Source organism: Pantoea sp. PNA 14-12 (genome assembly GCF_004364735.1).
GTDB lineage: Bacteria > Pseudomonadota > Gammaproteobacteria > Enterobacterales > Enterobacteriaceae > Pantoea > Pantoea stewartii.
This window is the reverse complement of record NZ_SOAJ01000002.1, coordinates 403,701-518,513: the sequence shown is the minus strand read 5'-3', so window position 1 is coordinate 518,513 and position 114,813 is coordinate 403,701. Positions and strand designations below refer to the sequence as shown.

104 protein-coding genes, 7 tRNA genes, 2 other RNA genes and 1 pseudogene (2 of these 114 running past the window's edge) are annotated in these 114,813 nt (G+C 54.6%); 78 read left to right on the top strand and 36 right to left on the bottom strand.

The features are described 5' to 3' along the window. From cysA to C7434_RS09995, 4 genes are all read left to right on the top strand, one after another. Positions 1-302, top strand: partial view of a sulfate/thiosulfate ABC transporter ATP-binding protein CysA gene (gene cysA / locus C7434_RS10010; RefSeq protein ID WP_006117804.1) — the final stretch only. The gene continues 787 nt to the left of window position 1, outside the view; 302 of the gene's 1,089 nt are visible here — the last part of the coding sequence; its start codon lies off the left edge, out of view; the stop codon is at positions 300-302. 115 nt (positions 303-417) lie between these two features. Then, positions 418-1,299, top strand: a complete 882-nt coding sequence (cysM, locus tag C7434_RS10005) for a cysteine synthase CysM (protein WP_006117803.1) — start codon at positions 418-420, stop codon at positions 1,297-1,299. Between the two features lie 165 nt (positions 1,300-1,464). Beyond that, positions 1,465-2,145, top strand: coding sequence for a response regulator transcription factor (locus tag C7434_RS10000; protein WP_006117802.1), 681 nt, complete (start codon positions 1,465-1,467; stop codon positions 2,143-2,145). After that, entirely contained in the window at positions 2,142-3,491 is a 1,350-nt protein-coding gene (locus C7434_RS09995; protein ID WP_006117801.1) for an ATP-binding protein, read from the top strand. The genes C7434_RS10000 and C7434_RS09995 overlap by 4 nt, the downstream gene beginning before the upstream one ends. A 50-nt stretch (positions 3,492-3,541) precedes the next feature. Here C7434_RS09995 and crr read toward each other — a convergent pair whose 3' ends face one another. From crr to cysZ, 5 genes are all read right to left on the bottom strand, one after another. Next, a complete protein-coding gene (gene crr, locus C7434_RS09990; protein WP_006117800.1) occupies positions 3,542-4,042 on the bottom strand; it encodes a PTS glucose transporter subunit IIA in 501 nt (166 codons plus the stop codon). A 42-nt stretch (positions 4,043-4,084) separates the two neighbouring features. Then, entirely contained in the window at positions 4,085-5,812 is a 1,728-nt protein-coding gene (gene ptsI, locus C7434_RS09985; protein WP_006117799.1) for a phosphoenolpyruvate-protein phosphotransferase PtsI, read from the bottom strand. Positions 5,813-5,971: 159 nt separating this feature from the next. Continuing rightward, positions 5,972-6,229, bottom strand: a complete 258-nt coding sequence (gene ptsH, locus C7434_RS09980) for a phosphocarrier protein Hpr (RefSeq protein ID WP_003848868.1) — start codon at positions 6,227-6,229, stop codon at positions 5,972-5,974. 390 nt (positions 6,230-6,619) lie between these two features. Next, complete coding sequence (gene cysK, locus C7434_RS09975; protein ID WP_033740801.1) at positions 6,620-7,588, bottom strand: cysteine synthase A; 969 nt, start codon at positions 7,586-7,588, stop codon at positions 6,620-6,622. Between the two features lie 141 nt (positions 7,589-7,729). Next, positions 7,730-8,497, bottom strand: a complete 768-nt coding sequence (gene cysZ / locus C7434_RS09970) for a sulfate transporter CysZ (protein ID WP_054687328.1) — start codon at positions 8,495-8,497, stop codon at positions 7,730-7,732. Positions 8,498-8,715: 218 nt separating this feature from the next. On the opposite strand from cysZ, the gene zipA reads away from it, so the two are divergent. From zipA to C7434_RS09955, 3 genes are all read left to right on the top strand, one after another. Beyond that, positions 8,716-9,714, top strand: a complete 999-nt coding sequence (zipA, locus tag C7434_RS09965; protein WP_033740799.1) for a cell division protein ZipA — start codon at positions 8,716-8,718, stop codon at positions 9,712-9,714. Positions 9,715-9,781: 67 nt separating this feature from the next. After that, entirely contained in the window at positions 9,782-11,800 is a 2,019-nt protein-coding gene (gene ligA, locus C7434_RS09960) for an NAD-dependent DNA ligase LigA (protein ID WP_133745413.1), read from the top strand. Between the two features lies 1 nt (position 11,801). Beyond that, entirely contained in the window at positions 11,802-12,020 is a 219-nt protein-coding gene (locus C7434_RS09955; RefSeq protein WP_039339860.1) for a DUF3820 family protein, read from the top strand. Between the two features lie 43 nt (positions 12,021-12,063). On the opposite strand, the gene C7434_RS09950 is transcribed toward C7434_RS09955, so the two are convergent. Further along, entirely contained in the window at positions 12,064-13,071 is a 1,008-nt protein-coding gene (locus tag C7434_RS09950; protein ID WP_006117793.1) for a bile acid:sodium symporter family protein, read from the bottom strand. Between the two features lie 95 nt (positions 13,072-13,166). On the opposite strand from C7434_RS09950, the gene C7434_RS09945 reads away from it, so the two are divergent. Next, complete coding sequence (locus C7434_RS09945) at positions 13,167-14,087, top strand: LysR family transcriptional regulator (RefSeq protein WP_033740794.1); 921 nt, start codon at positions 13,167-13,169, stop codon at positions 14,085-14,087. On the opposite strand, the gene C7434_RS09940 is transcribed toward C7434_RS09945, so the two are convergent. The 7 genes from C7434_RS09940 to C7434_RS09910 all read right to left on the bottom strand — a co-directional run bounded on the left by C7434_RS09940 (position 14,084) and on the right by C7434_RS09910 (position 15,458). Continuing rightward, positions 14,084-14,437: a FlxA-like family protein gene (locus tag C7434_RS09940; RefSeq protein ID WP_006117791.1), complete on the bottom strand. Its 354-nt coding sequence runs from the start codon at positions 14,435-14,437 to the stop codon at positions 14,084-14,086. The two genes, C7434_RS09945 and C7434_RS09940, sit on opposite strands and share 4 nt — an antisense overlap. A 285-nt stretch (positions 14,438-14,722) precedes the next feature. After that, positions 14,723-14,855: non-coding RNA, RtT sRNA (locus C7434_RS09935), on the bottom strand. Positions 14,856-14,898: 43 nt separating this feature from the next. Next, positions 14,899-15,031, bottom strand: a non-coding RNA gene (locus C7434_RS09930) — RtT sRNA. Between the two features lie 31 nt (positions 15,032-15,062). Next, positions 15,063-15,138: transfer RNA gene (locus C7434_RS09925), tRNA-Lys, on the bottom strand. Between the two features lie 4 nt (positions 15,139-15,142). Further along, positions 15,143-15,218: transfer RNA gene (locus C7434_RS09920), tRNA-Val, on the bottom strand. Positions 15,219-15,259: 41 nt separating this feature from the next. Then, positions 15,260-15,335 (bottom strand) — tRNA-Val (locus C7434_RS09915). Between the two features lie 47 nt (positions 15,336-15,382). After that, a tRNA-Val gene (locus C7434_RS09910) sits at positions 15,383-15,458 on the bottom strand. 269 nt (positions 15,459-15,727) lie between these two features. Here C7434_RS09910 and gltX point away from each other — a divergent pair. Further along, on the top strand, positions 15,728-17,146 hold the full coding sequence (gltX, locus tag C7434_RS09905) for a glutamate--tRNA ligase (RefSeq protein WP_058707734.1): 1,419 nt from the start codon (positions 15,728-15,730) through the stop codon (positions 17,144-17,146). Between the two features lie 128 nt (positions 17,147-17,274). On the opposite strand, the gene C7434_RS09900 is transcribed toward gltX, so the two are convergent. Together C7434_RS09900 and C7434_RS09895 are read right to left on the bottom strand one after the other, a co-directional pair. Continuing rightward, positions 17,275-17,628 (bottom strand): YfeC-like transcriptional regulator, encoded by a 354-nt coding sequence (locus C7434_RS09900; RefSeq protein WP_033740792.1) that lies wholly within the window; start codon positions 17,626-17,628, stop codon positions 17,275-17,277. A 111-nt stretch (positions 17,629-17,739) separates the two neighbouring features. Then, positions 17,740-18,528, bottom strand: a complete 789-nt coding sequence (locus C7434_RS09895) for a formate/nitrite transporter family protein (RefSeq protein WP_006120379.1) — start codon at positions 18,526-18,528, stop codon at positions 17,740-17,742. Positions 18,529-18,889: 361 nt separating this feature from the next. Here C7434_RS09895 and C7434_RS09890 point away from each other — a divergent pair. From C7434_RS09890 to C7434_RS09870, 5 genes are all read left to right on the top strand, one after another. Further along, positions 18,890-18,965, top strand: a tRNA-Ala gene (locus C7434_RS09890). A 45-nt stretch (positions 18,966-19,010) separates the two neighbouring features. After that, positions 19,011-19,086 (top strand) — tRNA-Ala (locus C7434_RS09885). 415 nt (positions 19,087-19,501) lie between these two features. Further along, complete coding sequence (locus C7434_RS09880) at positions 19,502-19,993, top strand: hypothetical protein (protein ID WP_033740791.1); 492 nt, start codon at positions 19,502-19,504, stop codon at positions 19,991-19,993. Between the two features lie 106 nt (positions 19,994-20,099). Further along, positions 20,100-20,621 (top strand): DUF2778 domain-containing protein, encoded by a 522-nt coding sequence (locus tag C7434_RS09875; RefSeq protein WP_033740789.1) that lies wholly within the window; start codon positions 20,100-20,102, stop codon positions 20,619-20,621. Continuing rightward, positions 20,599-20,874 carry a hypothetical protein gene (locus tag C7434_RS09870; protein WP_054687335.1) on the top strand — a complete coding sequence of 92 codons (276 nt, stop codon included), beginning with the start codon at positions 20,599-20,601 and terminating at the stop codon, positions 20,872-20,874. Before C7434_RS09875 ends, C7434_RS09870 begins: the two co-directional genes overlap by 23 nt. Before the next feature lie 220 nt (positions 20,875-21,094). Here C7434_RS09870 and C7434_RS09865 read toward each other — a convergent pair whose 3' ends face one another. Continuing rightward, entirely contained in the window at positions 21,095-21,856 is a 762-nt protein-coding gene (locus C7434_RS09865; RefSeq protein ID WP_133745412.1) for a nucleotidyltransferase domain-containing protein, read from the bottom strand. Positions 21,857-22,031: 175 nt separating this feature from the next. After that, the gene (locus C7434_RS09860; RefSeq protein WP_006120376.1) at positions 22,032-23,222 is read right to left on the bottom strand and encodes a NupC/NupG family nucleoside CNT transporter; all 1,191 of its coding nucleotides are present in this window, start codon (positions 23,220-23,222) and stop codon (positions 22,032-22,034) included. A gap of 357 nt (positions 23,223-23,579) precedes the next feature. Here C7434_RS09860 and C7434_RS09855 point away from each other — a divergent pair. Beyond that, positions 23,580-24,824 (top strand): annotated as a pseudogene (locus C7434_RS09855) (Nramp family divalent metal transporter); the annotation flags it as partial. A gap of 87 nt (positions 24,825-24,911) precedes the next feature. Then, positions 24,912-25,601 (top strand): O-methyltransferase, encoded by a 690-nt coding sequence (locus C7434_RS09850; RefSeq protein ID WP_133745411.1) that lies wholly within the window; start codon positions 24,912-24,914, stop codon positions 25,599-25,601. 40 nt (positions 25,602-25,641) lie between these two features. Here the strand turns inward: C7434_RS09850 and C7434_RS09845 are convergent, their stop codons facing one another. Together C7434_RS09845 and mgrA are read right to left on the bottom strand one after the other, a co-directional pair. Further along, on the bottom strand, positions 25,642-25,992 hold the full coding sequence (locus tag C7434_RS09845; protein ID WP_033740783.1) for a DUF2502 domain-containing protein: 351 nt from the start codon (positions 25,990-25,992) through the stop codon (positions 25,642-25,644). Positions 25,993-26,143: 151 nt separating this feature from the next. Then, positions 26,144-27,133: an L-glyceraldehyde 3-phosphate reductase gene (gene mgrA / locus C7434_RS09840; RefSeq protein WP_006120370.1), complete on the bottom strand. Its 990-nt coding sequence runs from the start codon at positions 27,131-27,133 to the stop codon at positions 26,144-26,146. A gap of 217 nt (positions 27,134-27,350) precedes the next feature. On the opposite strand from mgrA, the gene C7434_RS09835 reads away from it, so the two are divergent. Then, entirely contained in the window at positions 27,351-29,003 is a 1,653-nt protein-coding gene (locus C7434_RS09835; RefSeq protein ID WP_133745410.1) for a thiamine pyrophosphate-binding protein, read from the top strand. Positions 29,004-29,165: 162 nt separating this feature from the next. Beyond that, complete coding sequence (glk, locus tag C7434_RS09830; protein WP_039339845.1) at positions 29,166-30,131, top strand: glucokinase; 966 nt, start codon at positions 29,166-29,168, stop codon at positions 30,129-30,131. 49 nt (positions 30,132-30,180) lie between these two features. Here the strand turns inward: glk and C7434_RS09825 are convergent, their stop codons facing one another. Continuing rightward, positions 30,181-30,909: a LytTR family DNA-binding domain-containing protein gene (locus C7434_RS09825; protein ID WP_033740780.1), complete on the bottom strand. Its 729-nt coding sequence runs from the start codon at positions 30,907-30,909 to the stop codon at positions 30,181-30,183. Further along, on the bottom strand, positions 30,906-32,576 hold the full coding sequence (locus tag C7434_RS09820; protein WP_133745471.1) for a sensor histidine kinase: 1,671 nt from the start codon (positions 32,574-32,576) through the stop codon (positions 30,906-30,908). The genes C7434_RS09825 and C7434_RS09820 overlap by 4 nt, the downstream gene beginning before the upstream one ends. A 250-nt stretch (positions 32,577-32,826) precedes the next feature. On the opposite strand from C7434_RS09820, the gene C7434_RS09815 reads away from it, so the two are divergent. Together C7434_RS09815 and alaC are read left to right on the top strand one after the other, a co-directional pair. Further along, a complete protein-coding gene (locus C7434_RS09815) occupies positions 32,827-33,351 on the top strand; it encodes a GNAT family N-acetyltransferase (protein ID WP_039339839.1) in 525 nt (174 codons plus the stop codon). 116 nt (positions 33,352-33,467) lie between these two features. Further along, on the top strand, positions 33,468-34,703 hold the full coding sequence (gene alaC, locus C7434_RS09810) for an alanine transaminase (RefSeq protein WP_133745409.1): 1,236 nt from the start codon (positions 33,468-33,470) through the stop codon (positions 34,701-34,703). A gap of 49 nt (positions 34,704-34,752) precedes the next feature. On the opposite strand, the gene ypdK is transcribed toward alaC, so the two are convergent. The 3 genes from ypdK to C7434_RS09795 all read right to left on the bottom strand — a co-directional run bounded on the left by ypdK (position 34,753) and on the right by C7434_RS09795 (position 37,657). After that, positions 34,753-34,824: a membrane protein YpdK gene (ypdK, locus tag C7434_RS22185; RefSeq protein WP_006120362.1), complete on the bottom strand. Its 72-nt coding sequence runs from the start codon at positions 34,822-34,824 to the stop codon at positions 34,753-34,755. 196 nt (positions 34,825-35,020) lie between these two features. Next, a complete protein-coding gene (locus tag C7434_RS09800) occupies positions 35,021-36,049 on the bottom strand; it encodes an HlyD family secretion protein (protein WP_054633387.1) in 1,029 nt (342 codons plus the stop codon). A 6-nt stretch (positions 36,050-36,055) separates the two neighbouring features. Further along, the gene (locus C7434_RS09795) at positions 36,056-37,657 is read right to left on the bottom strand and encodes an MFS transporter (RefSeq protein ID WP_054687349.1); all 1,602 of its coding nucleotides are present in this window, start codon (positions 37,655-37,657) and stop codon (positions 36,056-36,058) included. A gap of 154 nt (positions 37,658-37,811) precedes the next feature. Here C7434_RS09795 and C7434_RS09790 point away from each other — a divergent pair, with 154 nt between their 5' ends. From C7434_RS09790 to C7434_RS09770, 5 genes are all read left to right on the top strand, one after another. Further along, entirely contained in the window at positions 37,812-38,597 is a 786-nt protein-coding gene (locus tag C7434_RS09790; RefSeq protein ID WP_006120359.1) for an IclR family transcriptional regulator, read from the top strand. 7 nt (positions 38,598-38,604) lie between these two features. Next, a complete protein-coding gene (locus C7434_RS09785; RefSeq protein WP_006120358.1) occupies positions 38,605-39,057 on the top strand; it encodes a universal stress protein in 453 nt (150 codons plus the stop codon). Positions 39,058-39,066: 9 nt separating this feature from the next. After that, on the top strand, positions 39,067-39,876 hold the full coding sequence (locus tag C7434_RS09780; RefSeq protein WP_033740770.1) for a hypothetical protein: 810 nt from the start codon (positions 39,067-39,069) through the stop codon (positions 39,874-39,876). Between the two features lie 244 nt (positions 39,877-40,120). Then, positions 40,121-40,402, top strand: coding sequence for a hypothetical protein (locus tag C7434_RS09775; protein ID WP_006120355.1), 282 nt, complete (start codon positions 40,121-40,123; stop codon positions 40,400-40,402). A 458-nt stretch (positions 40,403-40,860) separates the two neighbouring features. Beyond that, complete coding sequence (locus tag C7434_RS09770; protein WP_039339825.1) at positions 40,861-41,736, top strand: SMP-30/gluconolactonase/LRE family protein; 876 nt, start codon at positions 40,861-40,863, stop codon at positions 41,734-41,736. A 33-nt stretch (positions 41,737-41,769) separates the two neighbouring features. Here C7434_RS09770 and C7434_RS09765 read toward each other — a convergent pair whose 3' ends face one another. After that, positions 41,770-42,990, bottom strand: coding sequence for an OFA family MFS transporter (locus tag C7434_RS09765; protein ID WP_006120351.1), 1,221 nt, complete (start codon positions 42,988-42,990; stop codon positions 41,770-41,772). Positions 42,991-43,256: 266 nt separating this feature from the next. On the opposite strand from C7434_RS09765, the gene C7434_RS09760 reads away from it, so the two are divergent. The 4 genes from C7434_RS09760 (at position 43,257) to C7434_RS09745 (ending at position 45,222) form a co-directional block, all read left to right on the top strand. Beyond that, positions 43,257-43,496, top strand: coding sequence for a hypothetical protein (locus tag C7434_RS09760; RefSeq protein WP_006120349.1), 240 nt, complete (start codon positions 43,257-43,259; stop codon positions 43,494-43,496). Between the two features lie 332 nt (positions 43,497-43,828). Further along, entirely contained in the window at positions 43,829-44,158 is a 330-nt protein-coding gene (locus C7434_RS09755; protein WP_039339814.1) for an STN domain-containing protein, read from the top strand. Positions 44,159-44,254: 96 nt separating this feature from the next. After that, a complete protein-coding gene (locus C7434_RS22030) occupies positions 44,255-44,392 on the top strand; it encodes a hypothetical protein (protein WP_185199127.1) in 138 nt (45 codons plus the stop codon). A 299-nt stretch (positions 44,393-44,691) separates the two neighbouring features. Continuing rightward, positions 44,692-45,222: an RES family NAD+ phosphorylase gene (locus C7434_RS09745; protein ID WP_058701251.1), complete on the top strand. Its 531-nt coding sequence runs from the start codon at positions 44,692-44,694 to the stop codon at positions 45,220-45,222. Between the two features lie 171 nt (positions 45,223-45,393). On the opposite strand, the gene C7434_RS09740 is transcribed toward C7434_RS09745, so the two are convergent. Continuing rightward, entirely contained in the window at positions 45,394-46,551 is a 1,158-nt protein-coding gene (locus C7434_RS09740) for an ROK family transcriptional regulator (RefSeq protein ID WP_133745408.1), read from the bottom strand. Between the two features lie 93 nt (positions 46,552-46,644). Between C7434_RS09740 and C7434_RS09735 the strand changes: the two genes are divergently transcribed. From C7434_RS09735 to C7434_RS09595, 27 genes are all read left to right on the top strand, one after another. Continuing rightward, complete coding sequence (locus tag C7434_RS09735; protein WP_006120344.1) at positions 46,645-48,021, top strand: extracellular solute-binding protein; 1,377 nt, start codon at positions 46,645-46,647, stop codon at positions 48,019-48,021. A gap of 45 nt (positions 48,022-48,066) precedes the next feature. Continuing rightward, on the top strand, positions 48,067-48,978 hold the full coding sequence (locus C7434_RS09730; protein WP_133745407.1) for a sugar ABC transporter permease: 912 nt from the start codon (positions 48,067-48,069) through the stop codon (positions 48,976-48,978). Then, positions 48,978-50,042 (top strand): carbohydrate ABC transporter permease, encoded by a 1,065-nt coding sequence (locus C7434_RS09725; protein ID WP_039339807.1) that lies wholly within the window; start codon positions 48,978-48,980, stop codon positions 50,040-50,042. Before C7434_RS09730 ends, C7434_RS09725 begins: the two co-directional genes overlap by 1 nt. Before the next feature lie 5 nt (positions 50,043-50,047). Next, on the top strand, positions 50,048-51,154 hold the full coding sequence (locus tag C7434_RS09720; protein WP_054687361.1) for an ABC transporter ATP-binding protein: 1,107 nt from the start codon (positions 50,048-50,050) through the stop codon (positions 51,152-51,154). A gap of 19 nt (positions 51,155-51,173) precedes the next feature. Then, on the top strand, positions 51,174-51,875 hold the full coding sequence (ugpQ, locus tag C7434_RS09715) for a glycerophosphodiester phosphodiesterase (protein ID WP_054687363.1): 702 nt from the start codon (positions 51,174-51,176) through the stop codon (positions 51,873-51,875). A gap of 996 nt (positions 51,876-52,871) precedes the next feature. Then, entirely contained in the window at positions 52,872-53,372 is a 501-nt protein-coding gene (gene tssB / locus C7434_RS09710; protein WP_054633396.1) for a type VI secretion system contractile sheath small subunit, read from the top strand. Between the two features lie 43 nt (positions 53,373-53,415). Then, entirely contained in the window at positions 53,416-54,960 is a 1,545-nt protein-coding gene (gene tssC, locus C7434_RS09705) for a type VI secretion system contractile sheath large subunit (RefSeq protein WP_039339797.1), read from the top strand. A 17-nt stretch (positions 54,961-54,977) separates the two neighbouring features. Next, complete coding sequence (tssK, locus tag C7434_RS09700; RefSeq protein WP_133745406.1) at positions 54,978-56,318, top strand: type VI secretion system baseplate subunit TssK; 1,341 nt, start codon at positions 54,978-54,980, stop codon at positions 56,316-56,318. Then, the gene (tssL, locus tag C7434_RS09695; RefSeq protein WP_133745405.1) at positions 56,315-57,004 is read left to right on the top strand and encodes a type VI secretion system protein TssL, short form; all 690 of its coding nucleotides are present in this window, start codon (positions 56,315-56,317) and stop codon (positions 57,002-57,004) included. The genes tssK and tssL overlap by 4 nt, the downstream gene beginning before the upstream one ends. Beyond that, the gene (locus C7434_RS09690; protein ID WP_133745404.1) at positions 57,001-58,713 is read left to right on the top strand and encodes an OmpA family protein; all 1,713 of its coding nucleotides are present in this window, start codon (positions 57,001-57,003) and stop codon (positions 58,711-58,713) included. Before tssL ends, C7434_RS09690 begins: the two co-directional genes overlap by 4 nt. Positions 58,714-58,717: 4 nt before the next feature. Beyond that, complete coding sequence (gene hcp / locus C7434_RS09685; RefSeq protein WP_133745403.1) at positions 58,718-59,209, top strand: type VI secretion system effector Hcp; 492 nt, start codon at positions 58,718-58,720, stop codon at positions 59,207-59,209. A 169-nt stretch (positions 59,210-59,378) separates the two neighbouring features. After that, on the top strand, positions 59,379-62,033 hold the full coding sequence (gene tssH, locus C7434_RS09680; RefSeq protein ID WP_133745402.1) for a type VI secretion system ATPase TssH: 2,655 nt from the start codon (positions 59,379-59,381) through the stop codon (positions 62,031-62,033). Then, a complete protein-coding gene (vgrG, locus tag C7434_RS09675) occupies positions 62,030-64,381 on the top strand; it encodes a type VI secretion system tip protein VgrG (RefSeq protein ID WP_133745401.1) in 2,352 nt (783 codons plus the stop codon). The genes tssH and vgrG overlap by 4 nt, the downstream gene beginning before the upstream one ends. A 14-nt stretch (positions 64,382-64,395) precedes the next feature. Continuing rightward, positions 64,396-66,519 (top strand): M23 family metallopeptidase, encoded by a 2,124-nt coding sequence (locus tag C7434_RS09670; RefSeq protein ID WP_226374550.1) that lies wholly within the window; start codon positions 64,396-64,398, stop codon positions 66,517-66,519. Between the two features lie 3 nt (positions 66,520-66,522). Next, positions 66,523-66,990 (top strand): hypothetical protein, encoded by a 468-nt coding sequence (locus C7434_RS09665; RefSeq protein ID WP_033740743.1) that lies wholly within the window; start codon positions 66,523-66,525, stop codon positions 66,988-66,990. A gap of 176 nt (positions 66,991-67,166) precedes the next feature. Next, positions 67,167-67,502, top strand: coding sequence for a hypothetical protein (locus C7434_RS09660; RefSeq protein WP_226374549.1), 336 nt, complete (start codon positions 67,167-67,169; stop codon positions 67,500-67,502). A gap of 41 nt (positions 67,503-67,543) precedes the next feature. After that, positions 67,544-68,752, top strand: coding sequence for a hypothetical protein (locus C7434_RS09655; protein ID WP_033740741.1), 1,209 nt, complete (start codon positions 67,544-67,546; stop codon positions 68,750-68,752). Continuing rightward, positions 68,749-72,231 (top strand): ImcF-related family protein, encoded by a 3,483-nt coding sequence (locus C7434_RS09650; protein WP_133745400.1) that lies wholly within the window; start codon positions 68,749-68,751, stop codon positions 72,229-72,231. Before C7434_RS09655 ends, C7434_RS09650 begins: the two co-directional genes overlap by 4 nt. Further along, positions 72,231-73,835 (top strand): type VI secretion system protein TssA, encoded by a 1,605-nt coding sequence (tssA, locus tag C7434_RS09645; protein ID WP_133745399.1) that lies wholly within the window; start codon positions 72,231-72,233, stop codon positions 73,833-73,835. Before C7434_RS09650 ends, tssA begins: the two co-directional genes overlap by 1 nt. Before the next feature lie 30 nt (positions 73,836-73,865). Continuing rightward, positions 73,866-75,146, top strand: a complete 1,281-nt coding sequence (locus tag C7434_RS09640) for a PAAR domain-containing protein (protein WP_133745398.1) — start codon at positions 73,866-73,868, stop codon at positions 75,144-75,146. Between the two features lie 509 nt (positions 75,147-75,655). Then, a complete protein-coding gene (gene tssF, locus C7434_RS09630; RefSeq protein ID WP_133745396.1) occupies positions 75,656-77,410 on the top strand; it encodes a type VI secretion system baseplate subunit TssF in 1,755 nt (584 codons plus the stop codon). Further along, the gene (tssG, locus tag C7434_RS09625; RefSeq protein WP_133745395.1) at positions 77,374-78,459 is read left to right on the top strand and encodes a type VI secretion system baseplate subunit TssG; all 1,086 of its coding nucleotides are present in this window, start codon (positions 77,374-77,376) and stop codon (positions 78,457-78,459) included. The genes tssF and tssG overlap by 37 nt, the downstream gene beginning before the upstream one ends. Beyond that, positions 78,437-78,982, top strand: coding sequence for a type VI secretion system lipoprotein TssJ (gene tssJ / locus C7434_RS09620; RefSeq protein ID WP_133745394.1), 546 nt, complete (start codon positions 78,437-78,439; stop codon positions 78,980-78,982). Before tssG ends, tssJ begins: the two co-directional genes overlap by 23 nt. Further along, positions 78,982-79,437, top strand: a complete 456-nt coding sequence (tssE, locus tag C7434_RS09615) for a type VI secretion system baseplate subunit TssE (protein ID WP_133745393.1) — start codon at positions 78,982-78,984, stop codon at positions 79,435-79,437. The genes tssJ and tssE overlap by 1 nt, the downstream gene beginning before the upstream one ends. A 14-nt stretch (positions 79,438-79,451) precedes the next feature. After that, on the top strand, positions 79,452-79,922 hold the full coding sequence (locus C7434_RS09610) for a hypothetical protein (RefSeq protein ID WP_133745392.1): 471 nt from the start codon (positions 79,452-79,454) through the stop codon (positions 79,920-79,922). A gap of 598 nt (positions 79,923-80,520) precedes the next feature. After that, on the top strand, positions 80,521-81,765 hold the full coding sequence (locus tag C7434_RS09600) for a GIY-YIG nuclease family protein (protein WP_133745390.1): 1,245 nt from the start codon (positions 80,521-80,523) through the stop codon (positions 81,763-81,765). 46 nt (positions 81,766-81,811) lie between these two features. Continuing rightward, positions 81,812-83,167: a VasL domain-containing protein gene (locus C7434_RS09595; protein WP_133745389.1), complete on the top strand. Its 1,356-nt coding sequence runs from the start codon at positions 81,812-81,814 to the stop codon at positions 83,165-83,167. Positions 83,168-83,591: 424 nt separating this feature from the next. On the opposite strand, the gene C7434_RS09590 is transcribed toward C7434_RS09595, so the two are convergent. After that, positions 83,592-83,666, bottom strand: a tRNA-Arg gene (locus C7434_RS09590). Positions 83,667-83,739: 73 nt separating this feature from the next. Continuing rightward, positions 83,740-84,672, bottom strand: coding sequence for a formate/nitrite transporter family protein (locus C7434_RS09585; RefSeq protein ID WP_039339756.1), 933 nt, complete (start codon positions 84,670-84,672; stop codon positions 83,740-83,742). 243 nt (positions 84,673-84,915) lie between these two features. Here C7434_RS09585 and ccmA point away from each other — a divergent pair, with 243 nt between their 5' ends. The 10 genes from ccmA to mlaA all read left to right on the top strand — a co-directional run bounded on the left by ccmA (position 84,916) and on the right by mlaA (position 92,762). After that, positions 84,916-85,533 (top strand): cytochrome c biogenesis heme-transporting ATPase CcmA, encoded by a 618-nt coding sequence (ccmA, locus tag C7434_RS09580; protein ID WP_033740738.1) that lies wholly within the window; start codon positions 84,916-84,918, stop codon positions 85,531-85,533. Then, positions 85,533-86,192, top strand: a complete 660-nt coding sequence (gene ccmB, locus C7434_RS09575) for a heme exporter protein CcmB (RefSeq protein WP_033740735.1) — start codon at positions 85,533-85,535, stop codon at positions 86,190-86,192. Before ccmA ends, ccmB begins: the two co-directional genes overlap by 1 nt. 54 nt (positions 86,193-86,246) lie before the next feature. Further along, positions 86,247-86,987, top strand: a complete 741-nt coding sequence (locus C7434_RS09570; RefSeq protein WP_033740732.1) for a heme ABC transporter permease — start codon at positions 86,247-86,249, stop codon at positions 86,985-86,987. Beyond that, on the top strand, positions 86,984-87,217 hold the full coding sequence (ccmD, locus tag C7434_RS09565; RefSeq protein WP_006120099.1) for a heme exporter protein CcmD: 234 nt from the start codon (positions 86,984-86,986) through the stop codon (positions 87,215-87,217). Before C7434_RS09570 ends, ccmD begins: the two co-directional genes overlap by 4 nt. Continuing rightward, positions 87,214-87,699 carry a cytochrome c maturation protein CcmE gene (gene ccmE / locus C7434_RS09560; RefSeq protein ID WP_033740729.1) on the top strand — a complete coding sequence of 162 codons (486 nt, stop codon included), beginning with the start codon at positions 87,214-87,216 and terminating at the stop codon, positions 87,697-87,699. The genes ccmD and ccmE overlap by 4 nt, the downstream gene beginning before the upstream one ends. Further along, positions 87,696-89,654 carry a heme lyase CcmF/NrfE family subunit gene (locus C7434_RS09555; protein ID WP_033740726.1) on the top strand — a complete coding sequence of 653 codons (1,959 nt, stop codon included), beginning with the start codon at positions 87,696-87,698 and terminating at the stop codon, positions 89,652-89,654. The genes ccmE and C7434_RS09555 overlap by 4 nt, the downstream gene beginning before the upstream one ends. Then, on the top strand, positions 89,651-90,205 hold the full coding sequence (locus C7434_RS09550; RefSeq protein WP_006120096.1) for a DsbE family thiol:disulfide interchange protein: 555 nt from the start codon (positions 89,651-89,653) through the stop codon (positions 90,203-90,205). The genes C7434_RS09555 and C7434_RS09550 overlap by 4 nt, the downstream gene beginning before the upstream one ends. After that, on the top strand, positions 90,202-90,657 hold the full coding sequence (locus C7434_RS09545) for a cytochrome c-type biogenesis protein (protein WP_033740723.1): 456 nt from the start codon (positions 90,202-90,204) through the stop codon (positions 90,655-90,657). Before C7434_RS09550 ends, C7434_RS09545 begins: the two co-directional genes overlap by 4 nt. Next, on the top strand, positions 90,657-91,868 hold the full coding sequence (gene ccmI, locus C7434_RS09540; RefSeq protein WP_033740720.1) for a c-type cytochrome biogenesis protein CcmI: 1,212 nt from the start codon (positions 90,657-90,659) through the stop codon (positions 91,866-91,868). Before C7434_RS09545 ends, ccmI begins: the two co-directional genes overlap by 1 nt. Positions 91,869-91,997: 129 nt before the next feature. Next, the gene (gene mlaA / locus C7434_RS09535; RefSeq protein WP_033740717.1) at positions 91,998-92,762 is read left to right on the top strand and encodes a phospholipid-binding lipoprotein MlaA; all 765 of its coding nucleotides are present in this window, start codon (positions 91,998-92,000) and stop codon (positions 92,760-92,762) included. A 124-nt stretch (positions 92,763-92,886) separates the two neighbouring features. Here mlaA and fadL read toward each other — a convergent pair whose 3' ends face one another. Further along, positions 92,887-94,161, bottom strand: coding sequence for a long-chain fatty acid transporter FadL (gene fadL / locus C7434_RS09530; RefSeq protein ID WP_033740714.1), 1,275 nt, complete (start codon positions 94,159-94,161; stop codon positions 92,887-92,889). Between the two features lie 358 nt (positions 94,162-94,519). Between fadL and C7434_RS09525 the strand changes: the two genes are divergently transcribed. From C7434_RS09525 to sixA, 4 genes are all read left to right on the top strand, one after another. Continuing rightward, the gene (locus C7434_RS09525; RefSeq protein WP_006120091.1) at positions 94,520-94,816 is read left to right on the top strand and encodes a YfcZ/YiiS family protein; all 297 of its coding nucleotides are present in this window, start codon (positions 94,520-94,522) and stop codon (positions 94,814-94,816) included. Between the two features lie 162 nt (positions 94,817-94,978). Further along, entirely contained in the window at positions 94,979-96,289 is a 1,311-nt protein-coding gene (gene fadI / locus C7434_RS09520) for an acetyl-CoA C-acyltransferase FadI (protein WP_133745388.1), read from the top strand. Continuing rightward, on the top strand, positions 96,289-98,409 hold the full coding sequence (gene fadJ / locus C7434_RS09515; protein ID WP_033740708.1) for a fatty acid oxidation complex subunit alpha FadJ: 2,121 nt from the start codon (positions 96,289-96,291) through the stop codon (positions 98,407-98,409). Before fadI ends, fadJ begins: the two co-directional genes overlap by 1 nt. Before the next feature lie 201 nt (positions 98,410-98,610). Continuing rightward, positions 98,611-99,093: a phosphohistidine phosphatase SixA gene (gene sixA, locus C7434_RS09510; RefSeq protein ID WP_006120087.1), complete on the top strand. Its 483-nt coding sequence runs from the start codon at positions 98,611-98,613 to the stop codon at positions 99,091-99,093. A 71-nt stretch (positions 99,094-99,164) separates the two neighbouring features. Here sixA and C7434_RS09505 read toward each other — a convergent pair whose 3' ends face one another. Together C7434_RS09505 and smrB are read right to left on the bottom strand one after the other, a co-directional pair. Further along, positions 99,165-100,985 (bottom strand): methyl-accepting chemotaxis protein, encoded by a 1,821-nt coding sequence (locus tag C7434_RS09505; RefSeq protein WP_033740706.1) that lies wholly within the window; start codon positions 100,983-100,985, stop codon positions 99,165-99,167. Positions 100,986-101,259: 274 nt separating this feature from the next. Next, positions 101,260-101,808 (bottom strand): endonuclease SmrB, encoded by a 549-nt coding sequence (gene smrB, locus C7434_RS09500; protein ID WP_039339724.1) that lies wholly within the window; start codon positions 101,806-101,808, stop codon positions 101,260-101,262. A gap of 160 nt (positions 101,809-101,968) precedes the next feature. Here smrB and prmB point away from each other — a divergent pair, with 160 nt between their 5' ends. Genes prmB through C7434_RS09470 form a run of 6 tightly spaced genes read left to right on the top strand, consistent with a single transcriptional unit; the run spans position 101,969 to position 106,547 of the window. After that, positions 101,969-102,901: a 50S ribosomal protein L3 N(5)-glutamine methyltransferase gene (prmB, locus tag C7434_RS09495; protein WP_006120083.1), complete on the top strand. Its 933-nt coding sequence runs from the start codon at positions 101,969-101,971 to the stop codon at positions 102,899-102,901. A 46-nt stretch (positions 102,902-102,947) separates the two neighbouring features. After that, the gene (gene aroC, locus C7434_RS09490; protein WP_033740703.1) at positions 102,948-104,033 is read left to right on the top strand and encodes a chorismate synthase; all 1,086 of its coding nucleotides are present in this window, start codon (positions 102,948-102,950) and stop codon (positions 104,031-104,033) included. Positions 104,034-104,037: 4 nt separating this feature from the next. Next, complete coding sequence (gene mepA, locus C7434_RS09485) at positions 104,038-104,856, top strand: penicillin-insensitive murein endopeptidase (RefSeq protein WP_172912996.1); 819 nt, start codon at positions 104,038-104,040, stop codon at positions 104,854-104,856. An 8-nt stretch (positions 104,857-104,864) separates the two neighbouring features. Then, positions 104,865-105,668, top strand: a complete 804-nt coding sequence (locus tag C7434_RS09480; protein WP_006120080.1) for a sulfite exporter TauE/SafE family protein — start codon at positions 104,865-104,867, stop codon at positions 105,666-105,668. A gap of 19 nt (positions 105,669-105,687) precedes the next feature. Then, the gene (locus C7434_RS09475) at positions 105,688-106,230 is read left to right on the top strand and encodes an elongation factor P hydroxylase (RefSeq protein ID WP_033740701.1); all 543 of its coding nucleotides are present in this window, start codon (positions 105,688-105,690) and stop codon (positions 106,228-106,230) included. Between the two features lie 32 nt (positions 106,231-106,262). Next, the gene (locus tag C7434_RS09470; RefSeq protein WP_006120077.1) at positions 106,263-106,547 is read left to right on the top strand and encodes a YfcL family protein; all 285 of its coding nucleotides are present in this window, start codon (positions 106,263-106,265) and stop codon (positions 106,545-106,547) included. Positions 106,548-106,575: 28 nt separating this feature from the next. Here the strand turns inward: C7434_RS09470 and mnmC are convergent, their stop codons facing one another. Next, positions 106,576-108,588, bottom strand: a complete 2,013-nt coding sequence (gene mnmC / locus C7434_RS09465; RefSeq protein ID WP_033740699.1) for a bifunctional tRNA (5-methylaminomethyl-2-thiouridine)(34)-methyltransferase MnmD/FAD-dependent 5-carboxymethylaminomethyl-2-thiouridine(34) oxidoreductase MnmC — start codon at positions 108,586-108,588, stop codon at positions 106,576-106,578. 151 nt (positions 108,589-108,739) lie between these two features. Here mnmC and fabB point away from each other — a divergent pair, with 151 nt between their 5' ends. Continuing rightward, positions 108,740-109,960, top strand: a complete 1,221-nt coding sequence (gene fabB, locus C7434_RS09460) for a beta-ketoacyl-ACP synthase I (RefSeq protein WP_033740697.1) — start codon at positions 108,740-108,742, stop codon at positions 109,958-109,960. Positions 109,961-110,045: 85 nt separating this feature from the next. On the opposite strand, the gene C7434_RS09455 is transcribed toward fabB, so the two are convergent. After that, positions 110,046-111,485: a PLP-dependent aminotransferase family protein gene (locus C7434_RS09455; protein WP_033740694.1), complete on the bottom strand. Its 1,440-nt coding sequence runs from the start codon at positions 111,483-111,485 to the stop codon at positions 110,046-110,048. 88 nt (positions 111,486-111,573) lie between these two features. Here C7434_RS09455 and C7434_RS09450 point away from each other — a divergent pair, with 88 nt between their 5' ends. After that, complete coding sequence (locus C7434_RS09450; protein ID WP_033740692.1) at positions 111,574-112,017, top strand: rhodanese-like domain-containing protein; 444 nt, start codon at positions 111,574-111,576, stop codon at positions 112,015-112,017. Between the two features lies 1 nt (position 112,018). On the opposite strand, the gene flk is transcribed toward C7434_RS09450, so the two are convergent. The 3 genes from flk to C7434_RS09435 all read right to left on the bottom strand — a co-directional run. Further along, entirely contained in the window at positions 112,019-113,059 is a 1,041-nt protein-coding gene (gene flk / locus C7434_RS09445) for a flagella biosynthesis regulator Flk (RefSeq protein WP_033740689.1), read from the bottom strand. Between the two features lie 114 nt (positions 113,060-113,173). Then, on the bottom strand, positions 113,174-114,676 hold the full coding sequence (locus C7434_RS09440; RefSeq protein WP_033740688.1) for a tripartite tricarboxylate transporter permease: 1,503 nt from the start codon (positions 114,674-114,676) through the stop codon (positions 113,174-113,176). A gap of 10 nt (positions 114,677-114,686) precedes the next feature. Continuing rightward, on the bottom strand, positions 114,687-114,813 hold the 3' portion of the coding sequence (locus C7434_RS09435) for a tripartite tricarboxylate transporter TctB family protein (protein ID WP_033740687.1). The gene runs 305 nt beyond the window's last position; only the last 127 of its 432 coding nucleotides appear in the window; the start codon falls outside the window, past its right edge; its stop codon occupies positions 114,687-114,689.

Below are 114,813 nucleotides of genomic sequence, written 5' to 3'. Positions count from 1 at the left end.
ATACCTCCGCCCATCAGGGCGCGGTTGATCTGTTCCTGCGTCCCTGGGAAATTGATGTTTCGCGTAAAAGCAGCCTGGAAACCCCTTTACCGGTACAGGTCCTTGAGGTGAGTCCGCGTGGCCATTTCTGGCAGTTGGTCGTGCAGCCTGCGGGCTGGCAGAGCGAACCTTTCTCGCTGGTGTTCGATGGTGATCAGACCGCGCCACTGCGCGGCGAGCGCCTGTTTGTCGGGCTGCAACAGGCCAGGCTCTATCAGGGCGCCACGCCATTGCGGGCAGTTGCCTTTGCGCACAGCGCCTGATATTTTCTTTTTCACGCAGGGCGGGACAATGTCCCGCCCTTTTTTAATGTTTATACCGCCATACCTCAGGCTCTGGCCTGATTCGTAACGGTATCGTTTCGCCAGGATATGCACCGTGACCACTCTGGAACACACAATCGGTAATACACCGCTTATCAGGTTACAGCGCCTGACGCCTGACAATGGCAGTGAGATCTGGCTGAAACTGGAGGGCAACAACCCCGCAGGTTCCGTCAAAGATCGCGCAGCCTGGTCGATGATTCATCAGGCGGAACGGCGAGGCGAGATAACACCGGGCGATCAGCTGATTGAGGCCACCAGTGGCAACACCGGTATCGCGCTGGCGATGATCGCGGCGATGAAAGGCTACCGGTTGCGCTTACTGATGCCGGATAATATGAGCCAGGAGCGGCAGGATGCGATGCGTGCCTATGGGGCCGAGTTAGTCCTGATAGGTCGGGAGCAGGGCATGGAGGGCGCGCGTGATTTAGCCCAGGCGATGGCGGCGCGCGGTGAGGGAACGGTGCTGGACCAGTTTAATAACCCAGACAATCCACTGGGCCACTACCAGACCACGGGACCGGAGCTGTGGGCCCAGTCGAATCAGCGCATGACGCATTTTGTCTCCAGTATGGGCACCACCGGCACGATTACCGGCGTAGGGCGGTTTTTAAAAGAACATAAGACGGGCGTGAAAGTGATTGGCCTGCAGCCTAAAGAAGGCAGTAGCATTCCTGGGATTCGCCGCTGGCCTCAGGCGTATTTGCCCGGCATTTACCGGCCCGAGTTGGTGGATGAGGTAATTGATATGGGGCAGCAGGAAGCCGAAGAGACCATGCGGGCGCTGGCCCGGCGTGAAGGTATTTTCTGCGGCGTCAGCTCAGGCGGATCGGTCGCGGGCGCGCTGCGTATTGCCAGCGCCCATCCTGGAAGCGTCGTGGTGGCCATTGTTTGTGACCGTGGCGATCGCTATCTCTCTACCGGCGTTTATCAGTAACGCCACGCAGCCATTACGCCCTCTGAAGGCTTATGCTGCGCCGTCGGCTGCCTGAGTCTTGTTTATTTGGCTAAGCTTACTGGCATCTGTAAGGATCGCGTAAAACTGGCTGCGCGTTTCGCTGGCCCGGTTCAAAATAGCGCCAGTGACGTAAGAGAGATAACAATGAAAATCCTGCTGGTAGATGACGACGTAGAATTAGGCACGATGCTGAGCCAGTATCTGATCACGGAAGGCTTTGATACGCAACTGGTGTTAACCGGCACTGCCGGTGTGCAGGGGGCGCTGTCCGGTGAGTACAGCGCCATGATTCTGGATATTATGCTGCCGGATATGAGCGGCACCGATGTCCTGCGCCAGGTGCGCCAGCAAAGCCGTCTGCCGGTGATTATGCTGACGGCCAAGGGCGACAATATTGATCGGGTTATCGGCCTGGAAATGGGGGCCGATGACTATATGCCCAAGCCGTGTTATCCCCGTGAGTTGGTGGCGCGCTTGCGTGCCGTACTGCGTCGGATTGAGGAGCATGCGCCTCTGCAGGATAAAAAAGAGACGCTGCAATGGGGAGAGTTAACACTCAATGCGGCCAACCGCGTGACGGAATGGCAGGGGAAAGCCTTTGATCTGACCGCCTCTGAATTTAATCTGCTGGATTTGCTGCTGCGTTCACCGGACCGGGTGGTGACGAAAGACGAGCTGTCTGAGAAAGGTCTGGGACGACCGCGTGAAGCGTACGATCGCAGCGTGGATGTGCATATCAGTAATATCCGTCAGAAGCTCAGCGCGCTCACCGCCGACAGCATCACCATCGAAACCGTTCGCAGCATTGGTTATCGCATTCGATGAATCAAACTTACCGTGGGCGCATGTTCTGGAAGATCCTGCTGGGGTTCTGGCTGGTTTTCCTGATTATCAGTCAGCTGATCTGGCTGGGTTTCTCACTTTCCGGTACGCGGCATCATCCCCCTGAATATTTGGTCACCCAGCGGCTGGCTGACGCGCTGATGGCGTCAGCCGTGTCGGTGCTGGAGCGGGGCGGCCCGTCAGCGCTGGATGCGATGATGGCGGAGTGGGCCCCGGAAGATCGGGCGTTTTTGCATGTACGCGCACTGGATAATCTCCGCAACGCAGAGGCACCGCCGCTTGCGCCCGAAACGCCCGAAAAATCCTTTTTTCCCGACCATCTTGTGCGCCAGGCACAGAGCCCGGACGGCAAGAGCTATGAGCTGCTGTACGATCTGAAAGGCATACGCACAATGAGCCGGGAGGGGCGGCCACATAATTTCCTGAATATTCCTGAGCCCATGTTCATTTTCGCCGGGTCTGTGGGGTTGCTGTTTAGCCTGCTGCTGGCATGGAACCTGACGCGCCCTATGCGACAACTGCGTGAAGGTTTTTCGCGGGTAGCCAATGGCGACTTAAGCATCAGGCTCTATCCTGCGCTGCGTAAGCGTCATGACGAGCTCTCCAGCGTGGCGCAGGCGTTCGATGCCATGGTTGAACGCCTGGACACGTTGGTGCGTGCCCGTGAAGCCCTGCTTCATGACATCTCTCATGAACTGCGCTCGCCGCTTGCCCGTCTGCAGCTGGCAACGGGCCTGGCGCGACAGCGGCCAGAAAACGTGAATGACTCGCTGGATCGCATCGACGAAGAGGCACAGCGGCTGGATAAGATGATTGGTGAACTGTTAACCCTGGCGCGTGCCGAGCATGAAAGTGTGCCGGGCGAACACTATTTTGATTTGGCCGGCTTATTAGAGGCGGTGGTTACCGATCTCCGTTATGAAGCGCAGATCCCCGGCGTCGAGGTCGTGTTTAACGTTGATGAGCAGGCCGATCATACCGTACGCGGGAATGCTGAGTTATGCCGGCGAGGCATTGAGAACGTGCTGCGTAATGCTTTACGCTTTTCGCTGCCGGGTCAGCGCATTGAGGTCAGCCTGCAGGTTGAGCAACAGTGGCTGGCGATTCAGGTGCGGGATCAGGGGCCAGGCGTCGATGAGAATAAGCTGTCCAGCATCTTTGATCCCTTTGTCCGGGTCAATTCGCCGTTACTGGGTAAAGGCTACGGGCTGGGGCTGGCAATTGTGCGTAAAGTGGTACTGGCGCATCATGGCGAGGTCAGGGCGGTTAACCGGCCTGAAGGCGGACTGGAGCTGACACTGCGTTTGCCCCGCTGGCAGCCGCATTAAGCAGAGACGTGAAGCATAAGAGAACGGCACCCTGAGGTGCCGTTTGTGTATTACTTTTTGATGCGAATCACCGGGGTTTCACCCACGACGACCTGACCAGACAGTTTTGTCAAATCCTTGATTTCATCCATATTGGAAATGACAACAGGGGTCAGTGTGGATTTTGCTTTCTCTTCCAGCAGCGGCAGATCGAATTCGATCACCACGTCGCCTTTTTTAACCTTCTGACCTTCTTCGGCGATGCGTTTGAAGCCTTCGCCTTTCAGTTCGACGGTATCGATGCCGAAATGCACGAACAGCTCAATGCCATTATCGGATTCGATTGAAAAGGCATGGTTGGTTTCGAAAATCTTGCCGATAGTCCCATCAACCGGCGCAACCATTTTGTTGCCGCTTGGTTTGATCGCAATACCGTCACCCACGATTTTTTCTGCAAACACCACATCTGGTACGTCTTCAATATTCACGATTTCGCCAGACAGAGGCGCTACGATATCAATTGTCCCAGCGCTATCTGTTTTTTCGCCAAAAAGTTTAGAAAACAAACCCATGATCTTCTCCTAAGCAGTAATTTGGGGCCAGCATCTCGTGGATCAGCAGAGCGTTTTTTCTTTAATGAACTTGTTCACCAGGTTCATCAAGTCTTCCGCCGTAGGTTGAGCCAGTGCCTGCTCTGCCAACGCCTTCGCATCTTCGAAATGTGTATTACGAATAATTTTCTTGATGCCAGGGATAGAAATGGCACTCATGCTGAATTCGTCCAGCCCCATTCCCAGTAACAGTAGTGTAGCACGTTCGTCACCTGCCAGCTCACCACACATGCCAGTCCATTTACCTTCAGCATGAGACGCATCAATGACTTGCTTGATGAGGTTCAGTACCGAAGGCGTCATCGGGTTATACAGGTGCGAAATCAAATCATTACCACGATCTACTGCAAGAGTATACTGCGTCAAATCGTTTGTCCCAATGCTAAAGAAGTCGACTTCTTTCGCCAGGTGACGTGCAATCACGGCAGAGGCAGGCGTTTCCACCATAATGCCCACTTCGATTGACTCGTCAAACGCTTTACCTTCTTCGCGTAACTGCGCTTTCAGCAGCTCCAGTTCCGCTTTCAGCGTACGCACTTCTTCAACCGAAATGATCATCGGGAACATGATGCGCAGCTTACCGAAAGAAGAGGCACGTAAGATAGCACGCAGCTGTGCATGCAGAATTTCCTTACGATCCATCGCAATACGGATGGCGCGCCAGCCCAGGAACGGGTTTTCTTCTTTAGGCAGGTTCATGTAAGGCAGGTCTTTATCACCGCCAATATCCATGGTACGGACGATCACGGCCTGCGATCCCATGGCTTCTGCGACCGCTTTATACGCCTGGAACTGCTCTTCTTCGGTCGGCAGTGAGTCGCGATCCATAAACAGGAACTCAGTGCGGTACAGGCCAACACCTTCTGCGCCGTTGCGCTCGGCACCGGCGATATCGCGTACCGTACCGATGTTGGCGCAGACTTCAACCTGATGGCCATCCAGCGTAACAGCCGGCAGATCTTTCAGCTTCGCCAGCTCGTGTTTTTCAGACAGATACTGATTCTGCACCGCTTTCAGCTCTTCCTGAACCGCCTCAGACGGATTAACGTGAATCGCATTGTTCACCCCGTCCAGAATGATGAAATCGCCGTTTTTGATGGTGGCGGTCACGTTACCGGTGCCGACAATCGCCGGGATTTCTAACGAGCGTGCCATGATTGAGGTGTGCGAGGTACGGCCACCCAAATCGGTAATAAAGCCCAGCACCTTTTTCAGATTCAGCTGTGCGGTTTCGGATGGCGTTAAATCTTTCGCCACCAGAATAGATTCTTCCTGGATTGCGCTCAGGTCGACAATGTGCAGACCTAAAATGTTTTGCAGCAGACGCTTACCGATGTCACGCACGTCTGCCGCACGCTCTTTCAGGTATTCGTCGTCCAGCTCCTCCAGGGCTTTTGCCTGGGCGTCGATGACGGAGTTCACAGCAGCATCAGCAGTGGCGTGATCTTTTTTGATCAGGTCGATGATTTCCTGCTCCAGCTCTTCGTCTTCCAGCAACATAATGTGGCCTTCGAAGATGGCTGCTTTTTCTTCACCCAGGGATTCGCTGGCTTTGATACGAATGGCTTCAAGTTGCTCAGCCGCTTTGCTACGCCCTTGCAGAAAGCGCTGAACCTCCTGCTCAACCTGGTCATCTGAAATTTTTTTACGGTTGATGACGATCTCGTCTTCTTTCAGCAGCAGAGCTTTGCCGAAAGCGATACCTGGTGATGCTAAAATGCCTGAAATCATAACCCTACCTTTTTATCACGATGGCTGACTGGACTCGTTGCGTTGCCATAGTCGTGTGACACGTACTCTACGAAAGCAATAACGCGGACAGGTTGTCCGCGATCAAGATGTTGCACACAATGGCGCAGAAGAGTCGTTTTAAGCGGAGCAGAAAGGAGATTACTCCAGTTCCGCCATCAGCTTAACCAGATGCTCTACGGCTTTTTGCTCATCTTCACCTTCCGCAGAAAGTGTGACAACGGTGCCCTGAGTCAGACCCAGAGTCTGCAGCTTAAACAGGCTTTTGGCGCTGGCCGATTTGCCGTTGGAGGTCACGGTGATTTCTGACTGGAAGGCTTTAGCTTCTTTGACAAATTGCGCAGCAGGGCGAGTATGCAGTCCGTTTGGTGCGGTAATGGTAACTTCTTGCTGGAACATTCTATTTCCCCAACGTTTTCAGGATGAGTGTTATGGATCTAAAGTCTAGCCTGGAGCCGTAACTTTAGCCTGTGTAGGTGCGCGGGTATACAACTTACAATCGAACAAATGCGCTTGAATGAGTGTTTCATTCCCGCTGCGTGTCAAAACACGAGTTGAGCACGTCACCGGGTAATTATGCCGTGATTCGCCCTTTCACTAAATCTGAAACTTGATTCAGCTTGATCCACTTCAAAGGAGGATTAATTTCAGGCATCGAAATAATTGGCAGTCTAAATACCAGAGCCACACGACTGAAATCAATTGGCTGCATGGTAAAAGTGAGATCTGCGCCACAAAAAAGCACCCGTCAGGGTGCTTTTTAAGCGTTTGTCCAGGGCGAATTTCGGGCTATTGCAGCTCTTTTTCCGTGAAAAGATCGGCAAACAGCGCGGTGCTGAGATAGCGCTCACCGGAAGAAGGAAGAATGACAACGATGTTTTTGTTGGCGTAGGCTTCATCTTCCTGCAACTTCAGCGCGGCGGCAACGGCGGCACCCGAAGAGATACCGGCCAGAATGCCTTCTTCTTCCATCAGGCGACGGGCCGTGGCGATCGCTTCATCATTAGTGATGCCGACAGCTAAATCGATCAGCGCCAAATCCAGGTTACCCGGAATAAAGCCCGCGCCAATCCCCTGAATCTTATGCGGGCCGGGTTTGAGCTCTTCGCCCGCCATCGCCTGCGCAATCACCGGTGAGTCAGTGGGTTCTACGGCCACGGTGATCAAGGATTTCTTACCCTGGGTGTTTTTGATGTAACGGCTTACGCCTGTCAGCGTGCCGCCGGTCCCCACACCGGCAATGAACACATCCACTTCACCATCCGTGTCTTCCCAGATTTCGGGACCGGTGGTTTTCTCGTGAATTTCCGGGTTGGCCGGGTTACTGAACTGCTGCAGCAGTAAATATTTGTCGGGATCGCTGGCCACGATCTCTTCGGCTTTGGCGATCGCGCCTTTCATGCCTTTTGCGCCTTCGGTCAGGACCAGATTCGCCCCCAGGGCTTTAAGCAACTTACGGCGCTCAACAGACATAGTGTCCGGCATGGTCAGCGTCAGTTTGTAACCGCGCGCGGCGGCCACGTAGGCTAATGCAATACCGGTGTTACCGCTGGTCGGTTCAACCAGTTCAATACCTTGCTTAAGAATACCGCGTTTTTCTGCGTCCCAAATCATGTTGGCACCGATACGGCATTTCACACTGAAGCTCGGGTTACGGGACTCAACCTTCGCAAGGATGCGGCCGTTACCGATGCGGTTCAGTCGAACCAGCGGCGTATGACCAATTGTCAAAGAGTTGTCTTCATAGATCTTACTCATAGCCTGTCCTTAACTGTATGAATTATTGGGAACCCTCTGAGCATACCTGTTCTGCCCCGTGGCGGAAGGAAAGAAATCATATATCTATATGTCTCATGGCGATAAGACCTGCCGAAAATTGCATAAGGATAGTTGATATGTTCAGCGCAGGCTTTCACGAGCCAGGTTCGCCCGGTAGCGATCAACCCACATCGCGGTGGCCCCGCACACGGCGACCGGCATAATGGCCAGGTTCACCACGGGAATCATTGTAAAGAGGCTCACCAGCGCGCCAAACTGCATATTGGCTGTCTTGTGCTGGCGTAAGGCATGACGCATCTGCTGAAAACTGACTTTATGGTTATCGAAAGGATAGTCGCAATACTGAACAGACAACATCCAGGCGCTGAACATAAACCACAGCACGGGTGCCACCGTCTGCCCAAAACCCGGAACTAAATAAAGTAATAACAGGCCCAGTGCGCGGGGCAGGTAGTAGCCCAGCTTTTGTAATTCGCGTTTCATGATGCGCGGCACGTCTTTAACCATGCCCAGCCAGCCGCTGTCAGGCAGTGGTTTACCCGTCAGCCGCCCCTCAAGTTGTTCCGCCAGCAGGCCGCAAAACGGCGCGGCAATCAGGTTGGCTATCGTTGAAAAGAAATAGCTAAACACCAGCACCACCGAAATCACCGACAGCGGCCACAGCACATAGCTGAGCCATTGCAGCCAGTCCGGCACATGCGACATCAGTTTGGGGATCCACTCGTCAAGACGGAAAAATAACCAGACAAAGGCGCCGCCTAGCAGCAGGATGTTGACCAGCAAGGGGATGATGACGAAGCGCCGTATGCCCGGTAACCTGATTAGCTTCCAGCCCTGGCTAAAATAGTGCACGCCATTAAAAGAGGAAACGGAATTATTCACAGCCATCGAGCCAGTTCTCCTGAAGATGTTAAGGCGCGCCTACTATAACCTGGCTTTTTCTGCTGACCAGGTGCCGTTTGGGTAAAAAAACAGCGAAAAAGTGGCGGTGAGCTATCTTATTTGTGAGAAAATACTGCACAGACTTGCACTTATCTGGCAGGGCAAATACAGTTAGAGAATAAAGTTTGCCGCGGTGGCAAGGTATTGGAACAACAGAGAATACAATGATGCAGGATTTGCGTCTGATATTAATCGTTGTTGGCGCGATCGCCATTATAGCGCTTCTTATTCACGGACTGTGGACCAGCCGTAAAGAACGCTCTTCAGTCTTCCGCGATCGCCCGCACAAACGTTTGAAACAACGTGATGAACATGATGATGAGACGCTGACCGACGACGTTGATGACGGCGTCGGTGAAGTGCGTGTGCGTAATACGCGCGGGCACCAGGAGCCTCATTTTGACGACATCCGCGAGCCACAGCCTGAAGTGCGGCGTGAGCCTGTTAAGGAGCGCCCGCGTCAGCCTTCTGCGCCGCAGCCTGAAAGCGATCCTCTTTTTGACCCGGCACCGCAACCGGAACGTGCGCCACAACGGCCTGCACCGACTCGCCAGCCACCAGCCTTCACCGCACCGCCGGTTCAGGCCGATCCGTTGCTGGATAGCGATCCGCTGGACAGCGTTCAGCCTAATCCTGTTTATCAGGCCGAACCTGAGCCTGACTATGAGCCTGAACCTGAGGTGGTCAGTCCGCCGCCGCAGCCGAAACAACCTGAACCTCGTCCGCAGACCAGCAGTAAGCCCAAAGAAGCGGTGCTTGTGCTGCATGTCGCGGCGCACTCAGGCGGTCAGCTGAATGGTGAAGCCTTGCTACAGGGCATTTTGCAGGCCGGTTTTCAGTTTGGTGAAATGAACATTTTCCATCGTCATCTCAGTCCGGCAGGCAGCGGTCCTGTGCTGTTTAGTCTGGCTAACATGGTGAAACCCGGTTCCTTCAATCCTGACGAAATGACCGACTTCACCACGCCCGGCGTCTCCATTTTCATGATGGTGCCGTCGTATGGCGATGCGAATCAGAACTTTAAGCTGATGCTACAGTCCGCGCAGCGTATCGCGGACGATGTGGGCGGTGTGGTACTGGATGACGAACGCCGGATGATGACGCCGCAAAAGCTGGAAACCTACAAAGCGCGTATCCGCGATGTGGTCGAATCCCGCGAGTAATCCACACTTTTTCAAATTATTATGATGAACCCCCGCCTGTCGGGGGTTTTTTATCTGATGGGGTTATATGAAATCCGTCCAGGAACACATCACTGAACTGCGCACCACGTTGCGCCATCACGAATATCTGTATCACGTTATGGACGCGCCGGAAGTGCCGGATGCGGAATACGATCGCCTCATGCGGGAACTGCGGGATCTGGAAGCACAGCATCCTGATCTGATCACGCCTGATTCCCCCACGCAGCGCGTAGGGGCCGCCCCGTTGATGGTATTTGAGCAGGTACGCCATGAAGTGCCGATGCTGTCACTGGATAACGCGTTCGATGAACCCAGCTTCAGGGCCTTCAATAAGCGTGTCCAGGATCGTCTGAAAAGCACCGACGATCTCACCTATTGCTGTGAACTCAAACTGGATGGCCTGGCGGTCAGCCTGTTGTATGAAGATGGCTTATTAACGCGCGCGGCGACGCGCGGCGATGGCACAACAGGCGAAAATATCACGACGAATGTGCGGACGATTCGTGCCATTCCGCTGCGCCTCAAAGGGGACAATATTCCCGCCAGAGTAGAAGTGCGTGGAGAAGTGTTTATGACGCAAAGCGGCTTTGAAAAACTCAATGCCGAGGCGCGCCGTACAGAGGGCAAAGTCTTTGCCAATCCACGCAATGCGGCAGCGGGCTCGTTGCGCCAGCTGGATCCCCGTATCACCGCGAAACGACCGCTAACGTTCTTCTGCTATGGACTGGGCCTGCTGGAAGGGGGCGAGATGCCCCGCAGCCACATGGCGCGACTGCAACAGTTCAAAGCCTGGGGCCTGCCGGTCAGTGACCGTATTCGTCTGGTGCAGAACGCCGATGAAGCGCTGGCGTTTTATCACGAGGTTGAATCAGAGCGGGCCACGCTGGGTTTTGATATCGACGGCGTGGTGATTAAAGTCGATTCGCAGGAATTGCAGGAAAAGCTGGGCTTTGTCGCGCGCGCGCCGCGCTGGGCCGTGGCGTTCAAGTTTCCTGCGCAGGAGCAGATGACGATTGTGCGTGACGTCGAGTTCCAGGTGGGGCGGACGGGCGCTATCACACCTGTTGCCCGGCTGGAACCCGTTCAGGTGGCAGGCGTGATGGTCAGCAATGCCACATTGCATAATGCCGATGAAATTGAACGCCTTGGCCTGCGCATTGGCGACAAAGTCGTGATTCGTCGTGCCGGCGATGTGATTCCTCAGGTGGTCAACGTTGTAACCAGCGAACGGCCTGACAATGCCCGTGAGATCGTGTTTCCTTCTCAGTGCCCGGTGTGCGGTTCCGATGTTGAACGCGTTGAGGGCGAGGCGGTCACGCGGTGTACCGGTGGCTTAATCTGTGGCGCACAGCGCAAAGAAGCGCTGAAGCATTTTGTGTCGCGGCGCGCCATGGACGTTGACGGCATGGGTGACAAGATTATCGATCAACTGGTCGAGAAAGAGTACGTCAAAACCCCGGCCGATCTGTTCCGGCTCAGCCGTGAAACCCTGACCGGGTTAGATCGTATGGGCGCGAAGTCGGCGCAGAATGTGGTCGACGCGCTGGAAAAAGCCAAATCCACTACGCTGGCGCGTTTCCTCTATGCGCTGGGTATTCGCGAAGTCGGCGAAGCCACGGCGGCAAACCTGGCCAGTCATTTTGGCGATCTGCAAAAGGTCATGGATGCCGATCTGGACGCGCTGATTGCGGTTCAGGATGTGGGCACGGTCGTCGCGAAGCACGTACGTCACTTCATGGAAGAAGAGAGCAACCGCGAGGTGATCCGGCAGCTGGTTGAAGATATTGGTATCCACTGGCCCCAGGTGGTGGCGGTGAACCCCGGCGAGATCGACAGTCCGTTTGCAGGCAAGACCGTAGTGTTAACGGGCTCACTCTCGCAGATGAACCGGGACGATGCCAAAGCGCGACTCATCGAACTCGGTGCCAAAGTCAGCGGCAGCGTATCGAAGAAAACCGATTTGCTGATCGCAGGAGAAGCTGCGGGTTCGAAGCTGGCAAAAGCGCAGGAGCTGGGCATCGAGATCATTGATGAAGCCGAAATGATCCGGCGACTCGGTGCCTGAGATGGATAAGCAGGCGCTGATCGAGATTGCGAATACGGCCATGCCGTTTGGCAAATATAAAGGCCGGATGCTGATTGATTTGCCAGAGCCCTATCTGCTGTGGTTCGCCCGCAGCGGCGAGTTTCCGGCTGGCCGTTTGGGGGAGCTGATGCAGCTTACCCTGGCGATAAAAATTGAAGGGCTGGAAGGGTTAGTTAAACCTTTAAAGCGCGGTGACTGAGTTCGCGGCCTCGCATGAGGCCGCTTGTCTGAACGTGTTTCCGTTATTTCTGCGATTCCACGACAGCCGCTTTGCTTTTCTCCGCCTGCAACGCATTGGTTCGCTTGTAGCGTCCGGCAATAAACGAGCACACCATCAACTGAACCTGGTGAAAAATCATCAGTGGCAGGACGATGATACCCACCGCGCTGGCGGGGAACAGGATATTGGCCATTGGCACGCCGTTCGCCAGGCTCTTTTTCGAGCCACAGAACAACACCACGATTTCATCGGGACGACTGAAGCCAAACAGGCGCGCAGCAAGATAGTTAATAATCAGCACCAGCGTCAGGAGCAGAATGCAGCCCGCCAGAATCCACAGCAGCGTATCAATCCCGACGCGTTTCCAGATGCCGTTCACCACCGCTTCGCTGAACGCGGAATAAACCACCAACAGAATGGACGTCTGATCGGTGATGCCAATCAGGCTACGGTTCCTTTCCACCCAACCGCTAATCCAGCGGCGTGACAGATGACCTAAAACAAACGGCACTAACAGTTGCAGCATGATTTTACCCACCTGCTCAAGGCCATCGCCTGGTCCGTTACTGTTGACGTCCATCACCAGATTAACCAGCAGCGGGGAGACGAAAACACCTAACAGGCTGGATGCCGATGCGCTGCACACCGCCGCAGCCACATTGCCGCCAGCCATTGAGGTGAAGGCGATGGCCGACTGGACGGTGGCAGGCAAAATGCAGAGGTAAAGGAAGCCGGTATAAATTTCTGCGCCGACGTTAACCGGATGCCACCAGACAATCAGCAGCCCCAGCGCCGGGAACATAACAAACGTACTGCACATGATCCAAAGGTGAAGCCGCCAGTGGCTGCTGCCTGCGATGATTTTTTCGCGTGACAGTTTGGCACCGTGCATGAAGAACAGCAGGGCGATGGCGGCGGTGGTCAGGTACGTGAAAAAGTCCACGAAGCCGCCTCTCGCCGGAATGAAAGAGGCCAGAAGTACAGTGATGATCAGCTTGATCATCATCGGGTCAATACGGAGAAATCCCATCGTTAAAATCCGGTTAAATTAAGTCTGGAGTGATTGTGCGTGATGAGGGTTTAGAAATAAAATTGATTTATTAAATGAATCTATGCGAGAAATTAATGAATTACTCCCTACGTCAGTTACGCACCTTTGTGGCCGTTGCGCATTATGGTGGCTTTAGCCAGGCAGGGCAGGCGATTGGGCTGAGTCAGTCTGCGGTCAGCCACAGCATTAAAGAGCTGGAAGCGGAAACGGGCGTCCGCTTGCTGGATCGCACGACGCGCGAGGTGGTGCTGACCGAAGCCGGGCAGCAGCTGGCTTCACGTATGGAAAGGTTGCTGGAAGAGATAAACACCACGCTGCTGGATATTCGTAGCTATGGCGAACAACGCAGTGGTACGGTACGCATCGCGGCGAGTCAGACGATCTCAGCCCACCTGATGCCGCAATGCCTTGCCGCCAGTCAGCAGAGCTACCCGGAAATAAAGATCATCCTGCACGATCGGGTGCAGCAGGCCGTGCTTCAGAGCGTACGTCACGCCGAGGTCGATTTTGGCATTGTGATTGGCCCGCTGAATGACAGTGAATTCGACTGCTGCGCCATACTGGATGAACCCTTTTTACTGCTGTGCCGGGAGGATGATCCGCTTGCTGAGGTCGGGCAGGCAAGGTGGCCGATGTTGGAGGGACGTACGATGGTGCTTCAGGATTATGCGTCGGGCAGCCGGATATTAATTGACGCGGCGTTACGTCAGCAGAACATCAGTATCAATGTGGTTCAGGAAATCGGTCATCCGGCCACGCTGTTTCCTATGGTGGATGCAGGTATCGGGATCAGCATTTTACCCGCGCTGGCGTTACCGCTTCCTGCGGGGCGCGCGTTAACGGTAAGACGTCTCTATCCTGAGATCAATCGCAGCCTGACATTAATTAAGCGCAAGAATCGCTCGTTAACGCCTGCGGGCGAGGCCATATGGCAGGAGGTGCGTCAGCAGGGAGCTCTGCTGACGCAACAACGTGCTTCCAGTCCTGCGTTTTAAATATAGACGTCGAGCTGATTATTTTGGGTAGGGCGATTGACGCCATCGGCTGACACGGTTTTACCTTCTTTTTCCGCCTGTTTCGCTTCGGCTTTTTGTTGCTCTTTGCGTTGCAGCTGCTGGATTTGCGCTTCTAAAACCTGAATCTGCGCTTTGATAGTATCCTGCTGCTTCTTCTTTTCTTCGGTGGTCAGTGTTTTATCATCGCCCAGACTTTTTAACTGGTCGTTCAGGCGCGAAATCTGCTTATTCAGACTGGCAATTTGTGCTGCCGTGTCTGATGAGGCGCTTGTCGTATCTGACGTTGAGCCACTGCCGATGCTCGGTGTGCTGGTTGAAATAGTTGTCATGATGATCTCCTTGCAATTAGACGTTTTAGGTTATCGGATGCGCGCGGCAAAAGCTTAATGCCTCAAAATGTTAAATTTACGAAAAGATTTTTACAGATTAACGTTAGTCCTTACCATTCAGTTGAGTAGACGGGTAACGGTGGCGGATACGGCTGTTGGTTTCATTATTTCGGCAGTGGGAAAAAGCAGGGCGGGTAACTGAACCTGCGGCAGATTCTCATTCCGCACGTCAGGCAGCGGAGCGCAGAAGCGAAAAAAGCGCCTTCAGGCGCTTTTTCCTGAATTTGGTGGGTCGTGCAGGATAGCCTTCGGCCCGGCGTGCCTCGCCCTTCGGGTGATGCTGGCGTATCAGCCTGAATCGCTGTGTGATTCAGTCGAACCTGCAGCAGTTTCTCATCCTGCACATCAGACATCGGAGCGCAGAAACGAAAAAAGCGCCTGAAGGCGCTTTTTCCTGAATTTGGTGGGTCGTGCAGGATTGCCTTCGGCCCTGCGGGCCTCGCCCTTCGGGTGATGCTGGCGCATCAGCCTGAATCGCTGCGCGATTCAGTCGAACCTGCAGCAGGTTCTCATCCTGCACTTTTTGCGCATAGCAAAAAGGCGCCTTTAGGGCGCCTTTCTACATTGGTGGGTCGTGCAGGATTCGAACCTGCGACCAATTGATTAAAAGTCAACTGCTCTACCAACTGAGCTAACGACCCGAAGTGGTGGGTGATGACGGGTTCGAACCGCCGACCCCCTCCTTGTAAGGGAGATGCTCTACCAACTGAGCTAATCACCCACTTCGGTACTGCTTCACAAGAGTGTCATCTGACTAAGATATGGTGGGTGATGACGGGTTCGAACCGCCGACCCCCTCCTTGTAAGGGAGATGCTCTACCAACTGAGCTAATCACCCATATCTTATCTCTTGTCACTGCGGGCCATCTTAAACCTTCTTAAGAGTGGTGGGTGATGACGGGTTCGAACCGCCGACCCCCTCCTTGTAAGGGAGATGCTCTACCAACTGAGCTAATCACCCCCGCTGTGTGGAGTCGCATTATAGGGATAGTTGATTTTGAGTCAACGCTTTTTAAAACTTAATTGTGCGTTCGGTTTAATTTTAAACATCTCGCAGGGATTTTATCCAATATGCTGGTTTTCTTAGCAGAAATGCGGGCTTTGCTGCCGCTCTTCTACGTTGCATGCATTGAGGATTCATCATCAGGTGCTAGAATGTGCGCACTGTTTTCGCGTCTAACCTGTTTTTTGTCATCCAGACAAGAACCCGCGCATTTAAGGCAATACTGAATGAAAATCAAAACTCGCTTCGCGCCAAGCCCTACTGGCTTTTTACATGTAGGCGGTGCTCGTACCGCACTCTATTCATGGCTCTTTGCTCGTCATCATCAGGGCGAGTTTGTGCTGCGCATCGAAGATACCGATCTGGAGCGTTCAACACCGGAAGCCATTGAAGCCATTATGGACGGTATGAACTGGCTGAGTCTGGACTGGGATGAAGGCCCGTATTATCAGACCAAACGCTTTGATCGCTACAACGCCGTCATTGATGAAATGCTGGAAGCAGGCACGGCTTATAAATGCTACTGCTCTAAAGAGCGTCTCGAAACGCTGCGTGAAACCCAAATGGCGAACGGTGAAAAACCGCGTTACGACGGCCGTTGCCGCGACAGCCACGAGCACCATGCCGCAGACGAGCCTCATGTGGTGCGCTTCCGTAACCCGCAGGAAGGCTCGGTCATTTTTGATGACCAGATTCGCGGCCCGATTGAATTCAGTAATCAGGAACTGGACGACCTGATTATTCGCCGTACCGACGGCTCGCCAACCTACAACTTCTGTGTCGTGGTCGATGACTGGGATATGGGCATTACGCATGTTGTGCGCGGTGAAGACCATATCAATAACACACCACGTCAGATCAACATTCTGAAAGCCATCGGGGCTCAGGTACCGGTTTACGCGCATGTTTCCATGATCCTGGGCGATGACGGTAAAAAACTGTCTAAGCGCCATGGTGCAGTCGGTGTTATGCAGTACCGTGATGATGGTTACCTGCCGGAAGCGCTGCTCAACTATCTGGTGCGTCTGGGCTGGTCCCATGGCGATCAGGAAGTGTTCTCCGTTAAAGAAATGACAGAGCTGTTTAGCCTGGACGCGGTGAGCAAATCTGCCAGCGCCTTTAATACGGAAAAACTGCAGTGGTTAAATCATCATTATATTAATGCGCTGCCACCTGAGTACGTTGCCACGCATCTGCAATGGCACATCGAACAGCAAAATATTGATACACGTACCGGCCCGGAGCTGGCGAAACTCGTTACGCTGTTGGGGGAACGTTGCAAAACGCTGAAAGAGATGGCGGCATCCTGCCACTATTTCTACCAGGACTTCACAGAGTTCGATGCGGATGCCGCGAAAAAGCATTTACGTCCGGTCGCCCGCCAGCCACTGGAACTGGTTCGCGATAAACTGGCTGCATTGACTGACTGGAATGCCGAAACGGTGCATGCCGCTATCCAGCAGGCTGCCGATGAGTTAGGCGTCGGTATGGGTAAAGTCGGTATGCCATTGCGTGTAGCCGTTACCGGAGCAGGGCAGTCACCGGGACTGGATGTGACGGTCGAAGCGATTGGCCGCAGCCGTAGCGTTGAGCGTATTGAGAAAGCGCTGGCCTTTATTGCTGAGCGCGAAGCGCAGAGCGAATAATCTTTCTTTTTGACGGCTGGCGGTGATGTTATCAGGACACTTACTGACAACACCCGACTAAAGTCTGAGCCGCGGGACGTGATTGTCAGCGGCGCAAAAAAACCGGAAGCCTCGCGCTTCCGGTTTTCTTATTCTTCACGAATGCCCAGACGCTCAAGCACACCTTTTATCCCTTCCCGCAAAATCAGGGCCATAAGTTGATCCTGTTCATTCTGGCTCATTTGCTGGACAGAACTTATTAATAACGCAGGTAATGAATTAGGTGGAGGAGTATAATTGCCTGTAGGTTCATTGAGATTACGTGTCGACTGAATAAAGCTTTTTACGCGCTCATCAATGTGGATCAGTCTCGCTTTTCCGCCCTGAACGCCGGGTTTTGGCGTCGTCGTCCAGTTCTCGCGTTTGATCCATTTGTTCACCGTCTGCCGACTGTAGCCCGTTTCGATTGCCAGTTCTTCCGGAGTAAGCCATTCCTTTTTCACGATGCTGTCCCTGTTCAATACATTAGCTATACATATTACAGGAAATCGTAACGGGTGAAAGTAACGGAAAACGAAATTGCCTTTTGTCTCTCAACAAAAGGCAATGAGGAATTATTGCGCAGTGTGTGCCTGTTCGGCAGCGGGGCGGAACGCCAGGAAGTAAGCCAGACCCACGAAGACGGCACCGCCTACAGCATTACCTAAAAATACCGCCACAAAATTCGGGAAGTATTCAGCCCAGGTCATCTGACCGGCGAAAATCGCCGCAGGAATAATGAACATGTTGGCGACAACGTGCTGGAAACCAATCGCCACGAACGCCATCACCGGGAACCACATGCCAAAAATTTTACCGACGACATCTTTACTGGCGAATGCCAGCCAGACGGCCAGGCACACCAGCCAGTTACAGCCAATGCCGGAGATAAAGGCATGCAGGAAATCGGCATGCACCTTCGCATTCGCAATCGCCAGCGTTTTTTTCAGGTAATCACCTTCGGTCATGGCCAGCATGTGACCAAAGAACCAGGCAATCGCGATGCTGCCGAGGAAGTTCGCAATCGTTACCCAGAACCAGTTACGTAATACGCTGTAACCGCTAACACGGCGGGCAAACCAGGCAATGGGCAGCGTCATCATGTTACCCGTTAGCAGCTCGCCCCCGGCCAGAATGGTCAGGATCAATCCCACCGGGAACACGGCAGCCCCTAAAAAGCCACCAAATGACCCCCAGTCTGCGGGTAAAGAGTTAATGACGTGAACATCCAGCAGGAACCCTGTAGCAATAAAGGCACCGGCCATGAAACCAAGAATGATAAGGGAGCTAATGGAGGCATGGCTTTTGGCCACCCCTGCCTGAATCGCCAGTTGGGCGATCTCTTTAGGTGTATGCAGCGACATATATTCTCTATTGATTTTAGTGGTGGAGCGAAAACGCCTGGTTGAAGAACGGTGCGCTGGAGAAAACCATGCAGCCGTATTAAATAGCGGGCTAAGTTTTACACGACATTACAGGGAAGACAAGATAATTCCTATAACATATTTAACGATGCATTAACTTAACGCCGATCAAAAAGGTTTAACCCCGACCAGACACCTTACATCATATTAACAAGCTCTTTTTCTGCGCAAACGGACGTCATCGCGTTAAGTTTGCCGTCTTTTTCAGCGATCAAACACAGAATGTGATTTTGCCGTTGACACTCCCTGGGGGGTTTCATATTATGCCGTCCGTCGCGTAACACGACGGTTTTTTCGGTTCGGGGCTATAGCTCAGCTGGGAGAGCGCTTGCATGGCATGCAAGAGGTCAGCGGTTCGATCCCGCTTAGCTCCACCAAACTTCTCCCAAAAGTTTGGCACTGAAAAAACGATTTCCAGATGTGGGGGTATAGCTCAGCTGGGAGAGCGCTTGCATGGCATGCAAGAGGTCAGCGGTTCGATCCCGCTTATCTCCACCAACTTTCTGCTTGTTCATCAAATCAATAAGTCATCAGAACGCAATGTGCTGGTTTTTCTCATCTTATTTCCAATCTTGTTCGTGCTGTCATGTGAAAATCGCCTCTCTTTAGCTTTTGACTTTGCCACTCGACTCAGCAGCGATTAAAGACGTCAGCGAGATTGACGCACATCCGCCTTCAACATCTCTTCCAGCACCGTCTGACCGCATTATTCAGGCGCGATGCGTTACCCTGTTTTGCTTCGAGAACATAATCCTAAGCTCTTTGCTCACGCCTCAGATGCACCAGTAGCACGAGAATATGTGTCTCCCTGGACAGCCGATCACGTCGCTATATTTGTGACTGCTTCAAGGACTGTGGTTTGAAGGAAGGGGACTGCCCTTTCATTCTGCAAGGATTCAACTCAGGAGAAAGTATGAACCTCAGACCCGTGATTGATTACTTTGAGCAAACAGTTCGGCCAACTGTGGACGAGTTTTATGCAGATGAGATGAACATGCGTCGAGGACGTATAGCAGCAATCGTCCTCTACCATGTTTATGATTACGCAAAATCCAATGGTTTTGGAAAACCAGGTGATAGCTTGCAGGGTAAAAATAAGATGTTATATAAAGTGGTTCATGCTGTGGCGAATGCATCAAAACATTTTCAGTTACATCAGCACGCAATCGCACGGCACGTTGAACAGATTGCATCTGATCATAACGAAGGACTTTTTAGTGCGCCTTTTGGTGACGGTGTATTCACTGAAGCTAATGGCATTTATTTAATTTTGGATGAACCACAGTCGCATGATGGACGAGATTTTGAACGCGTCGAACTCAAATCAGCGATTAAATTTGTTTTTACTTTCTGGGAGAGTGAGATAATGCGATTCAAAGAGGATTATAAACATAATCCATATTAGTCTTTATCTTATGGATTTTAATGAGGGTTTCGGTTCCCCTCCAAACTCGCTTGATTGGAAAATTCAATCTAAGTATGATTTTTTCATCGAAAGGTAGGGGGCACGAATGATCGAGTGCGAGATGGATTACAGCAAGGTAAGTGCTGACGGTAGAACTGTTAAATTACTTTGTTATGGTGTAGGAACCTTTGATGTCTTCTCGGGCGAAAACCCGACGACTAACATTGCCGAATGCGCATATAAGAATAAAGCTGCGCTTCCTCCGGGCACATACTGGATTGTTCCCCGCCCGACAGGCAGTATGAGTAACCGTGTCCTTAGTGCAATTAAAGACTGGCGTAACGGCACCGATCACAGTGAGTGGTTTGGTCTTTATAATGACGCTACTATGAGTGACCATCTCTATGTACATGGCTCTGAGCGTGGTGGTTTCAGGCTGCATCCTTTGAGACCGGATGGAAGTGGGGAGTCATGGGGATGTATAACATTCTATAAAATCCCACAGTTCAACATTCTTCGTAATGCATTACTTAAGACAGAAATGATGCAGGTGAAAGCCGGTGTTAAAGCATATGGACGTGTGACTGTTAAAGGGAGAACAGATTATGACAATTGCAAAATCAACTAATCGCAGGAATTCTGTTTTACTTTTCATTTTGATATACGTGGCTTGCCTTGCCATTGTCTTCTTTGTCCGCCCCGTTTGGCAGTTTACAGAGAAACTGTCCTACTACATTGATGATATATTGAATGCAACAGGTGTTGCGATGGCCGATGGTGAATTTGACCCGGCCGGGTTATGGGTTATTTTTGGTATTCCTCTGATATTATCTATAGCGATTTTTTTTATAATTAGGATAGTGAAAAAAAGATATAAATAAATCGCTAAATGAGTGTGGATGACCACACTCTGTATAAATGCTGTTGAGAACAAGGTCTAATAAGAGTCCGTGACTTCAATGGTGGTGTAATCTCTCAGTTTCACCTGTAAATTAACTATTCATTTTAAAACACCGCCTGGCTCATACGGACGGGTGAGTTGAGCCTGCATCGCCTTCTCGTTTTATCGGGCGCTTTTCATATTTCCCTCGTACGTTCTCGTTACGATTGTTCTAACTGCTGAACCAGCCATCCCCTGAACGCGTCAAGCTGCGAGATAAATTCCCTGGCTGATGCGCCGGGCTGATAACTTTCGGCGAGAAAGAAGGCGATGGCAGCTTCCTGGTCGGGATAACGCAGAACAAAGCGCGATACATGCTCGGCAAGCGTTGCAGGCCAGTCCGCGTCGCTATCCTGGCGCAGCATATTCGTTGAGCGAATAACTTTTCTGGCGGCGGCGCGTTGCCACTGCTGGCGGCCGGGCAAGGCGCAGGACAGTTTCGCGACATACTCGTCTAAAACCTTTGTGAAATCGCCATTTAGTGCCCTCGCCAGCGCTTTCGAGGGTCTGAACCGGTTAAAACGCACCGATAAATCTTCACCGTAAAGGCAGCGGCAGTGATGCTTTAGCCAGTATCCCCATGTATTAAGGTTGTTCGGATCCATCACCTCACTTAGCGTGCCTTTATCAACGTCAATGTTACTGACGACAGGATGCCTTGCCGTAAGCCTCTCTTTTACGGCCGCCAGGCTGTCGCGCGTAGCGGGCGCGAGCGGATGACGAAAGACAAGACAGACATCCAGATCAGACTGCCCTTCGACGGCTGTGCCAAACGCAACGCTGCCATAGAGCCACAGGCTGTGAAGATCATCGCCGACGGTCAGACGGAGTTGATGAATAGTATCGTCAACGATTGCCTGAAACGCCGGTTGAAAGGCGGTCACAGGTGGAACGGCGATGTAACCCTCGGCATCCAACGCCATAAACGCTCCTTTAAGAAGAGAGAGGACTGTGTGGCAAGGGGCAGACTGCAAACTGCTGTCAATGCAAAGTAGCAGGGTGACTCAGGAAGGGTAAAGCGTAAGCGTTAAACCGTCTCTGGTTAAAAGCAACAAGGCGAGCCAGTTGGCTCGCCTTGTCTGTTGCGTAAGCCCGGAATCAGAATGCCAGCACCAGGCCTGCAATGGCTGCGGACAGCACGCTGACCAGCGTTGAGCCATACAGCAGTTTCAGGCCGAAGCGCGAAACGACGTTGCCTTGCTCTTCATTCAGGCCTTTAATCGCGCCCGCGACGATGCCGATAGACGAGAAGTTAGCAAAAGACACCAGGAAAACCGACAGAATACCTTCGGCATTTGGCGACAGCTGGCTGGCGATTTTCTGCAGATCCATCATCGCCACAAACTCATTGGAAACCAGTTTCGTTGCCATGATGCTGCCAACCTGCAGCGCTTCGCCTGATGGCACGCCCATCACCCAGGCAAAAGGATAGAAGACGTAACCCAGCACGCCCTGGAACGTGATACCGAAAATGAAGTCAAACAGCGCATTCAGGCCAGAAATCAGGGCGATAAAACCAATCAGCATTGCTGCGACGATGATGGCTACACGGAAACCAGCCAGGATATATTCGCCCAGCATTTCAAAGAAGCTCTGACCCTGGTGCAGATCCTGCAACTGCAGGTCTTCTTCGTTATCGACGCGGTAAGGGTTGATCAGCGACAGTACGATAAAGGTACTGAACATGTTCAGCACCAGCGCAGCAACCACATACTTAGGCTGCAGCATGGTCATGTAGGCACCCACAATCGACATGGACACGGTGGACATCGCGGTCGCCGCCATCGTGTACATACGACGCTGTGACATTTTGCCCAGAATGTCTTTATACGCGATAAAGTTCTCAGACTGTCCCAAAATCAGAGAGCTTACGGCGTTAAACGATTCCAGTTTACCCATGCCGTTGATCTTAGACAGCACCGTACCGATGCCGCGAATCACCCACGGCAGGATGCGGAAGTGCTGAAGAATCCCGATCAGCGCCGAAATGAACACAATCGGACACAGGACGTTCAGGAAGAAGAAGGCCAGACCTTTATCGTTCATGTTGCCAAAGACAAAGTTGGTGCCCTGAGCCGCATATTTCAGAAGATGATCGAAGAAACCGGCGAAGCCTTTGACGAATCCCAGACCGGCTTCTGAGTTCAGGAAGAACCAGGCCAGAATGATTTCGATAACCAGAAGCTGAATAATGTAGCGAACCCGAATACTTTTTCTGTCGTGGCTGACCAGCAAGGCCAGCACACTGACTACCACTAGTGCTAAAAGAAACTGCAAAATATGGGACATGTTTGCTCCAAATTTGAGGAGGATTGTATTTTGCTGCGTATTCTATGTAACGGCTTACCGAAAAACGAGATCTCATCCACAATATAAGTATTCACTATCGCCAAATTTCTCAGAAAACTCTCAGCGATCACGTCCTGTAACCAAAATATTCACATGGATTTCACTTAAATCTATTGTCTGTAATTTGCACAACACGTAGAGTGACTAAAATACGTTGTATAAGTAGGGCTTTCTTAGCCCTGATTTATAGCAATGGCTATACTTTATAGCATTATCTATCATAGCGATTAGCGAAACCGAATTTCACTCGTACCTGTGTCGCCTTAAGCTACACAGGTTAACTCAGACAGGGTACCCGATATGCTAGAAAGCCGTGCCGCAGAACGCGCAGCGCGTGGCGCCAGAAAAATCAAACTCGCTTTACTGGGGCCTGCCTTTATCGCCGCGATCGGCTATATCGATCCGGGCAACTTCGCGACCAATATTCAGGCCGGTGCTGCGTATGGCTACCAGTTGCTGTGGGTGGTGGTGTGGGCCAACATTATGGCCATGCTTATCCAGCTGATGTCAGCAAAGCTCGGTATTGCCACGGGCAAGAACCTGGCGGAACACATTCGCGATCGGTTCCCGCGTCCGGCCGTGTGGTTTTACTGGGTGCAGGCAGAGATCATCGCGATGGCGACCGATTTGGCGGAGTTTATTGGCGCGGCTCTGGGATTCAAACTGCTGCTGGGCGTCTCACTGATGCAGGGCGCGGTCCTTACCGGTGTGGCCACCGTTCTGATTTTGATGCTGCAAAACCGCGGGCAAAAGCCGCTGGAGCTGGTGATCGGCGGATTACTCCTGTTTGTTGCGGCCGCTTATATTGTTGAACTGTTTTTTTCCCAGCCAAAAGTCAGCGAACTGGTGACAGGCATGGCGCTGCCTTCACTGCCGAATGCCGATGCGGTTTTCCTGGCGGCCGGTGTGCTGGGTGCAACCATTATGCCGCACGTCATCTACCTGCATTCTGCCTTAACGCAGGGAAAAAGCCGCGACAGCCAGGCGCAACGTTACTCTTCCACTAAGCTGGATGTGGCGATCGCGATGACCATCGCCGGTTTTGTTAATCTGGCGATGATGGCCACGGCCGCTGCGGCTTTTCACTTTAGCGGCCACAGCGGTATTGCGGAACTCGATCAGGCTTACACCACCTTGCAGCCCTTGCTCGGTCATGCTGCCGCGACGGTATTCGGCCTGAGCCTGGTCGCGGCGGGGTTATCCTCCACCGTGGTGGGTACGCTGGCGGGCCAGGTGGTAATGCAGGGCTTTATCAATTTCCATATCCCTCTCTGGGTCCGTCGTGCCGTCACCATGGTGCCATCATTTATCGTGATCTGGGCGGGCTGGGATCCCACGCGTGTGCTGGTGATGAGCCAGGTCCTGCTGAGCTTTGGTATTGCACTGGCACTGATCCCTTTGCTGGTCTTTACGGGGAACCGTGAGCTGATGGGCGAAGCCCTGGTAAACAGTCGTCTGATGCAGAACACCGGTCGAATCATTGTGGTGCTGGTGGTCAGCCTGAATATTTACCTGCTCGTCGGACAGGCCATGGGCATGTAGCCTTACCCGGCAGCGATCGGGCACGGCTTTAAGCGCTGAATGCCACAGTTTATAATGTCACTCTCTTCCCGAGTCAGGAGTGACATCATGCGCACGCCAGATTACCCTTCAGACGACCATGTGAAATGGGCCGCCGTTGACGATTATTTTTCACAGTTGTTAGCGCCGCCCGATAACCACCTCAGCGCGGCCCTCCAGGCAAACAGTCAGGCCGGGCTGCCAGCTCATGATGTTTCGGCGATGCAAGGCAAAATGCTGGCGCTGTTAATCAGCATTCAGAATGCCTCACGTGTGCTCGAAATCGGCACACTCGGCGGCTACAGCACGATCTGGATGGCGCAGGCGCTGGGCGAGGGGGGAACCATCACCACGATAGAAGCCGATCCCCGCCATGCGGATGTTGCCCGCGAAAATATTCATCAGGCTGGCCTGTCCGAACGGGTTAGGCTGCATGTGGGGGCGGCGCTGGATGTCCTGCCGCATCTGCAGGCTCCCTTTGATCTCATTTTTATTGATGCGGACAAAAAAAATAATCCCGGCTATCTTCGCTGGGCCATTCAGCTCTCCCGGCCCGGCAGTCTCATTATCGTCGATAACATTGTTCGCGGCGGTGCCGTGATTGATGCCGGTTCTACCGACGGCAACGTGCAGGGCGTACGTGAGTGTCTGCGGCTGCTGGCCAGCGATCCCCGACTGGAGGCGACCGCGATTCAGACCGTGGGCGAAAAAGGCTGGGATGGCTTTGCGCTCGCCCGGGTGAAAAGCCGCGAGGAATAAGCGCAGGTTGTCTGCCGGCACGCAGGCCGGCAGAGGACGGTTAGCGGTAGCGATGCGGCTCAGGGTGCGCATGACGCCAGTGGCGTCGTTCATGTTCCCACTGGCGTTGCCGTTCACGCGCGTGCCAGCGACGTTCCCGTTCCGCTTCCTGATGACGTCGCCAGGCATCATGCCGCCACCAGCGTCTTTCCTTATAAGCGTAGCGATCGTTAAACCAGCGCGGTTCACGCCAGCGGTCGCCATCCCAGTAATAACCCCGGCGGTCCCGGTCGCCCAGATGCAGCGTGACGCCTGGAGCCAGGCGTATCTCATTTCCCGAGGCTTGTGCTGTGTGCATCGCCAGCGGCGTTAACACTGCTATGAAAGCAGCAAAGCATACTCCACGTATCATTATCTTCTCCTGCAGCAGCTTATAATTACTGCTGTCACGTCATTCTGACGGTATTGCACAAAGAAGCCTGCACATGTTGTCTGAAAATACGCGAAAAACAGGGCTTTGAGAGTTTTCTGGCACAGCCGCCCGCGTACGCGGGCAACCCGTATCAGGCCAGTATCGCCTCAATGGCGGCGAGTTCGTCTGTCGAGAGCGGTGACTGGGTCAACATCTGCACCGCGTCGTCAATTTGTGCCGTTTTACTGGCCCCGATCAGCACGGAGGTAATGCGCGGATCGCGCAGCACCCACGTTAACGCCATTTGCGCCAGTTTCTGCCCACGCTGTTCTGCCAGATCGTTCAGCTTACGCACCCTGGCCATTTTCTCTTCCGTCAGCTGATTTTCATTCAGGAACTTACTGCCGCTGGCGACGCGGGAATCGGAGGGAATACCCTGCAGATAGCGATCGGTCAGCACACCACCCGCGAGGGGCGAAAATGCGATACAGCCTGTGCCATGCTCATCCAGCGTCTGCAATAAGCCCTGTTCCGGTGTGCGTTCAAACAGGGAGTAGCGGGGCTGATGAATCAGGCAGGGTGTTCCCAGATCGCGCAGAATCGTCATCGCTTCAGCAGCCCGCTCCGCCGGATAGTTGGAAATGGCGGCATACAGCGCCTTGCCCTGACGGACAACGTGATCCAGCGCCCGCATGGTTTCTTCCAGCGGCGTTTCCGGATCGGGACGGTGATGGTAAAAGATGTCAACGTAATCCAGGCCCATTCGACGCAGGCTCTGGTCCAGACTCGCGACCAGATACTTGCGCGAACCCCAGTCGCCGTAAGGGCCTTCCCACATGGTATAACCGGCCTTGGTCGAAATAATCAGCTCGTCGCGATGCGCCTGAAAATCGTCGCGCATAATGCGACCAAAATTGCTTTCTGCGGAACCGGGCGGCGGACCGTAGTTATTCGCCAGGTCAAAATGGGTGATGCCGCAGTCAAACGCATGGCGCAGCAACTGCCGGCTGGTCGCTAATTGGGTGCTGTCACCAAAGTTATGCCACAGGCCCAGTGAAATCGCAGGAAGCTTCAGTCCACTGCGTCCACTTCGACGCCATTGCATATGCTGATACCTGTCGGGGCGAGGAAAAGCTGTCATAGAAAAGTCCTGAGTGAAAACGATTAAATGTGCCAAAACAGTGGGAGTGTATACGGTTACACTCAGGATTAATCCGTGTCAGATCGCATATCTGCCGAATAATCCACGGTCGTAACGCTTGCTTGCCATGTAATCCGTTGGCGAAATGACAGGCACTGTTCGCTAAATTAACGCCATGTCAGATACTTATCAAAACACTCCCCTAAAGGAATTCGCTATGTCCTCTTATACGGTTGGTGATTATCTGTTGGCGCGTTTGCAGGCGTGCGGTATTCGACATCTGTTCGGCGTACCGGGTGACTTTAATCTGCAGTTTCTGGATCGGGTGATTGCGCATCCGACAATAAGTTGGGTGGGATGTGCCAATGAGCTGAATGCCGCTTACGCTGCGGATGGCTATGGACGCTGTTCGGGTATGGCGGCGTTGCTCACCACCTTTGGCGTAGGGGAGCTCAGCGCAATCAACGGTCTGGCAGGCAGCTTCGCAGAGTACGTGCCCGTGATTCATATCGTGGGCGCGCCGTCGAGCCAGGCGATGCAGCAGGGAGACTGCGTGCACCACACCTTAGGGGATGGCGATTTTGGCCATTTCATCCGCATGGCAAAAGAGGTTAACGTCGCCACCGCGCAACTGACCGCTGAGAATGCCACCGCCGAAATTGACCGGGTTTTGAGCAGCGTTATCCAGCAACATCGTCCGGGCTATCTGCTGTTGCCTGTCGATGTTGCCCAGGCCGAAACCGCTGCGCCCGTTCATCCCCTGGTATCGTCGGCTTTGTCACCTGAATCCCTGCGCAGCGCGTTTCGCCAGGCCGCCGAGCGGTTACTGGCACCGGCGCAACGCGTCTCACTCCTGGCCGATTTCCTGGCGCAGCGCTGGCAACAGCAACCGGCGCTGGCTGCGTTACGTGCCGGGCGTGCTTTTCCGTGCGCCACACTGCTGATGGGCAAAGGCGTGCTGGATGAGCAGCAGCCGGGGTTTGTGGGCACTTACGCAGGTGAGGGCAGTGAAGGCCCGGTACGCCAGCAAATTGAAGAGGCAGACGTCACGCTCTGCGTCGGCGTGCGCTTTACGGATACGATTACCGCTGGATTCACTCAGCAATTTCGCCCCGATCGGCTGATCGACGTGCAGCCACACAGCGCCAGCGTCGCGGGACAGACGTTTGCCCCGTTGTCGATGGCCGATGCGTTGCAGACATTACTGCCGTTGTTCGAACGCTATGGCGCAGGCTGGCAGTCCGCCGGGCCAGTGAAACCGGCGGCGCCTGTCCCTGACGCGGCCATCATCAGCCAGTCTGCCTTTTGGCAGGCCATGCAGTCTTTTATCCAGCCCGGCGATATTATTCTGGCGGATCAAGGCACCGCGGCGTTTGGCGCGGCGGCGCTGCGCCTGCCTGCCGGGGCGCAGCTGCTGGTACAGCCGTTATGGGGATCCATCGGTTATACTCTGCCAGCCGCGTTTGGTGCCCAGACGGCACGCCCGTCACAGCGCGTCATCCTGATCATTGGCGATGGTTCGGCACAGTTGACCATTCAGGAACTCGGCTCGATGCTGCGGGATGATCAGCATCCAATCATTTTTCTGCTCAATAATGAAGGCTATACTGTGGAGCGGGCCATTCATGGCGCAGACCAGCGTTATAATGATATTGCCCAGTGGAACTGGACAGCGCTGCCGCAGGCATTCAGTTTACACTGTCAGGCACAAAGCTGGCGCATCAGTGAAACCGTGCAACTGACCGCACTGATGGCGCAACTGACACAACAACACAGACTGTCGTTTATTGAAGTCGTGATGCAAAAAGATGACCTGCCGCCCCTGTTACGTAAAGTCTCAGCCTGTCTGAGCCAGCGCAACGGCGGATGAGATTCGGAAAGTTGCCTCTGTGCAGGCCAGACTAACGCGGTTAGGCTGTTGCACACACGAGTCAGACGCTCACCTCAAGCTTCGGTGGGCGTTGTTGTTTTATCGGCAGGATTTTATAGTGTCCTCCAACTCTTTAAGACCCCCAAGCGGAGCACCAGAAGAATGACAACTTATGCCTTGGTCGGCGATGTCGGCGGCACCAATGCCCGCCTCGCTTTGTGTGAGGTGGAAAGCGGCAGCATCTCCCAGACCAAAACATTCGCAACATCAGACTACGACAGCCTCGAAGCCGTCATCCGCCATTATCTTGATGAACAAAAGCAGGATATTAAAGACGGCTGTATCGCCATTGCCTGCCCGATTACCGATGACTGGGTTGAAATGACCAACCACGACTGGGCCTTCTCGACTAAAAAGTTGAAGGCGAATATCGGTTTTGAACACCTGGAAATTATTAACGATTTCACCGCTGTCTCCATGGCGATTCCTATGCTCGGCGAAGAGCATGTCATCCAGTTTGGCGGTAAATCGGCGGTGAAGGATAAACCGATCGCGATTTACGGTGCGGGAACCGGCCTCGGCGTCAGCCATCTGGTACACGTCGACCAGCGCTGGGTCAGTTTACCCGGTGAAGGGGGACATGTTGATTTTGCCGCTAACAGCGAAGAAGAAGATCAAATTCTGGAAGTCTTAAGGGAAGAATTAGGTCATGTTTCAGCAGAACGTGTGTTGTCAGGCGCTGGTCTGGTCAATCTCTACCGTGCGATTGTAAAAGTCGATAACCGTGAGCCGGAGAATCTGAAGCCACGTGAAGTCAGTGAGCGCGCCCTGGCGGACAGCTGCACCGACTGCCGTCGTGCCTTATCGCTGTTCTGCGTCATCATGGGCCGTTTTGGCGGTAATCTGGCGCTGAACCTCGGGACCTTCGGTGGCGTTTACATCGCGGGCGGGATCGTGCCGCGTTTCCTGGAGTTCTTCAAAGCCTCGGGTTTTCGTGCCGCTTTTGAAGACAAAGGGCGCTTCCGTGACTATGTTGCCGATATCCCGGTTTATATGATCACGCATGACCAACCCGGGCTGTTGGGTGCCGGTGCGCACCTGCGCCAGACGCTGGGCCGTATTCTCTAGTTTGCAGGCTCTGTCCTGCCCGACGCAAGGGCAGAGCCGCCTTTCCCTCTCACAACCGCATCAGTAGCCGAAACGCTTTTACTTTGCTGCGGCTGACCGGTACCTGTACTTCCATATCCCGCAACTTCAGCAGATAGGTATTGTTAAACCAGGGTTCGATTTCCCGGATTTTGTTGAGGTTGACGCAGTAGGACCGGTGGCAGCGAAAGAACAGGTGTTCGGGCAGGCGTGAGCAGAATTCCGTCATTGTCATCGACATCACATAGGCTTCACGGCGGGTATAGACGAAGGTTAACTTCTCGTGCGCCTCAACGTAGTAAATGTCATTCACGTCGGTCACGATAATGCGTTCATCTTTGGTCAGATTCACGGTCAGTACGCTCTGCGCCATCGGCGTCTGAGTGGGCGCGTGCTGTTGCTGCCAGGTGGCTTCCAGCTTGTTCAGCATCGTGACGATACGGGATTCATGATACGGTTTCAGAATATAGTCAAACGCTTCCAGTTCAAAGGCTTCCACGGCATGCTCTTTCCAGGCCGTGATAAACACAATCAGGGGCTTATGAACAAACTGATGAATACTCTTTGCCAGTAACATGCCATCCAGAGAGGGAATATTGATGTCGAGAAAGATCACATCAACCCGATGCTGCTGCAGATATTTGAGGACATCCAGACCGTCATCAAAGCAGGCCGCTATCTCAATCTTACTGTGTTGCTGAATCATCCAGCTCAGCTCTTGCTGGGCCAGAAATTCGTCCTCGACGATGATGGCTTTCATGCAAGGTTCCCCATCAGTAACTGCCCGGTTTTGCTCAGTGTAAACGCGATTTCGGTGCCGGGCTGATGACGCGCAATGTGCAGCCCTTCGCCCGAGAGTAACTTCACCCGGTGATGGACATTTAACAGGCCAATTTTATTGCCGGGCATTTCGTTGCGAGCCACACGATCAATCACCTCGTCACTGATCCCTTTACCGGTATCACGCACGGCGATGCGCACGCGGTCGCCCAGGTCTCGCACACTTAACGTCACCACACCTTTACCTTTACAGGGCTGAATGCCATGAACAATAGCATTCTCCACCAACGGCTGAATCAGCAGGCTGGGCAGGGAAAAATGCAAATCCTCGTCAATGTCATAAATCATGGTTAACTTATCGCCAAAGCGCGCCTGCTCAATCGCTATATAATCTTTTACCTGCCAGAGTTCTTTCTTGATATCGATAAGCTCATCGTCATTCAGTTCGAGGTTGTAGCGCAGATAGCGCGATAAGTTGATGACCAACTGGCGCGCCGTATCGGGATTGAGCCGGATAGATGACGAAATGGCATTCAGCGCATTGAACAGGAAATGCGGATTAATTTTGCTCTGCAGGGCACGCAGTTCCGCTTTATTGGCCATTTCGCGCAGTTGCTCCGTACGCGAGACTTCCAGCTGCGTCGAAATAATCTGGGACAGGCCTACCGCCATCTCTTTCAGCGAGCCGGTGATGCGGTGCGCACGACGGTAATAAATCTTCAGCGTGCCGGTCACCTTGCCTTTTTCCCACAAGGGGATGACGATCATGGAGTGAATATCTTTCGTCCGGTGGGCTTCGTCATTGTTTTTGATGATGATCTTCCCACTGTGCATCGCCTGCGCCGTCGTCGGGCTGATCCCGTCGTCACCATGCTGGTAATTGTGTTCACCGTAGCCAACATAGGCCAAAATCTTCTGCTTGTTGGTCATCGCGACGGCATCGGCCTTGATTTCCCGTCGAATGATGTCACAGACACGGCGCAGGGAATCGCTGTTGACCTGACGGAACAGCGGCAGGGTCTGGTTAGCGATATCCAGCGCCAGTTTTGCCTGACGTGCCGCAATAGCCTCTTTTTCACCTTCCACGCTCTGCACCAGCAACACGATTAAGCCAATGCTGGCGGCGCCCAGAATCATCGGCAGGGCAATTTCAGAAACAATGGTCAGCCCGAGCGCGGTTGGCGTGGCCCACAACACGATAAGCAGCATGGTCAGACTTTCGCAAAACATGCCGCCCAGAATCCCTACCAGCCAGCGCCGTTCGCGCTGCACCCGGCGATGAATGGCACCGGCGACAATGCCGGCGATGATGCTGGTCATCAGGCAGGGCACTGACGTCACACCATGAATATCTATCAGGAAGCGGTGCAGACCGGCAATCACACCGGTGGTAATGCCAACCCAGGGACCAAACAAAATACCGCCAGCCATCACGGCGATCACCCGTACGTTGAGCAATGAACCGTCGACATTGACCCCTGACCAGGTACTGAAAAGTGCAAACAGTGAAAAAATGGCAATCACGGCCGCTTTTTCCAGCGCCGTATGCTCATCTTTCTGCAGGATCTGACGAAAAGGTGGGGTTCGCGTCAGAAAAAACAGGCAAATCAGCATCAGCGCCGCACGGTCAAAGACGGCCAGAAGCATAGTAAAGTGTGAAGTCACAGGCGACTCTTCAGCGAGGTCAAAGAAGGTTATGATAAAAAATGTGATGATGTTGTGCCAGCGTGCCTGACAGCCAGCCGGGCAGTTCATGTTTTAGATCAATTTATTCAAAAGCTGAAAAAGAGGAAATGTTGAGCTCATTTAAGAGGAACGTTTTTCCGCTGCCAGTGCGGCCCGGTCCACTGTGGTCAGGCCCGGTGACTTTATTACGTGTTATCGCCCGGAGTGATGTATGCATCTGACTACCTCGCGTTTGACGTTAACCTCTTTGCAGCCTGAAGACTGGCAGCTGTTTCGTGCGGTACATGAAGATCGCGATACTATGCGCTGGGTAAGTGACATTCCCGATGAAGATGATATCCGTGAGCGGTTTCGTCAGCGTCTGGCACCCTGGCAACCCGGCAGTTTTCACATGTTATGCCTGGTCATCAGGCGGCGCGACAGCGGGGAAGCCATCGGGTTATTGGGTTGTACGCCTGAATGGCAGCCCGCCCGTCAGGCGGAGGTGGGATATATGCTGCTGCATCGCCACTGTGGTCAGGGGTTTGGCAGTGAAGCGCTGGAAGCGCTGTGTGCGTGTTTGTTCGACGCCGATTTTCTCAAACTCCGGGCGCTGGTGGTGGAAGGAAACTGGGCTTCCCGGCGAATTCTGGAAAAAAACGGCTTTCTGCTGAAACGGACGCTGCAAAATAATTATCTGCTGAATGACCGCTGGGTGAATGACTGGCTGCTCGAGCGGCTCAATCCGGGAAAATAAAAAATTTTCTGCTCCTCTCGACAAAGTTGTTATTAGCGCGTTATGTTCTTGTTGAGGTCACCACAGTGACCAGCGTCGCTCGGACGGTCCGGGCGCTAACGTTTCCAGAGGATACCATGGCTGATAACAGCACCACTCGTCGTTTCTCGCGTATTGAACGCCTGCCCCCTTACGTCTTTAACATTACCGCTGAACTGAAGATGGCTGCGCGTCGGCGCGGCGAAGATATCATCGACCTTTCAATGGGTAATCCCGATGGCGCGACGCCGCCGCACATTGTCGAAAAACTGTGCCAGGTGGCTCAACGTGAAGATACGCACGGCTATTCCACATCGCGCGGTATTCCTCGCCTGCGGCGTGCTATTTCACGCTGGTATCAGGAGCGTTATCAGGTAGATATTGATCCCGAATCGGAAGCGATAGTCACCATTGGTTCCAAAGAAGGTCTGGCTCACCTGATGCTGGCCACGCTTGACCATGGCGACACGGTGCTGGTGCCGAATCCCAGCTATCCCATTCATATCTATGGGGCCGTTATCGCAGGCGCTCAGGTGCGCTCCGTCCCGCTGGTGGAGGGCATTGATTTCTTCAATGAGCTGGAGCGTGCTATTCGCGAGAGCTATCCCAAACCTAAAATGATGGTGCTGGGTTTCCCGTCGAATCCCACTTCTCAGTGCGTAGAGCTGGACTTTTTTGAGCGCGTCATCGCGCTGGCCAAACAGTACAACGTGCTGGTCATTCACGATTTGGCCTATGCCGATATCGTCTATGATGGCTGGAAAGCGCCGTCCATTATGCAGGTGCCTGGCGCACGGGATGTGGCCGTCGAATTTTTCACCCTGTCAAAAAGCTATAACATGGCCGGCTGGCGCATAGGTTTTATGGTGGGCAACAAAGAGCTGGTCGCCGCCTTAGCCCGAATCAAGAGCTATCACGATTACGGCACTTTTACGCCCTTACAGGTCGCGGCGATTGCGGCCCTGGAAGGGGATCAGCAGTGCGTGCGCGATATTGCCGAACAGTATAAACGTCGCCGCGACGTGCTGGTGAAAGGGCTGCATGAAGCGGGCTGGATGGTGGATGTTCCCAAAGCGTCGATGTATGTCTGGGCAAAGATTCCGGATCATTATGCGCATCTGGGCTCGCTGGAATTTGCCAAGCACATGCTGCAGGAAGCGAAAGTATGCGTTTCACCCGGCGTGGGCTTCGGTGATTATGGCGATACGCACGTCCGTTTTGCACTGATTGAAAACAGCGATCGTATCCGACAGGCGGTAAGAGGCATTAAGGCGATGTTTCGCGCCGACGGCATTTTGCCGGGCAGCGTGAAAAGTATGGAAGAACAGATTTAACATCCCATTGGGGCGACCACCTGTCGCCCCTGTGGAATGCCTGCAGAGACTACAGCATCAGCACAAAGGTGCCGACCCAAAGTAGTACAAAGAAAGAAATTCCCATCAGCGCATATTTCACAAGCGAACTCCTCTGAGCGGTTACGATATTGGCGATCCCATCCAGCGCAACGCGGACAGAAAGGATAAGGTCGCCGTTCAGATTTACGGTCAACGATCTCCCGTACGAACTGAATAACTCAGAACAGGATCGGGGCTAATCTACGCGTATTCAGACCGAAAATAAATAGTTTGGTTCTGAGAGTTTGTTCACATTTTTATCGAACGTCAATGTCCGGCACTGCCGACATGCCTACGCGGAGTTGCGCCAGGTTTTTCTGGTCCTGGTCCAGGACAATTTTAACCGGTAATCGCTGAACCACTTTCGTGTAGTTGCCGGTCGCATTATCGGGAGCAATCGCCGCAAATGTCGCGCCTGTCGCGGGGGCAAGACTGTCGACGTGACCGGTAAAAATCTGGTCAGGCAAAGCATCTACCCTGATGCGGACGGGTTGACCCGGACGCACATCCTGCAACTGCGTTTCCAGATAATTCGCGGTGATATAGGTTTGTTGTAACGGCACCACCGCCAGCAAACGGGTACCGGCGGAAACATAGGCGCCCAGGCGCACTGCGCGCTGTCCCACCATGCCGGCCACCGGGGCCACAATGCGGGTGTAAGACAGATTAAGACGTGCCTGGTCGACGCTGGCTCGGGCGGCAGCAACATCCGCTTCGGCGGATCGGACGGCTGCCTGCAGCACGCCAACCTGCTTAATCGCAGAAGCGAGCGCGGCTTCACTCTGACGCACCGCGGCGCTGGCAGAGCGCTGCGCCGAGCTGGCTTTTTGCTGCTCGTCAGCGGCAACGGTGCCGCGCTGATAGAGACGGTTATAGCGTTCGGCACTCTGTCCGGCATACTGCGCCGAAGCCTGACTGGCGGAAACGCTGGCCTTCTGTTCATCAATGACCGACTGCTGCTGCTCCAGCTGTGCTTTGCTGCTCAACAGTTTGGCTTCACTGACCTGCAATGCGGCCTCCGCGCTTTCCAGTGCCACTTTGTAATCGCGATCGTCCAGCGTCGCCAGGAGTTCACCGGCGGCAACCTGCTGGTTATCTTTCACCCTGACGCTGGCGATGTACCCCGACACTTTGGGCGCAACAAGGGTGTAATCGGCATTGACCCAGGCATCATTGGTACGGTGATCGTTACGGGTCATCACGGACCAGACAATCAGCGCCATCGCCAGCAAAACCAGCAGCAGCAGGGAAAGCAGCACGGTTTTTCTCATTACTAAAGCACGCATATACAGTTATCTCGACGTGGAGGTTGCAGGTTGAATCAAGGTTTGGGGCGGCCAGACGCGTTTGGGCAGCCAGGCGGTGACGACCAGCAGCAGCAGCGCAAAACCGATCAGCAGCAGCCAGGTATCACTCAGGCCGAGCACCAGCGCCTGGTGCTTTATCTGGGTAGCAAAGCCGCGCAGATTCTCGACGGAACTCACGCTGCCATCGGGCAACAGCGGAAACTGACTGCTGGCCTGACTGCTGTTGGGGGCGGTCATCAGCCACGGCCTGCTGCCCGCCTGGTTGACGAGGATACTGGAGTGAAACTGTTCACGATGGCTGACAAACCATGACACCAGGGTAGAGGCCGCAATGCTGGAAAACCCGCGTACCGTGTTGAACATCGCCGAGGCAAAAGGTCCTTCAGGCGGTGCTACCACGCTGGTCGCGCTCATCAGCACGGGCAGAATCACCATCGGCTGGCCTACGGCCTGCAACGCCTGAATCAGCCAGAAGTTATCCCGCGCCCAGTCCGTTGTGATCTGCATACCGAGCAGGCAGGAGGCAATCAGGAAGCACAAGCCCACTGCCAGCATCCAGCGACAGTCAATCCAGCGGATATTCAGCAGGGCGGCAAGCAACGGCGCCACAATGAGCTGGGGCAACCCAATGGTCAACGCCAGCGGCGCGAACTGGGCGATGCGAAAGCCATCGACCTGGGCAAAATAGCTGGAAGGCAGGGCAGAGCCGGACAGCGACACGATCAGGACGCCGGCCAGTACCAGCAGGCCGTGCAGCAGGTTAGGTCGCCGCAGCATCTGCAACTTAAACAGCGGCAGGGGATGGAACCACTCATTGATTAAAAAGACGATGAGTAACGGCACGGCGGCCAGCAGCATAGCGGCAATCAGCGGAGAATCCAGCCAGTCAAGCCGTTCGCCCTGGCTGAGTACCAGAATGATTAACGCCATCCCGCTACAGCCTGTGAGCATCCCGAACAGATCGATCTGCTGAAAACGTTCTGTGCGCAACGGATCCTGAGGCAATCCCCAGCCGGTTAATACGAGGGCTATCAGCATACCGGGCACAACCTGCCAGAAGACAAACATCCAGCTGACCTGATCGGTCCAGAAGGCGGCCAGCGACGCGGCCATATTCGGCCCGAAGGTGGCAGTAAGGGCATAGGCGCCTAATCCATAGAGCTTGAACGGCGGTGGCAGAAAACGCAGGGCGACGGTCATCAGCATCGGCGGCAGCGCGCCGCCAAAGAGCCCCTGGATCACGCGTAATACCATAAAGAGCACAGGATCGGTCATCAGCGGTAACAGTATTCCGGACAGCATAAAGCCGACCGAAACAAATAACGTAAAGCGGCGCAGGGAAAACGTCACCGCGAACCACGGCGCAATCATCATGGCGGCCACTTCGGCAGCCTGATAAGCCGAAACAATCCAGCTTCCGTCGTCGTAGCCCATACCGAGGGCAGCACGAATATCGGCCAGCGCAATATCACTGACGCGATCGTTGAGCCCGGAGGTCAGCGCCGCGATCCAGACGCCAAGCAGGCCCAGGGCGAGACGTAAGGTAAAGGGATGCAGCGGCGGCGCAGTGCCAGGCTGGGTCGTCATAGCAGGTGTCTCATTGTTTTTTTTGGTTCGATGTATTGCGATGCGATACAGGCGGGGCGATATTACATGGCAATATGCTGTATTGCAATGTGGTACACGCTGTAAAACGTGCGCTTTTCGGGTTACAGTAAGCCAGCTCAAAAAGGACGACGCTATGACTCAACAATCATCCAGCCGCGAAGATGAAAAAACGGGCGGTATTCAGGTTATTGCGCGCGCGGCTAAAATTCTTAATGCTCTGGGCGAGCATCCCGGTGGCATGAGTCTGGGCGAAATCGCGCATGCGGTTGATCTGCCGCGTTCTACCGTACAGCGCATTGTGGCCGCGCTGGACAGCGCCGAACTGGTTCGAAGCAGCGGGGCGGGCGGATTGCGTCTCGGGCCAGCTTTACTGAAGCTGCTCGCCAGCGTGAACACGGATGTGGTCGATTTGGTCAAGCCGCTGCTGGAAAAACTGTCGGCGGATACCAATGAAACGGTCTCCCTGTCCCGCGCCAGTGGTGCGCAGCTTGCCGTCATTCATTATGTTGTGGCGTCGCGCGAGCTGCGGGTGGTTCCCCGTATCGGACTGGAGCTACCGCTCTACAGCACCTCGGGTGGCCGCGCCTTGCTGGCGCTGGAAAGCGATGAAGACGTCCGGACGCTGGTGGGAGATGCCTGGCGCGAACTCACGGACAAGACGGTTAAGACGCAGGCAGCACTGTTAGAGATGCTTCGGGAAGTGCGTGAAACCAGCATTTCCTACGACCGTGGTGAAACCCTTGAAGGCGTTTCAACCATGGCCTTTGCGCTCGATACGCTGTTTGGCCGCTTTGCGGTCTCCTTACTGGTGCCCACGGCGCGGTTTAAGAAGCATGAATCACGCTATCGTGAAGAAATGTTGCTGTGCAAACAGGCTCTGATTCGTGAAATTGGCAAAATTGCCGCTGTTGAAGGATGAGTGCTCAATGAAAACAGTATTAATGGCTATCGATAATTCACCGGTCGCGAAGAAAGTGGTGTCGTTAACGATCGAAGAAGCACAGGCGCATGATGCACAAGTGATTGTGCTGTGTTGTATCGATCCCGCCTATTCATCCTGTAGCCAGCCCATTGATATTGATGCCGGTGAAGATCCGGCAGATTTTGTGGCCGCGCAGGATGAGCAAAATACCGCTGAAATGGTGGTGCGTCATGCCCTGGCCCCCTTGCTCCAGGCCGGCATTAAGGCGCGAGGTATGATTCTGGCCGGCGAAGCGGCGGAGACAATCGTGGCCCAGTCCCAGCAGCTCAATGCCAGCATGATTATTATGGGGCGACGTCATTTATCGCCCTTTAACCGGTTATTAAAAGGATCTGTGAGTGCCGCTGTGGTTGAACGCGCGCATTGCCCGGTACTGATCGATGTGCGTAAGGATTAACAACGTAGTATGACTCTCCTGCTTTTTCTTACGCTGGCCGCCTTTGTGCTGCTGGCGATTATCATCGTTATGTTAGTCAGAACCACCCGGCTTAAAGCGTGGCAGGGCGTGGTTCTTTTTATCCTGCCGCTGTTGTTGTCGAATGTTTTATGGTTCAGCTGGATCCAGCCTCAGCAGCAGCAGGAGAAACGCTACGAGCGCGCGGCAGATTATATGGCACAAGCTACGGTGTATCGGGTGCTACGCACTCAGGAACCCGCGCTGTGGCAAATACTGACGCGCGATCTGGCGCGCAAACTGCGTGAAGGCGAACCCATGTTGCAGGCAACGGGCGAACTGCGCGGGTTATTGACGGATGTGATCAATCAGCGCCTTATGCGGGGTACTGACGCGGCCGTATTGAAATATATTGGCGTCTCGGTGGAAGAAATGCAGACGCTCAATAAAATTGACCCGGGCCTCTGTTTTCAGTTCCTTTATCCGCAGGTGAAGGGCGGCATCAATCTGGTTGAAACTCTGCCCGCCAGCCTGAACCAAAAAGATGCCGATGCCACCGAGTATTTGCTGCTTAACAGTCTGGGGGACGAACAACCGCTGGACCGCAAGCAGGCGCAGCACGATCTCAAAACCATCGTCGACCATCTCTACCTGAAGTGGGGCAATAAGCTGCAACAGCTGAATATGCCTGCCGATGCCGCCGTTGATCGGTCTTCCATGTGTGCCATGTCTGTCGATCTTTATAGTGCCATCCTCGCACTCCCGGACAAGCAAGCCGCCAATCTGCTTCGTAGAATGATTGCGCTTTCAGGCGAAGGTTAAAAAGAAAAAAGCCCGCCAGTGGCGGGCTAAATGCTGAGAGAGGCTTTTTTTAGAGTAATTCCTGGTGTTGTTCGTGAGGCTTTTCACTGGAATCAGTGTCGCAGTTTATTGGCATAACCTGCCAGTTGTTTAACCGTATTGAATCAATTGGTAAAACTTCGTAAATACGCAGTTGTTCGCGTACTAATCCTATAGATGCGCATTTTGCAGCGCCTTACACTGCGTCAAAATGTGAGGAAATAAAATGAAAATGGCAATCATGGGTGCATTTGCACTTATTTTTCTGAGCGGTTGTACCGCCAGTAAACCCGGGGCGTTTGAACGTGTTGATGAAGATCCCAGTTCAAATACCGTACAATATCGTTTCGACCCGCTGAAAGTGAATCGTGATGCAATGGAAATTGATATCGCGAATTACTGCAGCAATAAAGGTTTTGATAAAGTAGAGTCACTCCCTGTTCAGGACAGCACAATACCAGGTTTAAAGAAAACCTGGTATCAGTGTAATTACGCAGTGAAAAGTTAATGAATAAATGAGGTGGGATTATATCCCACCTTCTTTTTATATTATGCTGTGTGAAATCTTTGCCCTTCAGTGAATATCATTTTGTTTTATGCCTCCTTTCTGCTGCGCTGGAACGTCTGCGGATAACGCCTCCTGTCCAGGAGAAATAAAGGCTACCGACTGAGGGAACAGCGCGGCGGTAACGATGTCTGGCATACGGCACCTCCTCTTTTTCAATACTCAGGATAATACGCCGAAAAAGTGCAGCAAAAATGCAGCCTGTGTAGAGTTATTTCGATAAATATGTCGCGATATTTCAAAAAAGAACGCGAAAAAGAGGGTGAGCGCATATTCCAATCGGAATAGACCGAATAGGTATTAATATGCGTGAGACCTGTCTTAAAAACAAGGCTGACGTGCATGTGTGAAGATGGAAATTAGCGCTACAGTAATATCAGGACAATTAAAGGGAGACAAACATGACGCATAGGGTAAAAAACGTTCTGCCGCTTCAGGCAGAGCTGGCAGAATGTCCGCTCTGGTCTGTGCAGGAACAGGTGCTGTGGTGTGTGGATATTCTGGCACCGGCCATCCATCGTTTCGATCCGGCGAGTGGTGAGCTCTCCACATTTCCCCAGGCAGAAGAAGTCGGATGCATCGGTCTGCGGGAACAGGGCGGTATCATTGCCGCACTGCGTAGCGGCGTCTGGCTGCTGGACGAGCAGGGGAAACCGCAAAAAAAAGTGGCGGATAATCCCGGTATCGCCGGGAAAAGCCGCTTCAATGATGGCCGTGTGGATCCCTGGGGTAATTTCTGGTGCGGCAGTTTATGGGAGCCACAGGATAAAAACGGCGGCTTGCTTTGTCGCGTAACGCCTGATTTGACGCTTGAGGTGAAGGCACGCGACATCAAAATTTCCAATGGCGTTGCCTTTTCTCCTGACCGTCAGTGGATGTATCACAGCGATACGCCGAATGAAGTGCTCTATCGCTATCCGCTTGATGCTCAGGGCGAGCCGGGGCAGCGTGAAATCTTCCGGCGGTTTGATGCCCGTGGTGGCTTGCCCGATGGGGCGGCTGTCGACAGTGAGGGCTATTACTGGTCAGCCCTGTTTGACGGCGGACGCGTCGTGCGTATTGATCCGCACGACGGTGAAATCGTCGATGAGATTACACTGCCGGTGAAATGGCCCACCATGGTGACGTTTGGCGGCAGCGATCTCAAGACGCTGTTCATCACCAGCTCACGCGAAAACCTCAGCGAAGAGGATCTCGCCCGCTATCCGCAGTCGGGCGATATTTTTGCGGTGGATGTCGACGTGGCCGGTATGGAAGAGCCGCGTTTTCGCGGCTGATGATGAGGGCCAGGCTTATCTGGCCCTGTAACGTTACTGACGCTGCAACAGCGGTTCATGGGCTGGCTGGCTCTGCGGCAGGCGGATTGTCAGTGACAGCACCAGTGATATAACCAGCAGGGTCATAATGAGGCTGAAAGTGACCGTAAAGCCGCCAAACAGTGAAGCCACCAGCGAACCCATTACGCTGCCAATGCCAAAGCCGAGATAAATCAGGCCATAATTTTTGGTCAGATTATTTAAGCCGAAAAAGTCACTGACCAGCGAAGGGAAGACGGTAATGGTGCCGCCGAAGCTAAACGCAATGCAGGCCAGGGACAGGAAAAACGTGGTTTGATTCATCTGTGTAAACAGCATCAGGCTCATACCGATCAGTGAAACCAGTTGGGCCAGTGAGATCACGCGAATACGCACCATTTTATCGGACAGCACGCCCAGTACTAACCGACCACTCAGGTTTGCTACCGCGATGACCGTGACGGCGTTAGCGGCGGTCTGGGTGCTGAGGTGAACCAAACCTTCCCCGATGTCTTTTGCAACGCCAATCACATACAGCCCGCTCATACAGGCAGTCAGAAACATCAACGCCAGCATCCAGTACTGTGGCAGACGCACCGATTCGGCCAACGTATACTGACGCGTCGCTTCTGCCTGGGTAGCTGACGCAGATTGCAGCGGCGCATCGCGCATCATCAGTCCGCCAGCAATAATCATCGCCATTGCCAGCAGGCCCCAGAGCACAAAGGTCTGTTCAAGCCCAAATCTTGCCAACAGTGCCCCGCAAATGAATTTAAATCCCAGACTTCCCAGACCGTAAGCGCCAATGGCGCAGGCCGATATCATGCCTTTACGTTCAGGAAACCATTTCACACAGTTGGATAGCGTCATCAGATACCCTGCGCCATCGGCCAGACCTAACAACACGCCCGCGCTCAGGTACAGCATGATCAGATTATCTGCATGGGCGGTCAGCCCTAATCCCAGCGCCATCAATATACCTGCGCCGATAGTGACCTTACGGACGCCAAAACGCTCCTGCAGCTTGCCAGCCAGTGAAGAAGAGATGGCCAGCCCCAGGCTCAGTAAACCAAATGAAAATGCGATCTGGCTTACGGGCGCATCCAGTTTTTGCGCGAGCTGACCATTGAATAAGCTCCAGGTATAAACGGACCCCAGCGCTAACTGAGTTATCACCGTACCGATAAGTGTGAGCCAGCGTGTACGCTGGTGGGCAGTCTGTTGAGTCGCGTTCATTATGTTACTCCCAGGGGGAAACTGAATACTGGCGTCAGAATAACCAAAACCCCTACGCGCGAGGGCGGAAAGCGCATGAACGGAATGCAACGCGGAATGAAATGCTGTCAGGGCGGAATGAATGGCCGCGTGGGGTAAGTGTAACGAGGTGAGTCAAGTTAATGAAGGCAGGTAAACAGCAGTAAGGGAATATTACGGCCAACCTCTTTTCCCGGCAGGCTTAGCATTTTTTTGCCAGGCTTAAAGTCCATTCAACAGGAGGAAATATGAAAGACCGGACATATGAATCCATCACCAGTGAGGATGAAGTTTGCTGCATTATCGGTCAGGCAGTGATCGAACTGAGCGCAGAACAGCAGCCTGTCACGAAATCTACCCTGGCACTGAAATTATTGTCAATGGCGGACCGCGACAGTGACGACGAGCGGGTTCTGCTCTACTGGATTGCGCGCAAAGCGATCAATCAACCCCAGCATCTTGTCAATGCGCAGCAAAAACGGGCATGACGCCCAGACAGGAAAGGGCGCCATGCCCGCTACGGTTCCGTTTTGTTTACACAGGACACATCACCGTAAAATCATGGTAGCGCCAGGGACGGCGAAGACGCGTTCCGTCGCGCCCGGTGAGCACGACACCGTAAAACGTGACTTTCTCTGTGCCTCGCTGCTCTCGCTTTCTCTGCTAAGAGAGGTCATTACCGCCAGTGCGAAGCGGCACGATAGCGAGCCGCACATTTCCCACCTCCTCGCCTGCGATCACACTCAGACATACTCTGCACGCTGACAGAAACAGTTGACTATGGGACAAAGACACAAGTTTTCCTGTGCCCGGAGGCGTTATGCATTTCACATTCTTCAACTCAGCCTGCTTGCTGCTGGCGCTGACGTGTACGTCGTGCAGCCAGTCATCTTCTGGTCACATCCCTGCGGGTAAATGTGATGCGGAAGCGACCTACAATCTTCATTTGTCGCGTTTTGACGAAACGGCGCAACAGTTGGCGCACGGTACCGGGTGTTTTATCCAGACGGATTTGTCGCGCACTGGGGCTGTTCAGGTGAATCCTGTAGAGGGCACCATGACGCTTCGTGAAGCGCTCGGGCAGGCTATAAAAGGCACGCCGTTGAAGATTGTGGCGCAAACGCCGGATGTCATTACTGTCGAAAAATAATCGCGAATCACGGAGGTCACACCATGCGCAGAGGCGCTGCTTTGCTTATTTTGTTGTTAACCGCATCAGTCTGCTATGCCGCGCCAGGGGGCAACGGTGGGGAAGGTGGAAATGGCGGAGCGGGTGGTATGGGAGGCACAGGCGGTAACGGCGGTGCGGGCGGTAACGGCGGAAGTATGGACAATCAACCTGGCGGTGCTGGGTTGCCTGGCCACAATGGTCAGCGCGGCATGAATGGTTGTCCCGGCGGTACTGCGCCCTCTCAGGACGGCAGATTTTATCTGCCCGGCACACATGAGCAATGTAATCCAGCGCATCCAAAGTCGCATCCTAAACGGCATCACACCGTGTCGTCCGGGCAGATGGAACGAATCTGATAATCGGCTGGCCCCGCGCCTGTGTATCACCGGCTTGTGCGCAGGCAAGGCAGACATGCGCCGACAGGTCGGGCTGGTTCGTGGCTACGCACTAAGCGATTAACTGGCGCGTTCAGCAATCGCAGGGATGGGGTTGTTGCGGGAGAAAAGACAAACATGCATCACGCACTATTGCCCGTGGGCGGCCTTTTTTATCGCGCTGTGTTAACTGCGAAGGCGCAGGCGGTGCTCGCCGCACCCGGCCCGCAAAGTGCGGGGCGTTATCATCGCCACGGGCAACCGGCCTTGTATATGAGTCCGCTGCCGGAATGGTCCATCATGGCGGTATCGGGCTATATGCGTGAGGATGGCTTTTCACGCGTCCTGATTCCACTACGCCTGTCAGGGGCCTGGTTGGTAGATCAGCGCGATAAGGCAAAATGTGAGCAACTGGGAATCCTGCCAGAAGCCGCTGATGGCAGTTGGCGAATGGCGCTGCAGCAGGGGCGAATCCCGGATTCATGGCACAACGCAGATAAAGCCAGAGCAACAGGCGCGGATGGGATTATTGACCGTTCGCGTCTTATTCCCGGCGGCTGGCATATCTGTCTTTTTCAGTGGAACACGCCTTCTGCACCACGCGTGGCGGTAAGCGGCAAGCCCATCCCGATCACGCTTTCACCGGCTGGCCCCAAGTGGGGATTATAGTGCGGGCAAATTAAACCAAACCTGTCCCACGCTGCGGTCGCAAATAAACCGACGCTCGCTGCGGACTGGCTCTCATTTCACAGAGACCTGTTTATCCGCAGGCCAACTCAGAGAACCGTCGCCGATGTTTGCCGCGTCGGTTTCCTTCATTCCGTCACCGCCGCTGAGCGGTCAGTTGACCCCGTCGCGATGCCCATTATCCTGCTGAGCAACATTATGCAGGACCATGGCGGCGGCTCCGAATGCGACCGTATCCGTGGCCGCGACGTCCGGCAGACAGATTTCAGGCTGCACGACAGGTGTGCCGTTTAACGTATCCAGAGTGGAAAAGTCGAGCCAGGCCGCAAGCCGTTCACGCACCATCTGCGGAAGTGTCCCACCCAGATAGATCGCCGCTGGCGCGAGGACCGCATTCAGCATAAAGCCCAGCCGGGCGATCTCCGGGCCAGTACGTGCGATCCATTCGTCGAGAACCGCTGTGTTTTCGCTAAGAAAATGGTGCCAGACAGCCTCAGCGCGGCCTTCAGGTATCTGGCCAAGGCGATGCTTACACCACGCCGCAAGGTCAGTAAAAGAGGGGCGGGGCCTGTCGAGTGGCAGCAGCAGCCCAATTTCGCCCGCATTGCCCAGATGACCGCGATAACGTTGTTTGCCCAGGATAAGGCCACTGCCGACGCCCTCTGACAGATAGAGATAGATAAAATCGTCATGATTAGCCGCATTACCCAGCGTCATTTCGCCCATGGCGGCAGCATTGGCATCATTTTCGATTAACACCGGACAGCCCAGCGCCTGCTGAATGGCTTCGAACAGCCCGGGTTCATCCCAGGAAAGCACTTCGGGAGCCAGATGGAGCGGAGCCTGACCGCGCTGGAAGCGCGTCGGCATGGCAATGCCTGCGCCAATCAGTAAATGACCCGGTATGTGGTTTCTCTCAAGCAACGTTTTGTGGCCCTTCTGTATCTCTGAGCGGGCGCGGGCAAAGGTATCATAGTGGCCGGTCAGTTCAATTTCGTCGACCCGTTTCCCTTTGAAATCAAGCAGCATCAGCGTAACAGAGAAGCGGCTGGCATGAATCCCAACGGCATAGCCGATGGAGGAATTAAGCATCAGATCAATGTGGGGCGCGCCCCGGCCAGATGAACGCCGGGCTCCTTCGATGATGATACCTCGCTTGATGAGATCGCGGGTCATCATGCTGACGGCCGCCGCTGTCACCCCGCAACAATCGGCGATCTCAGCACGTGATGCGGCGTCGTTGCGACGCAGATAACGTAGTACGGCCGACTGCGTCGTACCGATTCCTTCCCAATGTTTTGATGAAGTCAACGCACCTTCTCCCTGTCGTTTTCACATGGTCATGAACCTGTCATTTAAATAAATTAACTTACTTAAATAATAGGCACAACGGGAATAAACACCATGTCAAAAAAACTCACAGTCCTCGCCACCCTCGTGATGTCCGCGTTGTGTGTTGGCATGACTCACGCAGAAGAGATAACGATCAAACTCGCCACGCTCGCCGAGCGCAGCGCACCGAACCGCATTACCAACATTGAAGATGCAGCCGACATCATGAACAAGCAATTTAAGGCTGCGGGCGTCGACAAACATATTGTGATTCAGGCCAATAGCAGTGCTGTCAAAGGCTGGGACGACTTCGCCATGGATATGCTGAAGGCGATGTCCGTCGGACAAGGGCCGGATATTTATGTGCTGCCCCATGAATGGATTGGTCAGTTTGCGAAGGACGGCTATGCCATGCAAATGAACGATAAGATCGCGGCGGCACCGTGGGTCTATGGCGACATCCTGCCCGTCCTGTGGGCGTCGGCAAAGGCAAACGATGGAAAGATCTATGGCATACCGCAGGATGCTGAAATACGCATGTTTTTTTACAACAAAGATATGTTGAGAAAAATCGGCAAGGATGAAGCCTTTATCAACGCCATACCGGCCAGGGTGGAGTCCGGTGATTTTACACTGGACGATCTGACGGCCCTTGCCAAAGAGGTCGTGGACGGTAAAGCGGCCCAGTACGGCATGTTGCACCGGCCGAATGTCGGTATTGATTATCTGATGGTTTTTCAGTCTTACGGCGTGAAATTTATGGATGACAAGACCGGCAAGCTCATCTTCCCTAAAGCAGAAATGGCGGATGCGCTTGGCTGGTATGAGCGCAATGCGAAGCAGGGAGTGACGCCGGTCGATAACACGGCGATGAGCTGGGATGCCATTCAGAACGCGTTCAAGCAGGAGAAGGCCTTTATCTTTCACCAGGGCGTCTGGGCGGTTGCCTGGCAACTGGGCGACAAAAATGGCGCGGTCTGGCCGACAGACAAAGAAGGGTATTTTCATAAGATAGGCTGGATCCCGGCGCCTGCGGCCAAAAAGGGCGGTCAGCCCTCAAACCTGTCGCATCCGCTTCTCTATACGGTGAACGCCAAAAGCAAAAATGCTGACATTGCTGCCGAACTGGTGGCACTGGCGACGTTGCCTTATTTCAACAACGAACATGCTGTGACGTCCTATCACACGGCCATCAGCAACGCGCAAACGGCGATGCCGAAATACCGCGATAACTGGGTGCTGTCAGCCGCTTCGCCCATGATGGTACACGCGAAGTTCGTGCCCAATCATATCCAGTTTGGCAGCTATAACAAGGTGTTGTTCAGCGGTCTCCAGGCGGTTGAAACAGGAAAAATGACGGCAAAACAGGCCGTTGATTTTATCGCCGAAGAGCTCGAACTGCAGTTTGGCGACGATATAGAAATCCGGTCGTCTGTCGCCAAAAAATAGTGCTTAGCCTGTAAAGCGTCGCTTACTCTCCAGGGAGATGTGGTCATGTCTCAGTTTCAGCCTCGGGCGCACCGGCCGGCCCGACCTGTGTTCTATCTCGCGCCTGCTATCGCGCTGTTGGCCGTCTTTTTCCTGGCGCCCATTATCGTCAATACCGTCATCGCCTTTACCGATATGGGCGCTGATCTGCGGGTCGGTCACTTCACGCTGCAAAACGTCGAGCGGATTGTCTTACGCGATGCGCGCATGCCTGCGGTGCTGCTGACGACGCTGATTTATGTCACGGCGACGCTGTTTATTTTTAACGTCGGGCTGGGTGTCCTGTTGGCGATAACAACGACGGCCATTCCCTACAGGCTGGGTAATCTTTTTCGCGGTCTCTGGCTTTTGCCACGCATGTCGCCGGCCGTCCTCTACAGTATTCTGTGGATATGGGTTGCCGATCCTACGCCGTCTGGTTTGCTCAATCAGGTAACCGGATCCTTCGGTCTGCCGCTCATGAATCTGCGTAATGATTTCCCCTTGTTTCTCATCATTGTGGCAAATGGCCTGGTCGGGGCATCGTTTGCCATGGTCATTCTGACTTCATCCATTCGTTCCATCCCTGCACATCTTGCCAATGCGGCGCGAGTGGATGGGGCGAGCGAATGGGGCGTGCTGCGCTATGTAGTGGCCCCCGCACTGTCTCAGCCCATTCGGTTTATCACCATCTATCAGGGGCTCTCCTTGCTGACGACCTACGAGTACATTCTGCTCATCACCGGTGGCGGTCCCGTCTACGATTCGACGCCTTATGCGCTCTATATCTACCGTCGCGCCTTTGAAAATGGGGCTTACGCCTATGGCGCGGCGCTGGCGCTTGGCCTGATGGTGATCGGCGTAGGCGTGACCTTAATGCAATGGCGGGTCAGTAATATGCGCGCGACGTTTGCCGCGCCGAAAATCGAGGTATTGTGATGTCACTCGTCCCAAACCCGGCAGTGGCCAAATCGAAATGGGCGCGTCTTGAACGCAGAGGCACAATCAACCGTGTCGGCTTCCTTTCTGCGCTCATTCTCTTCCTGACGGTGATGTCAGTGCCGATTCTGCTGCCTTACCTCTGGCTTCTGGCCAAATCGCTGACCACGTCTGATGCGTCCGTCAGCCGGCTTGTTCTGTGGCGCACCAGCGCAATTGCGGGCGTCGCGTATATCGGAGCGATCGCGCTTGCTTTCCTGGCAGAGCGTTTACGCAGACCGGTATTGTCCTGGGCTGCGCTGGGGATCGTTGTGCTGCTGCTTGTGATGATTTTTCTGATGCCACACATGACGTTGCACAACTACCGTTTTCTCTGGATGCGCGACATCGCGAATACGGGCACCACGCGCGTGGACCTGATGCCATCGGCCTGGACGGCACTTGGAAGCTCGCTGATCTTTGGCGTTTCACAAACGCTGATTGTCACGATCGTCGCTACCCCAGCCGCCTACGCGTTATCGCGCTTTGCCTTTGCCGGGCGGCAAAATTTTCTGCGCGGCTTGCTGCTGTTACATGCTTTCCCCGCGCTGGCGCTCACCATTGCCATCTTTATCCAGCTTCACTATATGGGCCTGCTCAACCATCTTTTCGGTGTGGTGATGGTGATGAGTGCGCTGGAGCTGCCTTATGCGATCTTCGTCCTGAAGGGCTTTTTCGACGCAGTGCCCTGGGATATTGAAATGAGCGCGGTGACCGACGGTGCGACCCGTTTTCAGGCTTTTCGTATGGTGGTATTGCCCCAGGTGCGTAGCGGACTGATTGCGATTGCCACCTTCACCTTTTTACGTGGTTGGGAGGAGTACGTTTTTGTTCAGACGTTACTTATCGACAAAAGCCAGATGACGATGAGCCTCTACCTGTTCTTTGTCGCACAGGATAATACGGGTGCGGATTACGGCATGATCGCCGCTGTGGGCATCATTTATTTACTCCCTGTGCTCGTTCTCTACACCTTTACGCAGAAATACATCACTCAAATGAGTTTTGGCGGTATCAAGGGATAATTGTCATGGCCTCGATCACTCTTAACAATGTCAGCAAAAACTGGGGCGAGACTCAGGTCCTGAAACCGATGAATCTTACCATTGAGAACGGCGAATTCGTCGCCATTCTCGGCCCCTCAGGATGCGGTAAATCGACAACGCTGTTTCTGCTGGCAGGGCTTTATGCGCCGACCAGCGGTGAGATCGCGTTTGACGGGCACAACGTCAATCGCATCGATGCCCGCGATCGCAACGTCGGTATCGTCTTCCAGTCTTATGCGCTTTACCCGAACCTGACGGTACGCGAAAACATCGCTTTTCCGTTACGTTTTAAAAAAACAGGTAAGGAGCACATTGCCAGGCGCGTGGAAGAGGCGGCTAATCTGGTGCAAATAAGCGCACTGCTTGATCGACGCCCGTCGCAGCTTTCAGGGGGGCAGCAACAGCGCGTGGCGCTGGCGCGGGCACTGGTCAAGGAACCGAATATTCTGTTACTCGACGAACCGCTTTCTAACCTCGACGCGACGCTCCGTATCACCATGCGGACGGAACTCAAGAATCTCCAGAAACGTCTCGGCTTCACCACCTTGATCGTCACCCATGACCAGCTGGAAGCCATTACCATGGCCGATCGGATCATCTGTATGAATCATGGCGAGATAGTGCAGATTGGGACACCTGATGACCTGTACAGACGTCCGGCCGATCGCTTTGTTGCAGGGTTTATCGGCTCGCCGCCGATGAATCTTGTGGAAGGACAGGCCGTCGGTGGGCTTCTGCACCTGGGGCAAACGACACTCGAACTGAACCACGAATACGACGGCCCCGTTTGTTTTGGTCTGCGTCCGGAAGATATCAACCTTATTGCCGCTGACGAGGCTCCCTTGTGTGGGGAGATCATGACCGTTGAGCCGATGGGGCGTGAAGTTTTCTACACGATTGACACGCCGGCCGGCACGCTTCGCGCGCTGGAATATGGTGAAGCGGTGCGTCATGCGCCTGGTTCCCGGGTAGGAGTAGCGTGCCAACCCGAACTGACTCTGATCTTCAATGCTGTCGGTAAACGCATCGTCGATCTTCATGCCAACCTCGCCGTAACCGGCCACCCCAGCAGACAGGTTCACGCTGGCTAGCTTACAGGACAAGATTTCCATGACCCGAATCGTATCACACCGTGGCGCCAACCATTTTGCGCCAGAGAACACCTTCTTTGCCGCCGATCTGGCGCTTGAACAGGGGGCTGATTACATTGAGCTGGATGTACGGGAGAGCGCCGATGGTGTGCTCTACGTTATCCATGACGAGACGCTGGATCGCACCACGAACGGGACGGGCCCTGTTGGGCATGCTCTGTCGCGCGATATTGATGCACTGGATGCGGGAAGCTGGTTCGATGAGCGTTTTAAAGACGCCAGGGTGCCGCGACTTGATGCCTATCTCGAACATCTGCGCGGCCGCGCGGGCGTTTATATTGAGCTGAAATACTGCGATCCGGTCAAAGTGGCTGCACTGGTACGCGATCTCGGTATGGTCCGTGATACGTTTTTCTTTTCGTTTTCCGAAACGATGCGCGCTGGCCTTCAGGCCGTTGCGCCGGACTTTCGCAAAATGATGACCCTCAATATCGCGATGTCTCCCTCTCTCGTTGCCACCGTGCATCATGCATCGATCATTGAGGTAAACGTAGAGCAGATGCGTCATCCCGGTATTCTTGAAACAAGCCGTAAGACCGGGCTTGAGATTATGGTTTATTACGGTGATGACGATATAGCGATTCATCAGGAAATTGCGGCGGCGGGCGTCGATTATATTAACCTCAATCGCCCGGATCTCTTTAGCCACACACGGCGATAGGTTTACAGAACGACTGAACGATAAGGTTCTGCGTCGCTACCCGTGTTTACGGGTATGACGGGTAAACAGAGAAGGGCAGCTGCGGTACTGCCCTTCGACATTATCTGGCAGGCCCCGGCCCTGGAGGGCGCCTGACAATGATGTTATATCGACGCGTTTTGATCGCGTAAATATGCCCTGCACCGTTCCCTTCCGTTTAATTGTAAACCTCTCGTTCCCAACACAAACAACATCGTGACACTAGCTGACTTTATCGTCTGCGATCGCTGCAGGCGAGTGCACCGGCCGGATTTATTCTGGCTGACGTAAGTGATGGCATCGCATAACTCGCGGTCAGATGCGGTGACAGGTGACAAGCACGCAGATAACGATAATCCTTCCTCTCTCCGATGTCTGAAATACGTTTATACAGACAGGTGACATACATTGATTTCAGTTTTTTTTAAGCGAAAATAACCAGAATTGATTTACGTCAATAAAAGAAATTATGCTGACATGACGGTCTCGTCCTATTCCCCCTTTTCACACTCGCTTCCTGAAAGTTATTTTTTTAACAATGAAAAATTAACGTTCTCATGTGACTGGTGGGATTTTGCACATGTCATGCTCTGAAATACATTGATCACTTACTGAACATCCTTATTCCATAAGCTCTGAAGGGGTTTTTAAATAAAAATCATATAAATCATAAATATGATAAAATATTGTTAAAGAATATCTCTGTAACCTTTAGTTACATATTTTTATTTCCTGTCATGCATGAAACGTTCATAAACTCCGTCTCCAGGTACTTTCTGGACGTTTTTTTATTTCTGAAAAGTACCTGAAAAATACCGTGTCGACGTGCTGGTGAATGGAATGCGCCCGCTTTACATCCCGGGGTTTTGATTCCTGTCAGATGACGGGAACCGGGATAGTGCTAATAAAGGGTTTGCTTTTTTTTTAATTTCTCGCTGGCAGTGACCGCTTCTATAACTTCATAGAACAGGGACAGCTATGTCTAATTCTTCCTTTCAGTCCGAAATACCCAAAGCACGTATTAATCTGAAACTTGATCTGCATACCGGCGGCGCGAGCAAGAAAACCGAGCTCCCTCTGAAATTGCTGGTTGCGGGCGATTTCAGCCATGGGCAGGAGACAGCACCGTTATCTGAGCGAAAAAAAGTTAATCTGAACAAAAATAATTTCGACGCTGTGCTTTCCGAATATTCCCCGAAAGTCAGTCTTACCGTTAAAAACACGCTTGCTGGTGACGGTAGCGAAGAAAATATCCGTCTGACCTTTCAGAGCATGAAGGATTTCTCGCCGGAGCAGGTCTCCCGACAAATACCTCAGCTCAAAGCCATGCTTTCCATGCGCAATTTACTTCGTGATTTAAAGGCCAACCTGCTGGACAACCAGGCATTCCGAAAAGAGCTGGAAAAAATCCTGCTCGATCCGGCATTAAGCGCCGAACTCCGGTCTGAGTTGTCTGCGCTGGCCCCGAAACAGCCATAGGCTCACGGTGCTTTAACGGATTAATAACGGATTAATAAGGAAGATGCTGATGTCTGTAAAAAATGAAAATGCCGCAGGTGGCGAGAGTGTGGTGCTGGAGCGTCCTGCTGCCGGGGTTTATGCGTCACTGTTTGAAAAAATCAATCTGAACCCGGTGTCCGAGTTGAGTGCACTGGACATCTGGCAGGATGCACAGGCGATGTCGGATGCGACAGCCGATGAGCGTCTGACGGCCGGGATGCAGGTGTTTCTGGAATGCCTGACAAAATCGGGCTCAAAAGTGGAGAAACTCGACAGAAACCTGATTGATCATCATATCGCGGAGCTGGACCACCAGATTAGTCGCCAGCTTGATGCCGTTATGCACCATGAGGACTTTCAGGCGGTAGAAAGCCTGTGGCGCGGCGTGAAATCCCTTGTCGACAAAACCGACTTCCGTCAGAACGTGAAAGTCGAACTGCTGGATATGGCTAAAGAAGATCTGCGTCAGGACTTCGAAGACAGCCCGGAAATTATCCAGAGCGGCCTGTATAAACACACCTACATTGATGAATATGACACGCCGGGTGGCGAACCGATTGCCGCGCTGATTTCCGCCTATGAATTTGATGCTTCTGCGCAGGATGTTGCCCTGTTGCGCAATATTTCAAAAGTTTCTGCAGCGGCGCATATGCCGTTTATCGGCTCTGCCGGCCCGAAATTCTTCCTCAAAGAGTCAATGGAGGACGTGGCGGCTATCAGGGATATCGGCAACTACTTTGATCGTGCGGAGTACATCAAGTGGAAATCTTTCCGCGAAACGGATGATTCGCGCTATATCGGTCTGGTGATGCCGCGTGTACTGGGCCGCCTGCCGTATGGTCCGGATACCACGCCGGTACGCAGCTTCAACTATGTGGAAGAGGTGAAAGGCCCGGATCACAACAAATACCTGTGGACCAACGCCTCATTTGCGTTTGCCGCCAATATGGTACGCAGCTTTATCAACAACGGTTGGTGCGTGCAGATTCGTGGCCCGCAGGCCGGTGGTGCTGTTCAGGACCTGCCTATCCATCTGTACGATCTGGGCACCGGCAACCAGGTGAAGATCCCGTCAGAGGTGATGATCCCGGAAACCCGCGAATTTGAGTTTGCGAACCTGGGCTTTATTCCTCTGAGTTACTATAAAAACAGAGATTACTCCTGTTTCTTCAGCGCGAACTCCACCCAGAAACCGGCACTGTACGACACCGCGGATGCAACCGCCAACAGCCGTATCAATGCCCGTCTGCCGTACATCTTCCTGCTGTCGCGGATCGCTCACTACCTGAAGCTGATCCAGCGTGAAAATATCGGGACCACCAAAGATCGTCGTCTGCTGGAACTTGAGCTGAACACCTGGGTGCGCAGTCTGGTCACGGAGATGACCGATCCCGGCGACGAGCTGCAGGCTTCTCACCCGCTGCGCGACGCGAAAGTGGTGGTGGAAGATATTGAGGACAATCCGGGCTTCTTCCGCGTGAAGCTGTATGCCGTGCCGCACTTCCAGGTCGAAGGGATGGACGTCAACCTGTCACTGGTTTCCCAGATGCCGAAGGCCAAGTCGTAACGTAAGGCAGGAAGCCGATGAAAACGGAACAACCGTTGTGGGGCAGGGGCATCATGATCTCTCCCCAGCACTTCCAGCAGCAGGTCGCGTATGCGGCCTGGTCTGCAGAAGCTATCGCCCGGATGGGATTATCACAGCCCTGGGGCGTGATACATGCCGCTTTCGAACAGGAAATGCTGAAGCTGGGCCGCCTGCAGGCCCGTCATCTCCATATTCGTTTTCAGGACGGGACGCTGATCGATACAGACAATGCAGATGCGCTGCCACCCGTGCTGTCGCTTGAACATGTTTCGCATGAAGTAGTGGTACTTCTGGCGCTTCCGTTACTGCGGGCGAATGGCGGCAACTGTCTGAAACCCGACGAAGTGGCTGAACGTCCGGTGCGATATCGCCAGCACTGGCGTGATGTCCGCAACACGTTCGGAGACGATATCCGCCAGATTGCGGTGATGCAACCCGAACTGACGCTGCGGTTTGCTCACCAGAACAACAGCGATTACCTGACCTGTCCGGTTGTCCGCCTGCAGCAGGATTCACAGGGGATGTGGCAACCTGATGAGACGTTTATTCCACCACTTTTGACCCTGCAGGGTAGCCGCTGGCTGCTGACCCAACTGGAGCAACTGATGACGCAGTTGCGGGCCAGGCTGAGCCGTCTGATGGCCATGCGTCGTGAAAGCAATGAGCGGATGGCCGATTTTGCCGTGGCCGATGTGTCTCTTTTTTGGCTGCTGAATGCCCTGAACAGCGCCGAGCCAGTGCTCGGACAGTTTCAGCGCCACCCACAAAGCCCGCCTGAGCGCCTGTATCCCGAGCTGGCACGGCTCGCGGGCAGTCTGCTGACCTTCTCGCTTGAGCATCAGGTAAGTGCAATACCCGCCTGGCAGCACGAGCAGTTGAACAACGTCTTCCCGCCGTTGTTTGACTTACTGGGCGACCTGCTGGAAGCCAGTCTGCCGTCGCGGGTGGTGGCGATTGAGCTTGAGCATGATGCGCGACTCCACTTCTGGCAGGCTCGTCTTCATGATCCTCGTCTGCGCGAAGGGGCTGACTACTATCTCTCTGTGCGCTCACCTCTGTCAGCGGCACGGTTGCAGGAGCAGGTTCCGCGTCAGTGCAAGGTCGGCAGTCCCGATCATGTCAGAAGTATCGTCAATTCATCGCGCGTGGGCGTTCCTCTGGTGCCGCTGCGTCATGTACCGGCAGCCATTCCACTGCGCCTGGAAAACCAGTATTTCAGCCTGGATGTTTCTCACCCTCTGGCCATCGACATGCTCCAGAGCGGCATCTGTATGTTTTACGTGCCGGGGATGCTCGGCGAGCCTGAACTTGAACTCTTTGCGGTGCTGAGGACATGACTGAGCGTAAACGCGGCAACACCGCGACCATTGATATTGATGCGCTTCTGCAAAACACCTGGCTGCAGGTTATCAGTCTGCGCTACGGCCCGGTTTTCCAGGACGGAGAAGGACGCAGGCTGTGGGAACACTGCATTGCTGATGTCGAGCGTGTGCAGCGCGAGCTAAAAGACAGCGAACTGAGTGAGGTCAGTTGTCAGCATATCCTCACCGCCCAGTGCGCCTTGCTTGATGAGGCGGTGAAAGGCCGCGGGGTAGAAGATGATGCCTGCGTGCAGTGGTATGACATTCCCCTGCAAGGGCATTTTCTTGGCACCATGGATGCTGGCGACACGCTGTGTGACCGGATGCGCGATGTGCTTCGTGAGCCCGCTCCTGACCAGGCTGTTGTGACCTGCTTCCAGCGAGTCATGATGCTGGGATTCCTGGGCAGTTATCGTTCACTGAATGACCCGGAGCGCCAGAAGCTTGTCTGCGCACTCAGTGATGACGTCACGCCCTTCAGCTACCCACAAAACCACCCAGTGCTTGCAGAAAGTCATCGCGGTCGGCGAATGGGCGGCTGGCTGGCCTCATGGCCTGTACGTATTGGCCTGAGTGTGGTCGTAGTGGCTGCACTTTGGTGGGGACTGGATCACTGGCTGGATCAGACGCTGCATACCCTGTTGCCGGGAGCGGTGAAATGAGTCCTGCACAACAGCGTGGGCTTGTGCTGTGGACCGCTCTGCTGAGCGCAGTGGTCTGCCTGTATTTCCTGCCTGTAACCAGATGGATATCTGTGTTCGTTCTGCTGGTGCTGCTGGGGCTTATCATGGCGACCTGGTATGTCGTCAGTCGTCGTACTGCGCCTGGTGTCACCCTGCATCTGGATGATCTCCCGGAAGCCACTTATTGTCAGCCCGTGGTGCTGGTCTGGGGCGACCTGCCGTTGAGCTGGCCACATCCGTCACCAGTGCTCACTGTCAGCCAGGGATGCTGGATTCGCGTAGCGGATCGTCAGGATCTGGAGCTGGTGGCCCGTGAGGTACTGAGGTTGCGTCCTGACTGGGGACGTCAACTGTCGGTGATGGTCAGTGTCTGTCCGCAGAAACATGCGGACAACGACGCTTTGCACCGTCGCCTGCTGGTCCTGCGCTGGCAAATTAGCCAACTGCGTAAAACTACCGGTCATTCAGTGCCACTGATTTTGAAGGGACAGATCGGCAGCGCGGTAGTGAGTAACCCAATCTGGCAGGCGGCCATTCCGGGTGAAGGGGTGAGCGTCTGGCGTCAGTCTTCAGCACCCTGCTCAGTCACGGCATGGGTCACCAGCGGCGGAACGTCTGCGATGCAGCAACAGGTGGTGATGAACAGCCTGATGAACTGGTTCCATCAGCACGTCCAGTCTGTCTTTATGGATGAGAATCCCGATGTGCCTGTCATTGCACCTACCGCGGTGCTGTGGGGAATGGGACCTGTTCTGGTCGGAAGCCTGGCCACGTCGGCCTGGACGGCGTGGCTTTGCCGTCACACCGCGATGCAGCAGGTGGCGGGCTGGCAGCCAGCAGGAACCGACAGTACGGTGCTTTCATCTTTGCCAGATTTTATCCTGCCGCTACTGCCAGAAGGGAAAGGCCTGACGCCGCGAGGTCGTGCGTGGCGTTGTGCGCTCGGGATTTTCACGCTGGCGGCGATAGCGTCGCTGCTCAGCAGTGGCTGGAACAATCGCCAGCTTCTGCAACGCGTGAGCTTTGATATAGCTCGCTATGACCAAATCCCGATGCACGACTTCGCACCAAAAGCCGATGCTGTTGCCGTTCTGCGTGACGATGCGGCAGAGCTGGACAATTGGGCGCGCAATGGCGTGCCACTCCGTATAAGTCTCGGTCTGTATCGGGGCGAGCGTCTGCGAATGCCTGTGCTGGATGCAATTCGCTCATATATGTCTCCGCCGCCACCGTCCGAACCACAGCCACAAGCCATACCGGTACCGAAAATTGTGCGCCTCAACAGTATGTCGCTGTTCGACTCGGGCAGATCGGATCTGAAAACCGGCTCCACCAGAATGCTGGTCCATTCACTGGTAGACATCAAGGCGAAGCCGGGTTGGCTGATTGTCATCGCCGGCCATACAGACAACACCGGTAATCCCCAACTGAACCAGACGCTGTCCCTGAAACGTGCCGAAGCGGTACGCGGCTGGATGCGTGATACGGGCGACGTGCCGGAAAGCTGTTTTGCGGTGCAGGGCTATGGCGCAAGCCGTCCGATCGCGACCAATGACACGCCGGAGGGCCGGGCGCTTAACCGTCGTGTCGAAATCAGTCTGGTACCGCAGGCAGAGGCCTGTCAGATACCGGACCACACCCAGGCGTCATCTCAGGATGATGACGCATCACTACACAATGGAGAGTAATTCCATGGCAATTCCTGTTTATCTCTGGCTGAAAGACGACGGCGGCGCGGACATTAAAGGGTCTGTGGACGTTCAGGATCGTGAAGGCAGCATCGAAGTGGTGGCACAGGAGCATAACCTGTATATCCCGACCGACAACAACACCGGCAAGCTGACCGGTACGCGCATCCACACGCCGTTCCTGTTCACCAAGGAAATCGACTCGTCCAGCCCGTACCTGTACAAGGCCGTGACCACGGGTCAGACCCTCAAGTCTGCGGAATTCAGGTGGTACAAAATCAACGACGCGGGCCAGGAAGTGGAGTACTTCAACACGAAGCTTGAGAACGTGAAGGTCGTGAAAGTCAATCCGGTGATGCACGACATCAAAAACCCGGCTTTCGAGAAGCACAACCACCTTGAGCAGATTGAACTGCGTTACGAAAAAATCACCTGGACCTACAAAGACGGCAACATCATCCATTCCGACTCCTGGAACGAACGCGCCACCGCGTAAGCCAGTGCGGACAGAGCTTCTCTGTCCGCTTTTTTGCTGAAAGTCTGTCATGACGGGTGTTGAGCAAAGAACCTCACAATCTGCCAGCCCGACCGTATGCGCTTTGGTTCCCGGAATGGGAAAAAGCGAAGGGCGGTAGCGTGCCCGGAAGCCATCAAGAGAGAAAAAAATGGAAAATCCAGCCATCCTGTTACGTCGTCTGAACCCGTACTGTGCCCGTGCACTGGAAGGCGCGGCGTCTCTGTGCCAGACCCGTGCCCATGCGGAAATTTTGCCGGAGCACTGGCTACTGAAACTGCTGGAGCAGGGAGAGGGGGATCTGACAGTGCTGGCGCGCCGTTACGAGTGGGATATGGATAACCTCTGGCAGGATTTACTCGGCTGGCTGGATAATCGACCGCGCTCGGTGCGCAGCCGCCCACAGCTGTCTGACACGCTTCAGACGCTGATGCAGGAAGCCTGGTTAATTGCCTCGCTTAACGGTGAAGAGCACATCCGCAGTGTGCATTTGCTGATGGTGCTGGTCGATAAGCCTGAACTGGCGCGCTGCGATGGTCTGTGGCCACTGCTGACGCTCGGTCAGAGCCAGCTGAAGCGTCTGCGTCATCTGCTGGACACGCAGTCGGACGAACGCCCGGACGTGCAATGCGAAGCGGAACTGGCCCAGAATCATGGCGGGGACGTGGCGTTTGTCGGCCGTCCTGTCGGGACTGAGCTGAAAGAGGGCGAACTGAATCCAGCGCTGCAGAAGGCGCTGGATAAATTCACCCTGGATGTTACTGCCAAAGCCAAAGAGGGCAAGATTGACCCGGTGTTTGGCCGTGATAGCGAAATTCGCCAGATGGTGGACATTCTCTCCCGTCGTCGCAAAAACAACCCGATTCTGGTCGGTGAGCCGGGCGTGGGGAAAACCGCGCTGGTGGAAGGTCTTGCAATACGTATCGCTGAGGGCAACGTACCGGAATCCCTCAAACCGGTCATTCTGCGCACGCTAGATCTCGGTCTGTTACAGGCGGGGGCAGGCGTGAAAGGCGAGTTCGAACAGCGCCTGAAAAACGTTATCGACGCGGTACAGCAGTCACCAGTACCCATTTTGTTGTTTATCGACGAAGCCCACACCCTTATCGGTGCCGGTAATCAGGCGGGTGGGGCAGATGCGGCCAACCTGCTTAAACCGGCGCTGGCACGAGGTGAACTGCGTACTATTGCCGCCACCACCTGGTCCGAATACAAACAATACTTCGAGCGCGATGCCGCGCTGGAGCGCCGCTTCCAGATGATCAAGGTGGACGAGCCGGATGACGACACCGCGTGTCTGATGCTGCGTGGCCTCAAATCCCGCTATGCCGAACACCACAACGTACATATCACCGATGATGCGGTACGTGCTGCCGTCACGCTGTCCCGGCGTTATCTCACAGGCCGTCAGTTGCCGGACAAGGCGGTCGATTTACTCGACACTGCGAGCGCCCGCGTGCGTATGAGCCTGGACACCGTGCCGGAACCACTGATTCGTATTCGCTCACAGATGGCCTCGCTTGAAATGGAGAAGCAGGCGCTGCGGGAAGATATTGCCGTCGGCAATCAGAGCCACGGTGAACGCCTGATTACCATTGAGCAGGAAGAGAACGAGCATATCGCTGCTCTCGACGAGCTTGAAACCCGGTACGTCCAGGAGCGCAAACTAACTCAACAACTGCTGGCATGCCGTAAGGATATCTCCCGCCAGAGCGAGGTGCGCGCGCTGCAGCAGGAACTGAATGGCATACAGCGCTGCCATCCGTTACTGACGATGGATGTGGACGTGCGCACCGTGGCTAATGTCATTGCCGACTGGACTGGCGTGCCGCTGTCATCGCTGATGAAGGATGAGCAGACCGAACTACTGGCTCTGGAAAACGAAATCGGTAAACGTGTGGTCGGGCAGGATGTGGCGCTCGCTGCGATTGCCCGGCGACTGCGCGCCGCGAAGACCGGGCTGACGTCAGAGAGTGGGCCGCAGGGCGTATTCCTGCTGGTCGGGCCGAGTGGTGTCGGCAAAACCGAAACCGCGCGGGCGCTGGCGGACGTGCTGTATGGCGGTGAGACATCGCTCATCACCATCAACCTGTCTGAATATCAGGAGCCGCACACTGTCTCCCAGCTGAAAGGCTCCCCGCCGGGTTACGTCGGTTACGGTCAGGGCGGCATTCTTACCGAAGCGGTGCGCAAGCGCCCGTACAGCGTTGTGCTGCTGGATGAAGTGGAGAAAGCTCACCGCGACGTGATGAACCTGTTCTATCAGGTCTTTGACCGCGGCTTTATGCGCGACGGCGAAGGGCGTGAAATTGACTTCCGTAACACCGTTATTCTAATGACCTCGAACCTCGGCAGCGACCACCTGATGCAGTTGCTTGATGAGCAGCCGGAAGCCACCGAGGCAGATCTGCACGAACTGCTGCGTCCGATATTGCGTGACCACTTCCAGCCGGCGCTGCTGGCCCGTTTCCAGACCGTAATTTACCGCCCACTGGCAGAAGCAGCCATGCGTACCATCGTGGAGATGAAACTCGCGCAGGTCAGCAAGCGCTTACATCGCCACTACGGCCTCAGCACGCACATTGATGAAAGCCTGTATGACGCGCTGACTGTCGCCTGCCTGCTGCCGGACACCGGTGCACGTAACGTCGACAGTCTGCTCAATCAACAAATTCTGCCGGTGCTGAGTCAACAGCTGCTGACCCACATGGCTGCGAAACAGAAACCACAGTCGCTATGCCTTAGCTGGAGTGAGGAAGAGGGTATCGGGCTGGAGTTTGACCGCACACAAGGAGTGCACGCATGAGCAACAATCCCCCGATCAGATTCAGCCACAACCATCACCAGTTGGCAGTGAAGGGATGTGACGCAGAGCTCGATGTACTGGCGTTTGAAGGCGATGAAGCCCTGAGCACGCCATTCAGCTATCGTATTGAATTCACAAGCTCTGACCATGCCATAAGCAAAGAAATGATGCTGATGAAAGCAGCCTCTCTGACGCTGCAGGCCTCGGTGGACCAGGGTTACGGCATCAAAATGCAGCAGGCCGTGCGAACTCTTCAGGGAATGGTGAGCGGCTTTGAACGTCTCAACACCTCAAAAGATGAAACCCATTATGCCCTTACGCTGCAGCCACGCATGGCGCTGCTCGATCGTTCGCACCAGAACGCCATTTATCAGGACATGTCGGTCCCACAAATCGTTGAAAAAATTCTGCGCGAGCGTCACAACATGCGCGGTCAGGATTTTCTGTTCTCACTCTCAAAAGAGTACCCGCGTCGTGAACAGGTGATGCAGTACGGCGAGGATGACCTGCACTTTATTACCCGCCTGTTGGGTGAGGTGGGTATCTGGTTCCGCTTTACCACTGATACGCGCCTGAACATCGACGTGGTGGAGTTTTACGACGGTCAGCAGGGGTATGAAAAAGGCCTGACGCTGCCCTCGGTTCCGCCATCAGGACAGCATTCGGAAGGGGTAGACTCGGTCTGGGGCATGGAGAGCCATCATAACGTGGTGCAGAAGCAGGTCAGCACCCGTGATTACAACTACCGTCAGGCCACGGATGACATGAACACCCAGGTGGATGCGACGCAGGGCGACAGCACCACCTGTGGCGATGCCTACCACTGGGGAGACAACTACCTTACCCGGGGTAATGCATACGACCGCAATCCGGCCCCGGAGTCCGGAGCCTTTTTTGCCCGCATTCGTCATGAGCGTTATCTGAATGGCCAGACCCGGACGCAGGGCATCACCAGCTGCCCGACCCTCTCTCCGGGTCAGGTACTGAACGTCACTGGCGGATACGAAGTGGCAGACGTGTTCGCTCAGGGCGTGGTCGTCACGGCGATGCACAGCCATGCGCGCCGTGATGAAGACTTTGGCGTCAACTTCGACGGCATCCCGGACAGCACTGATTTTAGTTTCCGCCCTGAGCCCGGCTCACGCCCCGTGATGGCAGGTACATTGCCGGCACGCGTCACCAGCACCACCGAAAACGACACCTACGGCCACATCGATAAAGACGGTCGCTATCGCGTCAACATGCTGTTCGACCGGGACAACTGGGAGACCGGATTCGAGAGCCTTTGGGTGCGTCAGTCCCGCCCGTATGCCGGCGACACTTACGGTCTGCACCTTCCGCTGCTGGCGGGCACCGAAGTGGCGATTGGCTTTGAGGACGGTAATCCGGACCGGCCGTACATTGCCGGCGTGCTGCACGATTCAGCCCACGGCGACCACGTCACCATCCGTAACTACAAACGCAACGTCCTGCGTACCCCGGCAAACAACAAAATCCGCCTCGATGACGAGCGCGGAAAAGAGCATATCAAAGTGTCGACGGAGTACGGCGGCAAGAGCCAGCTGAACCTCGGGCACCTGGTCGACAGCGAGAAACAACAGCGCGGCGAGGGGTTTGAACTCAGGACGGACAGCTGGGGCGCGATACGGGCGCAGAAAGGGCTGTTCATCAGCGCTGATGGCCAGACGAAAGCACAGGGCCAGATGCTGGAAATGCAGCCGGCGGTCAGCAATCTGGGTGATGCCAGGGAGCAGATGACGTCCATCTCCGGTGACGCGCAGAAGGCGACCGCGAACCCGGCCGATCTCCAGGCGCAAATCATGCTGCTGGAACAGCAGCTGACAGACCTTAAAAAATCAGTGCTGCTGCTCAGCGCGCCGGATGGAATGGCACTGACCAGCGGGCAACATCTGCAGGTATCAGCCGGGCAGAACCTGATAGCTACGGCCGGTAAAAATGCCGATGTCAGCGTGGTGAAAAATCTGTTCGTCGGGGTGGGTAATGCCCTGAGCGTGTTTGTCCGCAAGCTGGGGATCAAGCTCATCGCGAACCAGGGGCCGGTGAGGATCCAGGCACAGAATGACCTGATGGAGCTCATCGCTCGTGGAGAAATCAGCGTCGTCAGTACCGAAGATCGTATCGAGATTATTGCCAGGAAGCAGGTCACGATCAACGGGGGTGGAAGCTATATCACCCTTGATGCCCATGGCATTGAATCTGCCACACAGGGGGAGTACCGGACTAAAGCCGGGCATTACGGGCGAAAAGAAAAGGCCAATAAGCCAGAAGACTTCCCGAATGTGGCTCCTGAAACCACAGAACCTTCCAGTAAATTCAGCTTTTCCTGACAAGGAGTCAGTTTATGATTATCAGCCCACCGCTTCTGAAAGCGAAAGATGCCCATGAAACTGATGCGGCCTGGATTGAAAGAGTCATGACCGTAGTTGACCGCCGTGGGTATCCGGTTAACGGTTATGGTTCGTGGCATGGCGGAATACATATACGTCAGACTGACGAAGGGAGACCTGCTGAGAGCGTGCGGGCGATAGCTGATGGTACCGTCGTTTCACTCCGCAAAAGCTCAGACAAGCGCGATCAGGCACCATTTAACATCAACGCCGATAAACCCAATACAAAGGGGAGTGATGATGGTTATGTGCTGATAAAGCATGAAACCGAGATCGGTAGCGGTGATGAAGCAAAAGTGGCTTTCTACTCCCTCTACATGCACCTGAAGTCGCTGGCTGAAACTGTTAAGGAAGGTGAGAAAGTTTATCGTAAAGATCCGTTGGGTACTCCCGGGGTGGTGGATGGAGTGAATGCGTTCCACTTCCAGGTTTTCTGCGATGACGACAATATCAGCAAGCTCACGGGCAGGAAAACAGGAGAGCTGGATATTTCGAAGAATGGCCGCACCGATGCAGTTTACGGTGATATTCACTTTTATCTGCCACCGCAGACAAAGTTTTATGACAAGGCACCTGCAGATAACAGCACTTCTATCAGCGGACTTTCCGAACTCTATACGAGCAATGCACCTCTGTATGTCAGCATGACTCTGGCCCAGGGCAACTGCATGATGGTAACGCGGCAGAAAAATACGCAGGTTGACGGGAAATATGATCTACTGGGCGAGCCACTGGTGAATGCTGATGGCAAAGACTACGAATACAATCTCTATAAAACCGCGATGCGGAATTATAAGGAAAGCCCGAGTGCCGGGTTTGAATTACTTCGCTTTGGGCGGGTGATCAATACAGACCATGAAACACTGGTACCGGCAGATGCGCCATTATGGATGACGGTCAATTATCCTGGCGGAAAGGGAGTGGTAAATCTTGCGGATCCTGGCATCAAAAAGTTTAGTGACGCTGATTTCCCTCACTGGACGGGCTGGCAGTTGGTTGATGACGATAGTGACAGCGAAAGCCAGTGTAATTCAGCCGCTATTAAAAAACTTCAGGAAGATGGTGAGTTCGATAACCAGTGTGGGAAGCTAATCTGCCATTTCCCGTTTGAATGGGAAAGAAGTACGATCGACACCCGTTTTTCGTGGCTGAAAACGGGTAGTGAAGAGCATGATCCGATGACGGATGAAGATTACGCAAAATTTAAAGCTCATGCAGAAGCATTGTGTTTTGACTCTGGAGTATTGAGCAGCGGAAGGTTATGGCATTTTAATCCTGTGTATTTTATCAAACACATGCGACTTTGTGGTTGGCTTGGCATGAATGACATTATTAAATTAGTCCGAAAGTATCAAAAATCACCTGTGACTGTTTATGACCGCCGACACCCATTATCCATTGATGAACTCACAACACGTTTAACAGAAGAGGGCACGAATAGCGCTGGGGATGTTAAACGTCCAGCGTCCATAAATGAGGCACTCCCCAAAATACTAAATAAATATGGTATTAACACACCAATAAGGATTTCACACTTCTTCGGACAGATGGCGGCTGAAACCGGGCGGTTCGATAGCTTAGTCGAATTAGGTTCTGCGAACTACTTTGCTACGCACTATGATCCAGGTACGGATCAGGGCAATAAGTTAGGAAATATACAGGCTGGTGATGGTGCTCGGTTTAAAGGTCGGGGATCTATTCATCTAACTGGAAGGACTAACTATGGTCATTACAGTGCATATCGTCAAGGTTCAGGTTCTAATTATTTCACTATAGAACCTCATAATGAATTAATCGTAGAAGATGCATTTTTCGCATTTGATGCAGGTGGCTATTATTGGTCCAGTAAGCAAAAGTATATAAGTCGCAATGGACGACTAGTGGGCTCCGGAAAATTAGGAATAAACTTTTGGGCTGATAAGGGGGCGACTTATAATAATGCTGAAGAGGTTACTCGGAGAATAAATCCAGGGAGAATGGCGTTTGAGGACGTCAGGTGGCCTGCATTCAAGCATGCCTGGTATGCGCTTAACGATTCTACAGAACAAGAATCCGACTATTTTGCCATTGAGGAATAAGTTATGAAGTTTTTAAAATTACTGGTTATGCTATTTGTGTCGATGACCTTCTCAGCTTTTGCAATGAGTTCAAATGCAAAGTTGTCTCCCCAACAAACAGTCACTAATTTTATAAGTGACTATGAGCAGTGGAATGACGAAGCTACACAAAATTTAAGTGAAGACACTGGATTTAAAACGAAGGATGAGTACATTAAACTACTAAATAAATATTGCACGCAATCTTCTGACAGAATTGGTTATGACATATATGGGCAATACTCTTTGCATATTGCTGATGGGGAAAAAATAGTCAGCACTGAAAAGGATAATCATGGCGTTACAATTAAAACAGAGGTGCCATCTAGATTTGGAGAGACAGATGCTGATTTGGACTATTTTGAGTATCATTTGGTTTTGAAGAAAAATAAGTATTTAATTGAAGAAGTGTATCAGTTGTCTAAATCTGGTAAGAAAGTAAAAACATTATAATAACAAGGCTTTAAATAAAAGTTCCCCTTGCAATCTAACTTTTCCTTGCATAAAGGTTTTTGAAAGTAACTAAAGGTATAAATGTTGCAGATAAAGGTATTGCAGAAAGGAAAATAGCTACTAAAAAAGCAAGAGAGGTGATTGATGATGAAGTTTAAAACCAACTCATTTTGTTTATGATGCTTGGTGCTACGGCTTTTAGTTCTTGGGCGGGATATTACAACACAATTGATACTGATGGTGTAAGTATTCATTTTGATAAGGATAAAGCTGGATCTGTAATTGTTCACGATGACAAATTAAATACGGACTACTCGTGCAAAATAGAAAATTGGGATGATTCATTACTCTCTGGTGCTGGAGGTATTTCTCTAACTAGTGATCATGTAGGCGTGCTTATAGCATCAGGAAATAAATATCTTGATGTTAAGGAGCTTATAGATTGTAAAGGAGAGTCAATCCGCATTAATTCGATGAAGTTGCTTGAGAGTATTTCATTTGATGGTGACTAGCCTTAGTTAAAATTTGGAAATTTTAAAGCATGAGCGTGTGAATGTCGTATTCCCTGAAAGATCTTCCGAAATGTTATCCCCGGCAAGTTCCACCTAAAATATCCCGTTGGCTTGCCGTATTGGTGGCGATGCTGGTCATCAGCGTGATCTTTATGCGGATATTCGGACGATACATCGATAACAGTCACTTTTGGATGTTGGCCATTGGCACACCATTAGTTGTGTGGATTGTGTGTTTCACAATTCGCATGTGGGCCTGGTCATTACAGGACAGTAAAGCGAATGGTTTTGACCGGCGTCGGGAGCAATGGATCCTAAGTGAGACCCGTAGGGCTCGTCGTGCACTTCAGGTATTGAATACGACATTTATTACAGCCCATCAGGAAGACGAACAGCTTTCTGTTGCTGATGATATGCTCAATAATCACAGCATTATCATTTCGCAGTCGGACTGGAAAGGCGAAAAAAGCAGGAGGCTGAGCCGTATTACGGCAGAACCAGAAGATACTCCTGGATTAGTTATCTCACGTCTGTTTTTAGAGCTGATTGCCGATCTTCCAGTTCGCCAGTTTCCTGAGAACGCTTCGCTTGTTGTCATCCTTGATGTCTCGTCATCTCTGCCATTCTCTGCTGTCAGAAATATCTGGCAGGAAGCCTGGCAGGAGAGTGGCATAACCTGCGCGCTTGAATACACAGACAGCAATGGGCCGGGGGTAGTCAACCACTGGCTGGATCACCGCATCAAAGATGATGCGATGTTGTTGATTGTTGGCCTCCAGATTGATCCGGTTGTTTCAAACAATACTGCTGAAGCAGCCGTTACTCTGCTTCTTGGCAACCGTCTGACCCAGGAGGCACTCGAACCTCTCGCGTTGCTCCACCGGCCAGATGCTGCTCCAACCGGAGAGCTTAGGGAGGGGATGAACATGGCTGCCTATAACGTCCCGCTCAAAGAAAATATCGTCAAAAATTTATGGCTTGCCGGGCTGACAGGTGAGCAGCGTGCAGAAGTTATTGCGTGCCAGAATGCGCACCCTGCGCAGTCTGTAGAGGACGAAGCCGTCATTTCGCTCGATACATCTATGGGACATGCCGGTGCCGCGGCCCCCTGGCTGGCTATCGCTGCCGCCACCGAAATCGCCCGACAAACTCAGTTACCACAGATGATTATCTGCGGTGATACCACACAGAATGTGCTGTGGAGCACGCTCATTACCCCGATTGCTTCCCGACAGGAGATGGATCCGTGAAGCTACCTTTAGCACCGAAGACTACGGAAGGCCGCTATCTTGCTGTCGCATTGATTTTCTTTTTGCTGTTAGCCGTTATGACTTTCATGGTCTGGAAGCATCCGGATATAGCCGGGATTGAAGACGGAAGTCAGCAGCAAATTTACTGGCTTATTGCCGGCGGATGTATTTCAGGCTGCGCCCTTATCGTTTCCGTAGTGCTTGTGGCGGCGGTACGCAATGCCGGCAAACAGGAGTTTAATAAGCTTGTCGACAACACCAACGGTGATGATGAGAAAAAGAAGCGGGAAAATGATAAAGCGCCTGTTCACCCTGCGGTGGTAATGTGTAACAAGATCCGGGGACATCTCCGCTCCCGTATTGGCCTTTACTGGCGTCGTAAAACCCGTCTGCTGTTAATCACTGGCGATGAGGCGGCAATCGAACTACTGGTACCTGGCCTGCAGGAAAACCAGTGGCTTGAAGGTAACCGTACCGTTCTGATTTACGGCGGCAGTCTGACTGCTGAGCCCGATAAGGAAAAATACGCCGCGCTGCGTAAACTGCGTCGCGGGCGTCCACTGGACGGTATTGTCCGCGTCATGCCGCAGTCGCTTAATCTGACCCCACAAATCAGCGACAACGATTTACGCGGACTGGAAAAAATCAGCGAACTGCTCCGTTATTCCGCCCCGGTCTGGCTGTGGCAGCTGTGCGACAGCACCTGGTCGCAGGCAAAACGTACTGAGCAGCCGGTCGGGGCCAGTTTCCCACTGCGTGCTAAGCCCGACGATATTACCCGCCAGCTTGAGCTGATGCTGCCGGCCCTGCGAACGCAGGGCGTGAGTCAGGTCGCTGAGAACAATGGCCACGACTTCCTGCTGCGCCTGGGCCAGCACCTTAAAGACGGCGGCATCGCCCGCTGGGCTCAGCAACTGGAGCCATGGCTGGCCGCCTCTCAGCAGCGCGTTCCGCTGCGAGGCCTGATGTTCAGCCTGCCGGAGAATAAACCCGCCGCTACCGCAGGAGAAACAGCCAGTGCTGCACCTGCCGACGCTGAGAAATATATCCCGGAATCACAACGCCATGCGCTGACCCTGCCGGTAACCTGGCAGGGTATTGTGGATGACTGTACCCGCGTGCGTGGCCGCCGTGTCGGTATGGCGTGGGAACAGACGCTGGCCTGGACGCTGATGGCCATTATCGGTGTCTGGGGGGCGGGGACGCTGCTGTCGTTTGCGGTCAACCGCCTGCAGATTGTCTCTGTGGCGCAGCAGGCGCATGCTCTGGTGGAGCATCCCTCCGTATCGGATTATCAGCTGACGGCTCTGCATACGCTGCGTAATGACGCCGGCCGCCTGCAGCACCGAATTCAGGAAGGCGCGCCATGGTATCAGCGCTTCGGTCTGGACCATAACCAGCAACTGCTCGATGCGATGCTGCCCTGGTACGGCGTGGCGAACAACCGCCTGATCCGCGACCCGGCAAATGCCGCCCTGACGCAGAAGCTCAGCGTGCTGGCAGGCTCCGCTCCCGGCAGCGACCAGCGTGCACAGCTGGCGAAACCGGGCTATAACCAACTGAAGGCCTGGCTGATGATGTCCCGTCCGGATAAAGCCGATGGCGCGTATTACGCTCAGACCATGAAAGCCGTGCAGCCGACGCGGATGGACATTTCAACCGGCCTGTGGCAAAGCCTGTCACCGGATTTGTGGGCCTTCTACATTTCCGAACTGCCAAAACAGCCACAGTGGAAAATCACGCCGGATGCGCAGCTGGTGAGCCAGAGCCGTCAGGTGTTGTTGCAGCAAATTGGACGGCGTAATGCTGAAAGCACTCTGTATGAGAACATGCTCAAATCCGTGCGTCGTAATTTCGCAGATGTGTCTCTGGAAGACATGACCGGCGGTACCGATGCGCGGCGACTGTTCACCACCGAGGAAGTGGTGCCCGGCATGTTTACCCGCCAGGCGTGGGAAGGGGGCATTCAGCAGGCTATCGAAAAGGCCGCAAATTCCCGCCGGGATGAAATTGACTGGGTGTTGAGCGACAGCTGGAAAGCGGTTTCCTCAGACCTGTCGCCGGAAGCCCTGAAAGCACGTCTGACGCAACGTTACTTCACCGACTTTGCCGGCAGCTGGCTGAGCTTCCTCAACAGCCTGCACTGGAATCCGGCAAACAACATTGCTGATGTGACTGACCAGCTGACGCTGATGAGTGATGTCCGTCAGTCGCCACTGATTGCTCTGATGAATACCATCGCCTGGCAGGGGCAGACCGGTCAGCAAAGCGAAGGCCTTTCGGATTCCATCATCAAATCGGCTAAAGATCTCGTAGGCGGGAAAGACAAACCTGCGATTGACCAGTCTGCGTCAGGGCCGCAGGGGCCGCTCGATGAAACCTTTGGTCCACTGCTGACGCTGATGGGGAAAAAAAAAGGCAGCAATCTCATGTCGGCTGACAATTCCCTGAGCCTGCAGACGTATCTGACCCGCATTACCCGCGTGCGTCTGCGTCTGCAACAGGTGGCCAGCGCCTCTGATCCTCAGGAAATGATGCAGACCCTGGCGCAGACCGTATTCCAGGGCAAAAGTGTGGATCTGACCGACACCCAGCAGTACGGCAGTCTGATTTCGGCAAGCCTTGGCGAAGAGTGGAGCGGTTTTGGCAGCACGATGTTTGTGCAGCCACTGACCCAGGCCTGGGAGACCGTGCTTCAGCCGTCGGCAGCGAGTCTGAATGACAAGTGGAGCCGGTCAGTGGTGGCGAACTGGCACACCGCCTTTGACGGGCGTTTCCCGTTTGCGGCGAGTAAAAGTGATGCCTCCCTGCCAATGCTGGCTGAGTTTTTGCGCAAGGACAGCGGACGTATTGAGCGCTTCCTGACGACAGAGCTCAGCGGGGTACTGCACAAAGAGGGCAGCCAGTGGGTACCGGATAAGGTCAACAGCCAGGGGCTAAGCTTTAACCCGGTTTTCCTGCGGGCGATTAATCAACTGAGCCAGTTGTCAGACATTCTGTTCACCGATGGCAGCCAGGGCATCAGCTTTGAGCTGCAGGCGCGCCCTGTACCGCAGGTGGTCGAAACCCAACTGACCATTGATGGCCAGCCGTTGCACTACTTCAATCAGATGGCTGACTGGCAGAGCTTCCGCTGGCCGGGAGAGACTTACAAGCCGGGGACGATGCTGACCTGGACTACGGTCAACGCCGGCGCCCGCCTGTTCGGAGATTACAGCGGGACCTGGGGCTTTATTCGCTGGCTGGACCAGGGCAAGCGCCAGCAGCTTGACCGCAGCCAGTGGATGATGAGCTTCACCGCTCCGGACGGTCGAACCCTGCAGTGGGTATTGCGCTCACAACTCGGAAAAGGCCCGCTGGCACTGCTCGATCTGCGCGGATTCACGTTGCCGGATCAGATATTCAGTGTCGACAGCGCAGCCACGGCTCAGGCGCTGATGGCCAGTGCCGGAAACAGTGACATGGATGGAGTCGAATAATGAGCACACTGCAAAATCTGGTTGCCGCCTGTCAGGCTGATGAAGACTCTCAGTTGCGGCAAGAGGCGCAGACACGCACAGAAAACTGGCAGCCCTGGCTTGCTCCGGTAACTGGCACCAGTCCGACCGGAGAAGACCCTAGCTATGACGACGATTTTCAGCGTATCCGGGAGGAGGTCAATAAGCTTTCTGGTATCGATACCGGGCTGATTTGCACGCTTGCTGAAAAACTGCTGACCAGCACTGCCAAAGATATCCGGGTTGCCACCTATTACTGCTGGGCGCGTTTGCACCAGGACGGGGAAACCGGATTTGCAGAAGGGCTTGAACTGCTGGCGGGATTGCTACAGCGCTATGGAACGCAGCTTCACCCTCAGCGTGAGCGGAGCCGTAAACCGGCGCTGGAGTGGCTCGCAGGCTCCCGTGTTCTGGACAGCCTGTCACTGTGGCCGGAAGTGGTACGCGACGATGCAGTGCGCACTGCCGGTGCGCTGCTGCTTATTCGCGACAGTCAGGAGACTGAGCCGGAAGCGTCACGCCCTGAGCTGAATGCCCTGTACAGCGCGCTGGAATCTCGCCTGATCAAAGCCGGTGGTGTGGATGCTATGGTGCCACAGAACGCCGGTAACAAGGCACAGTCACAGACCTCCACGCACACGACGGAGCCTGACGCGCCGATTCTGAGTCGCATTACCTCCGGTCAGGATTTGCTGGCCCAGGCCCGTACACTGACCAGATATCTGCGTGAGCAACCTGATGGCTGGCTTGCCGCACACCGACTGATGAAAAGCCTGCGTCATGACACGCTGAGTGCAATTCCGGCCCCGGATGCCGAAGGGAAAACGCGCATCGAACCGCCGCGCGCTGATCAGCGGGCCATGCTCAAACGCCTGTACCTGCAGCAGAGCTGGCTGGAGATACTGGAGCAGGCGGACAGCACCTTCTCGCGTGGCGCCAATCACCTCTGGCTGGATTTGCAGTGGTATATCCACCAGGCCCTGATGAAATCGGGACAGGATGTACTGGCTGATATCATCGCTGCCGACCTGAAAGGACTGCTGCGTCGCCTTACCGGTCTTGAAACCCTGGCCTTTAATGACGGTACGCCGTTTGCCGATGAGGTCACGCTGAACTGGATAAACCAGAGCGTGCTGGACGATATGTCCGGCTGGCGGGATGAGCCGGTCAGTACTGTCAGTGAGGCGGATAATCATATCCTGGCTCTCGAGCCGGAAGCCCTGGAGAAAGCTGACACTGACGGTCTGGACGCCACACTCCACTGGCTCCAGACGCGCCCGGGCGCCGACTCCGCAAAAGACAAATGGCTGCTGCGTTTGCTGATGGCCCGTGTGGCCGAGCAGAAAGGTAAGAATGAACTGGCGCTGCATTTGTTGGGTGAGCTCGACAGTGCCGCACAGTCGATCACCCTCACGCAGTGGACACCGGCACTGCTGTTTGAAGTGAAATCACGTCGCCTCAGACTGCTGCGAATGAAAGCCACACGCAGTGAAACTGATAAATTACGGCTTCAGCCCGAGATGGATTTGCTTCTGTCCGGTCTGATTGCGCTCGATCCGGCCAGCAGTGCGGTGCTTTGCGGATAACCCGGACAGAATTCAGCTAAAGGGAAAAATATGGCAGCAGAAGGCTTTTACCTGGTGCAGGGCGACAAGACGACCTGCGGCGGGAAAATCACCACGGGCGCAGAGGATCACACTCTGTTTGATAAACCGGTTGCCCGGGAACAGGACAGCGTGACCTGCGGTAAACATGCCGGGCTTTTCAAGATAGCCGCTGGCATCGACAACGATACCATTCATAACCGGCGAATGGCCGGAACCCTCGACAGCTACAGTACCTGCCCCTGCAAGGCGAAGTTTATTCCGTCGATGATGGATGATACATACGAGAAAAGTTCAGCAGGAGCAGCAGCTTCTGCTGAGGAGCCTGGAAAGACATCGATAGCGAATGCCGTTTCTCAGGTTTTTCTGGCAGGCGCGCAGGCTGATACGATGTTAGCTCCGGGATATCCTACGTTGATTAACACCCACACCGTTCCGGATGACAATGTGCGAGGGATGCTGAGACGTAACAGACATGATTTCCTCTTGCTGACGCTGGAGGAATGCCAGAAGATTATTGACGGCTGGGATTTCGTTAAAAAGAAATGGAAAGATGCCACAACAAATCCTCTCGGGAATACTGTTAAAACTTATGCAACGAATATAGATGATGCAGTTAATGCTTCAGCGATAGTTTACAAACTTGGAAGTATCGGTATTACCGCGACGGTGTTTATTAATCACAAAGGAACACGGCTGATAAAGATTAGTGGTTATGCGGCTATCAGGAAAACGCTAAACGCCCCGGTCTTTGCAGAAATGAATCCAAAAATCATTGAAGCAGGCATAGGGAAGTTTGGTTTGCAAAAAGCTATTATCGATGGTGCGATTCTCGGTTTTGCCTATGTATCAGTAATAGATACAATTGACTTCATATTGAATGATGAGACTACACTTACAATGTTCCTTGGAACACTTGCTACCGACCTCGTCAAAGTGGGCATTTCTTCAGCAGCGCTTTACGCTGTGGGGTTATATACAATGTCGGCGTATGTTGTCCTGAACATAGCCGTAGTCCTTGTTTTTGGTGCTGGTTTGGCATGGGTATTAAACACTATTGATAAGAAATATCATATTACAGATAACCTGGTTAATTTTATAGCTCCTTACATCGAATCAGCCCAACAAGAGTTTGTTGAAAAATCCCGAGAGGTTTCAGACGACGTACTGGATTTAGGCGCGATGTATATTGATGGAGTGCTTAGAAAAGGCCGGCAGGTCGTCGAGTCTGAGATAAAAAAGTACATTAAAAAATACATTGGCGACTTAACTTCACAGGTAATTGATTTATGAGTCCAAAACGTAGGTTTATTGGAAACCTTATTATTTGGTATGTTTCATCGTTTAGTTCTTTATGGTTTGCATATGATGCATTCACTGGATTATTTGAATTCGGAAATGAGGTTATTTTTTCACCAACGGTTTCCGCTCTACTAATGATACCGATAATCCTTCTTTTTCCATGTATATATTGGTATCTGGCTATGCGGCACGGAGAGGAACAGACTATTATAAAATGCAAAAATACCAATAGAGTTTTTATAGGTTTGGTTGGCGTTTTTCTCATAAGTTCGGTCATTTTTTCCTTTGCATACACTTCGGCTCTTCAAAGTAAAGGCTATGTGAAATGCACCGGCCGTCCTGATGGATGGATGCCGGGGATGGCCACTGAGTATGTACTACCACCATCGGTATGTGGGCGGCGTGATAATTAATAAGATGTTCCTGTTCTCAGGAACATCATCAGCACAATTTTATTTAGATAATACTTTTCATTCGGCAATTATTGAGCAGAAATAAATATGGATGATTTAACCCTGCGTTATTATGACGCTGAAATGCGCTATCTGCTGGAAGCCGGTGAAGAGTTTGCCCGTGCTCACCCCGAGCAGGCGGCAATGCTCAATCTCGATAAAGCGGGCGCGCGCGACCCGTACGTGGAGCGACTGTTCGAGGGCTTTGCCTTCCTGATGGGCCGGTTGCGTGAGAAGCTTGATGACGACCTGCCTGAACTAACCGAAGGGCTGGTCAGCCTGCTGTGGCCACATTACTTGCGTACCATTCCGTCCATGTCGGTGGTGGAGTTCATCCCTGACTGGCGTGAGATGAAAGAGCAGATGCGCATCGTCAAAGGCTTTGAGGTGAACTCGCGGCCGATCGGTGAGAAGGGCACGCGTTGCCGGTATACCACAACCAAAGAGATTACCCTTCAGCCATTGTCGCTTGAGAGTGCCCGACTGGCGACCGATCCGGATGGCCGTTCGGTTATCACGCTGCGCTTTAACTGCAGCCATCTCGCCGACTGGAGCCGTGTCGATCTCAGCCAGCTCCCGTTCTACTTCAACGCTGATGCACCGCTGGCCTGCGCGATGCATGAGGCCTTTACCATGAACACGGCCCGCCTATGGTTGCGGATGCCGGGAGACATGGACAGAAGACCGCTCGACGGGTATTTCACCGCGCTGGGTTTCGGCGACGACGATGACCTGTGGCCGAAGGGAAGCAGCAGCTTTAGCGGCTATCAACTGCTGCTGGAGTACTTCACCTTCCGTGAAAAATTCATGTTCACAGGGCTGCGTGGGCTGGAGACCGTGGTCTTTCCGGCTGAGCTCCCATGGTTTGAAATTGACGTAGTACTGGCGGTGCGCTGGGAGCATGATTTCAGCTTTACCGAAAAGCATCTGCGCCTGAACTGTGTGCCGGTGATTAACCTGTTCCCGCTGGAATCCGACCCGCTGACGCTCAACTCCCTGCAGACAGAATACATGCTGCGCCCGATGCGCGTGCAGGATGGCCATACCGAGATTTACGCGGTGGATTCGGTGATGTCATCGAGCCAGCATACCTACGTGCCGTTCTCCAGCTTCCGTCACAAAGGCGGAATGATGCGCCATGAGGCCCCGGAATATTACTACCACACCCGCGTGCGCCGAGGTCCCTCCGGACTGCATAACACCTGGCTTATCCTGGGGGGCGAAGCGTTTGATAACCACATCGTCCCAGAAGATGAAAGCCTGTCGCTGACCCTCACAGGAACCAACGGCCAGCTGCCGCGACGTGCACTGCAGAGCACCGTGCTTGATACGGTAATGAAAACCACCTCGACCAGCATCGCTGTGCGTAATCTGTGTGCGCCGACGTTACCCTGTTATCCCCCGGCGCAGGACCGTTTCCACTGGCGCGTGCTGAGCCATCTCGGCAGCGGATTTCTGTCGATGATGGATAATGCCGATGTGCTGCGTGGCACCCTGGCGCTGTATGAATGGACCGATAGCGAGATGAACCGCCGCCGCCTGGAGGCCATCATTGACGTGAAGCACAGCGAAACCGAGCGTTTCGAGCAGGGCTACCTGGTACGCGGCGTGCAGATTGAGGTGACGCTGGACAGCCATGGCTTTGCCGGGCGAGGTGATATCTGTCTGTTCGGCGAGATGCTGAGCCGCTTCTTTGCACTCTACACCGATATCTATCTGTTTAACCGCCTGATTATTATTCTGCAACCGACCGGAGAACGCCTGGAATGGGAAGAGAAGCACAACCGTCGTATTCCCGGCTGACCCCGCGGCTGGAGGCCGATCTTCACCGCATAAACTTTTATCGTTTGTGCCAGCTACTGGAGAAGCGCCATCCGGACCAACCGCTGATGGGCTCGACCAGCCATCCGGCGGATGACCCGGTACGCTTTGCGCCGCACCCTGGAATGGGGTTCCCGGCGAGCGAACTCAAAGCCGTAGAGTATGACGAAGAGGATGACAGTAAACCACCGCTCATCCGCGCCACGTTTATGGGCATGTACGGCGTGGATTCGCCGCTGCCAACCGCCTATCTCGACGACATTACCCAGCGCCGGGAAGGGCATGAGGCGCTACAGGGCTTTCTGGATATCTTCAGCCACCGCATCCTGACGCAGTTTTATCGCATCTGGCGTAAATACTCTTACCCGGCCACGTTTGAGCCCGGCGGCACAGACAGCATTTCGCAGTCGTTGCTGGGTCTGGTGGGGCTGGGCATTCCGGGCACCGCAGAGCATATCGCCACCCCGGTATCGCGCTTTCTGTCGCTGCTGGGCGTACTGCAGCAGCCAGGTAAAACCCAGGAAGGGATGCAGGCGCTGGTGAGTCTCCTGGCACCTGACACGACGGTGCAGGTGAGCCCGTACTGCCTGCGGCCGGTGGAGGTCAGTCAGCCGCTGGGCTTTTACGGTGATGACGATTTTCTTCTGGATGGCAACACGCCGCTGGGTGAAGAAGCGATGGATGCTAACAGTCAGCTGCTGATTGCCCTGTCTACCGATAACGAACAGGAATCACAGGGCTGGAAACCGGATGGTCTGCTGTATCAGGACTTTCTCGTGATGCTGCGTGTATATCTGGGCTGGCGCTTTAAGGCAAAAATCACCCTGACTACCGCCACCCGTCTGCTGGCCGCGCCGCCCCTTGGCGAAGGCCCATTCTGGCTGGGGATGAATGGCGTGCTGGGCGCGGAAGACGAAGGTCTCCCGGACGATATCCCACAGACCTTTACGACGGAACTGGGCTATTACGCCGGCCTGCAGCCCGCGACACTACAACAAGGAAACCGACGTGTTACGTACAAGTTTAACTAAAACCATGCGCTGGCTGTTACCGCTGCTGGCATTCAGCCTTGCAGGCTGCGGGGCGACGCAAAGCATCACCGATGGCACCAAATCAGCATTTAACGCCGTGTTCTACAAAAAAATTAAGGTGCTGCACCTGGATTTCACCGCCCGTGAGGCGCTTAATACCGATTCACGCGAGAGTAACTCGCTGTCCGAGCCGGTGGTTATCCGTGTCTGGCAACTGAAAGGCCGCAAAATCTTCGACAAAACGGTCTACCAGCAGTTGCTGAAAGACGGGGAAACCATTCTGAAGGCTGACCTGCTGGCCACCCGCGATGTCGTGGTGAAACCTGGCGGGGATGCAAATCTTGATATGCCCATGGAAGAAGATGCGCAGTTTGTCGCCGTGGTCGGGTTGTTCCGTCACCCGGATATGGTCAACAACACCTGGAAGCTGGTGATAGGGCGCGAAGACCTTGACTCGGATAAGCCGCGCATTCTGGAAGCCGGTAACAATCATCTTACGCTGCAACCTCTCAAGGACGACTGATGCCCCAGGGACACAACACACCTTCACTGTATGAAATGCTGACCGGCAACTTTACCGGCGGCCTCGATCTCCATCAGGTCAGTGAACAAAATCAGGTGATTTTGTCCGTGCTCGATAACATGCAGCGCGTCCTCAACTGCCGTGCCGGCACGCTGGCGCATCTGCCTGACTACGGCCTGCCGGATATGACCAAAATCCTGCAGGGGATGCCGGGTACCGCCCATGAGCTGATGGGCACCCTGTCTGCTGTCTTGCTCAAATATGAGCCACGTCTGAAAAAAATTACTGTCGTCCTGCTGGAGCAGAACGTCCCCGGGGAGTTGCGTTATGCCATTGATGCTGAGCTGAAGGGCATTGGCCTCGTACGCTATGGCACCGAGTTTATGCCCGAGGGACGAGTGATGTTGAGACACTTGAAGCAACAGCAGTATATCGATACCACAACCCGTCTGTAAGGCCAGATAGCATCATGTCAGTAAAATCACAGTTTCTCGAAAAACTGCAGGCCCGACAACCTGCTCCTGCGTCATCTCTCAATAAGACTCAAGCCGATATTACAGAATTTCGCCTGCGAATGACGCAACTTCAGGAGCAGATGGACGCGTGGCTGGAAGGTACCGGACTAAGCGTGGAGGCGTACAGTACCTCCGTTACGGATCTGCTGGTGGAGAACGGGACTTTTGAGATTACCGCCCTCGTTCTGCGTATCGACGACCGGTCTGTAAAATTTGCGCCGGCGTTCCTTTATGGCCAGGGTGTAACCGGGTGCGTGGAGGCGACCTTCCATAATGGAGGACTCGTGACGCCTCTGGGGCGATTATTTATGCGGTCAGGAATGGTGAACAACTGGAGCTTTATTCCGCCTGGTGCTTTATCCCCCTCCGGGCAGGGTTTTGATGAGAGCACATTTTTTGGTTTGATTCTGGCGCTCCTTCCATAGCGGAGCCGGAATGAGTAATAGTTTGTTTACCTGTCTGTCATTGCATAATTACCTGGCGAAACAGTTAATAGCTGACGGAGAACAGAGCCACAACATAACGAAATAAATCACGAATATGGAAATGAGAAAATTAATCTTTCTTCTGGTCTCAGGAATATTGTTTACGGCACAAGCCGATGCTGCGCGTGGAAGGCAGCCCTGCTCAGGTTCAAAAGGCGGTATAGCGCACTGCACATCGGATGGCCGCTTTGCCTGTAATGACGGGAGTCTGAGCCAGTCGAAACGATTTTGTTCCGGGTATGTTTCCTCAGCAACCAGCAATTCGGTAAAACAGTCTACTTCCACTCGCAAAGCTAAGTCGAAAAAAGTGACAACGGCGAAAAAGCAGGAGCCGCAACGTGTTGCAGAAAACGACGAACCGGTCAGTACCCAACCCCGACAGCCCACATGCGCTCCCCTCTATATGGCCAGCAAGCCCGGATACACTCATTTACCGATTTGCTCAGGGAAAAAGTATTAATTTGATATGGAAAAAATTCTATTCCCATTATTCAGATTAAATTGTCAGAATGAAAATAAGAAAGGAAAGAAATAAAACATGGCACGAAGAAAAAAAGATGACAATGTTGCGGGTATTATTCTGGTTATTATTGGTGTCATTGCCTGGGGTATTTATGTCGCGGTAAGAGCATTAATCAATCTTAATGAGCGATTTATTGAATCGGTGTCGAATCCGGCCGGAATCATCGGTCTGTTTTTTGGCTTACTGACAGCCGTTGCATTGATAATACGTGTTTTCATTTACCGGGGGTTCCGGAAGAAAACGGCGGAGCTTGAACAGGCCATATCGGACCTTGCACAGAAAGAGAAAGCCTTTGAAGAAACTGTCAGTACTGAAGTGGCTCGCGGCTTGTATCAGGAGAAGAAACAGCTTTCCGGCCAGTGGGATCACTTTCACAATGCCAGAAATAAAGCCTCCCGGGCAATGCAACGTATTGTGGACTCCGCGTATAAATTCAAAGTCAAAACCCTGCTTTCCGGCACCACGGTGAATAACTGGCAAAGCAAGTATGATCAGCTCAGGAAGGAGAGAGACGCTTACGCGGCCATTAGCGAGAAAATCACCTTTCTGGAACTTGAAGATAATGCCGACTGGGAAGGCGTAAAACAGCAGTTTCTGGATAAGGTCGCCCTGCTGGAAAAAGCGCAGGAAGAAAAAGAGTATCAGGCAGAGCTCAAGCGTCAGATGAGGGAAGAAAAACAGCGTCAGGATGAACTGGAGCAGCAGCAGCGCGAAGCGGAAGAGGAGGAGCAACGCCTTGCTGAGCAGCAGCGTTTACTGGAAGAAGCCCTGCTCGCCGCTGAAGGTGCTCACAGGGAAGAGCTGGAAAGACAGCGTCTGGAGTTGGAGCAGAAAATCCAGGACGTGCATCAGCAGTATGAACGCGCCAAATCTATGGCACAGCTCACGAAACAGGGACATGTATATGTGATTTCGAATATTGGCTCCTTCGGTGAAAACGTATTTAAAATCGGTATGACCCGACGGCTGGAGCCTATGGAGCGTGTGAAAGAACTGAGCGGGGCAGCCGTGCCGTTTGATTTTGACGTCCACGCCATGATTTCCTGCGATGACGCCCCTGCGCTTGAAAAGACACTGCATGACCATCTGGAAAACTACCGGATTAACCGGGTTAACCTGCGTAAGGAATTCTTCCGGGTCGAGCTCAGCCGGATTATCGATGAAGTGGAACGTCACCACGGGAAGGTCGAATATATTGCTGACCCGGTGGCGCTACAGTATCTGCAGAGTCTCGAATGTGCAGAAAACGAAGCCGCATAAGCCATAACTTTCAATAGCTCCTTATTCGTCAAATGGACAACTGGTCATGAATGACATCACCCCGCGTAAAATCAAAACCGGCGGCGACCCGCGCACGCTACCGGATTATGCCGCTCTGCGCGATGAGCTAAGTAAGCTGAAGCATCCTGCGCGCCCGGATGTGAACTGGCCGTATGTCGAAAAACGCTGTCTCTCACTGTTTGAGCAGAATGGTGTGGAACTGCAGACGGCGGCCTGGTATACGCTTGCCCGAACGCAGCTGGCCGGCTTGTTCGGCCTAAATGAAGGTCTGGCGATACTGGATGCGCTGATAAGCCATCAGTGGGGCACGCTCTGGCCGCAGCCGGTACATGCCCGCATGGAAATCCTCAGCAGTCTGAGCCAGCGTCTGCAGCAACGGATGCGCGCGCTCCCGCTGAATTACAGCGACCTTGGTCAGCTGTACAAGGCAGAGCAACGTCTTGCCGCTATGGGCGAGGTGCTGCAGCGCCTGGAGCTTAAACATCTGAGCCAGCTCGATATGTTACGTATACTGATGCATAACAGCGCTGTCCGGCTGGAAAACAGTGACGACACAACCCGGGCAGGGGCAGCTGTGCTGCCAGCTAGTGTGATCAACGATGCAGCCGCCTTCGTAGCCGACGGTGCAGAAGAAACCGCCAGCGCGATGAAATGGGTGTATGTTGCCCGCCCTGAATATCAGGCGAATGTGGAAGTACTGGCGACTCTTCCCGCGCCGGTAAAAAAGTGGAAATCTTTCGTTGCCGGTATGGGTGCCATGCTGGCGATAAGCGTGGCCGCAGTGGGAAGCTGGCAATATGTAAACCGGCCAAATCCGCTGCAGGCTCAGTTGGCGGCATCTCTGGCACCTTTACCTGCAACGCTCACGCCAGAACAGGTGGATCTATTGCGTCAGCAGACTGCTTTGCCGCAGAACGTGATCGCCCGAACACAGCAACAGCTGAACCGTCTGGATAAGCTTCCGCCGGGCTGGAGCATTGACTACAGCCGACAACTTGTAGAGCAGGCTCAGGCGCTCTGGCCGGAGCAGGCAAAGTCTCTGGCACAGCAATGGCAACAACAACGCAGTGCTGCCGCATTACCGGCAGAGCAGCTCAATGGCTGGTCTCAGGGAATGATGACACTACAAAAACTGAGCGACAGATTAAATGGCCTCGATGAACAGAAGGGTAAATACATAACGGTCAGTGAGCTGAAATCAGTGGTTTTTGCCACGATGCAGTTCTTTAATCAGTCCATACCGGCTGAAGAACAGCTGCGCTTACTGTCGCAACATCCAGCGGGCAAACCGTTACCTGCTGCTGCCCAATCTCAGCTGGAAATGCACCTGAAACAACTGACAGCCCGCTATGCCGAACTGAAACAGCAGGCAGAAAAATAAAACCTCTCGTCTGGCAAAGCGAGCACGCCGTTTTCTGTCGGGTTTTCTGATTTACGCAGGGCGCTTAAGAAGCGAGTGGGTAGCGATCCACATAAAGGCGCTTCATTTTCTTTCTGATTCTGAGAATGTCCCCGATTTGATTATTTAGGAAGATTGCGTGTTATCGGCCAGGCGTTACACTTTTCTTCAGTCTGTCGACAGGGGCAAGCTGGTCGCAAAAAACACGATGAGATATTGACCGCTTGCCTAAAAGTGCTGGCCGTTCTGAGCCTTAATAGAGCGTGAATGCTTAAACAGGAAATGTGTATGTGTAATCGTTCATGTTGAAATGCGCAGAAACTGGCCGTCGTCACCCAGGCAGAGCAGAGGCGGTATTAAAGATAAGAAGGATGAGTGAATTTGGTGAATGTCAGAAGGCTGTACGTGGTGTCCCCTGCAGGAATCGAACCTGCAACTAGCCCTTAGGAGGGGCTCGTTATATCCATTTAACTAAGGAGACGCCAGCGCAGTATACCGCAGTTAAGCGGCAGGATTCACTACACTGCCGCGCGTTTGCTCATTCTGTCAGCAATTTAGCGTTCTTCTTGCTGCTGCTGACGTTTTTTCTCCGCTTTGCGCCGTTCTGCCTTCGCCTTTGCCTGAGCAGCTTCGCCCATATCATTGCGAATCTGGGCGTGACTTATCAGGGCGAAAATCAGCGTACCGCCCGTCAGGTTACCCAACAGGGTTGGAACAGCAAAAGGCCAGAGAAACGCGGTCCAGGGAACACTGCCGTTAAACACCAGGTAAAGCACCTCAACGGAACCCACCACGATATGTGCCAGATCGCCCAGTGCGACCAGCCAGGTCATCATCACAATGACAAACAGTTTGGCCGCTCCCGCATAAGGGAACATCCAGACCATTGTGGCAATGATCCAGCCGGAGATCACCGCGTTAGCAAACATCTCGCCCGGCGTATGTTCCATCACCTTCATGCTGATATCCGTAAAGGCCTGGCGAGTGGCTTCATCAAAAATGGGCATTTCGTTAAACGCTAAGGCGGCGAACGCGGTACCAATAAGGTTGCCCAGTAGCACAATGCCCCACAGGCGAAGCAATAAACCAAGATTGCTTGTGGTGGGTTTGTGCATAACGGGCAGAACGGCCGTCACGGTGTTTTCAGTGAAAAGCTGCTGCCGTGCCATAATCACAATCACAAAGCCAAAGGTGTAGCCAAGGTTTTCCAGTAAATAGGCGCCGGGGACGCCGTCCAGATGAACCTGAAAAATGCCCTTGGCCATCAGTGAAGCCCCCATTGACAGCCCGGCCGCAATCGCTGACCACAGCAGCGCCATGCCATCCCGCTCCAGCTCTTTTTCCCCGTCCTGTCGAATCTCTTCGTGGATAGCGGCGGCACGCGAGGGCAGGGCGTCTTCATCTACTTCAATATCCTCCTTTCCCTGTTCTTTTTCTTCGCTGTCTACATCGTTAGGTCCCTGACTTATGCTTGATGAAGGCTTCATGTTTTCTCCTGGTAACAGTACAAATGCGTTATAAGCGTAGTCGTTTTTTGGCTAACGAAACTGTTTCTGCGACAGCGAACAAACGTGACAACCTTCTGCCGTGGTGCGCTTTTTATCCACCAGACGCGCTGAAAAGCACGAATATCTAAGCCCTGAGCAAAAGGGGAGCGCGCACAGCCTTCGGCACGCTGTAACATTGTGCTATCATTTGCGCCTTATTTGGCTGGCGCGATTTACCCCTCCATGTTGGAAATCATTAATCTGCTTTGTGTGCGTGATGAGCGCGCGCTCTTTGAGGCGCTTACGTTTCGCGTGTCGGCAGGTGACATCGTACAAATTGAAGGGCCAAACGGGGCCGGGAAAACGTCGCTGCTGCGGATCCTGGCCGGACTGAGCACGCCTGAACATGGTGAGGTGCGCTGGCAGTCGCAGCCGGTTCACCGGCAACGCGACACCTGGCATCAGGCCATGCTTTACCTGGGGCATCTGCCGGGGATCTCATCGGCGTTATCGGCGCTGGAAAATCTGCGCTTTTATCATCCAGACTGCCGCGATGAACACCTTTTTACTGCACTGGCCAGCGTCGGCCTGGCAGGTTATGAAGAGGTCGCGGCCGCGCAGCTCTCTGCCGGACAACAGCGGCGCATCGCCCTGGCCCGGCTGTGGCTGACCCAGGCAACCTTATGGATCCTGGACGAACCTTTAACCGCCCTCGATCACACGGGGGTGGAGACGTTAATGAGCCGCTTTGTGGCGCACACGCAGCAGGGGGGGTCTGTCATCGTGACCAGCCATCAGGCGCTGCCGGGGTTGACGGGGCAGATCAATACTATCCGCCTGCATGCCATGGAGTGGCAGTAATGTTGTGTCGTCTTATTCAGCGCGAATTACGTATCGCCTGTCGTCGCGGCGCCGAAGTGATGAATCCACTGTGGTTTTTCCTGATTGTCATCACGCTCTTCCCGTTGGGTATCGGTCCCGATCCTCATCAGCTGGCACGGATCGCACCCGGTATTGTCTGGGTTGCGGCATTGCTCTCTTCGCTGCTCGCGCTGGAAAGGCTGTTTCGTGATGACCTTAACGACGGCACGCTGGAGCAACTTTTATTGTCGCCTGTACCGCTGCCGGTCACGGTGCTGGGGAAAATCATCGCCCACTGGCTGGTCACGGGCTTGCCGTTAATTCTGCTTTCGCCCCTGGCGGCCCTGTTGCTGTCCCTGGATATGCCGGGCTGGCGGGCGGTGGCACTGACGCTGCTGTTAGGAACACCGACGCTGAGTTTTCTCGGCGCGATTGGCGTGGGGCTGACCGTTGGGTTGCGTCGCGGCGGCGTGCTGCTCAGCCTGTTGGTTCTGCCACTGGCTATTCCGGTACTGATTTTTGCCAGCGCGGCCATCGACGCCGCAGGTCAGGGGTTAGCCATTGGCGGTTACCTGGCGTTGCTGGGGGCGATGCTGGTCGCGAGTGCGACGCTGGCCCCGTTTGCCACCGCCGCGGCGTTGCGGATTACGCTGCACTAAATCAGCACGCATCAGACGTGTTATTCGCGTTTATTTAAAAGTGAGCAAGTAAACATGTGGAAAGGATTACATCAGCTGGCGAAGCCCGAACGGCTGTATCAGTTGTGCGGTCGGCTGGTGCCGGGGTTCGCCCTGGCCAGTGCGGCGGTACTGCTGCTGGCCTGGATATGGGGATTTGGCTATGCACCGGCAGACTACCAGCAGGGTGACAGTTTTCGCATTATGTATATTCATGTTCCGGCGGCCATGTGGTCGATGGGGATATACAGCGCGATGGCCGTTGCGGCGTTTACTGGTCTGGTCTGGCAGATGAAAATGGCCGATTTAGTCTCAGCGGCGATGGCACCGATCGGTGCGGTGTTTACCTTTATTGCGCTGGTTACCGGTTCTGCCTGGGGCAAGCCGATGTGGGGAACCTGGTGGATATGGGACGCCAGGCTCACATCAGAACTGGTGCTGCTGTTTTTATATCTGGGCGTCATTGCGCTGTATCAGGCGTTCGAGGACCGTCGCATGGCCGGGCGCGCCGCAGGGGTGCTCATTCTGGTCGGCGTGATCAATCTGCCCATCATTCATTTCTCTGTGCAGTGGTGGAATACCTTGCATCAGGGATCGTCCGGCTTACTGCAACAGGCTATCGCGCCGCCGATGCGCACGCCGCTGCGCTGGGCCATCCTGGGTGACCTGCTGTTGTTTATCACGTTAACGCTGATGCGCTTACGCAACCTGATTCTGCTGACGGAACGTAAACGTCCCTGGGCGATTGCCCTGGCAAAGACAAGGAGCAAAGAATGACGCCCGCTTTTGCCTCATGGCATGACTTCATTGCCATGGGCGGTTACGCTTTTTACGTCTGGCTGGCGGTGGCAGGGGCGCTGGTGCCTCTTTGTGGCCTGATTGTACACAGCTGGTGGTCACACAGACGTTTGCTGGCGGACATTCGCCAGCGTGATGCCCGGGAGCGCCGTCTGCGCGCGGCCAGTGTTAAACGTGCCGGGACTAAAACGGCAGGAGAAGCGAAGTGAATATCCGCCGCCGTAATCGCCTGTATGTCGTCGTGGCGATACTTACCGGACTTGGACTGGCTACCGCGCTGGTAATGTATGCGCTGCGGTCCAATATCGATCTGTTTTATACGCCAGGTGAAATCCTGGAGGGGAAAGGTGATGCACACATCAGGCCGGAACCCGGACAGCGTCTGCGCGTGGGCGGCGTGGTGATGCCCGGCAGCGTCACGCGAGATCCCCGAACGCTGGCCGTCTCTTTTCAGCTTTACGATGGCCGTGGTGTGGTCAGTGTAAACTTTGTGGGCATTTTGCCCGATCTGTTTCGCGAGGGACAGGGCGTCGTTGCACAGGGCGTCCTTGAACCCGGCAACCTGATCAACGCCAAAGAAGTGCTGGCGAAACATGATGAAAACTATACGCCACCTGAAATCACCGCCGCGATGAAGCCCGCACCACCCGTGCAACAGGCCGCGACTCACCCGGCAGGACAGACACCATGATGCCAGAACTGGGCAGTTTTTTACTCTGTCTCGGCGTCGCGTTGGCGCTGCTGCTCAGCGTGTATCCGCTCTGGGGGGCCTGGCGCCAGGATGCGCGCCTGATGGGCATGGCGCGTCCCCTGGCCGTTGGCCTGTTCGGCTGTGTGGCGGGGGCTTTCGGGTTGCTGGTCTGGGCGTTTATCGTTAACGACTTTACCGTAAGCTATGTCGTTAACAACTCGAATTCCCTGCTGCCGGTCTATTACCGCATTGCGGCCACCTGGGGGGCGCACGAAGGCTCCCTGCTGCTGTGGGTGCTGCTGTTGAGTGGCTGGACGCTGGCCGTGGCGATCTTCAGCCGCGGCATGCCGCAGGACGCACTGGCGCGCGTGCTGGCGGTGATGGGCATGATTACGCTGGGCTTCCTGCTATTTATCATCCTCACCTCTAATCCGTTCAGCCGTACCCTGCCGGACTTTCCCGTCGATGGCCGCGACCTCAATCCCATGCTGCAGGATATTGGCCTGATCTTCCATCCGCCTTTGTTATACATGGGCTATGTCGGTTTCTCGGTGGCCTTTGCTTTTGCCATTGCCTCCCTGATGGCCGGAAGGCTGGATACCGCCTGGGCGCGCTGGTCGCGTCCCTGGACCACCGCAGCCTGGCTGTTCCTGACCATAGGTATTGTGCTGGGCTCTGCATGGGCCTATTACGAGCTGGGCTGGGGCGGCTGGTGGTTCTGGGATCCGGTTGAAAATGCGTCCTTTATGCCCTGGCTGGCTGGCACGGCGTTAATGCACTCACTGGCGGTGACCGAAAAGCGCGGCACCTTTAAAGCCTGGACCGTATTGCTGGCGATTACCGCGTTCTCCCTGAGTCTGCTCGGGACCTTCCTGGTGCGATCCGGCGTGCTGGTCTCGGTGCACGCGTTTGCCTCCGATCCGGCGCGGGGCATGTTTATTCTGGCCTTTTTGGTGATTGTTATTGGCAGCTCGCTGCTGCTCTATGCCCTCAAAGGAGGGCAGGTCCGCAGCAGGGTACAAAACGCCTTGTGGTCGCGCGAATCCTTTCTGCTGGGCAATAACGTCCTGTTGATTGCGGCCATGCTGGTGGTGCTGCTCGGTACGCTGTTACCGCTGGTCCATAAACAACTCGGTCTGGGCAGCATCTCCGTGGGCCAGCCCTTTTTTAATACGCTGTTCAGCTGGCTGATGGCACCGCTGGCCTTAATGTTGGGGATTGGGCCGTTAGTGCGCTGGCGCCGTGATGAACCCCAGAAGCTGGTACGGCGTTTGCTGTTAGCACTGGTCGTCACGCTGCTGGCCTCCGTGCTGTTGCCCTGGTGGCTACAGGATCGGGTAGAGGCAATGACGGTAGTGGGCCTGCTGATGGCGGTATGGATCATCGTGTTAACCCTGATGGAACTGCATGAACGTGCGACGCATCGTCATTCTTTTTTCACCGGACTGCGCCACTTGTCACGCAGCCACTGGGGCATGGTGCTCGGCCATTTAGGTGTCGGCGTCACCGTGATTGGGATAGCGTTTAGCACGCAATACAGCGTTGAACGGGATGTGCGCATGAAAGCGGGCGACAGTGTTGATATCCATCACTACCACTTTGTCTTCCGCGATGTTCAGGATCTGCAAGGGCCCAACTACAGCGGCGGCGTGGCGGTGATTGATGTGACGCGGGACGGGCAGCCTGAAGCGATGTTGTATGCGGAAAAACGCTTTTATTCAGCGGCGCGCACCATGATGACCGAGGCGGCAATTGATGGTGGCTTTACCCGCGATCTCTATGCGGCGCTGGGTGAGGAACTCGATGACGGCAGTTGGGCGGTGCGCATTTACTATAAACCCTTTGTGCGCTGGATTTGGTTCGGTGGACTGTTTATGGCTGCCGGCGGTCTGCTCTGTTTACTGGATCCGCGTTATCGTGCGCGTAAAAAAGGCGAGCGCGAGGTGCGGGCATGAAAAAGATTCTGTTTATTCCCCTGATCCTGTTTTTACTGCTGGCCGCCGCGCTGCTTTGGCAACTGTCACGCAATGCGGCGGGCGACGATCCTACGCGGCTGGAGTCGGCGTTAATTGGTAAACCGTTGCCGGTGTTCCGGCTCGAAGCCCTGGAAACGCCCGGTAAAACCTACAACCAGCAAACGCTTATCACCGGCAAACCGCTTTTACTCAACGTCTGGGCAACATGGTGCCCGACCTGTCGGGCAGAACATCACTATCTGAATACGCTGGCAGAGCAGGGCGTGCGGGTAGTCGGGCTCAATTATAAAGACGATCGGCAAAAGGCGGTGACCTGGTTAAACACGCTGGGTAATCCTTATGCGCTCAGCCTGTATGATGGCGACGGTATGCTGGGCCTGGATCTTGGCGTATATGGCGCACCGGAAACCTTTCTGATCGATGGCAACGGCATTATTCGCTATCGCCATGCCGGAGATCTGAATCCGCGCGTCTGGCAGCAGGAAGTAAAGCCTTTATGGGATAAATACAATACGGAGAGCGGCTCATGAAAGCGCTGGTGATGATGCTTTGCGGCTTGCTGTTTAGCGCCAGCCTGTGGGCGGCCATCGATACCTATGCATTTGACTCCGTCGCGCAGGAAGAACAGTACCGTGATATCACCGCCTCCCTGCGCTGCCCCAAATGTCAGAACAACAGCATTGCGGATTCCAACGCCATGATTGCGGCGGATATGCGGTTGAAAGTTTATCAGCTGATGAAACAGGGACAAACGCGTCAGCAGATCCTCGACTATATGGTGGCGCGCTACGGCAATTTCGTCAGCTACCAACCGCCCGTCACGCCATCCACCGTGATTCTGTGGCTGGGACCTGCGCTGTTTGTCGCAGGCGGCGCGGGCGTAATCGTCTGGCGCAGTCGCCAGCGTAAGACCTGTAGCGAACTGAGTGATGAAGAGCAACAGCGGCTTGAAGCCATTTTGAAATCGGACAGGGAAGCATAATGGCAGCCTTTTTAATCGCGATATTGGTACTGCTGTTCGCGGCCTGTGTGCTGTTCCTGGCCGCAGGCTGGCGTCCGCGCGCGTCCCACATAGTCACGCGTGACAGCCTTAATAAAGATTTTTATCACCAACGGCTGGCCGAACTGACGCAGGATGAGGATCAGGGCGTGATCGCCGAGCGGGACGTGATGGCGCGCGAGCTACAGCAGTCACTGTTGAGTGATATTCCGCCTGCACCGGATGCACAGTCGCGCAGCAGTCGCCGTTGGGTATTGTTACCGGGCATTATTGTCTTACTGGTCGTGCCGCTGGTGTGCTATCTCAACACCGGCGGTTTTGTGCCGTTCAGCGGCTGGCTGCAGGTGCAGAAAGCATATCCTGCGCTGCGTGCGCAGGTGCTGGATCCTCACGCGAAGCCGCTGACGCCGGAACAGCTTTCACGCTTACAGCTCGGTTTGCGCAGCCATCTGCAAACCGAGCCTGATAACCTTAGCGACTGGGCAATGCTTGGCCGTCTTGGTATGGTGCTGAATAACGCGACGACCGCCCGTCAGGCGTTCGAGCACGCGCTGCAGTTGGCACCGAATAATCAGGTATTAAAACAGGATTACGCCGAGGTTCTGGCCCGGTCGGGCGATCCACAGGAAAACCGTCAGGCAGAACTTGTGTTGCAGGATCTGCGTAAACAGGATCCGCACAATGCCCGGACGCTGAGCCTGCTGGCTTACGCTGCCTTTGAACAGCAACACTATGCTCAGGCGATTGCGGCCTGGCAAACCTTACTGAACGCGCTGCCGGCGGACGATCCCCGGCGCGACAACATTGCGCGCAGTATTGAGCAAGCCAGAACGGACGCCGGACAACAAGCGAGCCAGTTGACGGTAGATGTGACGCTTTCTCCCCAGGCAGAAAACATGTTACCGCCGGGCGGAGTCATGTATATTTCGGTTACTGACGGTATGTCGCCCGTGCCGGTGGCCGTGAAGCGTCTTGCTGCCGGGCATTTTCCCGTGTCGCTGACGCTGGATGACAGTAATGCCATGATGCAGGGGCGCCGTCTTTCGGCGCAGAAACAGATCCAGGTTCGCGTCAGGATTTCACGTAATGGCCGCGCGAACCCTGAGCCGGGTGACTGGTTCGGTGTCAGCGCCGTCGTGCCCTGGGACGGTCATCAGCATGTGACCGTTGAGATTAATGCGCAGCAGCCTTAGACCGATATTCTCTGGCTCTGTCTGAATCTGTAAACCGCACCGTGGATATCAGCTATGCTTGCTTAACGCGCTGATCTACCCGAGAAAGGCGGCAGGGTATACATCACTTATATGCACAGGGAGAAAAAAATGGATCACCGCCTGACCAGCTTGGCCTTGGCCAGTGTGCTTCTGGTGGGTTGTGCCAGTTCAAAGCCGGAGACCGATGCGCCAGCCGGGCGTAGCGATCCGTTTGAAGGCTTTAACCGCACAATGTTTAACTTTAACTACAATGTGCTGGACCCGTATGTGGTGCGTCCGGTGGCTGTGGCCTGGCGCGACTATGTGCCCGTCCCGGCACGTGCTGGCCTGAGCAACTTCCTGGGCAACCTGAGCGAACCCGCCAGTATGGTGAACGCTATTCTGGTCGGTGAACCGCGCAATGCCGGTATTCACTTCACGCGTTTCTTCCTGAATACCGTGCTGGGCCTGGGCGGCTTTATCGACGTTGCAGGCAAAGCGAACCCTGAGCTGGCGCGCCAGGGGCCGCAACGCTTCGGTACCACGCTGGGGCACTATGGCGTGGGCTACGGTCCTTACGTGCAGTTGCCTGGCTATGGCAGCTTTACGGTGCGTCAGGACGGCGGCGATTATGTGGATACGCTTTATCCGGTGCTGGGCTGGTTGACCTGGCCGATGTCCGTGGGTAAATGGGCACTTGAAGGGGTGGAAACACGTGCGCAACTGCTGGACTCCGATGCCATCCTGAAACAGCAGCGCGATCCTTACGCCTTTATGCGTAACGCCTATTTTGAGCGCTATGACTTCCTGGCGCGTGGTGGCAAGCTGAAGCCCGAAGATAATCCGAACGCAGCGGCAATTCAGGACGATCTCAAAGATATCGATTCTCAGTAATGTGAGGCCGCCCGGAAAAGGGCGGCTTCAGGCTGAAGTGATTTATACGAATGTTCTGTCAGGGCTCGCTAGGCGGAGCAAAAAAAAGCGACACAGTGTGTCGCTTTTTTTTGCGGTCAACATATCAGAATTTGTAGTTGAAGCTCGCGCCGTACAGCCAGGCTTTACCACTGGAATTAAAGGTGTAATTGCCTTCCTGAATGGTAACTTTCTGACCATGCATATAAGAGACGCCGACATCGACGGAGGCATCGTCATTAAATGCATAGGAGGCACCCGCACTCAGCCACAAGCGATCCTGATCCGGGATGGAGATGGAACGCTTGTCAGCCGGAACCGGGCTGTCATCAAAGGCGATACCGCTGCGGAAGGTCCAGTTTTTATCGTACTGGTAAGTGGTACCCAGGGCGATACGGTAGGCATCATGGAAGCCTTCATCTTTATAGAACAGCGTCTGACCATTCGAACCGGTCGCTTTCAGCTCCTGGAACTGGCTCCAGCTGGTATAGGCCAGGCTATAGTGAACGGCCCATTGTGGCGCGACTTTATGCCAGCCTGAAACTTCCCACATTTCTGGCAGATTCAGGGTTAATGAACCCGGAATCGTGTTTCCGCTTGTGCCAAAAGGTGCGCCGGGGATGTTAAATGCGTTGATGGCCGCAGGAAGATTACTTTTGTAATCCCCATCAAAGTCAACTTTCACTTCAGAGCGGTAGGTAAAACCAAAACGGTTATTATCATCAACTTCATAAAGTACACCGGCGTTCCAGCCGTAACCCCATTCATTCCCCTTTAGTCGGGTAATTTGGGTATCCGCAGGAATGCCCAGCGCGGAGAACGACTCTCCGGCATAACGCTCAATTTTCGCTTTAGCATAAACGGCATCAAAACCCACACCAAAGCTGAAGTGTTCATTCAGGCGGTAGGCGGTGCTGAGGTTAAGATTCACGGTCGTCAGGTCTGTTTTACCGCCGAATCCGCCTGCGGTATAACCGTTATTAAATTCTGTCGCCAGACCGTAGTTTGAGGTGGCAGAGGCCCCTACCCACCATTGGTCATTAATCGGCTGGACATAGTGCAGATCAGGGACCCACTGATTAGGCGCGATGTTTTTCGCATCCAGGCTCCGTCCTGTTGGACTCTGGCCGCTGATATCCACTTGAGGATCGATATAAACCGCACCGAGTGAAAATTCAGGGCGATCCATCAGCGCCATGGTCGCCGGGTTACGGCTGGCTGAGGCCGCCGTATCACCCATTGCGCCTTCGCCTGAATAAGCACGACCTAAACCAATGGAAGAAAATTCATTTAACTGAAATCCGGCTGCGTAAACGTTAGAGGAAATAAGCGCTACCGCAGCTGCCACGGCTGACTTTGCGAACAGGTTTTTATGGTTCATGACCACAACCTCATGTGAATTATTATTTAACGTTGTGACGTCGTGTAACAAGGAACGGCGGATTGTATGGACTGATGACGGTCGGACATATCAGACCAGTGCGGAGAGTATAGGTCCGACCTGTACACATGTTGCAATATTGTTTTTAAATTATTTCCAATTTGATAGATGAAAATTCGATCTGCTTAACACTTCTCTGCGGGAAACGAGGCAGGCAGCAGGCGCAAAACTGATTCAGATCAAATTATATTGTGATATTCGTCACTTAGCGTCGCGTGCATAGCGGGGGAGAAATCCACAGCGTAGAATTTTTCGCAGCGAAGGCTTTTCCCTTTAGTTGTGAAACCAGGAGATTACCATGACGGATGCTCTGAAAAAATGTCGCGCGACCGAAACGGCGGCATGCTGTTGTGTGGATGTCGGTACCGTAATGGACAACACCGATTGTACCGCCAGTTGGTCAGCGTGGTTTGGCCAGCGCGCGGAAGCCGACAGCAAACTGGCTGAACTGAGCGAAAGGGCGCGTCAGGTCGAGTCCGATCCCTGTGTCATAGATGCGCGATTCACAGAAGAGACGGGCGGCGTGCGGCTTGATGTTGCTTTTACTTTTAGCTGTCAGGCAGAAACCCTGATTTTTCAGTTAGGTTTACGCTGAACCGCTTAACGCCGCTGCCCGGCGGCGTTTGTCATTTTCGTGTTTCTCATCTCACTTTTCTCTTCCTGATGTTGGCGGCGTAGCCGCTTGTGGTTAACACTGTGGATCAGGTCAGACCTCTTTTGGCAATGATGCCCCGGTCACGATGCACAGGTGGATACAATGAGCAAAGCGCAGTCACTGTTGACGCGTACGGGCGAGCGCATCGCTATCACTCATGGATTACGTACGCCTTTTCTCCGTCAGGCGACAGGATTTCATGGCATTCCCGCCGTAGAGTTGGGCCGGATGGTGGTCAGTGAAATGGTGGCCCGGAGTGAGTTACCGGTCGGGATGATTGAGCAACTGGTGTTTGGTCAGGTGGTGCAGATGCCAGAGGCGCCCAACATCGCGCGGGAAATTGTGCTGAGCAGTGGTCTCAGCGTCAGTACCGATGCGTACAGCGTCAGCCGAGCCTGTGCGACCAGCTTCCAGGCGGTGGCTAACGTCACGGAAAGCCTGCTGGCAGGCACGATTTCGGTCGGTATTGCGGGCGGCGCGGATTCCTCTTCCGTCCTGCCGATTGGCGTCAGTAAAACGCTGGCTCGTGCGCTGGTGGATATGAACAAAGCAAAAAGCCTTTCCCAAAAGTTTCAGATTCTGCGCCGCCTGCGTCCCGGCGATCTGTTACCGGTGCCGCCTGCCGTGGCCGAATACTCCACAGGATTACGCATGGGCGATACCGCAGAACAGATGGCGAAAACGCACGGCATCAGCCGGGAAGAACAGGATGCGCTGGCTCTGCGTTCGCATCTGCGCGCAGCGCAGGCCTGGCAGTCGGGCGTGCTGAATCAGGAAGTCATGGCCGCCTTCGTCCCGCCCTTTAAGGCCCCCATAGACCAGGATAATAACGTGCGAATGGATGCGAAAGCGGCTGACTATGCCCGTTTACGTCCGGCGTTTGATCGCCAGCACGGCACGGTAACGGCAGCCAACAGCACGCCGTTAACGGACGGGGCGGCGGCGGTGATATTGATGCGTGAAGGCCAGTCCAAAGCGCTGGGATTACAGCCGCTGGGCTATCTGCGCAGCTACGCCTTTACCGCCATTGATGTCTGGCAGGACATGCTGCTCGGGCCCGCTTACGCCTCGCCGCTGGCGCTTGATCGTGCTGGCATCACGCTGGCTGATCTGACGCTTATTGATATGCATGAAGCGTTCGCGGCGCAGACCTTGAGTAATATCAAGCTGTTTCGTGACGAACGTTTTGCCCGCGAGGTATTAAACCGCTCGCACGCGCTGGGTGAAATCGACGATGCACGTTTTAACGTCCTGGGCGGCTCCATCGCCTATGGTCATCCTTTTGCGGCGACCGGCGCGCGCATGATCACGCAGACCTTAAATGAATTGCGTCGGCGCGGAGGCGGGCTGGGACTGGTCACGGCCTGTGCCGCCGGAGGATTAGGTGCAGCCATGGTTCTGGAGGCCGAATAATGGAACAGCGCGCGTTTACTTTGCAGATGCGGGACGATCATGTTGGCGTGATCACCATTGATGTGCCCAATGAAAAAATGAATACGCTGAAGGCGGAATTTGCGGTCCAGATTGCCAGCCTGATTAGCGAGGCACGCCAGCATCCGCAGCTGCTCGGGCTGGTACTGATTTCCGGCAAGCCTGACAACTTTGTAGCAGGTGCCGATATCACCATGATTGATCGCTGTCAGCGTGCGGATGAAGCCGAAGCTCTGGCAAGGCAAGGGCAGGAGGTAATGGCCGCGATTGCCGCCTTGCCGTTTCCCGTGGTGGCCGCCATTCACGGGGCCTGCTTAGGCGGCGGTCTTGAGCTGGCGCTGGCCTGTCATTCACGCATCTGTACGCTGGATGATAAAACCCGTCTGGGACTGCCGGAAGTGCAACTGGGATTACTGCCCGGTTCGGGTGGCACGCAGCGTCTGCCGCATCTGATTGGTGTGCAAAAGGCTTTACCTCTCATCCTGACGGGGAAAAGCCTGCGCGCGAAGCAGGCGAAAAAACTGGGGATTGTCGATGACGCGGTGCCGCAGGCGATCCTGCTGGATACCGCTATCGAAAGCGTTAAAAAAGGCAAACGCCGCCGCGCACCGCTTCCGCTGCGCGACCGTCTGCTGCAGGGGCCGATCGCCCGCCAGGCCTTGTTTGCGCTGGTCAGGCGGGAAACGGAACGCAAAACCCAGGGGAACTATCCGGCCGCGCAACGTATCATCGATGTGGTGCGCATTGGGCTTGAGCAAAGCAGTCAGGCAGGTTATGCCGCCGAGGCGCGCGCCTTTGGCGAGCTGGCCATGACGCCGGAATCGGCGGCGCTACGCAGCCTGTTTTTTGCCTCCACCGCGCTGAAAAAAGAGAACGGAACTGAGGCGCAGCCCCGGCCAGTCGAACGTGTTGGTGTGCTGGGCGGCGGGTTGATGGGCGGCGGCATTGCCTGCGTCAGCGCCATTCATGCCGGTTTGCCCGTGCGCATCAAAGACATCAGCCTGAACGGCATTAATCATGCGCTGCAGACCAGTTGGGCGCTGCTGAGTAAAAAAGTGCAGCGTCGTCAGCTCACCCCGGCGCAGCGCCAGCAGCAGATGGCGCGCATCAGCGGCGGTACCGACTATCAGGGGTTTACCCAACGTGACATCGTCATCGAGGCGGTGTTTGAAGATCTGGCGCTGAAACAGCAAATGGTGGCAGAGGTGGAAACGCACTGTCAGCCCCAGACGATTTTTGCGTCCAATACCTCTTCCCTCCCGATTGCCGACATTGCGGCGAAGGCCGCGCGTCCTGAGAATATTATTGGCCTGCACTACTTCAGTCCGGTGGAGAAAATGCCGCTGGTTGAAGTTATCCCGCATGCGGCGACCTCGCCTGAAACGCTCGCCAGCACCGTCACGCTGGCACGTAAACAGGGCAAAACGCCGATTGTGGTCGCTGACAGACCGGGCTTTTACGTCAACCGTATTCTGACGCCCTACATCAACGAAGCGATGCGCTGTCTGCTGGAGGGCGAACCTGTTGAACATATTGACCGCGCACTGGTGACGTTTGGCTTTCCGGTTGGGCCGGTTCAACTGCTGGATGAGGTGGGCATTGATGTCGGCAGTAAAATCTCGCCCGGGTTGCAGCAGGCTTACGGTGAACGGTTTGCGGCACCGCCTGCTCTGGCGGCTGTGATCAACGACGGACGCAAAGGGCGAAAAAATCATAAAGGGTTCTATCTGTATGAATCGTCACGTTTGCAACGTAAAAAGCCGGATCCCACCGTGTACGACGTATTGCAGATTAAACCCGCAAGCGTGCAGAGTGGGGCACACATCGCAGAGCGCTGCGTGATGATGATGTTAAATGAGGCGGTGCGCTGTCTGGATGAGCAGGTTATCCGCTCGCCCCGTGACGGTGATATTGGTGCGGTGTTTGGTATTGGCTTTCCCCCGTTTCTGGGCGGGCCATTTCACTATATTGATCGCCTTGGTGCTGGGGAAATCGTCAACAGATTAACGCGGCTTGAGCAGCAATATGGTGACCGCTTTGCACCCTGTGAAAGATTGCAGCGGGCAGCGCAACAGCAGACAAAGTTTTACACTTCTTCATAAATATGAATATCCATCCTGATTCAGGGGGTTAGTCGTGTGTCGCACCATCATGATGCGACGCCGTAATCGGGCAGGTGCTTATTTAATAAACAACCGGTTGACTATACTGAAGCCATTAGGGTAAAACACGACGTTCATTCGCAGAATGAAGCGCCTGACGCGAAGGTGTCAGGCGATGTCGACAAACAACAGCGGTGCTTTATGCAAGTTTTTATCATGCGTCACGGCGATGCGGCGCTCGACGCTGCCAGTGATTCAGTCCGGCCCTTAACGCTTTGTGGATGTGATGAATCACGCCAGATGGCGAACTGGTTAAAAGATCAGGCTGTTGACATTGAACGTGTCCTGGTCAGCCCTTATCTGCGTGCGCAACAAACGCTCGCGACAGTTCGTGAGGCGCTGCCCTTACCAGACGGGGCGGATATCCTGCCGGAGTTAACGCCTGGCGGCGATCCGGGGCTGGTGGGCTGCTATTTGCAGACGCTGGCAAACGAAGGGGTGAAATCGGTGCTGGTGATCTCTCACCTGCCGCTGGTCGGTTATCTGGTGTCGGAGCTGTGCCCTCAGGAAACGCCACCGATGTTCGCTACTTCGGCCATTGCCTGCGTGGATTTTGACCCGGCGGAAAGCCAGGGCAAGCTGCTCTGGCAGGTCAGTCCTAAAAAACTGGCAAAAGCGATGTAAACGCTGTCGGGCCATCCTCTGGCCCGACACTGAAAACGTTTGACTCACTTCACCCGTTTTCTTTCCACACGTTACGCAATCACAAAACGCGACACCGATCCTGCCAGCGTTTGCGCCTGATCGTGCAGCGCACTGGCGGCAGCGGACGACTGCTCCACCAGCGCGGCGTTCTGCTGCGTCACGTTATCCATCTCAACAATCGCGACGCCTACCTGCGCAATGCCGCGATTCTGCTCTTCCGACGCATGAGAAATTTCGTTCAACAGATCCGTCACGTTACTGACCGAGTTGACGATCTCCCCCATGGTGTTCCCCGTCTGACTCACCAGTTGCGAACCGGCATTAATACGCGCCACAGAATCATGAATCAGCGCTTCAATCTCCTTCGCCGCCTGCGCACTGCGTTGTGCCAGATTACGCACTTCGCTGGCTACCACGGCAAAGCCCCGACCTTGTTCTCCGGCCCGTGCCGCTTCTACGGCGGCATTGAGTGCCAGGATATTAGTCTGAAACGCGATACTGTTTATCACGGAGGTGATTTCTGAGATTTTGCCAGAGCTGGTGGTGATCTCATTCATGGTGCTGACCACATCCGTAACCAGCTGCCCACCGCGGCTGGCGGTGTCGAAGGTTTGCTGCGCCAGTCGACTGGAATGATGAATGTTGTCTGCGTTCTGCTTAACCGTTGCGGTCAGTTGCTCCATGCTGGCTGCGGTCTGCGCAAGGGCGGCGGCCTGGCTTTCTGTGCGGGCTGACAGATCATTATTGCCGGAGGCAATCTCCGCTGAAGCCTGACTGACGCTGGTCACGCCACTGCGGATACCGCTGATAATGCGACGCAGCTCATCGCTCATTTCACCGACTGCATGCATCAGTTCGCCCAGCTCATCCCGACGGGACGATTTCAGCACGGTGCTGAGGTTGCCACGCGCCATCTGATTAGCGACGTGCAGCAGTTCAGCGAGAGGACGCGTCAACTGGCGGGTAATAAACAGGGCGATAAGAATGCCTGCTACGATAGCGGCGATGATAATCACCGTCATCAGCCAGACGGCCTGATTCGCGTCGTGATTGGTCGCATCTAACTGTTGGGTAAACAAGGCGTTGCTCATGTCGGTCAGGATTTTGCCCGCAGCCGCCAGTTGCACAGTGGCTGCGTCACCTGCCGCCACCGACACCATCAGCGCATTGATATCGCCCTGTTTGGTCTCAAGCTGTGCGCTGACTTTTTCAAGCGCAGCACTGTCTGCGGCGTTAAGGCGCGGTTTGACCTGAGCCATCAGCTGCACGGTTTCCGACAGGAAGTTGCTCAGGGCGTTGCGATCCTCTTCTTTGTGCTCAAGGCCAAAGAGTTTGACACGTACCGCCACGCCGCCCAGGTGTTTATTGATTTCCTGTAACGCCGCGCTCGTCTGCGGGTCACTGCTGTTGCTTGCGGCCAGTTGGCTGATATCCCGCATCTCATCCGCCACGGACAGGTTCTGAAGCGCCTGTGCCCCGTTACGGACAGCCTGTACCGTATCGGCGCGTTTCTGCCGGTAAGTGGCAATAGCGGACGGCATCGCCGTAATCATCGCCTGCTGACTGTCATCCCAGTGAAAAACGCCCAGGTTTTTCAGATTCTGATCCACCTCTTTCAGCAGATTTTCGTTAACGTCGATGAATTTTTCATCATGCGTTTTCACGAACTGCAGTCGGGCATCTTTGGCCTGTGAAAACCGGTCATTAACGCTTTTCAGCTCCCTGAGCTTTTCGGCCCGGACGCTGATGTCGTTCAGATTTTTAATCCCGCATATCGCTACGGCCAGACTCAAAAGTAAAATCAGTCCAAAACCGAGCATCAGCTTTTTGCCCACTTTCAAATTCTCAAAAAAATGACTTAACCCGCTCATTCAAAAAGTTCCCTTGGTCAATGTGCCGAAATATTCAAACGTAATGTGCCTAAATGCTTAGACGTTATCGGCAGCGAGTAAATTGTATTCAGTATAAATAATTACATAAGCAAATAGTCTGCGTCAGTCTGAACAAAAACGGGCAGAACAGAGGACCAAAAACAGGCGCAAAAGTGAAAGAAAGCGGGCGTCGGTTAAACCGGTTTCCCCCGGCAAAGGGGGGAAGAAACGGGGCGAAACGGCGGGGTGGAAAAGACGTCTCAGGGCAGGAATATCAAGGCAGCTCTGGCGGTTGCCACTCTTCGACTTCAATCAGGACCAGCAGCGCGGCGTCGCCACCAAACATTTTGGGTGCCTGATGAAATGCCATTACCCAGGGATGCTGGGCCAGCCACAGCGGCGTTTGTTGCTTTAAAATATGTTTACCATGTCCGGTCATCACGCTGGCACAAAAAAGGTGTTCGCGACGGCAGGCGGCAATCAACGCGCCCAGTTCCTGTTTGGCCTGCATCTGTGTGAGTCCATGCAGATCGAGAAAAATTTCTGGCGTGTAATCGCCCCGACGCAGCTTTTTCAGCTCGAAATGGCTCACGTCCGCACGGACATAGCGCGTCGCCCCTTCTGTGGACAGCAGCGGCTGGAACTCATCGGAAAAATAATGGCTGTTGTCCGCTTGCTCAGACAGCAGGCGTTTAACCGGCACGTCGCGGGTTTTGACCACCGGCTTATGCACGATAGTATCTTGTTTCAGTTCTCGCGTGCCGGTCATTAACTGACGGAACAGCGCTTGATCATCCTGGCTCAGGGTCGGTTTTTTACGCATGGGTCGTGAATCATGTCTGAGGTGGCTGATTAACAGCAGAAGCCATTACCTTACCGTTTACTGTCATTAATTGTCAGCTTTTTCACCTTGCTGCGCTGAATTCTGCTCGGCTTCGTGGCAAACTATCGGCCGATTTAGTTAAAGGCCTGCGGAGGGCTATGTGGACAAAATTTTCGTCGATGAGGCAGTGAACGAACTGCACACCATTCAGGATATGCTGCGCTGGTCGGTCAGCCGCTTTACCGCGGCTGGCATCTGGTACGGACACGGCACAGATAATCCCTGGGACGAAGCCGTCCAGCTTGTTCTGCCCACGCTTTGGTTACCGCTTGATATTCCGGAAGACATGCGCAATGCCCGCCTGACCGCCAGTGAACGTCATCGCATTGTCGAACGCGTCATTCGTCGCGTTAACGAACGCATCCCGGTTGCCTATCTGACTAATAAAGCCTGGTTCTGCGGCCATGAATTCTATGTCGATGAACGCGTTCTGGTTCCCCGTTCGCCGATTGGGGAGCTGATTGAAAACCGTTTTGCCGGCTTAATTCCTGAAAAGCCGCGTCATATTCTGGACATGTGCACCGGAAGCGGCTGTATTGCCATCGCCTGTGCTTACGCCTTCCCGGACGCCGAAGTTGACGCGGTGGATATCTCCCACGATGCGCTGGCAGTGGCGGAACAAAATATCGAAGAGCATGGTTTGATCCACCATGTCACGCCGATTCGCGCCGATCTGTTCCGCGAATTGCCGCCTGTGCAATACGATCTGATCGTGACCAATCCGCCCTATGTGGATGCCGAAGATATGGACGATCTGCCGGGCGAATATCACCATGAGCCTGAGCTGGGTCTGGCGGCCGGAAGCGATGGCCTGAAGCTGGTCCGCCGTATTCTGGCCTGTGCGCCGGGTTACCTGAGCGAAAACGGCGTGCTGATTTGCGAAGTCGGCAACAGTATGGTGCACATGATGGAGCAGTATCCCGATGTGCCTTTCACCTGGCTGGAGTTTAACAACGGTGGTGACGGTGTCTTTATGCTCACCCGTCAGCAAATCGTTGATGCACAGCACCATTTCTCATTCTATAAAGACTAAAAAGAGGGGCGAGCGTTCGCCCGTCAAACCGTAACAAGGAATCTCAATGGCCGGAAACAGCATCGGACAGTTCTTTCGCGTCACCACCTTTGGCGAATCTCACGGCATTGCTCTGGGATGTATTGTTGATGGCGTGCCGCCCGGCATTCCGTTGACCGAAGCCGATATCCAGCACGATCTGGACCGCCGCCGTCCGGGCACTTCGCGTTATACGACGCAGCGCCGTGAACCGGATCAGGTCAAAATTCTGTCAGGTGTGTTTGAAGGTGTCACCACAGGGACCTCGATTGGCTTGCTGATTGAAAACACCGATCAACGTTCGCAGGATTACGGCGCCATTAAAGATCTGTTCCGACCCGGCCATGCGGATTACACCTACGAACAAAAATACGGTACGCGCGACTATCGCGGCGGTGGCCGTTCATCGGCACGTGAGACGGCGATGCGCGTGGCGGCGGGCGCCATCGCCAAAAAATACCTGCACATGCAGCACGGGATCGTGGTGCGGGGCTATCTGGCGCAGATCGGCGACGTGGCCTGTGAACTTAAAGACTGGACCATCGTTGAAGAGAATCCGTTCTTCTGCCCGGACGCCGATAAGCTTGAGGCGCTGGATGAACTGATGCGCGCGCTGAAAAAAGAGGGCGATTCTGTCGGTGCCAAAGTCACGGTCATGGCGGAAAATGTCCCGCCGGGCCTGGGCGAACCGGTCTTTGATCGCCTGGATGCGGATCTCGCGCATGCGCTGATGAGCATTAACGCCGTGAAGGGCGTTGAAATTGGCGACGGCTTTGCCGTGGTGAATCAGCGCGGCAGTCAGCATCGCGATGAAATTCGGGCTAACGGTTTTCAGAGTAACCACGCAGGCGGCATTCTCGGCGGTATCAGTAGCGGTCAGACTATCAGCGCCAATCTGGCGATGAAGCCGACCTCCAGCATTACCGTGCCAGGCAAAACCATCACCCGCGACGGGGAAGAAGTGGAGATGATCACGAAAGGCCGTCACGATCCCTGCGTGGGCATTCGTGCGGTGCCGATTGCCGAAGCCATGATGGCAATTGTGCTGATGGACCATCTGCTGCGCCAGCGTGCGCAGTGTGGCGATGTCAACTCCACCGTGCCACGTTGGTAACCTGATGAAAGTGATGCTGATGCTCAGCGCGCTGTTACTCAGCGCGGCAAGCCTGGCGGCGACGCCGTGGCAGCGTATTCAGCACCCTGTCGCGGGTGCACCGAATGCGATTGGCGGCTTTGCCAACGGCTGTATTGTCGGCGCGCAGGCTCTGCCGCTTAACTCACCGGATTATCAGGTCATGCGTCAGGATCAGCGCCGCTATTTCGGTCATCCCGACCTGATTCTGTTTATCCAGCGCCTGGCCATGCAGGCGCACAATCTGCAACTGGGCAACGTGCTGATTGGCGATATGGGCATGGCTGCCGGCGGACGCTTCAGCAGCGGCCATGCCAGCCACCAGACCGGACTCGACGTGGATATCTGGCTACAACTGCCGAAAACCCGCTGGAGTGCACAGCAGTTACTGAAACCTCAGCCGCTGGATCTGGTGGCCGCTGATGGCAGGAACGTCGTTGCGCGTCACTGGCAGCCTGAAATCGCCAGTCTGATTAAACTGGCGGCGAAAGATGAAGATGTCACGCGCATCTTCGTCAATCCGGCGATTAAAAAGCAGCTTTGCGCGGATGCGGGTACAGATCGAAGCTGGTTACATAAAGTACGGCCCTGGTTCGCGCACCGCGCCCATATGCACGTCCGTTTGCGCTGTCCACAGGGCAGCCCGGATTGTGAGGAGCAGGCTCCCCCGCCTCCCGGGGATGGCTGCGGGGCAGAGTTGCAGAGCTGGTTCCTGCCAAAGCAGCCGGGTTCTGCGCCTGTGAAGCGTGAACCCCCGCCGCTGCCGCCTGCCTGTCAGGCGCTGCTGGATAAACATTTACTGTAAGGGTTCCCATGGAGTGGTTCATTGCCAGCCCGCTGGCGGTTGTCCTGCTGTTTTTTATTGCGCTACTGGCTGGATTTATTGATTCGATTGCGGGCGGCGGTGGCCTGCTCACGCTTCCTTCTCTTCTGGCGGCCGGGCTGTCGCCGGCGCAGGCGCTGGCGACCAACAAACTCCAGTCGGTCGGCGGCTCTTTCTCTGCCAGCCTGTATTTTGTACGGCGGGGAGCCATTACGTTGCGTGAGCAACGGCTGAATATCGCCATGACCTTTCTGGGCGCGGTGGGCGGCGCGGTGCTGATTCAGCATCTTCAGGCCGATTTCCTGCGGCAAATCCTGCCGCTGCTGCTGATCGCCATCGGTATGTGGTTTTTGTTAATGCCGCGCATTGGCGAGGAAGACCGGGTGCATCGTCTCAGGGGGCTGCCTTTTGCCCTTATCGGCGGTGGCTGTATCGGTTTTTATGATGGTTTTTTTGGCCCGGGAGCTGGCTCGTTTTATGCGCTGGGCTTTGTGACGCTGTGTGGCTTTAACCTGGCGAAAGCGACTGCGCATGCCAAACTGCTTAACTTCACCTCAAATTTTGGCAGCCTGCTGTTCTTTATCTTTGGCGGGAAAGTGGTGTGGGGCACCGGCCTGATCATGATGCTGGGCGCGGTCTGTGGCGCACGACTGGGCGCAAGGCTGGTTCTGGCGCGTGGGCAAAAGCTGATTCGTCCGATGGTGGTGATCGTTTCGGCGGTCATGAGCATGAAATTGCTCTGGGACAGCCACGGCAGTGAGGTTCTGGCCTGGCTGGCGGCGCTGAATCTGTAATACTTTACGTGAATATTGAATGACAACACATGACTACCAGCAGCTCATTACGCTGTTTGACCGCTGCTTTAGCGAAGACTTTCAGACCCGTCTAATTAAAGGCGATGATGAACCGATTTATCTTCCTGCAGACAGCGAATCACCATGGAACCGGGTGGTGTTCGCCCATGGTTTTTACGCGAGTGCGCTGCATGAAATTTCGCACTGGTGCATTGCCGGTGAAGCCCGGCGCAAGTTAGTCGATTTTGGCTACTGGTATTGCCCGGACGGGCGGGATGCGCAAACGCAAAGCCAGTTTGAATCGGTTGAGGTGAAGCCGCAGGCCCTGGAGTGGATGTTTTGCGTTGCCGCAGGCTTTCCCTTCAATGTCAGTTGTGACAATCTCGATGGTGATTGTGAGCCCGATCGCATTGCTTTTCAGCGTAAAGTTCATGCCCAGGTCATGAGCTACCTGGCGTCGGGCATTCCTGCCCGACCCGCACGCTTTATTTCAGCCCTGGCTGAATTTTATGGCAGGCCTTCTCTGACCGCATCACAGTTTCCATGGCCGGAAGATGTGTAATGCAGAAGGGATTATTTAACAGAGGAATTGAGATGATCGCAGAATTTGAAGCGCGTATTCTGGCCCTGATTGACGATATGGTTGAGCACGCCAGTGACGATGAGCTGTTTGCCAGCGGTTATCTGCGTGGCCATTTAACCCTTGCAGTCGCGGAAGTGGAGCAACTGGATGACCACACGCCGCAGGCGCTGCAGATTCAGGTCACCCGCAGCCTGCAAAATGCCATTGCCGCCGGAGAGTTATCGCCACGGGATCAGGCGCTGGTCATTGGCATGTGGGATAATCTGTTTTTACAGGCGCGTCAGCAGACTGCCTGAGTGAGCAGGGCGGCATGCCGCCCTGGTGCTATTTCCCCGCTTTTTTGCCCTTCAGCAGCTTTCTGACCCAGTAACGATTAGGATTCAGCGCCGCCAGCGTGCTGGCATCCAGCGGCTGAGGTTCGCCGCTCAGCTGTGCCGCCAGGACTTCTGCCGCCAGCGGTGCACTGCACAGCCCGCGCGAGCCAAGTGCGCCGAACAGATAAAGGCCGGGAAAGTACGGCGCCGCTGGGATCGCCGCTCCGCGGGCATTCTGCTGCGCCAGATCGGCATAAAGCGCAAGCGTCGCTGCGTAATCCGGCGCACAGCCCACCATCGGTAAGTGATCCCGCGTGGCACAACGTACGCCGCTGCGCGCTGCGTTCTGACTGACATCCACCGCATTAACCCAGTCGCTGTGCGGCAGGCAATGCTGCAGGCGGCGGTGATTCTCCTGCTGATCCGCTTCACGAAAGGCGGTGGAGGTCTCGCCCCGGTGATAGCTGGCCCCGATACAGTGCGTCGCAAACTGGGGACTGGCGGGCGTGAGATAGCCATCGTAGCAGAGCACCGTCCTGAGCGCCGACAGCGCAGGCGATACGGGAACATGGCTGACCTGACCGGCCACCGGATACACGGGCAGCGCGTCGGTCTGGGGCAGGTCGGTGAGGTGATGGCCGTTCGCCAGCACCACGGCAGCGTGATGCACATCGGGCTGTTCGCTAAAGGTTAACGTCCAGCCCTGCGCATTCTGACTGAGCGCGGTGACGCGATGCAGCCAGTGTACACGCAATCCCAGTTGCTCGCCCCTGGACAGCAGGGAAGAGGTCAGTTCGGCCGGGGCTAACCAGCCGCCCATCGGGTAATAGATGCCGCCGCAGTGCAGCGCAACCTTCGCCAGCGCCTCGGCTTCCTGTTGCGTCACGCCATGGGCAATCTCTTCAGGTAATCCCATCGCCAGCATCTGTTCAATCTTGCTGGCACTTTTATCGTCCCAGCCGATCTGCAGGACGCCGCTCCAGTCGTGTTCGAACGGCAGATCCAGCGCGTCATACAGGCGACGGGCAAACGTGAAGGCGGCGGGGAAAAAGGTGGCAAGCGCCGGATCGTGCTGATTAAGCAAAGGGTACAGTGCGCCCTGACGATTGCTGGATGCGCCCAGCGCGGGGGCTTCGTCGGCGCAATACAGCGTAACGCGCCAGCCGCGGCGCAGTAAAGCCAGGGCCAGCGTCGCACTGGCGATACCGCCGCCCACCAGAGCAACCTCTTTTTCAGACGGCGCAGGCCGGGCATACCAGGGTTGGCGCGGGTACTGTGCTGGTGCCTGTTCAAGCGAGCCGCACAGCATTTCCCGTTTTGGACCAAATCCTTTACGGCGCGTGACCGCAAAGCCCGCTTCCTGCAAGCCACGACGTACGAAACCGGCGGCCGTAAAGGTGGCAAATGTGCCCCCTGGCCGGGCCAGCGCCGCCATCGACTGAAACAGTTCCGGCGTCCACATATCGGGATTTTTCGACGGCGCAAAGCCATCTAAAAACCACGCGTCGACCTGACGATGCAGACTGTCATCAAAATCATTAATTAGCGCATTAATATCGCCTAACCACAGATCCAGCGTGATGCGGCCGGCATCGAATAACAGCCGCTGGCAGCCGGGCAGGGCCAATGGCCACTGACGCTGGAGTTGGTCGGCCCAGGGCGCAAGTTCAGGCCAGTGCTGATGGGCCGCCATCAGATCGGCCTGGGTCAACGGAAATTTTTCAAAGCTGATGAAATGCAGTCGCTTCAGCGCCGCATCGGGATGATGACGCTGGAACTGGTCAAACGCCTGCCAGAGCGTAAGAAAGTTAAGGCCGGTGCCGAAGCCGCTCTCGGCCACAATCAGCAGGTCGCGTGGGTGGTGGTGAAATCGTTGGGGGAAATCATTGCCACCCAGAAACACGTAGCGCGTCTCTTCCAGACCATTGTCGTTGGAAAAGTAGACGTCGCCGAAGGCTCGGGAAACAGGTGTACCCTGTTCATTCCAGCTCAGTTGGGCATGTTCAACCGGAGACAGTTTCACAGTAAAGGCTCATTTTTCAGGGAATGGCAGGAGTTTATCGGCCGGGGGAAGATGACGCAAATTTACAAAGGAATTGGCTGATCGGACTTGTTCGGCGTACAAGTGTAAGCTAGAGTGCTCGTCAAATAACAGAAGTGTTGAGGAAGATTGAATGAAACGTGCTGTGATTACTGGCTTAGGGATCGTTTCCAGTATTGGTAATAACCAGCAAGAGGTGCTGGCATCTCTGCGTGAAGGCCGCTCAGGCATCACTTTTTCCCAGGAGATGAAAGATTCCGGCATGCGTAGTCACGTCTGGGGTAACGTTAAACTCGATACCACCGGCCTCATTGATCGCAAAATTGTGCGGTTCATGAGTGATGCGTCCATCTATGCTTACCTGTCAATGGAAGAAGCTATCAAAGATTCTGGCCTGAGCAACGAAGCCTACCAGAACAACCCTCGCGTAGGTTTGATTGCAGGTTCCGGCGGCGGTTCTCCACGTTTTCAGGTTTTTGGCGCGGATGCGATGCGCAGCCCACGCGGCCTGAAAGCCGTTGGCCCTTATGTGGTGACCAAGGCGATGGCATCCGGTGTTTCTGCCTGCCTGGCCACACCGTTTAAAATCCACGGCGTAAACTACTCTATCAGTTCAGCCTGTGCGACCTCTGCACACTGTATTGGTAACGCGGTTGAGCAGATTCAACTGGGCAAGCAGGATATCGTTTTTGCCGGCGGCGGCGAAGAGCTGTGCTGGGAAATGGCCTGTGAGTTCGATGCGATGGGCGCCCTGTCGACCCGTTACAACGACACGCCAGAAAAAGCGTCACGTACCTATGACAACGAGCGCGACGGCTTCGTTATCGCAGGCGGCGGCGGTATGGTCGTGGTGGAAGAGCTGGAACATGCGCTGGCTCGTGGCGCGCACATCTATGCTGAAATCGTGGGCTACGGTGCCACCTCTGATGGTGCTGATATGGTCGCACCGTCAGGTGAAGGCGCTGTACGCTGCATGAAGATGGCGATGCAGGGCGTGGACACGCCAATCGACTATCTGAACAGCCATGGTACCTCTACGCCAGTGGGCGATGTCAAAGAGCTGGGTGCTATTCGTGAAGTGTTTGGCGAAAACACACCGTACATCTCTGCGACCAAAGCCATGACCGGCCACTCCTTAGGAGCGGCGGGTGTGCAGGAAGCGATTTACTCACTGCTGATGCTGGAGCACGGCTTTATCGCCCCAAGCATTAACATCAGCTCGCTGGACGCCGCGGCAGAAGGCATGAACATCGTGACAGAGCCGACGGAAAAAGCCCTTACCACCGTGATGTCTAACAGCTTTGGTTTCGGCGGCACCAACGCCACCCTGACCCTGCGTAAATACCAGGCATAAGTGTGGCGAAGCGTCATGTTGCGCGCAGCATGACGCACACACATCCAAAAGGTCGGCGATTGCCGGCCTTTTTTGTTTCGGTCCATTAGTCACGTTGACGGGATGCGCTGCGTGACAGCAGCCTGACCAGCCTGTCACATCCCGCCACAATTTCATCCGGCGTGAGCGCCGCAAAACCTAATAGCCAGCCTTGCCGGTTTGTTTTTTCGCTATACAGCGGGCTGAGCCGGGGTAACAATAAGCCCGCGTTTGCCGCCTGTACGGTCAAAGCGCCTTCATCCCCCTGTAACAGGTTAACAGCCAGCTGCAGTCCGCCCGGACAGGGAAAGGGGGTGAGCCACGGCGTCAGACGCTGTTCAATCTGTTCCAGTAAGCGATCGCGACGGCTCTGGTAAAGCTGACGCATCAGGCGCAGATGACTGGCGAAGTGCCCCTGCTGCATAAACGCGGCGGTCACCGCCTGGGGAAGCAGGGCGCTGTGACCATCCAGAATGCTGCGTACGCGACCCGAGGGTTCCACCAGCGCCTCGGGCACGACCATCCATGCCAGGCGCAGGGACGGGTACAGGGATTTTGAAAACGTGCCTAAGGTTATCACCCGCTGATCCCTGTCGAGTGCGTGCAGCGCGGGAGCGGGGCGCTCATCATAGTGAAACTCACTGTCATAATCGTCTTCGATGAGCCAGCTACCGTTGCGGCGAGCCCAGTCGAGCCAGGCGAGACGACGTGGCAGACTCAAGGCAACACCTGTCGGATACTGATGGGAAGGCGTCAGGTACATCAGCTTTGCCGCGCCAGGCTGAGGGACGGCGCCCTGGCCATCCACACTTATTCCGCTCACGCGGGCACCCGCAGCCAGAAAGGCGTTGCGTGCGCCCGCATAACCCGGCTCCTCCATCCACACGTTATCGCCAGGGTCGACCAGCATCAGCGCCAGTAGCTGAAGGGCCTGCTGCGAGCTGGTCAGAATCACGACCTGCTCAGGCTGGCAGTGAATGCCGCGCGACAACGCAAGGTAATCAGCCAGCGCGTGGCGCAGTGGCATATAGCCTGACGGATCGCCATAGCCCATCACGCTCTGGCCTTCGCTGTGCTGGATACGTGCGGTTAACCGCCGCCAGACCGCATGAGGAAACGCCCGCAACTCCGGAGAACCCGCTGCAAACGTACAGGGAAACGGCGCGTCCTGGCAGCCGCCTGTCGCCAGGACCTGCTGGCCGCGTCGTGACAACCGGGCCATGCGGCTGGCGCGAATGCGGGGAGCTTTGTCAGGGAGAGTGATGGCAACAAAACTGCCCCGGCCTGTTTCCCGCCGCAGATAACCCTCGCTTTCGAGCTGGGCGTAAGCCGCTTCCACCGTCACGCGTGACAGCGTTAAATCCGTGGCCAGCTGACGTGTAGAGGGCAGTTTCTGTCCGGCCTGAAGGTGCGCGGTTTCTATCCACTGACGCAGCGTGGCGCACAGGCGGTCACGCAGACCGCCCGTGGTCTGATGATGAAACAGTTGCAGAAGCGGTGACGACATAATGGTCTTATCAACAGGTTCAGATGGGTCTTAGTCAGGCATCCACTTTGCCGTACACTGCCGTCATCACACAACAGGAGAAATGCCGATGTCATCCGTTTTACGTTTCCCTCCCGCCTCACCGTCGCAAAGCGTGGCGTATCTGCAGGCTAAACTGGCGTATTACACCGATGCCTGGGATCTGGCTGAGGATCTTTCCCGTCAGGTTCAGGGGATTGTGGTCGTGGATGCGCGCCAGGAAGAGGCATATCGCGGCGGTCATATCTGTGGCGCGATCTCTTTCCCGCACCGGGAAATGAACGAAGCCAGCACGGCCCGCCTGGATCGTAATAAAGTGTACGTCACCTACTGCGATGGGATTGGCTGCAATGGCTCAACCAAAGCGGCGCATCAGTTAGCCTTGTTGGGCTTTCAGGTGAAAGAGCTGACTGGCGGGCTGGATTTCTGGAAGCGGGATGGTCACCCCATGGCATGGGGCGATGAGGCGGGCGAATGGCCGCAGACAACGGCTGCGGCATCCTGTGGTTGCTGATTTACAGCACCAGCCAGAGCAGAAAGGCCAGTACGATCAGCCCGACGACCGCGGCCAGTAAGGGGCGCTCAGCCAGCGGTTTCAGCGCGGGCGGCAGCGAGGCGGAAATCGGTGCCCAGATGGGGTGCGGATTCAACTCACTGTCGGCCAGCGCCTGCTCATGGGCTCGCTCTGCGCGCCGTGAAAACAGGAAGTTAAGCAGGTCCTGCGTCTGGGTCGGCGTCAACACCGTCTGCGGGGTAGCCTGGAACCGTTGCTGGCTGTAATCCTCCAGCATCTGCTGCTCACGCTTGTCCAGAGGATGTTTCAGTGAGCTTTCAATCAGCTGCAGCGTTGGCGCGCTGTGCTGGCTCAGCGTCTGACGCACCTGGAGATACTGAGTCAGTAACGGGTAATGGCGTGAAGGAATCGGATCGCCGCTGGTCAGGTTCACCAGCTTCAGCGCCGCCGTCCAGATTTTGCCGCTGGATTCGCCGGTGGCGGCCGCCAGGCGGACGATCTGCTGATTCAGCGCCTGGTGTTCGGCGGGCAGCAGAGAGCGATCGCTGGTGCGACTCTGTTGCGGCTGGGGGATTGCCATCTGACCATTTTGCAGCATGGTTAACACCTGACGCAGCTGGTCCTGCGTCAGGGCACTCAGCACCGTCTGACCAAACTGCTGACGGATAAAATCACTGACAGCCTGACGATTGTTTCCTTTCGGCAGCAATTCGGTCAGTTGCGTCATCAGCTGACGTGTGGCATGACCATTTTGCACCTGCGCCAGGCGGGCGTTGAGAAACTGCTCGGCAGCCGGGAAGTGGCGCGACTGCAGTTCCGCTTCACTCTTCACACCCACTTCATGGCGCAGCCCAGCCCAGAGCTCCGGCGCTTTTAACGTGCTGAGGGACATGATGCGCACAATCAAACGCTCAAGCGTCGTACGCTGGGCAGGCGACAGCGGTTGTTCACCGGCAACGCTGCCCGGACGTGAAGTGTCAGTTTGGGGATTAACAGATGAACGATCGCCGACCGGCACACCGGGGCCGCTGACAGGTTGCATGGCGGATTCCTTGGAAAACAGACTAGCGTGGGGTGCGCCGGAAACAGAATACGCTATGATAACAAAAGCCCCCTGGAAATCCACGGGGCTGATGTGTTTCAACCAAAGATTTACTTACTGATGCGCAGGCGTGGCTTTACGGCGCAGACGTTTCCATACAAACGGAACAATCAATACCGCCACGGCCAGGATCAGCAGCACTTTGGCAATAGGGCTCTCCCACAAAATCGCCATTTCACCATTGCTGATAGACAGCGCACGGCGCAGGTTCTGCTCCAGCATTTCGCCCAACACGAAACCTAAGATCAGCGGTGACATCGGAAAGTCCATTTTTCGCAGGATATAGCCAAAAACACCAAGCCCGACCATCAACAGCAGGTCAAAGGTGGTGCTGTGTACGGCGTAAACGCCAACCGCAGAAATGGCGGCAATGGCCGGTACCAGAAACCACAGCGGAATGGTCAGCATACGCGCGAACACGTTGATCATCGGGATGTTCATAATCAGCAGCATCACGTTGCCAATTAACAGCGCCGCAATGAGCCCCCAGACGATATCCGGCTGTTCGGTAAACATCGCCGGACCGGGCGTGATGTTATATAACGTCAACGCGCCGACCATCACCGCGGTGGTGCCAGAGCCCGGAATGCCCAGCGTCAGCATCGGAATAAACGATCCGCACGCCGAAGCGTTGTTGGCGGCTTCCGGCGCAGCAACACCACGAATATCGCCCTTACCAAACTGGTCGCTGCCGCTGATTTTTTTCTCTGTCATGTAGGCGATTGCGCTGGCGATGGTGGCACCGGCTCCGGGCAAGACACCGACAAAGAAACCAATAAACGATGATCGCAGCGTAGCCCCGGTCGACTGGGCGGCTTCTTTCATGTTGAACATCATGCGGCCACTGGCGCGCACCACCTTTTGTCCCGTATGGGTGGATTCCAGCATCAGCAAAATTTCGCTCACCGAGAACAGGCCAATGACCACCACGACAAACTGAATGCCGTCGGAGAGGTGAACGCTGTCAAAGGTAAAGCGGTAAACGCCGGTGTTGGCATCCACGCCAACGGTCGCCATGCTTAAGCCAATCAGGGCGGACAGAAATGACTTGAGCGGATTCTGGCTCATCATGCTGCCCAGGCAGGCAATGGCAAACACCATCAGCGCAAAATACTCCGCCGGGCCAAACGCCAGCGACCAGCGCGCCAGCAGCGGGGCGAACAGGATGATGCCGATAATCGCAATGGTGGAGCCGACAAACGAACTCACGGCAGAGACAGACAGCGCTACGCCCGCTTTTCCCTGCTGTGCCATGGGGTAGCCATCCAGCGCGGTCATAATCGCGCCAGCGTCGCCCGGCACATTGAGCAGTATCGACGAGATGCGTCCGCCGTATTCGCAGCCCAGATACACCGTTGCCAGTAAAATCAGGGCAGACTCCGCAGGCAGGTGCAGCGCAAAGGCCAGCGGCATCAGAATGGCCACGCCGTTGATCGGACCCAGACCGGGCAGCAGGCCAACAATCGTTCCGATAAAGCAGCCAGTTAAGGCAATCAGCAGGTTTTGCGGTGTCATGGCAACGGCAAAACCCTGCATGAGAAAAGACCAGATATCCATTTTTTTCTCCTTAGCTCATCAGGCTGCCAGCCGGCAGGGTGACATCCAGCAGATGGTCAAAGGCGTAAAACAGCGCCCACCCCATAACCGCGCCGGACAGGACGGCGGCCCACCAGCGCGCGCCAAACAGCATGCCG

What these genes read in the sequence shown, in the direction of transcription:
- mepA (WP_172912996.1), top strand. Translation starts at nt 104,038, where the DNA reads ATGAAAGTGATGCTGATGCTCAGCGCGCTGTTACTCAGCGCGGCAAGC.
- C7434_RS09660 (WP_226374549.1), top strand. Translation starts at nt 67,167, where the DNA reads ATGATGCTTGGTGCTACGGCTTTTAGTTCTTGGGCGGGATATTACAAC.
- C7434_RS09470 (WP_006120077.1), top strand. Translation starts at nt 106,263, where the DNA reads ATGATCGCAGAATTTGAAGCGCGTATTCTGGCCCTGATTGACGATATG.
- C7434_RS09570 (WP_033740732.1), top strand. Translation starts at nt 86,247, where the DNA reads ATGTGGAAAGGATTACATCAGCTGGCGAAGCCCGAACGGCTGTATCAG.
- C7434_RS09845 (WP_033740783.1), bottom strand. Translation starts at nt 25,992, where the DNA reads ATGATACGTGGAGTATGCTTTGCTGCTTTCATAGCAGTGTTAACGCCG.
- fadJ (WP_033740708.1), top strand. Translation starts at nt 96,289, where the DNA reads ATGGAACAGCGCGCGTTTACTTTGCAGATGCGGGACGATCATGTTGGC.
- C7434_RS10000 (WP_006117802.1), top strand. Translation starts at nt 1,465, where the DNA reads ATGAAAATCCTGCTGGTAGATGACGACGTAGAATTAGGCACGATGCTG.
- crr (WP_006117800.1), bottom strand. Translation starts at nt 4,042, where the DNA reads ATGGGTTTGTTTTCTAAACTTTTTGGCGAAAAAACAGATAGCGCTGGG.
- fabB (WP_033740697.1), top strand. Translation starts at nt 108,740, where the DNA reads ATGAAACGTGCTGTGATTACTGGCTTAGGGATCGTTTCCAGTATTGGT.
- zipA (WP_033740799.1), top strand. Translation starts at nt 8,716, where the DNA reads ATGATGCAGGATTTGCGTCTGATATTAATCGTTGTTGGCGCGATCGCC.
- C7434_RS09880 (WP_033740791.1), top strand. Translation starts at nt 19,502, where the DNA reads ATGAACCTCAGACCCGTGATTGATTACTTTGAGCAAACAGTTCGGCCA.
- gltX (WP_058707734.1), top strand. Translation starts at nt 15,728, where the DNA reads ATGAAAATCAAAACTCGCTTCGCGCCAAGCCCTACTGGCTTTTTACAT.
- C7434_RS09450 (WP_033740692.1), top strand. Translation starts at nt 111,574, where the DNA reads ATGTCATCCGTTTTACGTTTCCCTCCCGCCTCACCGTCGCAAAGCGTG.
- C7434_RS09480 (WP_006120080.1), top strand. Translation starts at nt 104,865, where the DNA reads ATGGAGTGGTTCATTGCCAGCCCGCTGGCGGTTGTCCTGCTGTTTTTT.
- alaC (WP_133745409.1), top strand. Translation starts at nt 33,468, where the DNA reads ATGGCTGATAACAGCACCACTCGTCGTTTCTCGCGTATTGAACGCCTG.
- aroC (WP_033740703.1), top strand. Translation starts at nt 102,948, where the DNA reads ATGGCCGGAAACAGCATCGGACAGTTCTTTCGCGTCACCACCTTTGGC.
- C7434_RS09725 (WP_039339807.1), top strand. Translation starts at nt 48,978, where the DNA reads ATGTCACTCGTCCCAAACCCGGCAGTGGCCAAATCGAAATGGGCGCGT.
- C7434_RS09940 (WP_006117791.1), bottom strand. Translation starts at nt 14,437, where the DNA reads ATGACAACTATTTCAACCAGCACACCGAGCATCGGCAGTGGCTCAACG.
- C7434_RS09865 (WP_133745412.1), bottom strand. Translation starts at nt 21,856, where the DNA reads ATGGCGTTGGATGCCGAGGGTTACATCGCCGTTCCACCTGTGACCGCC.
- C7434_RS09870 (WP_054687335.1), top strand. Translation starts at nt 20,599, where the DNA reads ATGACAATTGCAAAATCAACTAATCGCAGGAATTCTGTTTTACTTTTC.
- C7434_RS09815 (WP_039339839.1), top strand. Translation starts at nt 32,827, where the DNA reads ATGCATCTGACTACCTCGCGTTTGACGTTAACCTCTTTGCAGCCTGAA.
- cysZ (WP_054687328.1), bottom strand. Translation starts at nt 8,497, where the DNA reads ATGGCTGTGAATAATTCCGTTTCCTCTTTTAATGGCGTGCACTATTTT.
- C7434_RS09670 (WP_226374550.1), top strand. Translation starts at nt 64,396, where the DNA reads ATGATTATCAGCCCACCGCTTCTGAAAGCGAAAGATGCCCATGAAACT.
- C7434_RS09440 (WP_033740688.1), bottom strand. Translation starts at nt 114,676, where the DNA reads ATGGATATCTGGTCTTTTCTCATGCAGGGTTTTGCCGTTGCCATGACA.
- C7434_RS09825 (WP_033740780.1), bottom strand. Translation starts at nt 30,909, where the DNA reads ATGAAAGCCATCATCGTCGAGGACGAATTTCTGGCCCAGCAAGAGCTG.
- tssH (WP_133745402.1), top strand. Translation starts at nt 59,379, where the DNA reads ATGGAAAATCCAGCCATCCTGTTACGTCGTCTGAACCCGTACTGTGCC.
- C7434_RS09795 (WP_054687349.1), bottom strand. Translation starts at nt 37,657, where the DNA reads ATGACGACCCAGCCTGGCACTGCGCCGCCGCTGCATCCCTTTACCTTA.
- C7434_RS09665 (WP_033740743.1), top strand. Translation starts at nt 66,523, where the DNA reads ATGAAGTTTTTAAAATTACTGGTTATGCTATTTGTGTCGATGACCTTC.
- ccmD (WP_006120099.1), top strand. Translation starts at nt 86,984, where the DNA reads ATGACGCCCGCTTTTGCCTCATGGCATGACTTCATTGCCATGGGCGGT.
- vgrG (WP_133745401.1), top strand. Translation starts at nt 62,030, where the DNA reads ATGAGCAACAATCCCCCGATCAGATTCAGCCACAACCATCACCAGTTG.
- C7434_RS09720 (WP_054687361.1), top strand. Translation starts at nt 50,048, where the DNA reads ATGGCCTCGATCACTCTTAACAATGTCAGCAAAAACTGGGGCGAGACT.
- C7434_RS09550 (WP_006120096.1), top strand. Translation starts at nt 89,651, where the DNA reads ATGAAAAAGATTCTGTTTATTCCCCTGATCCTGTTTTTACTGCTGGCC.
- C7434_RS09735 (WP_006120344.1), top strand. Translation starts at nt 46,645, where the DNA reads ATGTCAAAAAAACTCACAGTCCTCGCCACCCTCGTGATGTCCGCGTTG.
- ligA (WP_133745413.1), top strand. Translation starts at nt 9,782, where the DNA reads ATGAAATCCGTCCAGGAACACATCACTGAACTGCGCACCACGTTGCGC.
- tssF (WP_133745396.1), top strand. Translation starts at nt 75,656, where the DNA reads ATGGATGATTTAACCCTGCGTTATTATGACGCTGAAATGCGCTATCTG.
- tssG (WP_133745395.1), top strand. Translation starts at nt 77,374, where the DNA reads ATGGGAAGAGAAGCACAACCGTCGTATTCCCGGCTGACCCCGCGGCTG.
- C7434_RS09745 (WP_058701251.1), top strand. Translation starts at nt 44,692, where the DNA reads ATGCATCACGCACTATTGCCCGTGGGCGGCCTTTTTTATCGCGCTGTG.
- C7434_RS09785 (WP_006120358.1), top strand. Translation starts at nt 38,605, where the DNA reads ATGAAAACAGTATTAATGGCTATCGATAATTCACCGGTCGCGAAGAAA.
- ptsH (WP_003848868.1), bottom strand. Translation starts at nt 6,229, where the DNA reads ATGTTCCAGCAAGAAGTTACCATTACCGCACCAAACGGACTGCATACT.
- C7434_RS09760 (WP_006120349.1), top strand. Translation starts at nt 43,257, where the DNA reads ATGAAAGACCGGACATATGAATCCATCACCAGTGAGGATGAAGTTTGC.
- fadL (WP_033740714.1), bottom strand. Translation starts at nt 94,161, where the DNA reads ATGAACCATAAAAACCTGTTCGCAAAGTCAGCCGTGGCAGCTGCGGTA.
- C7434_RS09850 (WP_133745411.1), top strand. Translation starts at nt 24,912, where the DNA reads ATGCGCACGCCAGATTACCCTTCAGACGACCATGTGAAATGGGCCGCC.
- C7434_RS09780 (WP_033740770.1), top strand. Translation starts at nt 39,067, where the DNA reads ATGACTCTCCTGCTTTTTCTTACGCTGGCCGCCTTTGTGCTGCTGGCG.
- cysK (WP_033740801.1), bottom strand. Translation starts at nt 7,588, where the DNA reads ATGAGTAAGATCTATGAAGACAACTCTTTGACAATTGGTCATACGCCG.
- C7434_RS09770 (WP_039339825.1), top strand. Translation starts at nt 40,861, where the DNA reads ATGACGCATAGGGTAAAAAACGTTCTGCCGCTTCAGGCAGAGCTGGCA.
- C7434_RS09595 (WP_133745389.1), top strand. Translation starts at nt 81,812, where the DNA reads ATGAATGACATCACCCCGCGTAAAATCAAAACCGGCGGCGACCCGCGC.
- C7434_RS09835 (WP_133745410.1), top strand. Translation starts at nt 27,351, where the DNA reads ATGTCCTCTTATACGGTTGGTGATTATCTGTTGGCGCGTTTGCAGGCG.
- C7434_RS09790 (WP_006120359.1), top strand. Translation starts at nt 37,812, where the DNA reads ATGACTCAACAATCATCCAGCCGCGAAGATGAAAAAACGGGCGGTATT.
- C7434_RS09895 (WP_006120379.1), bottom strand. Translation starts at nt 18,528, where the DNA reads ATGTCGCTGCATACACCTAAAGAGATCGCCCAACTGGCGATTCAGGCA.
- C7434_RS09775 (WP_006120355.1), top strand. Translation starts at nt 40,121, where the DNA reads ATGAAAATGGCAATCATGGGTGCATTTGCACTTATTTTTCTGAGCGGT.
- C7434_RS09820 (WP_133745471.1), bottom strand. Translation starts at nt 32,576, where the DNA reads ATGCTTCTGGCCGTCTTTGACCGTGCGGCGCTGATGCTGATTTGCCTG.
- ugpQ (WP_054687363.1), top strand. Translation starts at nt 51,174, where the DNA reads ATGACCCGAATCGTATCACACCGTGGCGCCAACCATTTTGCGCCAGAG.
- ccmA (WP_033740738.1), top strand. Translation starts at nt 84,916, where the DNA reads ATGTTGGAAATCATTAATCTGCTTTGTGTGCGTGATGAGCGCGCGCTC.
- C7434_RS09875 (WP_033740789.1), top strand. Translation starts at nt 20,100, where the DNA reads ATGATCGAGTGCGAGATGGATTACAGCAAGGTAAGTGCTGACGGTAGA.
- ccmB (WP_033740735.1), top strand. Translation starts at nt 85,533, where the DNA reads ATGTTGTGTCGTCTTATTCAGCGCGAATTACGTATCGCCTGTCGTCGC.
- C7434_RS09945 (WP_033740794.1), top strand. Translation starts at nt 13,167, where the DNA reads ATGAATTACTCCCTACGTCAGTTACGCACCTTTGTGGCCGTTGCGCAT.
- C7434_RS09505 (WP_033740706.1), bottom strand. Translation starts at nt 100,985, where the DNA reads ATGAGCGGGTTAAGTCATTTTTTTGAGAATTTGAAAGTGGGCAAAAAG.
- tssL (WP_133745405.1), top strand. Translation starts at nt 56,315, where the DNA reads ATGACTGAGCGTAAACGCGGCAACACCGCGACCATTGATATTGATGCG.
- mlaA (WP_033740717.1), top strand. Translation starts at nt 91,998, where the DNA reads ATGGATCACCGCCTGACCAGCTTGGCCTTGGCCAGTGTGCTTCTGGTG.
- flk (WP_033740689.1), bottom strand. Translation starts at nt 113,059, where the DNA reads ATGCAACCTGTCAGCGGCCCCGGTGTGCCGGTCGGCGATCGTTCATCT.
- C7434_RS09455 (WP_033740694.1), bottom strand. Translation starts at nt 111,485, where the DNA reads ATGTCGTCACCGCTTCTGCAACTGTTTCATCATCAGACCACGGGCGGT.
- ptsI (WP_006117799.1), bottom strand. Translation starts at nt 5,812, where the DNA reads ATGATTTCAGGCATTTTAGCATCACCAGGTATCGCTTTCGGCAAAGCT.
- C7434_RS09765 (WP_006120351.1), bottom strand. Translation starts at nt 42,990, where the DNA reads ATGAACGCGACTCAACAGACTGCCCACCAGCGTACACGCTGGCTCACA.
- smrB (WP_039339724.1), bottom strand. Translation starts at nt 101,808, where the DNA reads ATGCGTAAAAAACCGACCCTGAGCCAGGATGATCAAGCGCTGTTCCGT.
- C7434_RS09690 (WP_133745404.1), top strand. Translation starts at nt 57,001, where the DNA reads ATGAGTCCTGCACAACAGCGTGGGCTTGTGCTGTGGACCGCTCTGCTG.
- fadI (WP_133745388.1), top strand. Translation starts at nt 94,979, where the DNA reads ATGAGCAAAGCGCAGTCACTGTTGACGCGTACGGGCGAGCGCATCGCT.
- C7434_RS09640 (WP_133745398.1), top strand. Translation starts at nt 73,866, where the DNA reads ATGGCAGCAGAAGGCTTTTACCTGGTGCAGGGCGACAAGACGACCTGC.
- tssB (WP_054633396.1), top strand. Translation starts at nt 52,872, where the DNA reads ATGTCTAATTCTTCCTTTCAGTCCGAAATACCCAAAGCACGTATTAAT.
- C7434_RS09755 (WP_039339814.1), top strand. Translation starts at nt 43,829, where the DNA reads ATGCATTTCACATTCTTCAACTCAGCCTGCTTGCTGCTGGCGCTGACG.
- C7434_RS09995 (WP_006117801.1), top strand. Translation starts at nt 2,142, where the DNA reads ATGAATCAAACTTACCGTGGGCGCATGTTCTGGAAGATCCTGCTGGGG.
- C7434_RS09525 (WP_006120091.1), top strand. Translation starts at nt 94,520, where the DNA reads ATGACGGATGCTCTGAAAAAATGTCGCGCGACCGAAACGGCGGCATGC.
- tssA (WP_133745399.1), top strand. Translation starts at nt 72,231, where the DNA reads ATGAGCACACTGCAAAATCTGGTTGCCGCCTGTCAGGCTGATGAAGAC.
- C7434_RS09655 (WP_033740741.1), top strand. Translation starts at nt 67,544, where the DNA reads ATGTCGTATTCCCTGAAAGATCTTCCGAAATGTTATCCCCGGCAAGTT.
- C7434_RS09555 (WP_033740726.1), top strand. Translation starts at nt 87,696, where the DNA reads ATGATGCCAGAACTGGGCAGTTTTTTACTCTGTCTCGGCGTCGCGTTG.
- mgrA (WP_006120370.1), bottom strand. Translation starts at nt 27,133, where the DNA reads ATGACAGCTTTTCCTCGCCCCGACAGGTATCAGCATATGCAATGGCGT.
- C7434_RS09600 (WP_133745390.1), top strand. Translation starts at nt 80,521, where the DNA reads ATGGCACGAAGAAAAAAAGATGACAATGTTGCGGGTATTATTCTGGTT.
- C7434_RS09860 (WP_006120376.1), bottom strand. Translation starts at nt 23,222, where the DNA reads ATGTCCCATATTTTGCAGTTTCTTTTAGCACTAGTGGTAGTCAGTGTG.
- tssC (WP_039339797.1), top strand. Translation starts at nt 53,416, where the DNA reads ATGCTGATGTCTGTAAAAAATGAAAATGCCGCAGGTGGCGAGAGTGTG.
- C7434_RS09955 (WP_039339860.1), top strand. Translation starts at nt 11,802, where the DNA reads ATGGATAAGCAGGCGCTGATCGAGATTGCGAATACGGCCATGCCGTTT.
- glk (WP_039339845.1), top strand. Translation starts at nt 29,166, where the DNA reads ATGACAACTTATGCCTTGGTCGGCGATGTCGGCGGCACCAATGCCCGC.
- C7434_RS09475 (WP_033740701.1), top strand. Translation starts at nt 105,688, where the DNA reads ATGACAACACATGACTACCAGCAGCTCATTACGCTGTTTGACCGCTGC.
- C7434_RS09730 (WP_133745407.1), top strand. Translation starts at nt 48,067, where the DNA reads ATGTCTCAGTTTCAGCCTCGGGCGCACCGGCCGGCCCGACCTGTGTTC.
- tssK (WP_133745406.1), top strand. Translation starts at nt 54,978, where the DNA reads ATGAAAACGGAACAACCGTTGTGGGGCAGGGGCATCATGATCTCTCCC.
- ccmI (WP_033740720.1), top strand. Translation starts at nt 90,657, where the DNA reads ATGGCAGCCTTTTTAATCGCGATATTGGTACTGCTGTTCGCGGCCTGT.
- C7434_RS09545 (WP_033740723.1), top strand. Translation starts at nt 90,202, where the DNA reads ATGAAAGCGCTGGTGATGATGCTTTGCGGCTTGCTGTTTAGCGCCAGC.
- C7434_RS09800 (WP_054633387.1), bottom strand. Translation starts at nt 36,049, where the DNA reads ATGCGTGCTTTAGTAATGAGAAAAACCGTGCTGCTTTCCCTGCTGCTG.
- C7434_RS09950 (WP_006117793.1), bottom strand. Translation starts at nt 13,071, where the DNA reads ATGGGATTTCTCCGTATTGACCCGATGATGATCAAGCTGATCATCACT.
- sixA (WP_006120087.1), top strand. Translation starts at nt 98,611, where the DNA reads ATGCAAGTTTTTATCATGCGTCACGGCGATGCGGCGCTCGACGCTGCC.
- tssE (WP_133745393.1), top strand. Translation starts at nt 78,982, where the DNA reads ATGCCCCAGGGACACAACACACCTTCACTGTATGAAATGCTGACCGGC.
- C7434_RS09585 (WP_039339756.1), bottom strand. Translation starts at nt 84,672, where the DNA reads ATGAAGCCTTCATCAAGCATAAGTCAGGGACCTAACGATGTAGACAGC.
- hcp (WP_133745403.1), top strand. Translation starts at nt 58,718, where the DNA reads ATGGCAATTCCTGTTTATCTCTGGCTGAAAGACGACGGCGGCGCGGAC.
- C7434_RS09610 (WP_133745392.1), top strand. Translation starts at nt 79,452, where the DNA reads ATGTCAGTAAAATCACAGTTTCTCGAAAAACTGCAGGCCCGACAACCT.